General features: G+C 31.8%; 129 protein-coding genes and 2 pseudogenes (2 of these 131 cut by a window edge). 29 read left to right on the top strand and 102 right to left on the bottom strand.

Going from position 1 to position 115,343, the window contains the following annotated elements; all coding sequences use genetic code 11:
- The 4 genes from JMO20_RS20590 to JMO20_RS05945 form a co-directional block, all read right to left on the bottom strand.
- Positions 1-585, bottom strand: the 5' end (the start) of a protein-coding gene (locus tag JMO20_RS20590) for a peptidoglycan DD-metalloendopeptidase family protein (RefSeq protein WP_202708611.1). Its footprint begins 753 nt before the window's first position; 585 of the gene's 1,338 nt are visible here — the first part of the coding sequence; its start codon is at positions 583-585; its stop codon lies beyond the left edge, outside the window.
- 459 nt (positions 586-1,044) lie between these two features.
- Positions 1,045-1,665, bottom strand: coding sequence for a class I SAM-dependent methyltransferase (locus tag JMO20_RS05955; RefSeq protein WP_202708610.1), 621 nt, complete (start codon positions 1,663-1,665; stop codon positions 1,045-1,047).
- Positions 1,666-1,741: 76 nt separating this feature from the next.
- Complete coding sequence (gene mltG, locus JMO20_RS05950) at positions 1,742-2,740, bottom strand: endolytic transglycosylase MltG (RefSeq protein WP_202708609.1); 999 nt, start codon at positions 2,738-2,740, stop codon at positions 1,742-1,744.
- Complete coding sequence (locus JMO20_RS05945; RefSeq protein ID WP_202708608.1) at positions 2,741-2,899, bottom strand: hypothetical protein; 159 nt, start codon at positions 2,897-2,899, stop codon at positions 2,741-2,743.
- A 313-nt stretch (positions 2,900-3,212) separates the two neighbouring features.
- Here JMO20_RS05945 and JMO20_RS05940 point away from each other — a divergent pair, with 313 nt between their 5' ends.
- From JMO20_RS05940 to JMO20_RS05930, 3 genes are all read left to right on the top strand, one after another.
- Positions 3,213-3,485 (top strand): metal-sensitive transcriptional regulator, encoded by a 273-nt coding sequence (locus tag JMO20_RS05940; RefSeq protein ID WP_202708607.1) that lies wholly within the window; start codon positions 3,213-3,215, stop codon positions 3,483-3,485.
- 168 nt (positions 3,486-3,653) lie between these two features.
- A complete protein-coding gene (locus JMO20_RS05935) occupies positions 3,654-4,367 on the top strand; it encodes an OmpA family protein (RefSeq protein WP_202708606.1) in 714 nt (237 codons plus the stop codon).
- Positions 4,368-4,470: 103 nt separating this feature from the next.
- Positions 4,471-6,234, top strand: a complete 1,764-nt coding sequence (locus tag JMO20_RS05930; protein WP_202708605.1) for a penicillin-binding transpeptidase domain-containing protein — start codon at positions 4,471-4,473, stop codon at positions 6,232-6,234.
- 138 nt (positions 6,235-6,372) lie between these two features.
- Here JMO20_RS05930 and JMO20_RS05925 read toward each other — a convergent pair whose 3' ends face one another.
- The 11 genes from JMO20_RS05925 to JMO20_RS05870 form a co-directional block, all read right to left on the bottom strand.
- On the bottom strand, positions 6,373-6,627 hold the full coding sequence (locus tag JMO20_RS05925) for an SHOCT domain-containing protein (RefSeq protein ID WP_202708604.1): 255 nt from the start codon (positions 6,625-6,627) through the stop codon (positions 6,373-6,375).
- A gap of 22 nt (positions 6,628-6,649) precedes the next feature.
- Positions 6,650-6,856 carry an SHOCT domain-containing protein gene (locus tag JMO20_RS05920; protein WP_202708603.1) on the bottom strand — a complete coding sequence of 69 codons (207 nt, stop codon included), beginning with the start codon at positions 6,854-6,856 and terminating at the stop codon, positions 6,650-6,652.
- Between the two features lie 182 nt (positions 6,857-7,038).
- Complete coding sequence (locus tag JMO20_RS05915; protein WP_341533994.1) at positions 7,039-8,235, bottom strand: permease; 1,197 nt, start codon at positions 8,233-8,235, stop codon at positions 7,039-7,041.
- A 332-nt stretch (positions 8,236-8,567) separates the two neighbouring features.
- The gene (locus JMO20_RS05910; RefSeq protein WP_202708602.1) at positions 8,568-9,344 is read right to left on the bottom strand and encodes a TPM domain-containing protein; all 777 of its coding nucleotides are present in this window, start codon (positions 9,342-9,344) and stop codon (positions 8,568-8,570) included.
- A gap of 70 nt (positions 9,345-9,414) precedes the next feature.
- The gene (locus tag JMO20_RS05905) at positions 9,415-9,984 is read right to left on the bottom strand and encodes a LemA family protein (protein ID WP_202708601.1); all 570 of its coding nucleotides are present in this window, start codon (positions 9,982-9,984) and stop codon (positions 9,415-9,417) included.
- Between the two features lie 215 nt (positions 9,985-10,199).
- The gene (locus JMO20_RS05900; RefSeq protein WP_202708600.1) at positions 10,200-11,327 is read right to left on the bottom strand and encodes an ABC transporter permease; all 1,128 of its coding nucleotides are present in this window, start codon (positions 11,325-11,327) and stop codon (positions 10,200-10,202) included.
- A 28-nt stretch (positions 11,328-11,355) separates the two neighbouring features.
- Positions 11,356-12,492 carry an ABC transporter permease gene (locus JMO20_RS05895; RefSeq protein ID WP_202708599.1) on the bottom strand — a complete coding sequence of 379 codons (1,137 nt, stop codon included), beginning with the start codon at positions 12,490-12,492 and terminating at the stop codon, positions 11,356-11,358.
- A 4-nt stretch (positions 12,493-12,496) separates the two neighbouring features.
- Complete coding sequence (locus JMO20_RS05890) at positions 12,497-14,443, bottom strand: ATP-binding cassette domain-containing protein (RefSeq protein ID WP_202708598.1); 1,947 nt, start codon at positions 14,441-14,443, stop codon at positions 12,497-12,499.
- A 44-nt stretch (positions 14,444-14,487) separates the two neighbouring features.
- Positions 14,488-15,636: an HlyD family secretion protein gene (locus JMO20_RS05885; protein ID WP_202708597.1), complete on the bottom strand. Its 1,149-nt coding sequence runs from the start codon at positions 15,634-15,636 to the stop codon at positions 14,488-14,490.
- A gap of 938 nt (positions 15,637-16,574) precedes the next feature.
- The gene (locus JMO20_RS05875; protein WP_202708595.1) at positions 16,575-17,270 is read right to left on the bottom strand and encodes a TIGR01906 family membrane protein; all 696 of its coding nucleotides are present in this window, start codon (positions 17,268-17,270) and stop codon (positions 16,575-16,577) included.
- An 81-nt stretch (positions 17,271-17,351) separates the two neighbouring features.
- Positions 17,352-17,564, bottom strand: a complete 213-nt coding sequence (locus JMO20_RS05870) for a hypothetical protein (protein ID WP_202708594.1) — start codon at positions 17,562-17,564, stop codon at positions 17,352-17,354.
- 268 nt (positions 17,565-17,832) lie between these two features.
- On the opposite strand from JMO20_RS05870, the gene JMO20_RS05865 reads away from it, so the two are divergent.
- Entirely contained in the window at positions 17,833-19,116 is a 1,284-nt protein-coding gene (locus JMO20_RS05865) for a peptidoglycan-binding domain-containing protein (protein ID WP_202708593.1), read from the top strand.
- A gap of 243 nt (positions 19,117-19,359) precedes the next feature.
- On the opposite strand, the gene JMO20_RS05860 is transcribed toward JMO20_RS05865, so the two are convergent.
- A complete protein-coding gene (locus JMO20_RS05860) occupies positions 19,360-19,704 on the bottom strand; it encodes a four-helix bundle copper-binding protein (protein WP_202708592.1) in 345 nt (114 codons plus the stop codon).
- Positions 19,705-19,872: 168 nt separating this feature from the next.
- Here JMO20_RS05860 and JMO20_RS05855 point away from each other — a divergent pair, with 168 nt between their 5' ends.
- Together JMO20_RS05855 and JMO20_RS05850 are read left to right on the top strand one after the other, a co-directional pair.
- Positions 19,873-20,772, top strand: a complete 900-nt coding sequence (locus JMO20_RS05855; RefSeq protein WP_202708591.1) for a YIEGIA domain-containing protein — start codon at positions 19,873-19,875, stop codon at positions 20,770-20,772.
- A 12-nt stretch (positions 20,773-20,784) separates the two neighbouring features.
- Complete coding sequence (locus JMO20_RS05850) at positions 20,785-20,979, top strand: capping complex subunit for YIEGIA (RefSeq protein WP_202708590.1); 195 nt, start codon at positions 20,785-20,787, stop codon at positions 20,977-20,979.
- Positions 20,980-21,049: 70 nt separating this feature from the next.
- Here JMO20_RS05850 and JMO20_RS05845 read toward each other — a convergent pair whose 3' ends face one another.
- The 3 genes from JMO20_RS05845 to JMO20_RS05835 all read right to left on the bottom strand — a co-directional run bounded on the left by JMO20_RS05845 (position 21,050) and on the right by JMO20_RS05835 (position 22,629).
- Entirely contained in the window at positions 21,050-21,439 is a 390-nt protein-coding gene (locus JMO20_RS05845; RefSeq protein WP_202708589.1) for a DUF302 domain-containing protein, read from the bottom strand.
- A gap of 180 nt (positions 21,440-21,619) precedes the next feature.
- A complete protein-coding gene (locus JMO20_RS05840; RefSeq protein ID WP_341533993.1) occupies positions 21,620-22,201 on the bottom strand; it encodes a ThiF family adenylyltransferase in 582 nt (193 codons plus the stop codon).
- Between the two features lie 35 nt (positions 22,202-22,236).
- The gene (locus tag JMO20_RS05835; protein WP_202708587.1) at positions 22,237-22,629 is read right to left on the bottom strand and encodes a ThiF family adenylyltransferase; all 393 of its coding nucleotides are present in this window, start codon (positions 22,627-22,629) and stop codon (positions 22,237-22,239) included.
- Between the two features lie 960 nt (positions 22,630-23,589).
- Between JMO20_RS05835 and rsxC the strand changes: the two genes are divergently transcribed.
- The 7 genes from rsxC to JMO20_RS19980 are packed head-to-tail and all read left to right on the top strand — an operon-like array spanning position 23,590 to position 28,606.
- Entirely contained in the window at positions 23,590-24,918 is a 1,329-nt protein-coding gene (rsxC, locus tag JMO20_RS05830) for an electron transport complex subunit RsxC (RefSeq protein WP_202708586.1), read from the top strand.
- A 14-nt stretch (positions 24,919-24,932) separates the two neighbouring features.
- On the top strand, positions 24,933-25,853 hold the full coding sequence (locus JMO20_RS05825) for an RnfABCDGE type electron transport complex subunit D (protein ID WP_202708585.1): 921 nt from the start codon (positions 24,933-24,935) through the stop codon (positions 25,851-25,853).
- A complete protein-coding gene (locus JMO20_RS05820) occupies positions 25,853-26,392 on the top strand; it encodes an RnfABCDGE type electron transport complex subunit G (protein WP_202708584.1) in 540 nt (179 codons plus the stop codon). The genes JMO20_RS05825 and JMO20_RS05820 overlap by 1 nt, the downstream gene beginning before the upstream one ends.
- Positions 26,392-27,003 (top strand): electron transport complex subunit RsxE, encoded by a 612-nt coding sequence (rsxE, locus tag JMO20_RS05815; RefSeq protein WP_202708583.1) that lies wholly within the window; start codon positions 26,392-26,394, stop codon positions 27,001-27,003. The genes JMO20_RS05820 and rsxE overlap by 1 nt, the downstream gene beginning before the upstream one ends.
- A 14-nt stretch (positions 27,004-27,017) precedes the next feature.
- Positions 27,018-27,602 carry an electron transport complex subunit RsxA gene (rsxA, locus tag JMO20_RS05810; protein ID WP_207753445.1) on the top strand — a complete coding sequence of 195 codons (585 nt, stop codon included), beginning with the start codon at positions 27,018-27,020 and terminating at the stop codon, positions 27,600-27,602.
- Between the two features lie 26 nt (positions 27,603-27,628).
- Positions 27,629-28,441: an RnfABCDGE type electron transport complex subunit B gene (locus JMO20_RS05805; RefSeq protein WP_243414640.1), complete on the top strand. Its 813-nt coding sequence runs from the start codon at positions 27,629-27,631 to the stop codon at positions 28,439-28,441.
- Positions 28,442-28,606, top strand: a complete 165-nt coding sequence (locus JMO20_RS19980) for a 4Fe-4S binding protein (RefSeq protein ID WP_341533992.1) — start codon at positions 28,442-28,444, stop codon at positions 28,604-28,606. It abuts the gene before it with no gap.
- Positions 28,607-28,787: 181 nt separating this feature from the next.
- Here JMO20_RS19980 and JMO20_RS05800 read toward each other — a convergent pair whose 3' ends face one another.
- The 29 genes from JMO20_RS05800 to JMO20_RS05665 all read right to left on the bottom strand — a co-directional run bounded on the left by JMO20_RS05800 (position 28,788) and on the right by JMO20_RS05665 (position 51,652).
- Positions 28,788-29,063 carry a FeoA family protein gene (locus JMO20_RS05800; RefSeq protein WP_202708582.1) on the bottom strand — a complete coding sequence of 92 codons (276 nt, stop codon included), beginning with the start codon at positions 29,061-29,063 and terminating at the stop codon, positions 28,788-28,790.
- A complete protein-coding gene (locus JMO20_RS05795; RefSeq protein ID WP_202708581.1) occupies positions 29,056-29,235 on the bottom strand; it encodes a hypothetical protein in 180 nt (59 codons plus the stop codon). The genes JMO20_RS05800 and JMO20_RS05795 overlap by 8 nt, the downstream gene beginning before the upstream one ends.
- Positions 29,232-30,683, bottom strand: coding sequence for a ferrous iron transporter B (locus JMO20_RS05790; protein ID WP_202708580.1), 1,452 nt, complete (start codon positions 30,681-30,683; stop codon positions 29,232-29,234). The genes JMO20_RS05795 and JMO20_RS05790 overlap by 4 nt, the downstream gene beginning before the upstream one ends.
- Complete coding sequence (locus JMO20_RS05785) at positions 30,667-31,263, bottom strand: FeoB small GTPase domain-containing protein (protein WP_202708579.1); 597 nt, start codon at positions 31,261-31,263, stop codon at positions 30,667-30,669. Before JMO20_RS05785 ends, JMO20_RS05790 begins: the two co-directional genes overlap by 17 nt.
- Positions 31,264-31,554: 291 nt before the next feature.
- Positions 31,555-31,764: a heavy-metal-associated domain-containing protein gene (locus tag JMO20_RS05780; RefSeq protein ID WP_202708578.1), complete on the bottom strand. Its 210-nt coding sequence runs from the start codon at positions 31,762-31,764 to the stop codon at positions 31,555-31,557.
- 93 nt (positions 31,765-31,857) lie between these two features.
- Positions 31,858-34,305, bottom strand: a complete 2,448-nt coding sequence (locus JMO20_RS05775) for a heavy metal translocating P-type ATPase (RefSeq protein WP_202708577.1) — start codon at positions 34,303-34,305, stop codon at positions 31,858-31,860.
- A gap of 3 nt (positions 34,306-34,308) precedes the next feature.
- Positions 34,309-34,572 carry a (2Fe-2S) ferredoxin domain-containing protein gene (locus JMO20_RS05770; RefSeq protein WP_202708576.1) on the bottom strand — a complete coding sequence of 88 codons (264 nt, stop codon included), beginning with the start codon at positions 34,570-34,572 and terminating at the stop codon, positions 34,309-34,311.
- Between the two features lie 147 nt (positions 34,573-34,719).
- A complete protein-coding gene (locus tag JMO20_RS05765) occupies positions 34,720-35,142 on the bottom strand; it encodes a hypothetical protein (protein ID WP_202708575.1) in 423 nt (140 codons plus the stop codon).
- Positions 35,143-35,515: 373 nt separating this feature from the next.
- Positions 35,516-35,773, bottom strand: a complete 258-nt coding sequence (locus tag JMO20_RS05760; protein WP_202708574.1) for a MarR family transcriptional regulator — start codon at positions 35,771-35,773, stop codon at positions 35,516-35,518.
- 190 nt (positions 35,774-35,963) lie between these two features.
- Positions 35,964-38,249: a spermine/spermidine synthase domain-containing protein gene (locus JMO20_RS05755; protein WP_202708573.1), complete on the bottom strand. Its 2,286-nt coding sequence runs from the start codon at positions 38,247-38,249 to the stop codon at positions 35,964-35,966.
- Position 38,250: 1 nt separating this feature from the next.
- Complete coding sequence (locus JMO20_RS05750) at positions 38,251-38,538, bottom strand: hypothetical protein (protein WP_243414639.1); 288 nt, start codon at positions 38,536-38,538, stop codon at positions 38,251-38,253.
- A 41-nt stretch (positions 38,539-38,579) separates the two neighbouring features.
- Positions 38,580-39,410, bottom strand: a complete 831-nt coding sequence (gene lgt / locus JMO20_RS05745) for a prolipoprotein diacylglyceryl transferase (protein WP_341533983.1) — start codon at positions 39,408-39,410, stop codon at positions 38,580-38,582.
- Positions 39,411-39,500: 90 nt separating this feature from the next.
- Positions 39,501-39,629, bottom strand: coding sequence for an LDCC motif putative metal-binding protein (locus tag JMO20_RS20290; RefSeq protein ID WP_279380057.1), 129 nt, complete (start codon positions 39,627-39,629; stop codon positions 39,501-39,503).
- Between the two features lie 72 nt (positions 39,630-39,701).
- Positions 39,702-39,935, bottom strand: coding sequence for a zinc ribbon domain-containing protein (locus JMO20_RS05740; RefSeq protein WP_202708571.1), 234 nt, complete (start codon positions 39,933-39,935; stop codon positions 39,702-39,704).
- Positions 39,936-39,937: 2 nt separating this feature from the next.
- Positions 39,938-40,237: a hypothetical protein gene (locus JMO20_RS05735; protein WP_202708570.1), complete on the bottom strand. Its 300-nt coding sequence runs from the start codon at positions 40,235-40,237 to the stop codon at positions 39,938-39,940.
- A gap of 67 nt (positions 40,238-40,304) precedes the next feature.
- Positions 40,305-40,493: a hypothetical protein gene (locus tag JMO20_RS05730; RefSeq protein ID WP_202708569.1), complete on the bottom strand. Its 189-nt coding sequence runs from the start codon at positions 40,491-40,493 to the stop codon at positions 40,305-40,307.
- Between the two features lie 417 nt (positions 40,494-40,910).
- Positions 40,911-41,072 (bottom strand): Na+/H+ antiporter NhaC family protein, encoded by a 162-nt coding sequence (locus JMO20_RS05725; RefSeq protein WP_202708665.1) that lies wholly within the window; start codon positions 41,070-41,072, stop codon positions 40,911-40,913.
- A gap of 40 nt (positions 41,073-41,112) precedes the next feature.
- On the bottom strand, positions 41,113-41,409 hold the full coding sequence (locus JMO20_RS05720; RefSeq protein ID WP_202708568.1) for a CC/Se motif family (seleno)protein: 297 nt from the start codon (positions 41,407-41,409) through the stop codon (positions 41,113-41,115).
- A 302-nt stretch (positions 41,410-41,711) separates the two neighbouring features.
- Complete coding sequence (feoB, locus tag JMO20_RS05715) at positions 41,712-43,574, bottom strand: ferrous iron transport protein B (RefSeq protein WP_202708567.1); 1,863 nt, start codon at positions 43,572-43,574, stop codon at positions 41,712-41,714.
- Between the two features lie 26 nt (positions 43,575-43,600).
- Complete coding sequence (locus tag JMO20_RS05710) at positions 43,601-43,822, bottom strand: FeoA family protein (RefSeq protein WP_202708566.1); 222 nt, start codon at positions 43,820-43,822, stop codon at positions 43,601-43,603.
- Between the two features lie 62 nt (positions 43,823-43,884).
- Entirely contained in the window at positions 43,885-44,025 is a 141-nt protein-coding gene (locus tag JMO20_RS05705; RefSeq protein WP_202708565.1) for a hypothetical protein, read from the bottom strand.
- Between the two features lie 486 nt (positions 44,026-44,511).
- Positions 44,512-44,937 carry a SoxR reducing system RseC family protein gene (locus JMO20_RS05700; protein WP_202708564.1) on the bottom strand — a complete coding sequence of 142 codons (426 nt, stop codon included), beginning with the start codon at positions 44,935-44,937 and terminating at the stop codon, positions 44,512-44,514.
- A 360-nt stretch (positions 44,938-45,297) separates the two neighbouring features.
- Positions 45,298-46,527 carry an FMN-binding glutamate synthase family protein gene (locus JMO20_RS05695; RefSeq protein WP_202708563.1) on the bottom strand — a complete coding sequence of 410 codons (1,230 nt, stop codon included), beginning with the start codon at positions 46,525-46,527 and terminating at the stop codon, positions 45,298-45,300.
- A 166-nt stretch (positions 46,528-46,693) separates the two neighbouring features.
- Positions 46,694-47,236: a sporulation protein YunB gene (yunB, locus tag JMO20_RS05690; protein ID WP_202708562.1), complete on the bottom strand. Its 543-nt coding sequence runs from the start codon at positions 47,234-47,236 to the stop codon at positions 46,694-46,696.
- A gap of 174 nt (positions 47,237-47,410) precedes the next feature.
- Positions 47,411-49,105: a methyl-accepting chemotaxis protein gene (locus JMO20_RS05685; protein WP_202708561.1), complete on the bottom strand. Its 1,695-nt coding sequence runs from the start codon at positions 49,103-49,105 to the stop codon at positions 47,411-47,413.
- Positions 49,106-49,299: 194 nt separating this feature from the next.
- Positions 49,300-49,494 carry a hypothetical protein gene (locus JMO20_RS05680; protein ID WP_202708560.1) on the bottom strand — a complete coding sequence of 65 codons (195 nt, stop codon included), beginning with the start codon at positions 49,492-49,494 and terminating at the stop codon, positions 49,300-49,302.
- On the bottom strand, positions 49,494-50,000 hold the full coding sequence (locus tag JMO20_RS05675; protein WP_202708559.1) for a hypothetical protein: 507 nt from the start codon (positions 49,998-50,000) through the stop codon (positions 49,494-49,496). The genes JMO20_RS05680 and JMO20_RS05675 overlap by 1 nt, the downstream gene beginning before the upstream one ends.
- A gap of 173 nt (positions 50,001-50,173) precedes the next feature.
- Positions 50,174-50,956 (bottom strand): hypothetical protein, encoded by a 783-nt coding sequence (locus tag JMO20_RS05670; RefSeq protein ID WP_202708558.1) that lies wholly within the window; start codon positions 50,954-50,956, stop codon positions 50,174-50,176.
- Between the two features lie 249 nt (positions 50,957-51,205).
- Complete coding sequence (locus JMO20_RS05665) at positions 51,206-51,652, bottom strand: DUF305 domain-containing protein (RefSeq protein WP_202708557.1); 447 nt, start codon at positions 51,650-51,652, stop codon at positions 51,206-51,208.
- Positions 51,653-52,033: 381 nt separating this feature from the next.
- Here JMO20_RS05665 and JMO20_RS05660 point away from each other — a divergent pair, with 381 nt between their 5' ends.
- From JMO20_RS05660 to JMO20_RS05630, 7 genes are all read left to right on the top strand, one after another.
- The gene (locus tag JMO20_RS05660; protein ID WP_202708556.1) at positions 52,034-52,372 is read left to right on the top strand and encodes a hypothetical protein; all 339 of its coding nucleotides are present in this window, start codon (positions 52,034-52,036) and stop codon (positions 52,370-52,372) included.
- The gene (gene tnpB / locus JMO20_RS05655; RefSeq protein ID WP_202708555.1) at positions 52,366-52,716 is read left to right on the top strand and encodes an IS66 family insertion sequence element accessory protein TnpB; all 351 of its coding nucleotides are present in this window, start codon (positions 52,366-52,368) and stop codon (positions 52,714-52,716) included. The genes JMO20_RS05660 and tnpB overlap by 7 nt, the downstream gene beginning before the upstream one ends.
- A gap of 89 nt (positions 52,717-52,805) precedes the next feature.
- Positions 52,806-54,221: an IS66 family transposase gene (gene tnpC / locus JMO20_RS05650; RefSeq protein WP_202708554.1), complete on the top strand. Its 1,416-nt coding sequence runs from the start codon at positions 52,806-52,808 to the stop codon at positions 54,219-54,221.
- Positions 54,222-54,842: 621 nt separating this feature from the next.
- Complete coding sequence (locus tag JMO20_RS19975) at positions 54,843-55,544, top strand: tyrosine-type recombinase/integrase (RefSeq protein ID WP_341533982.1); 702 nt, start codon at positions 54,843-54,845, stop codon at positions 55,542-55,544.
- Entirely contained in the window at positions 55,523-56,503 is a 981-nt protein-coding gene (locus tag JMO20_RS05640) for a tyrosine-type recombinase/integrase (RefSeq protein WP_202708552.1), read from the top strand. Before JMO20_RS19975 ends, JMO20_RS05640 begins: the two co-directional genes overlap by 22 nt.
- Positions 56,493-57,500, top strand: a complete 1,008-nt coding sequence (locus JMO20_RS05635; RefSeq protein WP_202708551.1) for a tyrosine-type recombinase/integrase — start codon at positions 56,493-56,495, stop codon at positions 57,498-57,500. Before JMO20_RS05640 ends, JMO20_RS05635 begins: the two co-directional genes overlap by 11 nt.
- 139 nt (positions 57,501-57,639) lie before the next feature.
- Entirely contained in the window at positions 57,640-57,855 is a 216-nt protein-coding gene (locus JMO20_RS05630; RefSeq protein ID WP_202708550.1) for a hypothetical protein, read from the top strand.
- A 117-nt stretch (positions 57,856-57,972) separates the two neighbouring features.
- On the opposite strand, the gene JMO20_RS05625 is transcribed toward JMO20_RS05630, so the two are convergent.
- The 37 genes and pseudogenes from JMO20_RS05625 to JMO20_RS05450 all read right to left on the bottom strand — a co-directional run bounded on the left by JMO20_RS05625 (position 57,973) and on the right by JMO20_RS05450 (position 95,072).
- Positions 57,973-58,206 carry an SHOCT domain-containing protein gene (locus tag JMO20_RS05625; RefSeq protein ID WP_202708549.1) on the bottom strand — a complete coding sequence of 78 codons (234 nt, stop codon included), beginning with the start codon at positions 58,204-58,206 and terminating at the stop codon, positions 57,973-57,975.
- A 28-nt stretch (positions 58,207-58,234) separates the two neighbouring features.
- Positions 58,235-59,692 (bottom strand): multicopper oxidase family protein, encoded by a 1,458-nt coding sequence (locus tag JMO20_RS05620; RefSeq protein ID WP_202708548.1) that lies wholly within the window; start codon positions 59,690-59,692, stop codon positions 58,235-58,237.
- Between the two features lie 24 nt (positions 59,693-59,716).
- The gene (locus tag JMO20_RS05615; protein ID WP_202708547.1) at positions 59,717-61,795 is read right to left on the bottom strand and encodes a copper-translocating P-type ATPase; all 2,079 of its coding nucleotides are present in this window, start codon (positions 61,793-61,795) and stop codon (positions 59,717-59,719) included.
- A gap of 444 nt (positions 61,796-62,239) precedes the next feature.
- Complete coding sequence (locus JMO20_RS05610; protein ID WP_202708546.1) at positions 62,240-63,514, bottom strand: [Fe-Fe] hydrogenase large subunit C-terminal domain-containing protein; 1,275 nt, start codon at positions 63,512-63,514, stop codon at positions 62,240-62,242.
- Between the two features lie 109 nt (positions 63,515-63,623).
- Positions 63,624-64,640 carry a tyrosine-type recombinase/integrase gene (locus JMO20_RS05605; protein WP_202708545.1) on the bottom strand — a complete coding sequence of 339 codons (1,017 nt, stop codon included), beginning with the start codon at positions 64,638-64,640 and terminating at the stop codon, positions 63,624-63,626.
- Positions 64,627-65,625 carry a tyrosine-type recombinase/integrase gene (locus JMO20_RS05600; RefSeq protein WP_202708544.1) on the bottom strand — a complete coding sequence of 333 codons (999 nt, stop codon included), beginning with the start codon at positions 65,623-65,625 and terminating at the stop codon, positions 64,627-64,629. Before JMO20_RS05600 ends, JMO20_RS05605 begins: the two co-directional genes overlap by 14 nt.
- Complete coding sequence (locus tag JMO20_RS05595) at positions 65,612-66,844, bottom strand: site-specific integrase (RefSeq protein ID WP_202708543.1); 1,233 nt, start codon at positions 66,842-66,844, stop codon at positions 65,612-65,614. The genes JMO20_RS05600 and JMO20_RS05595 overlap by 14 nt, the downstream gene beginning before the upstream one ends.
- A gap of 110 nt (positions 66,845-66,954) precedes the next feature.
- Positions 66,955-68,520: an antirestriction protein ArdA gene (locus tag JMO20_RS20585; RefSeq protein ID WP_202708542.1), complete on the bottom strand. Its 1,566-nt coding sequence runs from the start codon at positions 68,518-68,520 to the stop codon at positions 66,955-66,957.
- A gap of 16 nt (positions 68,521-68,536) precedes the next feature.
- Positions 68,537-69,226 carry a hypothetical protein gene (locus tag JMO20_RS05585; protein ID WP_202708541.1) on the bottom strand — a complete coding sequence of 230 codons (690 nt, stop codon included), beginning with the start codon at positions 69,224-69,226 and terminating at the stop codon, positions 68,537-68,539.
- A 267-nt stretch (positions 69,227-69,493) separates the two neighbouring features.
- Positions 69,494-69,715 (bottom strand): hypothetical protein, encoded by a 222-nt coding sequence (locus JMO20_RS19965; RefSeq protein WP_481133359.1) that lies wholly within the window; start codon positions 69,713-69,715, stop codon positions 69,494-69,496.
- Between the two features lie 149 nt (positions 69,716-69,864).
- Positions 69,865-70,134: a thioredoxin family protein gene (locus JMO20_RS05575; RefSeq protein WP_202708540.1), complete on the bottom strand. Its 270-nt coding sequence runs from the start codon at positions 70,132-70,134 to the stop codon at positions 69,865-69,867.
- The gene (locus tag JMO20_RS05570) at positions 70,127-70,549 is read right to left on the bottom strand and encodes a MerR family transcriptional regulator (RefSeq protein ID WP_202708539.1); all 423 of its coding nucleotides are present in this window, start codon (positions 70,547-70,549) and stop codon (positions 70,127-70,129) included. The genes JMO20_RS05575 and JMO20_RS05570 overlap by 8 nt, the downstream gene beginning before the upstream one ends.
- Before the next feature lie 84 nt (positions 70,550-70,633).
- The gene (locus JMO20_RS05565) at positions 70,634-71,443 is read right to left on the bottom strand and encodes an ABC transporter permease (protein WP_207753443.1); all 810 of its coding nucleotides are present in this window, start codon (positions 71,441-71,443) and stop codon (positions 70,634-70,636) included.
- Positions 71,430-72,401 (bottom strand): ABC transporter ATP-binding protein, encoded by a 972-nt coding sequence (locus JMO20_RS05560; RefSeq protein ID WP_202708538.1) that lies wholly within the window; start codon positions 72,399-72,401, stop codon positions 71,430-71,432. Before JMO20_RS05560 ends, JMO20_RS05565 begins: the two co-directional genes overlap by 14 nt.
- Before the next feature lie 332 nt (positions 72,402-72,733).
- Entirely contained in the window at positions 72,734-72,883 is a 150-nt protein-coding gene (locus JMO20_RS20285; RefSeq protein WP_202708537.1) for a hypothetical protein, read from the bottom strand.
- Between the two features lie 321 nt (positions 72,884-73,204).
- Positions 73,205-73,726, bottom strand: coding sequence for a Csac_0668 family 2Fe-2S cluster-binding (seleno)protein (locus JMO20_RS05550; RefSeq protein WP_202708536.1), 522 nt, complete (start codon positions 73,724-73,726; stop codon positions 73,205-73,207).
- Between the two features lie 20 nt (positions 73,727-73,746).
- Entirely contained in the window at positions 73,747-75,159 is a 1,413-nt protein-coding gene (gene merA / locus JMO20_RS05545) for a mercury(II) reductase (protein WP_202708535.1), read from the bottom strand.
- A gap of 1 nt (position 75,160) precedes the next feature.
- Positions 75,161-75,514, bottom strand: coding sequence for an ArsR/SmtB family transcription factor (locus JMO20_RS05540; RefSeq protein WP_202708534.1), 354 nt, complete (start codon positions 75,512-75,514; stop codon positions 75,161-75,163).
- 1,007 nt (positions 75,515-76,521) lie between these two features.
- Complete coding sequence (locus JMO20_RS05535; RefSeq protein ID WP_202708533.1) at positions 76,522-77,586, bottom strand: anti-sigma factor domain-containing protein; 1,065 nt, start codon at positions 77,584-77,586, stop codon at positions 76,522-76,524.
- The gene (sigI, locus tag JMO20_RS05530) at positions 77,583-78,311 is read right to left on the bottom strand and encodes an RNA polymerase sigma-I factor (RefSeq protein ID WP_202708532.1); all 729 of its coding nucleotides are present in this window, start codon (positions 78,309-78,311) and stop codon (positions 77,583-77,585) included. Before sigI ends, JMO20_RS05535 begins: the two co-directional genes overlap by 4 nt.
- Before the next feature lie 846 nt (positions 78,312-79,157).
- Positions 79,158-79,619, bottom strand: coding sequence for an IS3 family transposase (locus tag JMO20_RS05525; protein WP_341533990.1), 462 nt, complete (start codon positions 79,617-79,619; stop codon positions 79,158-79,160).
- A gap of 155 nt (positions 79,620-79,774) precedes the next feature.
- Positions 79,775-80,398, bottom strand: a complete 624-nt coding sequence (locus JMO20_RS05520) for a DDE-type integrase/transposase/recombinase (protein ID WP_341533989.1) — start codon at positions 80,396-80,398, stop codon at positions 79,775-79,777.
- A 113-nt stretch (positions 80,399-80,511) separates the two neighbouring features.
- On the bottom strand, positions 80,512-81,231 hold the full coding sequence (locus JMO20_RS05515) for a cytochrome c biogenesis CcdA family protein (RefSeq protein ID WP_202708530.1): 720 nt from the start codon (positions 81,229-81,231) through the stop codon (positions 80,512-80,514).
- Positions 81,232-81,434: 203 nt separating this feature from the next.
- A complete protein-coding gene (locus JMO20_RS05510; protein ID WP_202708529.1) occupies positions 81,435-82,079 on the bottom strand; it encodes a class I SAM-dependent methyltransferase in 645 nt (214 codons plus the stop codon).
- Positions 82,080-82,480: 401 nt separating this feature from the next.
- A complete protein-coding gene (locus tag JMO20_RS05505; RefSeq protein ID WP_202708528.1) occupies positions 82,481-83,308 on the bottom strand; it encodes a DegV family protein in 828 nt (275 codons plus the stop codon).
- A 160-nt stretch (positions 83,309-83,468) separates the two neighbouring features.
- Positions 83,469-85,841, bottom strand: a complete 2,373-nt coding sequence (locus JMO20_RS05500) for a heavy metal translocating P-type ATPase (RefSeq protein ID WP_202708527.1) — start codon at positions 85,839-85,841, stop codon at positions 83,469-83,471.
- Between the two features lie 19 nt (positions 85,842-85,860).
- Positions 85,861-86,124, bottom strand: a complete 264-nt coding sequence (locus JMO20_RS05495) for a helix-turn-helix domain-containing protein (protein ID WP_202708526.1) — start codon at positions 86,122-86,124, stop codon at positions 85,861-85,863.
- 221 nt (positions 86,125-86,345) lie between these two features.
- The gene (mltG, locus tag JMO20_RS05490; RefSeq protein ID WP_341533988.1) at positions 86,346-87,296 is read right to left on the bottom strand and encodes an endolytic transglycosylase MltG; all 951 of its coding nucleotides are present in this window, start codon (positions 87,294-87,296) and stop codon (positions 86,346-86,348) included.
- A gap of 153 nt (positions 87,297-87,449) precedes the next feature.
- Complete coding sequence (gene lspA, locus JMO20_RS05485; RefSeq protein WP_202708525.1) at positions 87,450-87,902, bottom strand: signal peptidase II; 453 nt, start codon at positions 87,900-87,902, stop codon at positions 87,450-87,452.
- Between the two features lie 127 nt (positions 87,903-88,029).
- Positions 88,030-88,266, bottom strand: coding sequence for an SHOCT domain-containing protein (locus tag JMO20_RS05480; RefSeq protein ID WP_202708524.1), 237 nt, complete (start codon positions 88,264-88,266; stop codon positions 88,030-88,032).
- Positions 88,267-88,347: 81 nt separating this feature from the next.
- Positions 88,348-90,453 carry a heavy metal translocating P-type ATPase gene (locus JMO20_RS05475; RefSeq protein ID WP_243414637.1) on the bottom strand — a complete coding sequence of 702 codons (2,106 nt, stop codon included), beginning with the start codon at positions 90,451-90,453 and terminating at the stop codon, positions 88,348-88,350.
- Positions 90,454-90,591: 138 nt separating this feature from the next.
- Positions 90,592-90,645 (bottom strand): annotated as a pseudogene (locus JMO20_RS20805) (hypothetical protein); the annotation flags it as partial.
- Positions 90,646-90,750: 105 nt separating this feature from the next.
- On the bottom strand, positions 90,751-91,128 hold the full coding sequence (locus JMO20_RS05470; RefSeq protein WP_202708523.1) for an ArsR/SmtB family transcription factor: 378 nt from the start codon (positions 91,126-91,128) through the stop codon (positions 90,751-90,753).
- A gap of 32 nt (positions 91,129-91,160) precedes the next feature.
- Complete coding sequence (locus JMO20_RS05465) at positions 91,161-91,529, bottom strand: ArsR/SmtB family transcription factor (RefSeq protein ID WP_202708522.1); 369 nt, start codon at positions 91,527-91,529, stop codon at positions 91,161-91,163.
- Between the two features lie 154 nt (positions 91,530-91,683).
- Positions 91,684-92,757, bottom strand: coding sequence for a peptidoglycan-binding domain-containing protein (locus JMO20_RS05460; protein WP_202708521.1), 1,074 nt, complete (start codon positions 92,755-92,757; stop codon positions 91,684-91,686).
- A gap of 62 nt (positions 92,758-92,819) precedes the next feature.
- A complete protein-coding gene (locus JMO20_RS05455) occupies positions 92,820-94,172 on the bottom strand; it encodes a M23 family metallopeptidase (protein WP_202708520.1) in 1,353 nt (450 codons plus the stop codon).
- Positions 94,173-94,316: 144 nt separating this feature from the next.
- Positions 94,317-95,072, bottom strand: a complete 756-nt coding sequence (locus JMO20_RS05450) for a ZIP family metal transporter (RefSeq protein WP_202708519.1) — start codon at positions 95,070-95,072, stop codon at positions 94,317-94,319.
- 534 nt (positions 95,073-95,606) lie between these two features.
- On the opposite strand from JMO20_RS05450, the gene JMO20_RS20280 reads away from it, so the two are divergent.
- Positions 95,607-96,044, top strand: coding sequence for an HAD-IC family P-type ATPase (locus JMO20_RS20280; RefSeq protein WP_202708660.1), 438 nt, complete (start codon positions 95,607-95,609; stop codon positions 96,042-96,044).
- Here the strand turns inward: JMO20_RS20280 and JMO20_RS19945 are convergent.
- Both JMO20_RS19945 and JMO20_RS19940 read right to left on the bottom strand, forming a co-directional pair.
- Entirely contained in the window at positions 96,028-96,591 is a 564-nt protein-coding gene (locus JMO20_RS19945; RefSeq protein WP_243414636.1) for a recombinase family protein, read from the bottom strand. The two genes, JMO20_RS20280 and JMO20_RS19945, sit on opposite strands and share 17 nt — an antisense overlap.
- Entirely contained in the window at positions 96,566-96,814 is a 249-nt protein-coding gene (locus JMO20_RS19940) for a recombinase family protein (protein ID WP_243414635.1), read from the bottom strand. The genes JMO20_RS19945 and JMO20_RS19940 overlap by 26 nt, the downstream gene beginning before the upstream one ends.
- A 465-nt stretch (positions 96,815-97,279) precedes the next feature.
- Here JMO20_RS19940 and JMO20_RS05430 point away from each other — a divergent pair, with 465 nt between their 5' ends.
- The 8 genes and pseudogenes from JMO20_RS05430 (at position 97,280) to merB (ending at position 101,355) form a co-directional block, all read left to right on the top strand.
- Complete coding sequence (locus JMO20_RS05430; RefSeq protein ID WP_202708518.1) at positions 97,280-97,471, top strand: hypothetical protein; 192 nt, start codon at positions 97,280-97,282, stop codon at positions 97,469-97,471.
- A gap of 12 nt (positions 97,472-97,483) precedes the next feature.
- Positions 97,484-97,639: pseudogene (locus tag JMO20_RS20745) on the top strand (heavy-metal-associated domain-containing protein); the annotation flags it as partial.
- A 27-nt stretch (positions 97,640-97,666) separates the two neighbouring features.
- Positions 97,667-98,428, top strand: a complete 762-nt coding sequence (gene lgt, locus JMO20_RS05420) for a prolipoprotein diacylglyceryl transferase (RefSeq protein ID WP_202708517.1) — start codon at positions 97,667-97,669, stop codon at positions 98,426-98,428.
- Positions 98,429-98,496: 68 nt separating this feature from the next.
- Positions 98,497-98,859, top strand: a complete 363-nt coding sequence (locus JMO20_RS05415; protein ID WP_202708516.1) for an ArsR/SmtB family transcription factor — start codon at positions 98,497-98,499, stop codon at positions 98,857-98,859.
- Entirely contained in the window at positions 98,852-100,279 is a 1,428-nt protein-coding gene (gene merA, locus JMO20_RS05410; RefSeq protein WP_202708515.1) for a mercury(II) reductase, read from the top strand. Before JMO20_RS05415 ends, merA (JMO20_RS05410) begins: the two co-directional genes overlap by 8 nt.
- 29 nt (positions 100,280-100,308) lie before the next feature.
- On the top strand, positions 100,309-100,815 hold the full coding sequence (locus JMO20_RS05405) for a Csac_0668 family 2Fe-2S cluster-binding (seleno)protein (RefSeq protein WP_341255971.1): 507 nt from the start codon (positions 100,309-100,311) through the stop codon (positions 100,813-100,815).
- 48 nt (positions 100,816-100,863) lie between these two features.
- Positions 100,864-101,016 (top strand): hypothetical protein, encoded by a 153-nt coding sequence (locus tag JMO20_RS05400; RefSeq protein WP_202708513.1) that lies wholly within the window; start codon positions 100,864-100,866, stop codon positions 101,014-101,016.
- A complete protein-coding gene (gene merB, locus JMO20_RS20740; protein ID WP_202708658.1) occupies positions 101,017-101,355 on the top strand; it encodes an organomercurial lyase in 339 nt (112 codons plus the stop codon).
- A 799-nt stretch (positions 101,356-102,154) separates the two neighbouring features.
- On the opposite strand, the gene JMO20_RS05385 is transcribed toward merB, so the two are convergent.
- The 15 genes from JMO20_RS05385 to JMO20_RS05315 form a co-directional block, all read right to left on the bottom strand.
- Entirely contained in the window at positions 102,155-102,682 is a 528-nt protein-coding gene (locus tag JMO20_RS05385) for a helix-turn-helix domain-containing protein (protein WP_202708512.1), read from the bottom strand.
- 19 nt (positions 102,683-102,701) lie between these two features.
- Positions 102,702-103,712, bottom strand: a complete 1,011-nt coding sequence (locus JMO20_RS05380; RefSeq protein ID WP_202708511.1) for a hypothetical protein — start codon at positions 103,710-103,712, stop codon at positions 102,702-102,704.
- A complete protein-coding gene (locus tag JMO20_RS05375; RefSeq protein WP_202708510.1) occupies positions 103,687-103,854 on the bottom strand; it encodes a hypothetical protein in 168 nt (55 codons plus the stop codon). The genes JMO20_RS05380 and JMO20_RS05375 overlap by 26 nt, the downstream gene beginning before the upstream one ends.
- A gap of 12 nt (positions 103,855-103,866) precedes the next feature.
- The gene (locus tag JMO20_RS05370) at positions 103,867-105,687 is read right to left on the bottom strand and encodes a VirB4 family type IV secretion system protein (RefSeq protein WP_202708509.1); all 1,821 of its coding nucleotides are present in this window, start codon (positions 105,685-105,687) and stop codon (positions 103,867-103,869) included.
- A gap of 93 nt (positions 105,688-105,780) precedes the next feature.
- Positions 105,781-106,458 carry a DUF167 domain-containing protein gene (locus tag JMO20_RS05365; RefSeq protein WP_202708508.1) on the bottom strand — a complete coding sequence of 226 codons (678 nt, stop codon included), beginning with the start codon at positions 106,456-106,458 and terminating at the stop codon, positions 105,781-105,783.
- Positions 106,448-107,836 (bottom strand): AAA family ATPase, encoded by a 1,389-nt coding sequence (locus JMO20_RS05360; RefSeq protein WP_202708507.1) that lies wholly within the window; start codon positions 107,834-107,836, stop codon positions 106,448-106,450. Before JMO20_RS05360 ends, JMO20_RS05365 begins: the two co-directional genes overlap by 11 nt.
- A gap of 146 nt (positions 107,837-107,982) precedes the next feature.
- The gene (locus tag JMO20_RS05355) at positions 107,983-108,624 is read right to left on the bottom strand and encodes a TraC-like domain-containing protein (RefSeq protein WP_202708506.1); all 642 of its coding nucleotides are present in this window, start codon (positions 108,622-108,624) and stop codon (positions 107,983-107,985) included.
- Positions 108,625-108,640: 16 nt separating this feature from the next.
- Positions 108,641-109,516 carry an NlpC/P60 family protein gene (locus JMO20_RS19935; protein ID WP_202708505.1) on the bottom strand — a complete coding sequence of 292 codons (876 nt, stop codon included), beginning with the start codon at positions 109,514-109,516 and terminating at the stop codon, positions 108,641-108,643.
- Positions 109,517-109,884: 368 nt separating this feature from the next.
- On the bottom strand, positions 109,885-111,918 hold the full coding sequence (locus JMO20_RS05345) for a DUF8195 domain-containing protein (RefSeq protein WP_202708504.1): 2,034 nt from the start codon (positions 111,916-111,918) through the stop codon (positions 109,885-109,887).
- Positions 111,919-111,987: 69 nt separating this feature from the next.
- On the bottom strand, positions 111,988-112,584 hold the full coding sequence (locus tag JMO20_RS05340) for a DUF6550 family protein (protein WP_202708503.1): 597 nt from the start codon (positions 112,582-112,584) through the stop codon (positions 111,988-111,990).
- A gap of 14 nt (positions 112,585-112,598) precedes the next feature.
- A complete protein-coding gene (locus tag JMO20_RS05335; protein ID WP_202708502.1) occupies positions 112,599-112,925 on the bottom strand; it encodes a PadR family transcriptional regulator in 327 nt (108 codons plus the stop codon).
- A gap of 97 nt (positions 112,926-113,022) precedes the next feature.
- Positions 113,023-113,544, bottom strand: coding sequence for a hypothetical protein (locus JMO20_RS05330; RefSeq protein WP_279380056.1), 522 nt, complete (start codon positions 113,542-113,544; stop codon positions 113,023-113,025).
- A complete protein-coding gene (locus tag JMO20_RS05325; RefSeq protein ID WP_202708501.1) occupies positions 113,541-113,933 on the bottom strand; it encodes a DUF4320 family protein in 393 nt (130 codons plus the stop codon). Before JMO20_RS05325 ends, JMO20_RS05330 begins: the two co-directional genes overlap by 4 nt.
- Before the next feature lie 11 nt (positions 113,934-113,944).
- Positions 113,945-114,817: a secretion protein F gene (locus tag JMO20_RS05320; RefSeq protein ID WP_202708500.1), complete on the bottom strand. Its 873-nt coding sequence runs from the start codon at positions 114,815-114,817 to the stop codon at positions 113,945-113,947.
- Between the two features lie 13 nt (positions 114,818-114,830).
- Positions 114,831-115,343 carry the 3' portion of a type II secretion system F family protein gene (locus JMO20_RS05315; protein ID WP_202708499.1) on the bottom strand. The gene runs 417 nt beyond the window's last position, so 513 of the gene's 930 nt are visible here — the last part of the coding sequence; its start codon lies beyond the right edge, outside the window — the gene reads right to left on this strand; its stop codon occupies positions 114,831-114,833.

Below are 115,343 nucleotides of genomic sequence, written 5' to 3'. Positions count from 1 at the left end.
GATAGTATCACCTTTTTTAATTTCATATGTTTTGACTTGCTTTAATGGTATTTCTATTCGGCTTTTGACTTCTTCTATATTTTGTATCATATTAGAATTAACATATGCTTTTTTAATCTCAATATCTTCAACAAATCCTATTTCATTTATATCGATAACTTCTTTATTAATATATTTAAGTTTAATATTATTTAGTAAGTCTTCTATTTGTTCTTTATTACCTAATACAGCAAAGTCTTTTCCATCTATAGTTAATATGTAAGCCTCTATACTAAAGTCAATACTTTCCTCTATCTTTGTTATCATTTTATCTTTTGATAATATTTCTTCTCCTATTTTAAATACTCTTTCATAAGTTATATTTTGTGGTATGTCAACATTCCTATCTAGTTTAGCTTCTAACTTTTCATTAATATCTTTTTTTAAATTAGCAACATCATTTTTATTGTTTACTATCCCAACAACTTGATTATCTATCTTAATAGCATATCCTATGTTAAATGAATAGGTAGCAAAAAGTATTGCTACTATAGCAATACAAGCAATTATAAACGCTTTATAATTTGGCTTGATAAGTTTTCTCACTTTGTTTCCCCCTTACATAATATATGTAATTACAATTTAGTCCATTAAATTGATATTATTAATATCCCCCTTCCCATTAATTCTTTAAAGTGACTGATTAAAATATACGCAATATTCATGCCATTGAATTTCTACTATATTCAAATAAACTTTCTTGATATTGTTATGAAAATGTATCATATTTTACATTTCTGTTCTATTTAATACATCTATAAGTTTTATCTGACATTTTATTTAAAATATAATCTTCTAAAATTCTTTACTAATATGCATAAAAAAACTGCCTTGTAAAAAGACAGCCTCTTAACACATCTAACTATATTCATTTCTATTCAGAATAGTATTCATTTAATATCATATTATGGAGTTAACATTATTCTCTATTGTTATAAGAGCAGTATATATTAGATACAACTTAATATATAGTTTTCTTCTAGTTTATATGTCATATGGACAAATTCATTTCACATTATATATCACTATTTTCTTTACAATATCACTAGTTAAATTAGTTACTTCAACATTTGTAAAACCTGCCCTCTTAACATTCTCTACTGTTCGCCTATTAATATTTGCACCATATAGGTTTACAGTTAGTGGATTAAACAAATCCATAACTAGACCTAGTACTTTGTTATCACTTCTTACATGTTCAATCATTATTATTTTTCCGTTAGGTCTACATACACGCCTTATCTCCTCTAGTCCTTTTATAGGGTCGGGTACAGAGCAAAATACACATGTTGTAAACACTATGTCAAATGTATTATCATCGAAGCTCATATTTTGTGCATCCATCTGAATTAACTCTACATTCTTATTGAGTTTCTTTGTCTTTACTATTGCTTTAGCAAGCATTCTATAACTAAAATCAATTCCTGTTATGATAGCATCATCAGGATAATAGGGTATATTTTTACCTGTTCCTACACCTACTTCTAAAACTTTCCCTTTTAACTCTTTAGCAACCTCTAGCCTCCACTTCTTTAATGCCATAGCTTCCATAGGTTGTTCAAGAATATCATAAATTTTTGAAACTCTATCATATCTTTTTTTGATTTTTTCAGTTTCTTTATTCATTAAATAACCTCCGATATCTCAAATAATATCTTGATACTTATTCTATCTAGTTACACGTCGTTTTAAGTCTTTATTGTTAATTATTAGAGTTTTTATTATTAAGGTGTTCCTTATATGTTTTGCTAAATATATGCTTTGTACCATTTTTATTTAATACATAATATAAATAATCATGGGCCTCAGGATTTAAAGCTGCTTCTATAGATGCTAACCCAGGAGAACCTATTGGTCCTGGTGGTAGCCCTTTATATTTATAGGTATTATATAACGAATCAAATTCAAGATCCTTATATAATAGTCTATTGATATGACTCTCACCCTTTGTTATTCCATAAATGACTGCTGCATCTATTTGAAGAGGCATATTACTTTTTAATCTATTATAAATCACACCAGAAATAGTCTTTCTTTCATGGTCGTTTGCCGCTTCTTTCTCTATTAGTGAAGCAATAGTTATAACCTCTTGAATACTCATTTCAAGTGATTCAGCTTGTTCCTTATATTCCTCAGTAAATAATTCATCTAATCTTTCTAATGTCATCTTTACAATTTCTTTCTCTTGAAACCCTTTGGGTATATAGTAAGTGTCAGGATAAATATAACCCTCTAAGCTATAGATAATTCCTTCTGAATTATTTTCTATTTGCAATTCATCTGAACCCTTTTTTGCTATTTTCACAAACTTATCCTTTCGTACTAGATTATTATCCTCTAATAAACTTGCAATTTGATAAACAGTATATCCTTCTGGTATTGTAAGTTTTATATATTCCTGCTCTGGATTTTGAAGCTTATCTAAAAGTAAATTCATCTCTATATTGGCTGGAACTCTAAATTTGCCAGCTTGGATTTTATTCTCTAGCCCCTTTAGTTTTGTATACAAAATGAAATACTTTCTTGAGTTTATAATTCCATTTTCTTTTAATTGTTCTGATATACTTGATAAACTTGAACCTGACTCAATATTAACAAAAACTTCTTCCGTATTATTTGTATAAGCAAATTTATTATAAATGTTAAGTGCCGAAATTAATATTAGTATTAATATAACGCTTTTAATAAGTATTTTTTTCATCTATTCCATCCATTCTAATTCATGATTCTTTTGGATAGTTATACCTTTAATTACTTCGTCAATATCTCTTGATAATAGTAATAATGTTGTAAAGTCATCTTTATTTTCAATTGCTATTTCTAACTTAGAATTTAAGTAAGTAATTAGTTCACTATTCATTATTTATCCTCCTAGTATATAATTTGAAAAACTTGCCTAACACTAAATAGTATTAAATATTAAATAAAGCAAATTTTATGCCATAATAAATTTCTATGTTAAACAATACCTTTCATCTAATATCACCATTCGTCCTAATCATTTATTTATTAAAATCTAATATAATATGCTTGATATACTACATAGCCATGTAGTATATCAAGCATATTATAAAAAACATAAATAAGATTCTAGAATTAAATAATAATATATTGACATTAAAATATTTATTAAATATAATTTGATACCATACAAGGGTATAGGAGTTGATATGATGTTTGAATCTGAAAATATGAAACAATCAACGCTAGACAGACTTAAAAAAATAGAAGGTCAAGTAAAAGGAATTCAAAGAATGATTGAGGAAGAAAGATATTGTAATGATGTTTTGGTTCAAATTGCAGCAGTAAGGTCTGCAATTAATAAAGTAGGTGGATTAGTTTTAGAAAATCATCTTAGAACATGTGTAAAAGACTCTCTAAATAATGATAGCGAAGATGAGGTCATGAACAATTTAATAAATACAATGTTAAAATTCATAAAATAATATTATTTTAATTTCTATAATAGTAAAAAGCTAAGAATCTATATATGTAGTTATTTATATAGATTCTTAGCTTTTTGTATTGATTATAGAATTCTATTTGATTTGGTACTATTCTTGCATATATGTTTACTAGTAAGTTATGAATCATATTAAATGGAGGTAAATTTAATGCCAAGAAAATATAGGAAGACATTAGATATAGAAGACCCTTCTACAAATAACTGGATGACTACCTATGGTGACATGGTTACCTTATTACTTACTTTCTTTATTCTCCTTTTTTCTATATCAGAAGTTAATTCCCAAAAGTTTAGAGCTATTGTTAACTCATTTCAAGGTTCTCCAGGAATATTAAAGTCTGGTTCATCAGTTTTTGATTCACGAAATGATGATGCTATTACTAATCAAGAAATTGAAAATAGCTTTGTAGAACTAAAAAATGTACTTGAAAATTATCTAAAAGTTAAAAATGTCGATTCTAAAATATTAGTCGAATTAGACCAAAGTGGATTAATATTAAGGTTCCAAGACAATGTATTATTTTCTTCTGGAAAAGCTAACATCAAGACCGAATCAAAGCTAGTATTATTAGATATATCAGATATTCTAGTTAAGGAAGCTTTTAAAAAATATAATATTAGAGTAGAAGGTCATACAGACTCTGTACCTACTTTAACCACTAGTAAATATCCTACTAATTGGGACTTATCAGTAGCACGAGCCTCTAATGTAGTAAAATTTTTAATTGAAGAAGCAGGCTTAACCCCAAGTAGACTATCGGCTGCAGGTTTTAGTGAATACAAACCCATAGCACCCAATGATACTATCGATGGAAAGCAAAAGAATAGAAGAGTAGATATCGTTATATTAAGAAGTGAATAATAATTAGTTTATTTACCATATAAACAAATCTTGCAATTTATAAAAAACACTCTATTAAATAATATTTAAAGTAATTATTTATATGCTTTTGGAGGTCTACATAGTGAAATTATCTAGTAAACACATAAAAAAAAGGTTAGTAGTTCTACTTTTATTCATAAATATCACCTTCACATTTTTAATATTTCGACTTGGCTGGATTCAAATTGTACAAGGAGATAAGTATGTTCAATTAGCTAAAATACAGCAAACACGCGATACTGTAGTACCTGCAAAACGAGGTGCCATTATGGATAGGAATGGTAAAGAACTTGCCATAAACGTTTCTACTTATACACTATGGGGTAACCCTAAGGAAATTACTAATTCGAAAAAAGGTAATGATATCGTATCACGACTGTCATCAATTCTAGATGTTGATGAAAAAGATATAAAGAAGAAGTTGCTTAATCAAGATATAAATATAGTAAAAATAGCACAAGAGCTTAGCAAAGAAAATTCTGATAAAATAAGAAAAGAAAACTTTAATGGTATATGGTTAACTGAATCATCTCGAAGATATTATCCCTTTGGAAACTTTGCTTCCCATATAATTGGCCATACAACTGATGATAATACAGGTTTAGCTGGTGTTGAGCTAGAATATGATTGGTATTTAAGTGGTTTGCCAGGAAGACTAATTGAAGTTACAGATGGTTCTGGTAAAGAACTTCCCTATGGATTTAAAAAATTTCATGAGCCGACCAATGGTATAAATATAGTACTTACAATTGATGAAATCATACAACATTTTGTACAACAATCTTTAGACCGTACTCTTTCTGCTACTAAGGCAAAAAGAGTAATGGGCATTGTTATGAACCCTAGAACAGGAGATATACTAGCAATGGCTACTACATCTGCCTATGATCTCAATAATCCACGAGTTCCTATAGATTATGAGATTAAAATGAATTATGAAACTTTAAATAGTACAGAAAAACAAATTGTTTGGAATAAAATGTGGAGAAATCCTATTATAAGCGATACCTATGAACCAGGGTCTACATTCAAATTAATAACTGCAGCTGCTGGTCTAGAAGAAGGTGTAGTTGAACCATATACACCCTTTTATGATAAAGGTTATATTATGGTTGAAGGTCAAAAGCTAAAATGTTGGAGATACTATAATCCCCATGGGGATCAAACATTTGCTGAAGCAGTACAGAATTCCTGTAATCCTATATTTGTTGAGGTTGCACAAGAACTAGGTATAGATACATATTACAAATACATAAAAAGTTTTGGATTCACCGAGGCAACTGATATAGACCTTCCTGGTGAAGCAAGTGCTATTATTCAAAACAAATCAATAATCGGTCCTATAGAGTTAGCAACCATCTCCTATGGACAAGGTATTTCAATAACTCCATTACAACTTATCACAGCTATTTCAGCGATAGGAAATGATGGAAAGCTTATGAAGCCGAGAATTGTTAAGGAATTAGTGGACTCTTCTGGTGAAGTAATTAAAAGATATAAACCACAGATAGTACGTCAAGTATTATCTGAAAAGACTTCAAAAGAGTTACGTGTCATAATGGAATCAGTAGTTACAGATGGCTCGGGAATAAATGCAGCATTACCTGGATATGGTGTAGGTGGCAAGACTGGAACTGCTGACAAAGTTATAGATGGAAGATATGCAGATGGTAAAGTTTACTCTTCATTTGTAGCCTTAGCCCCAATTAATAACCCTGAACTTGCTGTCTTAGTAATTGTTGATGAACCACAGGGTGATACCTTTGGTAGTGTAACTGCAGCACCAGCAGTACATGATATACTTCGTGATACTCTTAGATACTTAGATATTAGACCAGTATTTTAAACTATAATTTAATCTTTAATTTACCTGATAATAAATTTATATCCTTAAATCTATTAAGTCCTATATTTTGGACTATAATAAGATTAAGGATGTTTTTCTTTAGTAGATAATTATTTTATTTTAAATTCAATCGATGTACTAAGATCGTAATATATTAATCTTTCTTTGATGTTCTTCTTCACTTATTTCTCCTAAATCATATTTCTCTTTCAAAATTTCTATTGCTCTATTTGAAGTATTATTAATTTCTCTGTCTCGTCTACCTTTATTTATAGTTCGTATAATTAGAGCTACTATTCCAATTAATATTAATAATCGTAATACAGAAAATCCTATTAACCACCACCAGTTTATTGATGTTGGGTATCCATATCCAAACATATGACCCATCATATCTATTCCTCCTCTTTACATGTTAATCTCTTAAAATCCTTTTCTTTTGTAAATATTCTTCTTCTGATATTTCTCCTTTTGCATATCTTTCATCTAATATTTCTTTAGCTGTATTTTTTTTGTAGTTGTTCTTATTGTGCTGGGAACTATTATTTATTATTAGATATACAACCACTCCTATAATTATTAGGCCTAGAAAACCTCCACCCATCATACCAAATCCCATCATTTTAAATAATCCTCCTCTTAGTAAATTTATCTTGAATCATTGTTTTTAAATATTTAATACTATATTATCTCTTTATATAAAATATTATCAGATAGTAATGAAGAAAATATGAAGATATAATATAAAACAACACACATTTATATGGCAAATTAAATAAAATAATTAATAATTAATTACTATCTCTAAGTCATAATGTAGGATACTAACCCACCAATAAGGATTAGAATAAATAAGTAAGCTATTTTTCTTTTTATACTAGTAGTATTTCCGTTCATATCATGATTCATTTCTTTATCATTCTTTTTATGCTGGTGAAATTTTCTATTTAGATTCATTAACCATCCTGCAATCCCTATAAATAGAAGGTTCATCCAAAAAGTATAATCTATCTTAAATTGGGTTAGTTCAGCTATTTGTTTACTACTTTGGGGAAGTATATCTAATACTCCAAATATCATATTAAGTAAAAGAGCTGTTATTATAATGCTGATATACATTATTCCAGCTATATATAATGCTACTTTTTTACCATAGTATTTTACATTTACTGCAACCAAGGGAGGTACCATAAGGTCAGAATAAATAAAAGCCATTATACCTGTGAAAAAGATACCATTTGAGTAAAGTACAGTTGCTAATGGAATATTTCCCATTGACCCTATAAAAGTCATTGCAGCAACTAATGGTCCAACAAGTGCATTTTCAAGAGCTATTAGCCAGCTAGGTAATGAATCAGAAAGATTGATTAAGAATATACTTGACCAAACCTGCTTTGGAACTAGTACAGCAACAAAACCTGCTATTGTAAAACCGATTAATATCTCTTCCCATACCATTTTCCACTCACTTACAAAATTTTTACCTACCAATCTCCATCCAGCTTTACTCTTTATCCTCTTCTTCCAGTCAAAGTCTTCATTCTCATCAATTGAATCTTGCTCAACCTTCTTTCTAGCAGCTTTGAGCCATTCTTCTGGATAAAATATCTTCATCAGTATACTACTTATAGTTATAAGAACTAACCCCCCAACAATTTCAGCTGCTAAAAATTGCCATCCCAAGAATATAAATATTAGGATGCCTAATTCAATTACAAGATTAGTAGAAGCAAACATAAATGCTACTGCTGTTATAAAATGTGCCCCTTTAAGAACTAATGCTCTTGCTGCAGCTAAAGCAGCAAAGGAACAGGATGATGATGCGGACCCAAATATTGTAGAAAGAGATATACTCTTAATATTAGGCTCTCCCATGTACTTAGTTAATCTAGACTTTGGAACAAACGCCTGTATCATAGAACTAATGAAATATCCTAGTACAAATGCCCACCCAGCCTTCCAGAAAAAGCCTATTGCAGTTTTAGTAGCTTCTCCATATATTTTTAAAAAATCGATGTTATCTCCTCCTTATTATTTTTTAGTCTATTATTTTATTACCCAATTATCATATTATTGAACATATTTTAATTAAGAATGTTTCTCAATAGCATACTCTTATTCATCTTTATCACAAAATATTTATCGTTTAATAGATATTGAATAATAATAAAGACTATGAAATACAGTTGTGTATTTCATAGTCTTAAAAATAACTAATCTAAATTTTCAAATAAGCCTTAGTCATTACATTAGCTCTTATTACTATATTTATTTACATTATATATTTTAATAGGCAAAAACTATTACAATTTGTCTTGGGACTCTAATATTTATTAAAATCCTCTATCTGCTCCTCCACCTCCAGAGCGACCCCCACCTCCAAAGTTTCCATCACCGAAGCCTCCACCGCCTCGGCCAGAGAGAAGCATCCATATTATTGTTCTAAGTATAAAGCCTCCAAGAAATTTATTATCAAACCATATTAATACCATAACAATTATTAATATTATTAATTTACCTGTTTTTGAAATTGGATTGGTAGTATTCGGTTTTGCTTTAGGAGTATATTTATATCCTTGAAATTTATCCATTATGGATTCATTATCATAACCGTATTCCTCATTTACTTCTTCCACTAGCTGATAGAATATCTTTAGTAATCCTTCAGAATACTCTTCATTAGATAACTCTGATATAGCTGAATCTATTATTTCTCCTACTTTCCCATCGGGTATAGCTCCCTCTAGCCCATATCCTACTTCTATTCTTATTTTCCTTTCTTCAAGACTTAAAATCACTAGAAGGCCATTATCATACAATTCGTTTCCTATCTTCCATTTTTCAAAAAGCCCTACAGAATACTCTGCAACATCCATACCTTGCATATGTGGAACAGTAACCATCACTATTTGGGGTGTCTCCTGGGTTCTTTCATAATTAAGATTGGTTCCTTGGATTATAGCTTTTACATCCTCCGATAACACCTCTGCATAATCAGCAACATAAAACTCCATTGTAGCATCAGGTAACACTGGCTCAGCAAATGCAAATAATGATGAAATCAATATAAATACTAATGTTAATAATATAAAAGTTTTATTTTTAAACATAGAATCACCTCAAAATAGCTACTAGCCTCTAGTTCTTTAAAAGCCTTCCTAGTATCTAGTAGCCAGTAGCTTAGTTTGTTAGATCAACCTGTGGTGCAATATCAGTTCCTTCAGTAGCTTCAAAGTATAACTTAGGTTCAAATCCAAACATTCCAGCTAATGTATTTCTAGGAAATGTCTTTATAGAGCTATTATATTCCCTAACAGTAGCATTGTATCTATCTCTTTCTACAGATATTCTATTCTCTGTTCCTGATAATTCATCCATAAGTTTATTTACACTCTCTACAGATCTTAGCTGCGGATAGTTTTCCATAACTACTAATAATCTGCTTAATGCACCCTCAATCTCATTAGAAGCAGCAACTTTCTCTGAAGAAGTGCTTGCACCAGCTAATTTAGCTCTTGCATCAGCTATATTTGAAAATACTTCCTTTTCTTGATTCATAACTCCCTTAACTGAATTCACTAAGTTTGGTATAAGGTCATATCTCCTTTGAAGTTTACTTTCGATCATAGCCCACTGAGCATCTACATTTTCTGACATAGTTACCATTCCATTATAAATACCCATAACAGACATGGCCATAAGACCAATAATCGCAACTATTGCTATAATTACTATTAAAGCTTTATTCACATTACTCTCCTCCTTGTGTAGACTATTTACAGCTAGCAAATAGTTTATTGCTAGCTGCATCATAGTGAAGCATATAAAACTGGGTCTATATATTTATTAAAGCAATTTTTATGCCAAGTAGAATTCATTGAATTCTAACCCTTATAGTCTAACGTCACATTCAAAATAGTATGAAATGATACACTCAGTTTGTCATTTCATACTATTTTAGTCATTTATCTCATAATATTTTTAAATCTTAAACTACTTATAAGAAAAATTACTGAACCAATTACTCCAAGACTCAACGCTTGTGACCAAAGCACATCTAACCCCACTCCCTTTAGAAAGATCCCAACTACTATGTTCATATAATATCTTAAAGGACTTAGATATGATAACCACTGAAGCAACACAGGCATACTACTGATAGGAACTACAGTACCTGACAAGAACATTATAGGAAACAATACAAAAAAGCTTAACAATAATGACTGTTGCATGTTTTTAGAGACAGTAGCTATTAAAACTCCTACACCCATAGCTGTAAAAAACAGTAATGTAGATAATAAAAAGAATAATATTAAACTCCCTCTAACAGGAACATCAAATAGAAATACTGATATCAACACTCCTACCGCTAATCCGAACATTTTTACAATTCCCATTGGGAGTATTTTTGCAATAATTAATTCATATGATTTTATAGGAGTTACCATTAACTGTTCTAGTGTTCCTACTTCCTTTTCTCTAACAACAGCTCCTGAGGCTAGCAGAACTCCAGTGAATATAGCAGCTATAGCAACCATTGATACTAGGTTAAAGTGAGTAAAGTTTAAACCAGGATTATACCATGAATTTACCAAGCTATTTACTGATGGTAATAATGAAATCTGGTTTTTTGATATTCCTAACCTTTCAATTTCAATATTCCTTGAATATTTTCTTATAATTTTTGCCCCATAGGAGATGGCTAGTGTAGCTGTATTGGAATTGCTACCATCAGCTAGTAATTGAACCTTAGACTGTCTCCCTTCTATAATATTTAATGAGAAGTCTTTAGGTATAACAATAGCTATTGAAGCTCTACCACGGTCTAACAGTCTTTCAATTTCATTATAATCATTGACATAATACTTAATATTGAAATTTTCAGTCTCAGAAAAGTTCTCTACCAGATTTCTACTATATTGGGACTTATCCATGTCGTATACTGCAGTGGGTAAGTTCTTAACTTCCATAAATAAAGCCCATCCACATATCGCTACCTCAAGAAATATATATATAACCAACATTACAAGAGCTTTATCTCTAAAAAATTGTATAAATTCTTTTTTAATTAAAGACTTTATCCTACTATTCATTCTTAAGTCTCCTTTTATTTTTTATTGCTTAATCAACCTTCTTCTTAAATCGCAAAGAAGCTATGGAAATAATAATAGTTGTATATAATAAAAGAATAATGATATTCCAAAACATTTCTTTTATATTATTTCCTTTAAGTAATATATCTCTTGAAATATCTATAAAAAATCTAGCAGGAAATAGATATGTATATACTTTGAAAAATATAGGCATATTGAATATAGGATATATAAAGCCTGAAAATAATAAAGATGGCATAACTGTAATAACTAGTACTAAGAGCATTGCAGCCATCTGTGACTTCATCATGGTTGATACTAGCACTCCAATACTTACAGTGCAAAATACATATATGGTTCCTAGAATTATAAAAAGTATTAAGCTTCCTTTAAACGGTACTTTAAACCAATATACTCCTACTATAAGAATGATTACCATTTCTACTATTGCAATTAGTGCATAGGGAATTGTTTTTCCTATAATAAATTCAAAGGGTTTCGTAGGAGAAACAAATATCTGCTGAATCGAACCCTTTTCCTTCTCTCTAACAATAGCAAGTGTAGATAAAAGGGGAGGAAATGCCATAAGTATTACCGCAAATAGACCAGGTATAATGAAGTTCTTACTCTTAAGTGATGGATTATACCAAACCCTCTCTTCAAGTTTAACTGCTTGAATGCTATCAAAATCTCTTCCTTGTCTTCTCAGTATTTCTTTCAGTATATCCCCTGAGTATTTTTCATTGATTGCTTCTATATATCCTATTGTTACTTTTGCTGTAGGTGGAAATGTACCATCAATAAATATTCCTACCTCAGTAGGTAATCCTCTAATAATTTGTTTTGAAAAGTTACTAGGAACCACTATTCCATTTCTGATATAACCTTTATCTAACAATTTTTCTATATCCTTATAGCTGCTTACATGATATTTAATATCAAAATATCCTGAACTCTTTATCCTTTCTATATATTTTCTACTTTGAAGGCTTTTGTCATGATCTAATACTGCGGTAGAAATATTCTTCACATCTAAATTAAGTGCATATCCAAATAAAAACAGAAGTATCAGTGGCATTATTATAGCAATGCCTAAGGTGTAAGGATCCCTTTTAATCTCATATATTTCCTTTATGAATATAGAATATGTTCTCGACCCCTTCATCTTTTTACACCATCCTATTTTTTCTATCGTCCTCTTCAATAAGAAGTACAAATAAATCTTCTAGAGATATAGGCACTTCTTCTAATCTATCCACTTGAAATCTATTGTCCTTTAGAATATCTTCAATTTTAATAATCTCTCTATCAATGTCTTCGACTATTACATGTAGCTTGTTTCCAAAGGTGGATACTTGATATTTTTTGCTCCCATTTTGTAATATTTCCATAGCTCTAAATGGGTTATTACATTCTATTTCTAATAATTCCCCTTTAAATTTTTCTTTCTTTAAGTCTGATGGACTGCCTAGTGCAATTAGATTTCCATTATAGATGAAACCAAGATTATGACAATGTTCTGCTTCATCCATATAATGAGTTGTAACAAATACTGTAATTCCTTCACTAGACAAATTATAAATTAGGTCCCAAAAATGTCTTCTGGCAACCGGGTCAACACCTGATGTTGGTTCATCCAAGAATATAATAGAAGGCTCATGGAGGATTGCACAACCAAGTGCTAATCTTTGTTTCCATCCTCCAGATAAGCTCTTAGTTAAAGTATCTTCTTTTCCTACAAGGCCTGCCATATTTAAAACCCAGTTTTTTCTCTTTTTTAGATAATCACCTTCAACGCCATATACTCCTCCGTAAAAGTTAATATTTTCTTCAACAGTCAAATCATTATATAGTGAAAATTTCTGTGACATGTACCCAATCTTTGCTTTCAATTTTCCTACTTCTTTTTTTGCATCATACCCTCCTACCTTTGCATTACCATCGGTAGGCATCAAGAGTCCTGTAAGCATCTTTATTGTAGTAGATTTTCCAGAACCATTAGGACCAAGAAACCCAAATATTTCTCCTGCATTTACAGTCATTGTTAGATTATTTACGGCTGTAAAGTCTCCAAACTTTTTTACTAAGTTATCTGTATGTATAGCTATTTCATTTATTTTCTTAGATTTAATTTGTTTTGGACTGTTTATTTTATTAGTTAGTTCTATTTCGCTTTCTACATATATTCCCTTAGTATTCTTTTGTATTGCTGACACAAAAACGTCCTCTAGGCTTGGTACCCCTTTCCTTAAATCTATTGTCTCAATACCTTCATTGAAGAACTTTTTATTAATTTGATTTGTAGCACTATTCAATTCATCAACATACACATGAATTCTTTCTCCAAATATTTGTGCCTCTAGTACTTCATCAATATTGTTTAATATATTCCAAGCCTTTTTTTGAGGCAAAGCTTTTATATCAAGCATCTCTCCCCTTAAACCTCTTCTTAAATTTGAAGGTGAATCACATCTAATAATATCTCCTCGATGTAATAAAGCAACTCTATCGCAACGTTCTGCTTCATCCATATATGGTGTAGTAACAAAAATTGTTATTCCTTCTTTTCTGAAGTCATTAAGTATTTTCCAAAATTCCCTTCTAGATACAGGGTCCACTCCCAAGGTTGGTTCATCTAAGAATAAGATTTCTGGTGAATACATGAGTGTACAACATAATGCTAATTTCTTCTTCATGCCACCTGATAGTTTTTCAGAAGGTCTATCAACAAATGGAGTTAATCTACTAAAATGCAGAAGTTTTTTCTTTCTGCTTTGCCGCTGTTCAAAGGGAACTTTGTAAAGGTCAGCAAAAAATTCAATATTTTCATCTACTGTTAAGCTTCCATAGAGACTAAATCCTTCAGACATATATCCTATTTTACCTTTGATTTTTTCAGCATCCTTTATAGTATCGAGTTTTAAAATTTTTGCTGTTCCCGATGTAGGATTGAGAATACTGCAAAGCATTTGTATTGTAGTAGTCTTACCTGCACCATCAGGACCTACTAATCCAAATAGTTCACCTTTATTAACATATAAATTCATTTTATTAACTGCTAACACATCTTTATATTGTTTACACAAATTTTCAGTTTCTATAATATAGTCAATCAATTATTTCACCTACTTAATTTCATATTTCTAAAGTGAATATTGAATTACTCAATAATCGCATCTGCTGGCATACCAGGTTTTATAATTCCATCTGTATCCTCTAACTTAATTTTTACTCCATATACAAGTTTAACTCTATCTTCCTTCATATGAACATTCTTAGGTGTAAACTCTGGCTTATCAGATATATAGCTTACTTTGCCTTTGAAAACCTTGTCATTAAACGAATCAATATATACTTTTGCTTCTTGCTCTAACTTTACTCTACCAATTTGCTGTTCTGATATATATACCATCAAGTCAAGATTAGATAAATCTATAACTTCAACAATTGGAGTACCTACATTTACAAGTTCTCCTTCATTAACCATTTTTAATGTTATTCTTCCCTTTGCAGGGGCTAAGATCCTTGTATCTTTAAGTACAGCATTTATTTCTTGAAGACTAGCCTCTGCAAGCTTTCTCTTTGCTATTGCTGTACTATAAAGTGCTTTTGCCTGCTCCATTTGTTTTATAGTAGATTGGTTAGTCTTTTCATATATTTCTGTATTTAATATAGAAGATTTAGCTAAACTTAATGTTGCCACAGCTCCTTCCACTTGTTTCTGTGCTACTTCTAATTTGGATTTTACTGTATCTAATTTTAATTTAACTTTTTCCAACTGACTCTTAGAAACTGCACCATCATTATATAAATTTAAATATTTTTCATAATCATTCTTCGTATCATTGTATGTAAATTGTAATTGCACCAGGTTAGACTTCGCTACCTCTAAGTTTGACTTAGCCTGCTTTATATTATTTTCTACTTCTTTTTGAGATAGATCTACAGCTAATTCTGACTGATCAACAGTAAGGGCCAATGCTTCCATTGATGCCTTTGCAGACTCAACCTGTGTTTTTGCAATCTCTAACTGAGCCTCAGCCTGTATAACCTTAGATTTTATTATCTCAGAGTCTAAGGTTGCAATTAACTGTTCTTTTTCTACAAGTTCACCTTCTTCTATCTCTATTGTTTTTAGTTGCCCATGTAATTGTGAGCTAACAACTATAGAATTTCCTTCAACAATACCACTACCTTCAATACTATCTTCATTCTTATCAGTAGCTATTACATTTGCATAAGTAACCCAGCCAATAATTATAATACTGGCTATTATGAAACCAAATTTCATTATTCTTTTATCTTTCATCATAAAACCTCCTTTGACTATTTATATCTGTTTATTTTCCTCGATAGCATTACAATCTTGTAACCTATACTATTGATTAATATCTATTATTACAAAGATATATATGAGATTTATCAACATTCTGATTAAGTAATGCAAGTTATATGCCAAATTATTACATATTTTATTTATAGACCGTATTTATAATGAAAGTATATTATTTATTACTTAGGAAATAAATAAAGGTACTTTAATATATATATTTCCGTGGCATTTCAAACACCTAATATTTCATTTGCTACATTATTCCATAGAATTACTTTCACTATCATTTCTGGCATAAATGCAAATTGATCTTTATGTAGCTATTAATAACAGTTATAGACCTTTTTGCATTTATTTATATTCTAATACATTTTCATGCTTAGATATCTTTCCCATGAATCATGAACTATAGCTAAAACTCTGTTATCTTGTCCTAAACTATACAATAATACAATAGAGTATGTTCCATCCATTAAACAATCTTTAAGAGTATTAAATACCATCATCGGTGATGGAAACATGAAGTCAGGCCAAATACCTATATTTTATACGATCTCCAATAGTATTATTGTTAGTATAGATAATATCATCCTTTTCAAACTGGTATTCATTACCCAACTCCTCCCTCGCTACTTTCTCAATTTCTACTTTAAAGTTTTGAGCTTTTTTATATACATAAAAAAACAAGCACCTTGTTGAGTGCTCATTAATACATATTAAGTCTCATTTGAATTCTAAAGCATACTAATGATAATAGATAATATTGATAATTGGCTGGTGTTTCATATTTTATTAAATGCATCTTAAAAGTAATAAGTTTTTTCAAAATAAGAGTTAGTTCATAGTAAAAACAATGAACTAACTCCTTGATATACATATATATATATATGAAATTAATAATTTCTATTATATATTCAATTATGTCTTAGAGACTTGCTAAAGTATATGGATATTATAATTAGAAATATCAGTATCAAGCTAAATAAAATTAAAATTTTTATTGATATATCTGTGAAAAATCCTAAGGGTACTAATTGAATTAATATATCTGTCTTAGGGTTTAAGAGCCATAAATCATTAGTAAAGAATATCTTATGAAAGTACGTGAAATATTTGTAGAAATCAGTCTTTATTAAAATAAATAGTGTTAGCATTAGTATAAGTGGAATACCACTTGCCCAATATATAACTTGAAATATGTCTTTTCTTTTATTATTAGAGAATATAATAATTCCTAGTATTGAAACTATACTCATAATAATGCTCGTATTTTTAAGTATATACCCCTTAATAAATAACTCTTTAACATCTACCATATGGAGTTTTTCTCTTTCTCCAAATACTTCTTCCATACTACCATTAATTAAAACCCTAATGTTCAGATCTTCTTCATTTTGCTTTAAATAATCTAGTAATCTATTCGTAATTTCTCCCAAATCCTCGTTACTAATTCCTGTAGACTCAGAAACCTCATACTTGGAGTATTCTTTTAAATAGAAGTCCTTATTAAATGCATAATATTGTACCACAGTAAGTAATATAGCAATAGGAAGAAAAATAACCAAAATGGCTTTCAATATATTCATTAGTATCTTTTTAGATCTTTTCATGTATTAATACCTCTATTCTTATCTGGTAGTCTATTTGATGTTTAAATGAAAAATCTTTTCTATAGTTATTACAATTATTAACTAAATATTTTCATCTATGTTATTTCCTGTTTTTTTATTTATTGATAGTTCCATAGTTTTTCTATTACAGGAGTAATCATGTTTGCTCTCTTTCATCTTATTCATCATACCTTCATGCCGTCCGTTATGTGCATGCTTTCCATATTGTCCTTTTGTAGATATATTATTTTTCGAAGATTTGAAACTTTGAATATAAATCCCAACATTATTCATTATTATAATACCTCCTTCTTTTATAATATTTTGTATATATAATAACATTAGCAATATCTATACCAACCATTTTCATATCATTTTCAGTATATTATTTTAATTTAAATAGGATATTAAGATAATACTTGTGCCATATAATACAAGTTCTGTATCAAATAATTCAACCATAATATGAAACACTTCAATATATCATCATTTATACTTGGCATATAATTTGCTTAAATATATCTTGGTATATTGCATGTATATTTTATTTTGGGAGGTATTTATGAAGAAGAAGAAAATCATCACAAGTATAATAAGTGTAGCACTGCTATTCCCATCAACTACATTAATAAATGCTCATGCTGTAAGTCAAACATCTAATTATGAAACATTAAAGTTAGGTATGAGAGGACAAGCAGTAAAAGAATTACAGCTAAAATTATCTGACCTTGGTTATTTCAACTATACTGCAACAGGTTATTTTGGTAATATTACTAGAAATGCAGTATTATCTGCACAAACTGCACTCGGTTTAAAACCTGATGGTATTGTTGGACCAAAAACATCTCAAACTCTTTTAAGCAAAACTATCAACACTCCTGTATCAAGAGGATTTACTAGTACTCCCTTAATTAATGAGTTGTCATGGTTTAATGAAATAAAAGATATTATCCCTAGAGGTACTGAATTTAAGATAATAGATATAGCTACGGGTAAGTCATTCAACGTCAAAAGGACATATGGTACAAATCATTCTGATACTGAGACATTAGCTAAAGAAGATACTATAATTATGAAGAAGATATTTGGTAATAAATGGTCTTGGAATAGAAGAGCTATAATTGTTGAAGTAGGCAATTTAAAACTTCCTGCCTCGATGGCTGGTATGCCCCATGGTTCTGACTTTATAAAGGATAACAACATGAATGGACACTTTGATGTGCATTTTCTTAAAAGCAAAACTCATGGAACTAATCGGGTAGACCCTGAACATCAAATTGCAATTAGGAAAGCTCAGCAATTTATTAATGATAAACCAAAGTCTATAAATAATAAAGAGTTAGTTAACGAAAGTAAATTGCTAAAGGATAATGTTACTACTAGAGATATTGCAAATCCTTCAGATAATGTAATCAATACATATTTGTTAACAGAAGATCTATATAAATCCGAAGATATTTATATAGAGCAAAATATTAAATATATGAAAAGTGATGATAAGAATGATGTAATTATAGACGTTGTTTTTGCTAATCCCTTTGAAAAAACAGATTTAACTAAAGATAACTACGTATTTAATATATATATGACAACCCATAGTTATGATATAGATGAAACTGATTTAGATGAAAAAATCTATATAAAGATTAATAATACTCTTATAGACAATTCTAGTATTAAGTGGGTTCCAGATGCACCTCCAGTAGGACATCATATATCTGGAAAAATAATAGTTCCAATCCTTACAGATACAGTTAATCTATCAAATATAAATATCAATATGACTAATGTAGCTGGTGCTGTTAAAAGAAGTTTTGAGTGGAAAGAAAATGATTTTAAATTATAACCGATAACTACAATATTATATATTTAAATTAACCTTTTATTAATTGAATAGATTCTTACCGGTTAAAATGTATCTTTTTATTGAAACACTATATGTGTTTTAAAAATAATAGCAACTCCTATTCAATAGGGGTTGCTATTATTTTACTAAAAAGCCTGTTTACTAGTTTATTTGTAAACTTTGATTAAATATTTAAAACTACTCAATCTTTAAGTACATAACTCATCGTTTAGAGATATTTAGTTATATCATCTTTCTACACTCAGCTGCACATTGACGGCAAATTTCTGCACATTTTGTACAGTGACTAGTTTGCATTTCATCACAAATCTTAGCACATATCTCGCATATCTCAGCACATTCTTTACATACATGTTTTGCATGGTCACTATTTCTAGACATAAACTTCATTGCTAAATCACAAATATCAATACAGTCTCTCAGAATCTTAATACAAGTAACCATTTTGTTAACATCTTCTTCATTCAAGCAAAGTGTTAAACACTCTTCGCAAGCCTGAAGACATTTTTTACATTCATCGATACAAGCTTGCATATTCTCATTTCCTACATTTCCTACCAAACCCATTAAAATGCACCTCCATAATTATTGATCTATTTTCTCATTTATTATTATCATTATTACAATATTTTATATATCTAGATTGCTTAATTTTTTATTTAATTTGATTCACAAATTGTATATTACTTTGAGTCTAGTAAAAAATAACTATAAATACTAACTAGGAGAATGTTTATGGATAAAGGTCATCTTTTAGAATCACATGTTTTGCTTTTTATTTTTACAGGCATACTTGTTGGGTTTATTAGTAGGTGGTGGATGCTCAGAGGTGATGTAAGACAATACCCTACATTCCCTAATGGATATCTGATTCATCTAACTACAGGGTTTATTGCAGCTGCTATGGGTTCCGTAGCCTATCCAGCTTTACTTGGAAAAAACTATGTTGCTGTGACCTTTCTTGCATTAGCAATACAACAGTTTCGAGATATTAGAAAAATGGAGAAAGATACTCTCCATTCTCTTGAAAGGGATAGTTATTCACCTAGAGGAGAATCTTATATTGATGGTATCGCTAAAACCTTTGAAGCAAGAAATTATATTGTTATGATTTCGTCTTTGAGTGTTACTTCTTCTGCCTTCATTATTAGGTCCTTTACAAAGAAGAATCTAATTATAATTCCTTTTGCCGTTATTTTAGGCTTTATTGTTACTGTACTCCTCAAAAACTACACTAAGGGCTATACATTAAGGGATATAATAACTATAATCGAGGCCCCACTAGAGTTTAGAGATGGTAACAATCTATATGTTGGTGATATTTACGTAATGAATATTGGTTTATCTGCAACTAAGGAAAGGATTTTAAAGAACGGTATTGGTGTAATAATGAAGCCAGTTGGAGAAAATGAAATGGTAATTTTAAACCATAGTGGTCAAAGAAAAGCTATCGCTCATGAATGCTCAAGATTACTGGGTCTTGAAAGATATGTGGAAACTCGCCGAAACTTTGATAATGGAGATTTAGCTTTGGTTATCGTTCCTATTGTTAAGGATATTAGTAGGATTAAAGAGATCATATACAATGTTCCATTACTTGAAATTAATAAGAAATCTAATAACAAGAATAGTTAAAGGAGATTTTAAATGAAAGAGAGTCCAACCAGAAGCATATTAGCCATTGTAACATTAGATGAAAAACTAGTGGTTCATTCAAGTGCCCCTACCTTTCTTGCTCTTGATAAAAAAGCACAAGAAAAAATTGCATCTGAGCTCGGTAGAACATTATCAGGTAATGTTTATGGTTTAGTAAATGGTGTTATAATAATTACTCAAGAATAAGCATTATTAAAGACTCTAGGTAGTATATACTACTAGAGTCTTTATACATATAAATAAATTTATTGTAAATCTAATTTGCTGCCATATTTATAGCAGTTTTAAGTTCATTCTCTACTTCAGTAGCTACACTTGTTAATTCCTGATCACCTAACATGTTTATTAGTTGTGTAGGTTTTACCATACCAATTTTCACTGTATTTCCTTTGTCATATATAACTATCTTACAGGGTAGAAAATAACCCACTTCTATATGTCTATCAAGTACTTCTTTAGCTTGCCTTGGATTGCACACCTCAAATATTTTAAAGTTGTGGTCAAAATCAAATCCTTTTTCTTTTAGTTTATCTTTGAAATTCAATTCCCATAGCACTCCAAAGCTATTGTTGCTTAGACTAGTCTTTAAGCTTTCTACAGCTTCTTCAAATGATTTATTTGTATCAACCTCATATTTTATTTCCATAGTATATCTCCTCTCATTATTTTACTTATTTATAAATTACCCAAATTTAATCAATTTATTTATATTAAGAAATTTGATTATCCTATAACTATCAAACAAGAAAGATCTAGCTTTTAGGCTAGACCTTTTTATTAAAATTAAGTAATTTAATAAACTTCAGTTTTTGTACTTATATCTAGATTAATATCCAATATATTGTGCATATAATGATTTAGCTTTATTCAGCTCTGTAACATTCTTTATTATAGCTCTCCCATCATAGAATAATGTAAATATAATATCATCAATTTCAAATCTTATAAAGAAACTATTAACCTGTGGATTAACTCCTATACTCTTAAGCTTGTTCATTATATGCTCTACTGAAACTTCTTTATTTAGAGGATTAATCTGTATACTATTCTTACCACAAAGATGAACTGCATCTTCATCTTTTCTATTTAAAAATTCATAGTTTTTATCTGAGCAAGCCTTACATTTACTTTTTTTACTTGGATTTACTACCTCAAAATTGTTATCCCATATATCTATATATAGTAATCCCTCGATTAAATTTTTAGTCTTCTGGGTTAGTATTTTCAATGCTTCAGTTGACTGATATGATGCAATTATATTTGTTATACCATTTAATACTCCTATGGTATCACAGGTATCTATGGTTCCTGAAGAAGGGGGTTCAGGCATAAAGCATCTAAAACATGGAGTTTTACCTGGTATTATAGGACTTAACACTCCTGTACTTCCTATTACTCCACCATATATCTAAGGTATGTCTAGCTTTATAGATATATCATTAATCAAATATCTAATATAAAATTATCTGTTGCATCTAGTATTAAATCCATATCTTTACAGAGTTTTTCTATATTTTTAGAGTTTACATCTATTACTTCGCTTTCAATTATAATTTCTGAGTTTATAAGCTCAAGTTTCTTCTTAGCAGCAATTGATTTCGGTAGGTGATCAGCTATATCTTTTTCATCAAATAATGTTTGCCTCTGAAGATTTGAAATCTCTATATAGTCTCTATCTACTATTTTTATGTAACCAACTCCCGCTCGTACCAGTGAATTACATATTACTGTTCCAAGAGCTCCACATCCTATTACTATAACCTTAGATGCTTTTAATCTTTCCTGCCCTTCTTCACCTATCTCAGCAAAAAGAATTTGTTTTTCATATCTATTCATAATATACCTCCACATAATTCTACATATAAATAGAGCTAGTGAATTAATTCACTAGCTTATTATCATAATATCGAAGGGGGATCTCCAACATTATGTTACTTAAATATATAAGCAATATCTATGCCACAATCTACTTTAATAGTAATTTTTATACACTACTGCTTATCCAACACCTCTATCCTTTGGGATATTACATTTTTAAAAAACTATATTTTAAAAAGTGTAGCATATACTACTCCTGTTGTGTTGTTAGCTACATATTTATTTTTCCTTGCTATAGGTTATCTTTTAATTAAATTAAATACTTATATATTTAGTCCTTATTAATAAGATATAATCAATATCTATGTTAGTAATTAATTTTTATTTATTTAATTAGTTCATCAACTTCTTTACAGATTTCAAAGAACTTCACATATCCTCCATTATTTTTTATCATCTCATCTAATTTATCAATTAATTGTTGTTTCTGTTCTTGACTCATCTTATAAGCCTCCTTATAAAAAATTCTAAAAATCTATACTAATTATACATAGCAATACTCATGCCAAATTGTAATCTATATTGAAATATAATATCTTTCAAACATAATAAGTATAAGAATACGAAAATTTAAATATTTAAAATTCTGATTACATATTTACTTAGAGTTTTATTATCTCTTTCTAGATGAATATATTCCAAATATTAATCTTATTAACCTATCAAAAGTATATAATTAATTCTCTTCTTTTAAGCGGAAAGTTTCAGATGCAAGTCTGCAGATGTTTACAATGCCACATTACATGAGCCTTTTGCTACACTTATCTAATTCATTTTTTAGAGAAATAGCATATTATAACAGTTTTTATTTTGGTATGAAATATGCGTATATATATTATTAGCTACTTATTATATTTTTCTCATATGTTGTATGCAGTATACAATATGCTAATTCATTAAAAATAAAGGAGTGAAAAAATGAAAGATAAAACCTTCAGTTTTAAAGGTGGGATTCACCCACCCTATTCAAAAGAGTTGACTGAATCTATAAGCTTGACGCAAGCACTTCCACCAAAAATAGTGTATATTCCACTACAACAGCATATAGGAGCTCCATGCGACCCCATTGTTAAGTCTGGGGACAAGGTGAAAATCGGCCAAAAAATTGGAGATTCACAAGCTTTTGTATCAGTCCCTATACATTCAAGTGTATCTGGCACAGTAAAAAATATAATAGATTTTCCTACACCAACTGGTTCAAAAGTCAAAACAATAGTTATTGAATCTGATGATAGTTATGAAATATGTGACACAGTAAAACCAATGGGTGATATTAATAATCTAACTAGTAAAGAAATCATTGAAATAATAAGAGAAGCAGGTATTACTGGTATGGGAGGTGCCACCTTCCCGACTCATGTAAAGCTTTCTCCTCCACCAGAGAAAAAAATTGATACTGTAATATTAAATGGTGCAGAATGTGAGCCTTATCTAACTTCTGACCACAGATTGATGGTGGAGCATCCACAAAAAGTAGTTTTTGGACTTAAGGCAATTATGAAAGCAGTAAATGTAAATAAAGGAATTATTGGTATCGAAGATAATAAACCAGATGCTATCAAAAATATAAAAAAAATAATAGCAAATGAACCATCAATTCAGGATGCAGTTTTAAAGACAAAGTATCCACAGGGTGGTGAAAAGAGATTAATTGATGCAATTACAGGTAGGAAGGTCCCACCTGGAGCATTACCTATGGATGTAGGAATTGTCGTTAATAATGTAGGTACTGCTTCTGCAATTGCTGATTCCATACAAAAAGGTATGCCATTGATTGAACGCATAGTTACTGTAACAGGAAATGGAATAGTTCAACCTAGTAACATGATTGTAAAAATCGGAACACCATTTAAAGAAGTTATTGAGCAATGTGGAGGCTATTCAGGTGTACCAGGAAAGGTTATTAGTGGTGGTCCAATGATGGGATTTGCACAATATACTACCGAAGTGCCAGTTATAAAGGGGACTTCAGGTATCTTGGTAATAAATCAATTTGATGCTTATTCTGAAATTGAACAGCCATGTATCAAATGTGCTAGATGTGTAGATGTATGTCCTGTAGGATTATTACCAATAAAAATAGCAAATTATTCACAAAAATCAAAATGGGATGAGGCGGAAGAATATAATGCCCTCTATTGTATAGAATGTGGGTCATGTTCTTTTATATGTCCTGCAAAGAGACCTTTAGTACAAAGAATAAGATTGGTCAAGGGTGAAATTTTAGCAAAGAAACGAAGTAAATAAAGGAGGTTTAATAAATGCTAGATAAAGAATTAGTTGTTAGTAGCTCTCCACATATTAGAGATAATGACAATATAACAAAGATTATGATAACAGTAGTTATAGCACTTCTGCCAGCAACGATAGCTGGAATATACTATTTTGGATTTAAGTCTCTAATAATATTATTAACCACTATTACTTCATCTTTAATAACGGAAGTAATATTTCAAAAGGTAAGAAATAGAACTATTTCACTTAAAGATGGGAGTGGTTTAGTGACTGGCCTTTTACTTGGACTCACCTTACCCCCAACTCTTCCAATTTGGATTGCAATAGTTGGCGGCGTAGTTTCTATTGGATTAGGAAAAATGGTTTTTGGAGGTCTAGGTCAAAATATTTTTAACCCTGCCTTAGTAGGCAGAGCCTTTCTTCTAATAACCTTTCCAGTAAAAATGACAGAATGGATTAATCCAGTTGATGGATTAAGTGGTGCTACTCCACTTAATTTACTAAAAATGGAAGGTATTAAAACTAACTATTTTGATTTGCTAATAGGTAATGTAGGAGGTTCTATTGGTGAGACATCAGTAATTCTCCTTTTACTAGGTGGACTATATTTATTATATAAAAAATGTATTGACTGGAGAATCCCTGCAAGCTACCTAGGAACAATATTTCTTATGACATTGTTAATAGGACAAGATCCTATATTTCATCTTCTGTCTGGAGGTTTGATGCTAGGGGCTTTCTTTATGGCAACAGATATGGTTACTACTCCAATTACAAAAAAGGGAAGATGGGTATTTGGTATTGGTGCAGGTATAATTCTAGTAGTTATTAGAGTATACGGTGGATATCCTGAAGGCGTTCTTTATTCCATATTATTTATGAACGGATTAACACCTCTCATTAACAGATATACAAGGAGCAAAATATTTGGGGAGGTGTCAAAGTAATGAATAACACATCAAGAATGGTAGTAGTTCTTTTACTAGTCGGTGCAATATCAGGTCTTGTATTAGCTTTAACCTTTAAATGGACTGAACCTATGATAAATGAAATTGCTCAGTCTAATCAGAAAAAAGCTATATTAGAAGTACTTCCTAAAGCAAAATCATATAAAACTATGGAAAATAATAACCAACTCTTCATTGGATATGATGATAATGGTAATGAAGTAGGCCTAGCATTTATTGCTGAAGGTGGAGGCTTTCAAGGTGATATAAGAATGATGGTTGGAATGGACACTACAGAAGAAAAATTAACTGGAATGACAGTACTTAGTCATCTTGAAACTCCAGGACTTGGTGCGAGAATTGAAGAAGATTGGTTCAAAGATCAATTTAACGAAAAATCAATTGAGGATGATTTTATAGCAAAACAGGATGTAGAGGCAATAACTGGTGCTACAATTTCATCAAATGCTGTTTCAAATATTTTAAAGAACTCTATTCCTAAAGCACTAGATGCTTATAGAACAAGAGGTGGTAAGTAATGAGGATGTGGAAAGAATTTATAAAAGGATTATGGAAGGAAAATGCAGTATTTCGTCAATTAATGGGAATGTGTCCTACCTTAGCTGTTACTAATGCTGCTATTAATGGTCTAGCAATGGGTTTGGCTACATTATTCGTTTTGGTATGCTCAAGTGTAATAATAGCTATTGTAAAGAACTATATACCTGATAAAGTCAGAATTCCTTCATTTATCGTAGTTATAGCTACGTTCGTTACTATAGCAGATTTATTCATGGCAGCCTTTTTCCCTGATATACAAAAAGTTCTAGGGCTGTTTATCCCTCTTATAGTTGTTAACTGCTTGATACTTGGACGTGCAGAAGCCTTTGCCTCAAATAATCCTGTAAAATACGCCTTAATGGACGCTCTAGGTATGGGAGTTGGCTTTACTTGGGCTTTGACTTTATTAGGAATTATTAGAGAAGTGTTAGGAATGGGTTCAATATTTGGTATAGAAGTTATGGGAGTAAACTTCACTCCTTGGATAATATTCATTTTACCACCAGGAGCCTTTATAACATTAGGAATATTATTAGGGATTTTCAACGCATTTAGTAAGAAAAAAACTAGCGAAGCAAGCTGTCATTAAAGGAAGGTGAGAGAATGATAGAATTAATATTACTTTTTGTTGGAACCGCTCTAGTTAATAACTTTGTACTTGTTAGGTTTTTGGGAATATGTCCATTTTTAGGTGTATCTAAAAAGGTAGAAGTTTCCGCTGGTATGGGGGCTGCTACCACCTTTGTCATGACACTTTCTGCAATTGCTGCATGGTTTATTCAAAACTATCTATTAGACCCCTTTGGATTGTCACGATTTCTACAGTATGTATCTTTCATATTAGTAATTTCATCCTTAGTTCAATTGGTTGAAATAGTTCTAAAAAAAGTCAGTCCATCACTTTATGATGCATTAGGGATATTCTTGCCACTTATTACAACTAATTGTGCTATTTTGGGATTAGCTTTATATATACCAATTAAAGATTATAATTTAATTGAAAGTTCTATATTTGGACTTGGAGCAGGTGTAGGTTTTACTCTTTCTCTTGTCATAATGGCAGGTATTAGAGAAGAATTAGAATTTGCAGATGTCCCTGAGCCCCTTGAAGGAGCAGGTATTACTTTATTAATCGCAGGTGTTCTTTCAATGGTGTTTCTAGGGTTTTCTGGATTAATAGCAATGTAGTTAAGTAATTAGGAGGTGATTAATTAATGAATGTCGTAATAATTTCTGTAGTAAGTATGGGAACCATGGGGGCTTTATTTGCCATAGGTTTGGCATATGCTTCAAAGAAATTTGCAGTTGAAGTAGACCCAAGAATAGAAGAAATTAGCAGTGTACTACCAGGTGCGAATTGTGGAGCGTGTGGATATCCAGGTTGTGATAATTTTGCTTCAGCTGTTGCCAAAGGTGATGCTCCTAGTAATGGATGTCCTGTAGGTGGAGCTGAAGTAGCTGAAAAGGTAGCTGATATTATGGGCATAGATACAGATACAGATGATGAAATAAAGATTGCTAGGGTTATATGTCAAGGCAAAACCTGTCATACTAGTGTCAAGTATCAATATGATGGTATAAAGGATTGTAGAGCAGCAGCTAAGTTAGGCTCTGGAAACAAGAGCTGTGATTATGGTTGTCTTGGATTTGGTACATGTGTAGATATTTGTAGTTTTGATGCAATAGAAATTATTGATGGAATTGCTAAAATCAATCCAGATAAATGTACTGCTTGTGGAAAATGTATAGATGTTTGTCCAAAGTCTGTTATTGATTTGGTTCCCTACAGTCAAAGAGTTATTGTAGACTGTAATAGTAAAGACTTTGGCAAGAAAGTGAAATCAAGCTGTGTAGTTGGTTGTATTGGATGTAAATTGTGTGAGAGGTCATGCCCCTTTGATGCAATCCATGTTGAAGATAATATTGCTACTATAGACTATGAAAAATGTACTAATTGTGGTATATGTGCTGACAAATGTCCTACTAATTCTATATGGGAAGATAAATCTAAAAAGAAAAAAGCATAAATAATTAGTGACAAATGTATAGGTTGTACTATATGTGCTAAAAACTGTCCTACAAATGCAATTGAAGGAGAATTAAAACAAGCTCATGAAGTCATTGAAGAAAAATGTATTGGTTGTGGTGTTTGTGAGAAAAAATGTCCGAAGGATGCTGTTGAAATGATATAAATATAGTCTATGGTAAAATTACTAAGTTTGTTTTAATTTATGCAGGGTAGTTCTCTATTTAGAACTACCCTGTTTTATCTTTAACTTACCTACTTCTTAAATTTGATTAAACTTTAATAATTATCATATTAAATCATTAATATAATAAAGTAGTAAACTATAACTTTTATTATTTTGTGAGTTAATAGTCTACTTCATTTTTTATTTGTAAACTAGTATTTACTAAAATAACAGAAGCAATTTCCTTATCCACAGCAATCTGAGTATAGCCAACCTGGAATACATAGGAAGGATATGTTTGTATTACCCTTAAATTCATCCCAGGTAATATGCCCATTGACATTAACTTCCTCAAAATATTTTTGTTATTAGTATTTAGTTGAGCAATAATTCCTTCTTCATTCTTTTTCATATTAATAGCAGATATAGTCATGTCTTTTTTAATTGATTTATTCATTCTTATGCCTCCACTTTTTAATCAGCTTAATTATCTTTGGCTCTTTAGGAATCTCAAAACCACAATTAGGGCACTTATATTTATTGCATGTACCACTAAGTGGACATCCTGAACAACCTATTTTACTTTCATCTGCTTGAAATTCATAGCCACAAAAGCTACATTTTATCATGATAACACCCCAAAGGTGACTAATATTAAGTTAAGTACATAGCCTGCTGCAAAGGCAAATGGGAAAATAAAGGCAGCCATAGCAATTCCAGTTTTCTTCCCTCTCTCCTTCATCATCATAGTGAACTGTGCAACACAGGGAACAAATAAAGTCAGTGTAGCCGCTGCTACAACTAGCTGTCTTGGAGATAGTGCTCCTGATGCTTGTAAATCATAAAGTCCCGCAGCTCCAAAGTCTCTTCTAAAGAATCCAAATATAAATGATTCTGCTGCTTCATTAGGAAGCCCAATCCAGTTCATAACAGGTCCCATAGCATCTATAATTATGTCAAAAAGTCCAGTAAGATTACCGAACCATATTAGTACACTTGCTAAAACAAATAAGGGCATTACTTCTGCTAAATACCACTGCATCCTAGTGTATGTTTTAGATAATATATTCGACAGCTTAGGTAATCTTAGAGGTGGTACCTCCATATAAAAGCTGGGCTGGTCTCCTGGCAGAATCTTTGATGTCAAATATCCAATAAACAAAAATACAAAAGCTACAAAAGCAACCCAAATCATCATAGCTTTTGGCGAACCAGATAAAAGAGCTAAAATTACACCAAGCTGTGCAGAGCATGGAATTGCTAAAGCAAGCAATAGTGTTGAAATTACCCTCTCTCTCTTAGTCTCTAAGGTTCTACTGACCATAGTAGCCATGGTATCACATCCAAATCCTAGCGTCATTGGTATTACAGCTCGTCCACTTAAGCCAATCTTCTTAAATATTCTATCCACAAGCATAGCAAGTCTTGGTAGATAACCACTATCTTCAATTATAGAAAATATGAGGAAGAAGCTTCCTACTATTGGTAAAATAATAGCTATTGCATACCTTATACCTAAAGTGATTATCCCATATTCATTTGCTAGTAGGTCCTTTAGCCATTGCCAAGGAATATAGCTGTTTACAAGCCCATTTATCCAGGGATTAATAAAGTTCTCAAAAACATTCGCTTCTAAAAAATCCACAATAGTTCCAGCTCCAAATACCCCTACGAATTGATATAATCCGAAATACAAAACTAATATTAGAATAGGTATTCCAGTGATAGGATTCATAGTAAGTCTACTTAGAACATCAGAAATATTTCTATTTTTCTCTTCTTCTTTATTTACTACTTTTTCAGTTAATTCTTGTACCAGTTCTTGACGTGACAAAGAAATTATGTAATTTAAAGGCTTATCATAGTTCTCTTTTGTTTTTTGGATAATTAACCTAATTTTTATAAAATTACTTTTTTCAGTGTCCTGTACTTTTTCAAGTACATCTTCATCCTCTTGTAGCAATAAAAGAGCAACTGCTCTTTTGGATAAGACATAATTTCCCTTTAGGTAACTAATAATCTTACCTATCGAATCTTCTATTATATCATCATAGCTAATGTTAAGCGACTTTGACATACTTATCTACCCTTTCCTTTAATGTGTTTATTCCTTTATTTAATGCAGCTATAGTAGAGATAACAGGTATTTGTAATTCTAACTCTAATCTTTTTATATCAATTCTCAAACCCATTCTCTCGGCTTCATCCATAATATTTAAGACTAGAATAACAGGCATCTCGGCCTCAACCAATTGAATAGTAAGAGGAAGCATTCTTTGTATGTTTTTAGCATCAATAACATGGATTATAGCCTCAGGCTTCTCTTTAAATAATAATTCCCTAGTTACCTTCTCTTCTTCAGTTATACACATAAGAGAATACATTCCTGGAGTATCTATAATCTCATATTCCTGCTGCCCTATTTTTCCTTTTCCTCTTGAAACATCTACAGTAGTTCCAGGATAATTAGATACAGTAACATAGGCACCTGTCAATGAATTAAATAAAACACTTTTACCTACATTTGGACTTCCAACTAGTGCAATTTTTTTAAGTCCATAGGTATTTTGCTTTACGCCTCCATGACAATCTCCAGTTCCCAGTAAGACTGCAACAAGTTTTTTATACCACTGCGTTTTGTTTTCACAACATTCCATAATACAGCCTCCTTATTTACAATAATAATCATTATCATATACATGTTAAGAATATTATCATTAATTCTTCTATCTACATAAATTATAATGCAAGTTATATGCCAGCTATTTCACTCTTTTATTCCTAAAAATAACAATTTTTTTCTTGATTATGTAGCAATTTGTACTATAATCGTATGATATAATACATTGAAATTTTATATTTTAAGATTAATACATAAGTTTATATTGTTTTAAATATAAATAAAGACTCCTAAAGCTATTCTTTAGGAGTCTTTACTGAAATGTGAACTATTCTACAGCTACAGGAGTATATCCTGCTTCTTCAACTGCTGCCTTTAATTTTGCATCATCAACTTCATGAGCCAATTCAACTACAGCTTTTTTATCAGAAGCACTAACTTCTGCAGATGTTACTCCACATACATTTTCTAATTCCTTCTTAACTCTACCTGCACAGTGTCCACAAGTCATTCCTTCAATTTTAATTGTTTTTTTCATTTAAATTTCCTCCTTTAAATTTCTATTAATTCAGCTAATTGCATAATTGATGTTTTGACTAACTTTTAGCAATTTGCTTATTTATATTAAACCCTAATGGGGTTTAAATCCCTTAAGTCTTAATGCATTTGTTAAAACTGATACTGAACTAAGGGACATAGCCGCAGCAGCAAACATTGGATTAAGTTTTGGTCCTCCAAAGATATATAAAAGGCCTGCTGCTATTGGTATGCCTGCTGTATTATAGGCAAATGCCCAAAATAGGTTTTGCTTGATATTTCTTATAGTAGCTTTACTTAGCTGTATTGCTGTAACTACATCTATTAAGTCACTTTTCATTAGTACTATATCAGCTGACTCCATCGCTACATCTGTACCTGATCCAATAGCTAAACCTACATCAGCTTGGGCTAAGGCAGGAGCATCATTTATTCCATCTCCTACCATTGCCACTTTCTTTCCTGTATCCTGCAGCTTTTTAACTTCACTTGCTTTGTCCTCTGGTAGTACTTCTGCTAAGACTATATCTATACCAACCTGTTTTGCTATTGCATCTGCTGTCCTTTTGTTATCCCCAGTTATCATTGCAACTTCTATTCCCATGTTATGCAATCTTTTTATTGCCTCTGCACTGCTTTCTTTTACTGTATCTGCTACGGCTACTATCCCTGCAAGCTTTCCATCTATGGCTATAAACATTGGTGTTTTGCCTTCATTTGCCAATCGGTCTGATTCCTTTTGTAGGGTAATTTCTATTTCCTTTTCATCCATCAGTTTTTTATTTCCAAGGAGTATATCTTTACCTTCAATTATTACTTCTATACCATGACCTGGTATGGCCATGAACTTATCAATTTTCTTGAATTCTAGTCCTTTTTCTTCTGCTCCCTTTACTATAGCCTCTCCTAGTGGATGTTCAGACCCTTTTTCTGCAGAACCTGCTATTTCAAGTAGCTCATCTGCTGTATATCCCTTTTCAGTTACTATATCTGTTACCTTTGGTTTCCCTTCTGTTATTGTTCCTGTTTTATCAAATACTATTGTTTTTATTTGATGGGCTGTTTCAAGAGGCACTCCCCCCTTTATAAGGACCCCATATTCTGCTCCCTTTCCAGTTCCAACCATTATTGCTGTAGGTGTAGCTAATCCTAAAGCACAAGGACAAGCTATTACAAGTACTGCTATAAAAATGGTAAGTGCAAATATTCCTGTAGCCCCTGCTATATACCATGCTATTCCTGATAGTATTGCTATTGCTATAACTACTGGTACAAAGTATCCTGATATTACGTCTGCTAGCTTTGCTATAGGTGCTTTTGAGCCCTGGGCATCCTCTACTAGCTTAATTATCTGTGCTAATGCAGTATCCTTACCTACCTTTGTTGCTTTGAACTTTATTGTTCCATTTTTATTAATACTTGCTCCTATTACTTTATCTCCTATATGTTTTTCAATTGGTATACTTTCTCCTGTTAGCATTGATTCATCAATAGATGTATGTCCTTCTATTACGGTTCCATCTACTGGTATTTTCTCCCCTGGCTTTACTAGTACTATGTCTCCTACTTCAACTTCTTCTATTGGTATTGTCATTTCTTTTCCTTCATGTATTACTACTGCAGTTTTTGGCTGTAGACCCATTAGTTTTTTAATAGCTTCTGATGTTTTTCCTTTTGTTACTGACTCTAGATATTTTCCTAATAGTATCAGCGTGATTATTACTCCAGCTGTTTCAAAATATAAGTCTTGTGAGTATTCCAAATGTCCATTATATATCTGTACTGTCCCATATATACCATATAGTATTGCTGCTCCTGTTCCTATTGCTATTAGTGAATCCATATTGGGGTTTCTATGAATTAAGGCCTTAAATCCTACTGTATAAAACTTATATCCTGCTATTACTACTGGTATTGTAAGCAGAAGCTGCACTAGGGCAAAGTTAAAGGGATATACTGATGGTTCTATTATTTCTGGTAGTGATAGACCTATCAAGTGTCCCATGGCTATATATAATAGTGGCACAGAGAAAATTGCTGATACCACGAATTTCTTCCAAAGTGTTTTCATTTCTTTTTGTCTTTTTTCCTTTTCCGCGTCTATTTCATCTCCCGCTTCTATCTCGAGTGCTTCATAGCCTGCCTTCTTTATTGCTCCCTTTATCTCGGAAATTCTTGTTGCATAGGGATTATATTGTACCTTTGCTTTTTCTGTAGCTACATTTACATTTATCTCTTCTATTCCCTTTAGCTTTCTTACCTCCTTCTCTATAGCTGCTGCACAGGATGCACATGTCATACCTCCTATAGGTATTATCACTTCTCTTAGTTCTACATCCTCTTCTGCAGCATAACCAGCATCTTTAACTGCATTCTTTATATCATCTATTGATACTGATTCATCAAACTCAACACTTAGCTTTTCAGTAGCAAAGTTTACAGTGGCACTTTGTACACCTTTCACTTTACTAACACTTTTTTCTACTGCCTTTGCACAGGATGCACAGGTCATTCCATTAATATTTAGTGTTTCTTGTGTCATTTGTTATGCCTCCTTCTTCAAAACTATATTTTTAATTATATCTAAAGCTTTATTTTTATCTACATTAGTATATACTTGTCCATTTATTTTTATTATAGGACCATTACATATCTCTACACATTTACATGTAGTTAAGTTAATTTCAACTTCTTCCCAATCTATGAATTCTAAAATGTATGATTTAATAAATTCATATAACTCAATACCACTTTCCAATTTGCAGCAGCCTTCGGATTTACACCCCATACAAACATCTATATGAATCATATATAGTTTCCCACCTATAAGTGCCATTTATTTTGTATACCCTATGCAGGTATATTTTAATCAAAAAAAATTAATTTTCATATTATATTTTGTTCACAACCAATTCCTAAGTACTTAGGAATTGGTTATGATATCCTATTAGATCACTTAAAAACTTCCCATCATTCCATTTCCACTGTCTGTGTTTGAATGACATCCTTCTGCTCCACCCATTGAATTATGCATTTGAAGCATTTCTTCTCTACTTATTGAACTCATCATCTTCGCCATAGTTCCATAACCATTTTCTTCCATTAAGTCTATCATTTTGTTATAATCTTCATCTGTCATATTATTCATGAAATCATCCATGGCTTTATAGTCATTCTTTTCTATAGCCTTTGCTGCATCCTTATATCCATTTTCTTTCATTATTTTAATCATATCTTTATATATATTTTTATCCATAACCTGCTTTTCTGATTTAACGTTTTTATTGAACAAGTCTGTTGATTGAGCATAAGCAAATCCAGTAAGTGAACCTATAGCTAATACTCCTGTTATTACTAATGCTATACTCTTTTTCTTCACTAATATCACTCCTTATAATAATTTTATTTTAGATTTATATTATTAAATACGCAACAATCATGCCAACATAGGAGATTACTAAAAATTTTAGATAAATTTATTGCTTAATTATTTTATAATACTTGCTATTACTTAATTATATCTAACAAAATATCAGTAAATTTTCATCATTATATATCCTTGCTATCTTTTTTTATCACAAGACTTTAACTAATCCATTTATTCACTTTATTCACTGTAGCATTTACCACAACCATCTGTAGTTTATGACAACCTTTTTATATGCCTTTAAGTATTATTTATCTTTCAAGAATTACATTTAATATCTCAAGACCTGTAACTACAGTAGTGATTTGTTCTTTAGATATTGAGTTTAATTTAGCTTTAAAAGATTCATCGATATTTTTTTTAAATTATTAACAACTGTATACCCTTCTTTAGTTAGTTCAATAAAAACTACTCTCTTATCATCTTTACTTCTTAATCTTGTTACAAGTTTTCCATCTTCAAGTCTATCAATGATTCTTGAAGTAGTACTATCTTTAATACTCATCATCTCACTTATTTCACAAACCTTTAATCTATTATATCTAGATAATAACTGTAGAAGAGTAATTTGTGGAACAGTCACATAATTATCTTTAATTTTATCTCCTAGCCATTGATTTAGTTTAGAATTTAATTCTCTAATTAATAATGTACTTTGAAAAATACTTTTATGAACTTTCAGAACTATTCACCACACATCTCATTTTAAAAACAATCTTTATCATTATTTGGCATATATACAACTATTCAGGTTTCTACTAATATTTATCCTTTTACTTTGCTAGTATCTTTAGTGGATTTTTTATATAAAGATATAAATATAGCATAGCTCCTATAAAAATAGTTGTATCAAATCCAAATTTAATTGAAATACTTATAGCTAATATTGAACCTATTACTGAGAAAATGCCATTGGCACCCCACATAAGAGGAATTAGTACTTTGTCATTTATGCTTTTATTAATAGCATTTATACCTGTAGGGAATGGCATTCCCATAAATATTCCCATAGGTAATAGATTCAAGAATAAAATGAAAAACTTAGCATTCAATCCTAGGTCACTCGTTAACATAAATACTCTGTCTAAACTAAAAAGAACTGTTACGATACTTAAGCCTGCTACTAATAAATACACAGATGAATTTACCAAGTATTTCTTTATTATCTCTTTTCCACTTATAAGACTTCCTATACCACTACTTAGAAGTATACTAAAAAGAACACTACTAAAGGCCAATGTTGGATTCCCTAGATACAGGCTTGTCTTCTGTACTATTGGTATCTCAACAAGCATAAACGCCATACCTATAAGTATAAAATGGGTTGATGCATTCTTTATGTGACTCTCTTTAAAGAACTTTCTTCTTACGGTCAACCAAATTAATCCCATAGCGATTCCCAAAAAAACAATCTCTCCTGGAATCAGATTTGAATAATTATAGAAGAATGGTTTATTATCAGAAATCGGACTTACATTAGCACCATATTTACTTAGAAGTTCCTTGTAGTTAATCTCATTATCACTTAATTGTTTAAACCACTCATATTCTCCACCTGGATAATGTATTGTTTGTTTTCCTTGTTTTTTGACTATATCTAAGGTCTGTGATAATTCGTGATCAGAAAATGGATTTTTCTTAAATATTACCATAGGCATCATAATACTATGACCATGGTCATTTTGATATTGTTTACTTGTTCCGTTGACTATAACAAAATAGTTTGTTATTTCACTTTGATCAACTCCACTTTCCATTAAAACCTTTATACCTGTATTTACTACTCTAGCCATATCCAAACCATCATGGGGCATAAAGCTTAATTTCCCATCTGCTGTTAACTTACTAAAATACTCCTTAAATGCTTCTTCAGTAAATAGATAGGTTTCTGATAGTGAATACATTGTATTCTCAATTGCATTAGTCATAACCATTGCAAGATATATGTTGTCATAATTTTCTTTTGTATTTTCTATGAAATTTCTTCCATCTTTATTGTATACCTTCACTTCAGGTCTACCATATATATCGCCACTAAATTCTTTATATAAATTTACTGCCTCAATCGTTGATGAGTTTATTTCTACAGCTGTTATATCTTTACTTCCCCCTAAAAGAGCTAGTAATATATCCTTGCCACCTCCGGACCCAATTACTAATGATTTATCATTTTCACCTATTGAAAAGGGCAAGAAAGCTGTTTTATTCTTTAGGTATTCAACACTCTTTAAATTTCCGTTAAATTTTATTATTGGAGCAGATCCACCGCCATCTGTTACTACTGTTTTTTCATTTTGATTTGTTGTTTCAATTACATCTGTTCTAGATACTGCATTCCATTTTGAGTAAGATATACCCAGAGGCTTCTCATCAGTTGTTTTTAGGTAACTAATCAAAGTATTTGGACTTGTAATGTAAGATGTAAATCCTTTTTCAATATTTAATACAGTTGTTGGTTGGTATATTAGTCCTAGTATACCTAAAATCAGTATAAGCTTTGTTATAATCATCTTAGTAGATTTAAAATATATAGATATAAGTACAGCTGCAAATAAAGAGATTCCAGTTATAATCACTAAACTATACATAAATCCATATATATTCATGATCTTTATTATTAAAATACTTCCTAAGGCGGAACCTACTAAATCCATAAAGTATATCTTATAACTACCTTCAGCAAATTCCCTGAATATTATAGATATTAAACCTCCACCAAATATAAAAGGAATAACACCTATAAATGGATATAGGAAAAATATTCTAATATAGGGGAGCTTATATATTAGCATTATAGTTCCGATTATAGCTATGGGTAAAAAAAGGGCATACTTTAATGTAAGCTGTCTAATATCTACATGTTCATTATTTAGCTTTCTGTAGACCAATATGCCTCCTAATCCACTCCCTAGTATTGAGAAGGAAACTACTAAAAAAACTAGGTTAAAGCTTAAAATCACTGAAAATAGTCGGGTTAATAAAACTTCATAACTAAATAGGGAAAGTGTTATTAGAAATACTGAAAAATATATCATTTGGTCTTTTTTTAACCTCGCCATATTACTTTTCCACTTTAACCTTTACTTCTTTGGTTTTATCATCATGGAAAGAATCCTTATGTTTGCCTTTTTTCATACTAAACATCATTCCTACATGCATTAAAGGCATAAGCAAAAATATTAACCAAGTAGGTGTGCTCCCCTTGAAGCCAAATAACGGTAGACCTGCAATTATCAAAATTGGTATTAAGCAACAAAGCATCATCATTAATCCATGTTTTAGTCCATGTCCATTCTTTTCAGTGCCCTTATTCATTTCCTTTGATTTATCATTTTTATGATTTTGCATATAATTTCCTCCTCGTCTTTTCTTATATTTTAATCTTTATATTAATGTACAAAATAATAAATCCAAATTCCAATAGCACCTATTAAAATAATTCCCACGTAGTGAGTGATGGGTGTTATAGCAGCCTCACTTGATTTATTAACATGGTCACTTTGATTACGTTTCTTCAAAATATTATTCATTATTAAGGCACCAACTATAATCCCTAAACTTGTAACATGGGCAATAGTAAATGGACCAAACACAATTGGATTAATCCTAAAGAATTCTACTATTCCTCGTATTATAGAAAAACCAATTATATATTTAATGAATAATTGACCATTATATTTTGTCTTATCTCTTGATTTCCATAAATACGTAAATAATACTAAGTTAAGAAGAGCCTCATATATTTGTGCTGGGTGCAGTAGTTGATTATTAACACTTACTCCCCAGAAATAGGCTTTTGTCATCGGAATTCCAAATACATCACAACCTATTCTACCTATAGCCTGCCCCATAATAATTCCAGGTGCAAAAGCATCAGCTGCTTTACCAAAGCTAATATTCTTCTTTTTTGTGTACCATAGAGCAAATAGTACTCCAAAAATCAAAGCCCCTTGAATAGAGAGTCCACCATCTCTTAAGGCTAAAATATCTTTTGGATTTTGAAGATAATACTTAGCGTTAAAAGCAAATACATAATATAGTCTAGCTCCTACTATGGCAGAAATTATAGTGTATATTGCTAAATCAGTTAATTTGTCAACACTTAACCCTTTTCTTTTAGCTTCTTTGGTCATAATATATATTCCAACTATCATTCCTAATACAATTGTTAATCCAAATAAATATATTGCATAGTGTCCTATTTTAAATACCTCTACCACTATCTTCATCCTCCCTGACTCTATTTAAAACATCTGTTTATTAGATAACACTCAAGTAAAATGTTATTTAAAATCCTTTAATATAAAAACTTACTTTTTAGTTTTATGACTATCATTACTCTTCTGATTAGCTTCGCAGCAATCAAGTCTTCCTGAACCAAAATTCTTCTTATTTGCCTCTTCTAATTTTTTTAAGAAATTTTCAAACCACTTTTTCATATTTCATCTTCCTTTCATTTATTTTATTAATATATTTTGAAAATTAACTTATCCTAAAATTTTAGCAAACTATTACTCACAATATGGGCACTGTCTCCAGAAAATATTAATCATCCTCCCACAGCCTTCACATGCTCTTTTAAGTCTTTCCTTGCAATGAGGACAGTAAATATAATCTTCTTCTATATCTTCACCACATTTAAAACACTTTAGCTCAACTTTTTCAGAAATACAGTTGCACTGTTCATACGTATGGACCTTTGATATAGAGTAAACCGATATTAACAATATACCTACTAATATCAACATCATAATCCTTCAGCATTCCCTTCACTATGATTCCCACAGTATGGACATATATCTAAGTCTCTATTAATATGGGTTCTACAATATTCACACCTCTTAGTAGAAGTTCTATTTTGCTTAAATAATATATATGTTAAAAGTAATAACAAACTTAGGGGTATATAGTACATAACTAGTAATTTTAATCCATTTAATCCACTTCCACAAATGCTACCATAGAAAAAATGATGTGTTGCACCATAAAAAATTATATATATTATTATTAAAATTATAATTCCTATGAGAATTATCTTCTTTTTCATTTTTATCCCTTCCTAAGTTGTGAGTTTTAACACAGTAGTTGTTGAATTTCAAACAATAGTCTATTTTTTAAATGTTGATAGAATTAGTCTTCTCATTATCACTTATCATTTTTTCTGAATTCTTTTTATCATTATCATCGCAACAGCTATTTCCCTTTTGACTATGTCCGTGGCCACAACAACCACCCCTCTTTATCATTGTGTAAACTAGATAGCCTATTAATAGTAAATACAAGACTCTTAAAATTATAAGCATTTTAACCTCTCCTTTTATATACAATTTATAGTTATATTAATTGCTAGATTAGCACTGCTAAGTGATGAATTCCTACTGTGAAATAAACTAATAGAGTAAACAGAATGCTTGATATAACAAACTCTTTTACTTTTTTCATTATCTATTACCCTCCTAAATTACTTACATTAAATATTAAAGCAATTTCCATGCCAACAATTCAATATATATATCATCTATTTACGAGTTATACTATTTAACAAAAAAAATCATAATTAAAGCAGGAGCATTCTGCATTAATCATGATTCTTTATCAAAACTCTATTTAAAAATCTTATTATTAATAACTTTAAACATCACTTTCAATTTAAAATTATTACTCTTCTTCAAGATCTACTATTAACTTCTTCATTTTATCAATTTCTCTACGTTGTACTTTTATAATTTCATCAACAAGAAATGTTCTCCAAATGAAGTATCTACCATTTGTGCAGATAAAGGAAAAATAAGATCTGCTACATCTCCCCCTGCCCACACTGTTCCTACCATTAACGAAATATTAATTTCAGAATTTAATGCGAAACTAATTGCTAAAGGCATTATTAGTGCCCAAGTTGCCCATGAAGAGCCTATGATTGCACTAGTTATCCCTTAGGTAATCAAAAGAAAGAGACTTCCAAAATAAAATTTTATCAAGTTCAATTTTTGCAGTTCCTTTATATTTTTGTAACTCATTAGCAAGATAAATTGTTATCCCTGCCTCCTTGATAAGCTGGTAATTTTCATGGGAACGGTCAGGGTTTCCTAATTTCATCATTGGAGTCGGGATAGTGGCTCCGGAACAACCACCCAAACTACGTTTCCCTTTATAAATTACTACTTCTCCACCTTTCTCATTAATGTAATTAGAAGCTTTAGTTGAGATACTAAATTCCATAAAATACCTCCAATCATTATTTCATATCTTTTAATTATGTTTTACAAGAGAACATCATTACAAAATATCTTTCTTTACATATCTCCTTTGGTAATAGTTTCATCAGTGTTGAATATTTTATTCTGAGTTAATTTCCTTTGTTGGTTTTAAGCAAAATTAACATTATATAATTAAAAAAATCACTAATTTGAGTATTTAAATTACCCTTCGAAATACGTTGAACAGAATCAATTGACTTATGCAATGTTTTGACTATCGAACTAGAAAGGATTAAAGTTTCAGGTTAAATTAGTGTTTAAAATCTAAATAATAATTTGAGCCAAAATAGCTGCCGTTGCAAATGAAATTACAAAACTTCCTATCCATATCAAAGCAGATTCTTGCCAACTTCTTTCTTTAAATATAACCATAATAGCAGCTATACATGGTACAAAGAGGGTTATTGTTACTAAAGATACTACAACCTGTGCATTTGTTAACAATCCTTGAGTTGCTAAGTTATTTAATCCTGCTGCTCCAAAGTCTCTTCTAACAATACCCATTATAAATGCTTCAGCTACCTTTGGATGTAACTTTAATACTCCCTCTGTAAATGGTGAAAGTGAATTAGCAATAGTGTCTAGTAGACCTGTATATTGCATTACTGCAATTACTAGTCCACCGATAATAAATAAAGGTGTAGCTTCCTTTAAGAACATAACTGATTTAGTATAGGTTTTTCTTAAGACATTTCCTATTCTTGGGAATCTAAGTGGTGATAAATCTATTAAAAGATCTGTAGATTCTCCAGGCATTATCTTGTTAAGAATAGTTCCTGTTAAAACAAATATAATAAATATCGTTAAAGTATATATCATAAATGCTTTAAACCCAAGTGGTGCAATAAGTCCCATTATAACTCCCAATTGAGCAGAACATGGAATAGCAAGTCCTAGCAGCATTGTAGCAATGAACTTTTCTCTTTTTGAACCTAAAAGTCTTGTAGTAATTGTTGCCATAGTAACACATCCAAAACCTAGAATCATGGGTATAACAGCTCTTCCATTAAGCCCTAGAGATGTAAGCATTCTATCTACTAAAGTAGCTATCCTTGGTAAGTATCCCGAATCTTCTAATATAGATAAGAATAAGTAAAATCCTACTACTAGTGGCAATAAAAGTCCAAGCATATAAATAGGAACCATTGTTAATAGTCCAAATTCTCCTATAAGTAATTCTCCTAATAATGTTGACTCATTTATAAAGTTACCTACCGAATTCATAATAAAGTTATAATAATATTCTCCCATTATAACTTCTTCTGTTATTCCTACTACTGTTTGTGCAACAAAAACTCCTATAGCTTGATACATCAAATATAAAGTAAATAAAAGTATAGGAATTCCTGTTATCGGTTTAATCATCATTCTTCCTAATTTAATTCTAAAAGAAGCATTTTGATTTGTTTCAGAAACGACATTATTTACTATTTCATCTACCCTAGTTCTTCGTAATTTGTAAAGGGATTCTCGCTGGGAAAATGATTCTACTAAGCTATGTCTTTCAATTAAATTCTCATCTTCTTCTAATACAAGCAATGCTTCAGATTCAGTATCTACTTTATCAATAACTTTATCAATTAGAGATTCAATTTTCTTTATCCTATTACCTGTCTTAGCCCTATATATAGCATTCTTCAACCTATCAAGACCTTCACCCTTGATAGCCGTTGTAGGAATAACCTCAACTCCTAACTCTTTGGATAACCTATCTATATCTATTGTAATTCCATTTCTTTTTACATCATCCATCATATTTAGTGCAACTATAACTTTTTTACCCATATCAATTATTTGCTGTGTTAAGAACAAATCTCTTTCCATATGTACTGCATCTACTACGTTAACGACTATATCAGCATAAAGAATAATATCACGAGCAACACTTTCTTCATCGTTAAAGGAAGATACTCCGTATACCCCTGGAGTGTCCATAATAACATCTTCACCAAATTTTCCTGTGCTTATATCTATGGTTGTTCCGGGAAAGTTGGAAACATCTACATAAAGACCTGTTAAATAATTGAAAAAGACTGACTTTCCTACATTTGGATTTCCTGCTAATACTATTTTTTTAGCTTCATTAGGTATATCTATTTTAACTGCTGGATTGTGGCAGCATTCCATACTAAAACCTCCTAATTATGTTTTCTTTACGAAATCAATTTCACTTTAATTCTCCTAGCTAAATTTCTTCCTATAGCAATTTCTTGAAGTCTATTTTTTAAAATAATTGGTCCAGTTGGTATTTTTTCAGAACAACTAAGTTTTGCTCCTTCAAACATCCCTAGTCTAATAGCCTGTACTCTAATTTTAGAGTCTGGTATTTCAATAATTTCAATAATCTGTCCTCTTTTTGCACAATCTAAAGTCAATACATTCATCCTCCTAAGCATAAATTTTAAAATTATTTATATAGTAATTCTCCTATTTTAGTCTATTTAACTCTTTTAGTGCTACTACTACAACATCCTTCGCCTTTAACTAACTTCAAAACCTTCTTACCACTGAACCAGAGAGCTGGACCAATTATTAGTACTCCTATTAAAATACTTGCAAAGTTATTGATTTTTTTCACCTCCAATTTAAAATTACATTTTATTAGTTAGTATGTATTGAAATTGCATATCATTATCAATATGAGTTTTTTAAAAAAGTACTTATAAAAATAAAATTTTATTTTTAATAAATACTTACTTTTTATATATTTATTTTTAGCATAATTAAAGTTAATCTTAAGATATATATTTACAAGAGATTTTTCTGTAAATTTCTTTGAATATCATTTTATGCTACTATAGAACAAACTTTAATATTGTTTCCACTATTTAACTTCTACGGATAATATATCCTAAAAGTTCATTTATATTTTAGATACTTACCACTTGATCACTATTAGTGATTTATCTTTTAATTCTTTCCTTAATACCAGCTGCCCTACTAGGAATTTGCTTGAATTTTAAAATATTATTATACTATTGATAATTATTATTGCTGTCATAATTACAATTTAACTTATTGAATTTGTCAAGAAAACATATAAGAATTAACTTATGCTTTAAATCTATAAAACTTTTGTAATCCTATACTTAATATTCCCTTTCGATTTATAACTAATATCAAAAATTTTAACTACTCCATAAGAAATAATCATAAGACCTACACCAAATAAAAAGCTAAAAAGCTCAGAAGATATGGTAAAGGCTAATCTATCATGAATAAAAGAACCTGCTAGTATTCCAGATATAAGCATTACAAGAGGAAAAACATATGCCAAAAGGGCAGCCTTCATAACTGTGCTAGTTTCAATTTCTACTTTAACAAACTGACCTCTCTTTCCACTAAGAGGATTTTCAGCTTCAATATACATTCCTGAACTACTACAACCACCACTACAGCTACCACATTTTTCACCACAGGCACTAACTCGTCTGATTTCTACCTTTGTAATATTACCATTCTCAGATATAATCTGACCTATCTTTTGCATAGTAAATCTCCTTTCTATATAATTCTACATGCAAATTTCATACCATATAGATTAATAGTAAATATTATCCACCATATTCAAAACATCACTTCGGAGTTATATATATTACTAAATCCATCTAATTATCATTCATTTCATTACTTAGGTTTATGTCTAGAATCATAAAGAAAACATGTTAATTAATTTCCCAAATATAATACTAAGAAATTATAGTTAAGATTAGCATCTATTTAGATTCGTTTGATATACAACATGTAGTGTGTGAAAACTTACATCCGAAAGGAAATATTACTAATTAAGAATCACAAACTATAAAAGCATAGGAAAATATGTAGTATATTAATCCTATGCTTTATGTCATTATATTTCAGTTACATATTTTACCCCTGTAGCCTTGCTAACTTGTTCACTTAGAGAGTACATATGATTCTTATTTAGTTTATGAACATCATCTATACTCAATAATCCACATCCCATTTTTTTCTCTTCCATACAGGCTTTCATATAATTTGCTAAAGAGTTAGATCCCTTATCTGTATCAAATAGTGAATTCTCTGGTACATTATAATGAATTAATTGTAATGGTTTATTAATAAATACTTCGTCACGACTCATGGGAAGTGTTATTGCTAGAAGGAACAGTTTACATGAGTATATCGCATCTACTCCTAAAGCAAGGGCTTTCATTATATCCCCAGGTGTTCTAATACCCCCTGCTATAATTAATGATACCTTATCCTCCATTTCTTTCTTCTTAAGGTATTCTGCAGCAATTGAAGTTGAATACATAGTTGGAAGTCCAAAATCATTTTCAATAAGAAGAAGTGAGCCGCCGGTTCCCCCTTGAGCCCCATCCATTACAATCACATCTGCACTAGCATAAATGGCGACATCTATATCTTCTTTAATTCTGGAACCACATATTTTGATTGAAATAGAAACACCCTCAGTAATTTCCTTCAACCATTCTACTGTTTTTTTAAGATTCTTATGGCTAGAGATATTCCTGTGATGAGGAGGCATATAGGAATCCTCGCCAGGATCTAATCCACGAAGTATGCTAAGTTCCTCAGTAATCTCACTAGCTTTTTTAAAGTCCAGTGTCCCTGGGTTTGCTCCTTGTACCCATTTTAGTTCAATCATATCTGCGAGTTTAAGATGATTCTCTTCATTGCAATAATTACCTCTATTATATTGAACTACATATTTAGGGGCTATTTCCCTTTCCTCTAACTGGAACCCACCTTCATCAGAATTAGATGAAGTTCCAACTAAAGCAGCAGCTTTAGCTAGAGCTATTTTTGATGCACCACTTATAACACCATATGTCATACCTGTTATCATCAATGGTATATCAATTTCCATAGGTCTTTTAGCCTGAGAACCAATTGTTGTTTTCGTTTTTATATTCGTATGCTCCATGGACATAAATTCATGAAGCTGGTTTGATAAAAACTTAAATTGGTCAAAATCTGGCCATGGTTTGGTACTTCCAAGATGTTCATATAGGGGTTTGCTATTAGATGCTCTGTTATATATTTCGTCTAATAAAAGTTTATCTATATTGTATACATCAGTAAGTTTTTTCAATTATTACACCTCATTCTATTCTTTTATGAATAGTATGCTAAAACCAAATATTAATATGTGCTAGTATATAAATTTCATACAAAATAATATCCAATTAATGAAAGCTCTATTAATAAATATATATTTTGCAATAAATTTTGAAAAACCATTATTTAACAATACATGATTATATTAAAGACCCTAAAATACTAAAAGTCTTAGTTATATTTGAAAGAGATGCATATTTTAAATTTTCTCCACCATTAGGTACAACGTTCATAAATTCATCTTCAGGAACATTTATATAATTTGGTGGTACCTTACCAACTATTATAGTTTCTGCTATTGGGATTGTTAATTCTACCATCATAGTACTTGATGAAAAGGGTACTATGGTTTTCACCTCTGCCTTTACAACTAGATATATTTTATGTCTTGCTTGGTTAATACCCGATTGTTCAAATTCTGTAAAAAAGTCTACATTTACCCTCCCTATTGGAGTTACATTTATATCTATATTAGGACCATACTGGGCCAGTAATTGACTTCCAAATATATTTCCAAGGGATACCTTTATACTTGAAGTGCTTAAAGCCCTTATAGTTTCTTGTACTGTAAGGGCTATCTCTGAGATTAACCGATTCATCATTAGATTGTTAGCTAGTATTACTAAACTGCTAAATTTATTGAATTGAACAAACTCTATAGAATCAAGTATAAAAGTTAACACATCTAAAATGTTCCCACATACTAGATGTGTTTTGGTAGAATAATGATAGTTTTTGGCAGAAACATTTTACATTTATTATGGGCTTTTTTTTAAGACCCCGGTGTCTTAAACTGTATATTCTAATAAAATGTGCTTAATTTCTTCAAGCGCCATTTTCACAAATATATATTTTTGTTAAACCTTGAAGTAATTAATCATCTTATCAAGATTATCTGTCATAGTAGCTAACTGTTCGGATGTTGCTCCTATTTCTTCACTCGTAGCAATCTGTTCTTGAATGCTGCTATTGATTTGGTGTGCAGCATCAGTTACTTTCTGAGCATTTACAACTGCTCCTTTAGTCACATCTGATATAAGTTCAATGTATTCATGTTGGTTTGCACACTGGCTTTTTATTTTATCTACATTTTGTATTACATGATCTACTTCCGTCATAACTCTCTTTATATTTTCGTTCGTATCACTAACAACTCTTGAACCTTCAGTAACTTTCCCTTCAGTTAACATGGTATTATTAGCTACTTTTTCAATTTGATTTTGAACCATTAGTATCATATCTTCTATTTTCTTTGTAGCACTAGCACTCTCATCAGATAATTTTTTTACTTCCTCTGCCACTATGCTAAATCCTTGTCCATTAACACCTGCTCGAGCAGCTTCTATATTTGCATTCAGGGCTAACATATTTGTCTGATTAGAAATATTTGCTATTATATCAACTATCTCGCTTATACCTTTTGATAGGTTACTTAGTTCTTCTACTGAATATTTAACCTCTTTTGTAGCCATCTCAATATCGGAGTTGTTATGTATTAATATATCTACAGCTTGTTCAGCATTTTGTGTCTCATTCTTAAGAATACGGGTGTTATCTTCAATATCTTTAGTAAGTACTATAATGTCACTAGAACTGCTACTAATATCATTCATTCTAATCTCAATATTTTCAACTAAGTTAGTTACCTCTTGTATATTACTACCAATTTGACTTATGCTATGACCTATTGAATCCATAGATATATTCGAATCATCTAAGGCAGTAGATAACTGCTCACTACTATAATCAACATTGTTAGAAACCTCTTTAATATTTAACATAATTTCCTTTAATTTATTTCCTGTAGCATTTAATGCTTCAACTAGAATTTTACTTTCATCTTTAAATTTATTATTAATCTGCTTAGTCAAATCACCCTTAGACAAACTTTGTGCAAATTCAATAGACTTATGTAGAGGCTTCACTATAGAGTTTGCCAATATTATTGACATAACAATAGTTGCTAGAATGGTAATACTTAAAGCAATTATTACTAATTTTACCGCATTATTATATGACCTTTGACTACTCTCATAATATTTATTCGCTTCTTCTAATTTATGTTCTATAATTTCTTTAATAATTGTTTCTATTTCACTAGCCTTTTCCATACTTTTACTAGCTAGCTTTATTGCCTCATCTTGACTACCACTCATGCTATTATTTATTACTGCCATTTGAAGATCTTTAAAATTATTTATTTTGGTTATCAATCCATCTATTCCATCTTGAACACCATGATTGGACATGTCTTTAAATTCGTTAAGATTCTTAATTATACCATTTGAATAGAAATTCTCTAGATGTTTTGAATGCTCTCTTTTATCCTTAATATTATCAGATAACAAAACATTTTTTTCAGCTCTTTGTGCTAATCCTAAATTATATTGTGCTTCTTTGATAAGATTTACTCCCATTACCTGTTCATGATACATTGACTTTACACTATTATTAACTCCACTTAGTATCTGTAAGCCAAAAGCACCCATTCCTGCCATTAGTAAAACTACTATTGCAAATCCTAAAAATATCTTTTTTCTTATGCTATTCAACTCTATAATCCCCCTTTAAACTGTTAATACTATCCAAACATAAGTATGTACCTAAGCCTATTGTCAAATTAACCTCTAAATATTATAACATAAATTCCAATCTGAAAATCATGTATAGCTATTAATGATTAAAGTATTAAAACACAATGTTCTAGAAGATATCTAGATCATTGTGTTTTAAATAGTAAGATATATTAAATTTTAATATCTAGCTTAGTTCCAACATTAGGATTGTATATTTTAGGTTTGTTCTCAATAATTTGTTCTTTAGTTCTTGGTTGGATTCCTTCTTTAGATTTCATCATTGTATTATTATGCATGCTTTTTATACTACAATTTTTCGGCATAGCAGCCGCACCTGATGCACCTTGCATTCCTGACATATTCATTAAAATCCACCCATCATACCACTACTACCATGCATAGCTCCCATTGAATTATGCATCTCTATCATTCCTTCTCTACCTATTGACTCCATCATTTGACCCATATATCCATAGCCATTATTATTCATAATCTCAATCATTTTATCATAATCTTCCTGAGATATGTTGTTCATATAATCTGTCATAGCATCATAGTTACCTGTTTGCATATATCTTGCAGCATCTTTATACCCATTTTCTCTCATGATTTTAATCATATCTTGATAGATATCTTTTGATGGATTGTTAGCACTATTTTGATTATAGTTTTGATTAGCCTTATTATTTACTATATTATTTATTTTTGAATCTTCTTCCTTTATATTAGATTCATTTACTTTTGATTCTATTACCGCTGATTTACTATCTTCTATATTATTTTCATTCATACTACTTGCAAAAGCTACACCACCAATAGCACCTACCGTAACTACTGCTGCACTCAATATTGCTACAAATCTCTTATTCATAATTTTGTCCTCCTTGTTTTTTGTTTGATTCAGTCATTTATATTCTAAGCAACTATATTTTTTTATTTAAATGACCTCTCTTTGATTTAATTACATTATAATAAACAAATTTGAAGAAATTATGAAGATAAAGAAAAATCTCAGCAATTTATTTTTGCTGAGACCATTTACCTTTAATGCTTAGATATAACTTGTTCTAATTCTCCATGCCATGTATGATACCATACATCTCCAGTTGTGTAGTTTACACTTAACATTCCTACGGCACTATCATCTTGATTAACGTGGAACGTATAATACCCATAAAACTCATGACCCTCATTTGGAACTGAATAATTGTTACCTAAAGTATTGTTGACATATTCATTAGCTATCTTTACCGCTTCATCTCTTGATATATTTTTCTCATTATTATCCCTAAATCCAGTTCCCATCATATTATATTTTTCATTCCACATCATATTAGGGCCTGTTTCAGGATATACCACACCTGAATATGGATTTACTAACAGCTCCATCGCACCTCTTCCTGTATCAACTTCCTCTATGGATACGTAATAATCTGTATTAGTAAACACAAAGATATCTCCTATTTCTAAGTCTTCATTATAATTATTTAAATATTCTTCGACTATTTCTTCTACTTTCTGTACAGAGATTTTTTCTGTGTTTTCATTTTCTCTAGATTGGTAACCATTTCCCCACATCATCATTCCTGGACCATATCCATTTTGATATCCACCGTTTCCCATCATACCTGGTCCATATCCATTGGGATATTCGCCATTTTCCATCATATCTGGCCCGTAGTTATATTCTCTATCCTCATCTGTATCCATTGGATTATATCTATAATTAGGTTTCATAAATCTATTGTATCCAAAGGGCATTGCTACCACTAAAGCAACTACCAATAATAATCCTCCCACTACCCAAAACCTTTTATTATTTTTCACCAAAATCATCCTTTCTATCGTTATCATAGCTTCTTATTGTCTCATATGTTGGTAATAAGTATATCTTTTGTGTTTATAGTTTCTTTTATGTATATCTTGTCAAAGAAAAAGCTCATCACATAGTAAACAGTCACTAAATCTGGGATGAGCTCACCTTATTATTTACATATTTACTATCATTCATAATTCTCTACTCTCTGCGATTCATAATCATCATTTCTTTGAGATAATTTTATGTAATTTATAACTTTAATCTTCAAGATCTTCGATTAATTTCTTCATTTCTTTAATTTCTCTACGTTGTGCTTCTATTATTTCATCGGCAAGTTCACGAACTCTTGGATCTGATATCTCAGCCCGTTCACTGGTTAATATTGCAATAGAGTGATGTGGTATCATAGCTTGCATATAGTCAGTATCATCTACTAGAGTTTGACTACGTAGTAAGAATAGTGAAATACCAAATATAGCTATACTTCCTAGAAAAATTCCTATATTTATCTTACTATTTTTTAGCATATGTCTCATAAATACCAACATAATAATAGTCATTGTAGCCCCCATTAACAATGCCATATAGGCTCTAGTCTCACTAAAAAATGCATGATCAACTTCAAATGTACTCCAATATTTAAAGATAAACATAATAATAGTGGATGTTATAATCATGCCAGCAAACTTCAGATAGTTTTTCATCATAATCTCCTCCTATAGTTATTTATTATCTTTAATATTTATATACCCAGTTAATTTTAATATATTCAAGCCACATAGCAGATTAAACTACTAGATACTAATAAGACTTATCCAATCCAACTTGTAGAGTAAAATGGTGGATTTGATTTAATCTCTTCCACCACCTCCTCATCAAACCGTACGTGAAGTTTTCCCTCATACGGCTTTCCGATGTTCTTCTTCCATCTGCATTACGAATTCTGAGCAGTATATTGTAGATAGTCATTTTAAATGATACAAACCACACTCAAATTAAGTAAGCGTAAAAGATTTGACGCCTAGTTTGCGGCAGTAAGCTTTGCTAAAATAACAGATAATAAAACTTATAGGGAGTGATCTGTTATGACTAGTGAAGCACCAGATATCAACTGGCAAGATATTTTAGATAAATTTTATTCGTATGATGGAACCATAGTAGATTTTTGCAAGCAAAACAATATAAAACCTTATCAATTATATTATCAAAGGAAAAGAGCAAACCGAAACGATGCTCCTGAATTTCATGCTATTAATCTTAAAGAGAATTTTTCTAATAAAGCTAATAATGAAGAAATAAATTCACCTAAATCTAACTTAGCTTCTGATATAAAAATAGAAATAGGTAAAGCTACAATTCATGTGCCAGGTAATAATAAGGAAGCTTTATCGAATATTTTTAAGGTTATTATGCAGTCATGTTAAATATCGATAAAGTCGACACTGTGTATTTAGCTTGCGGAGCAACGGATCTTAGAAAAAGTATTGATGGATTAAGTATGATAGTTAGGGCTCAATTTAATCTTGATCCTTTTGAAAAAGCTTTATTTGTATTTTGCAATCGAGCTATGAACAAGCTTAAAATACTTCATTTTGATGATGGATTTTGGTTATACTATCACCGTTTAGAAAGAAGTAAGTTTAAATGGCCCATGAATAAAGATGAAGCTATAAAAGTTAGTATAGAAGAATTAAGATGGTTACTTAAAGGATATGAAGTCAGAACGGTATCTAAATTTAAACCTATTAAAGAAAGAAATTATTTTTAAAATCATACCATAAAGCTGTTGAATGTGTTCAAATATCAATGGTTTTATGGTATAATTATATTAACGATAAAATAGAATGAGGGTTAAAAATGAGTACTAATATGAATAATATAAATTTAGAAAATCAATTAGATGAAAAAACTGAAGAACTAATTTCTAATATGGAAAAACAGATTGAAGCAAAAGATAAGGAAATAGCAAACTTAAAAAATGAGTTAGCATATCTTAAGCATCAAGTCCTTAATAAAAATAGAAAAATATTTGGATCTTCCAGTGAACAAACTAATTCTATGCAAATATCATTCTTTGATGAAGCTGAAAGTAATAGTAATCTGAAAGTAGAAGAACCAACTGTAGAAGAAATTACATATAAAAGAAATAAACCCTCTAAAAATGTTGGAAAAAAAGACAATTTAGCTAATTTAGAAAAAATAGTAATCGAACATAAATTAGATGCAAATGAGCAGTCTTGCAAGGAATGTAAGAATGATTTAGTAGTTATAGGAACTAAGTCAAAAGAAATTTTAAAATACGTACCTGCTGAATTATATGTAGAAGAGCATATAACCTACAGCTACGCTTGCAAGAAATGCGAAGAAAATAGCAATAAAGCAAATATAATCCAAGCTAAGGCTCCAGAAACTCTACTGCATAAAAGTATGGCTTCTAACGAGCTTCTTAGTCATGTAATAAATTTAAAATATATGCATGCAATGCCTTTGTATAGGCAGGAGAAATATTTTAATATGATGGGAGTAAATCTTTCAAGACAAACTTTATCAAATTGGATTATTAGCGCAGCTAGAGAACTTGAGCCGCTGTATAATCTTATGAAAGAACAGCTTCTTGAAAGAAATTATGTCCAGGCTGATGAAACGGTACTTAAAGTTTTAGATGATAAAGGTAAAGAGTCTAAAAAGCAAAAGTATATGTGGCTTTATAAGTCTCCCGATGAAAATCATCCGATTATCATTTATGATTATCAAAAAACAAGATCAGGTTCTTGTCCTAAAAAGTTCTTAAGTGTATTTTCTGGATACCTGCAAACGGATGGATATGCAGGATACAATAAAGTTGAAAATATTAAAAGACTATATTGTTTAGCTCATATTAGAAGAAAATTCCACGAAATAATAGTAAATCTAGATGAAGAATCCCTAAAATCCTCAAGAGCTGTAATAGGGTTTAATTATTGTGCAAAGCTTTATGAAATTGAAAAAGAGCTAAAAAAACAGCATGGTAAAAAACAAAATTATTATGAAGAGCGTTACAAAGCACGACTTGAAAAATCTAAACCATTAATAGAAGAGTTCATATCTTATGTAGATAAAGAAATAGAAAATGCTGTTCCTAGAAGTGCACTTGGTAAAGCTTTAGCATATACAAAGCCATTACTTGAAAACTTTAAATTCTTTTTAGAAGATGGTTCTTTAGAAATAGACAATAATTCCGCAGAGCGGTCAATAAAGCCATTTGTAATTGGTAGAAATTATGTGTTGAACTAAGTTATGTTTCCAGTAACAGTATTACTTTGTAATTTTCTCAAAATTATATTTGATTTCAGAACATAACACCATAAGTATTTTGGCTAATACTAAAGCAAAAAGGAGCCAATACTTATGAAAAATGAAATGAAAACCAAGAATGTAACTGAATTCAGGGAATACCTTATGAAAAACGGGTATTCCAAGCATATTATTCCAATGTATATTCGGAAGGTTACAGCATTTTTAGAATGCAAGGTTAAATATTCAATTTTGCAGATGAATTGTTCGGAATTAAAGAGAATTATATGCGAATATATAGCAGAAATTCCATTAACATCACAAAAGAGTATGATTCAAGCTGCGCTTCATACTTACTATTACTTTACCAGTGGAAATCAATTTACTAAAAGGCTTAATGCCAAAGACTATGACTTGGATATGTCTATTGAATTAGAAATACAAAGATTTCGAGAGTATTTAAAGAAAGTAGCAAAACTTAGTGATAATACAATTGTTTCACAATGCAATACAGTTAAAACTTTTTTATATAGCAGCTTCCCAAAAAAAGATTTTTCACCAGAAAAAATAACTGTTGAACATGTTCATATTTATTTTGTTCGCACTATTTCACATGTTTCAGTGGCATCGAAGAAGACTATTATCGTTAGGATTAGGAGTTATATCAGATTCCTTGAATTCTCCGACGGTTTTAAATCAGAAGCAATACTAAAATTGCCAATGACATCACCTGTATGGAAACGAGCAAGTCTTCCAAAATATCTATCAGATACAGAGTTAGACCGTCTCTTTTCCTCTTATGACAGAAACAAGCCATCTGGTATTCGTAACTATGCTATTGCACGATGCTTAAAAGATCTAGGTCTACGTTGTTCAGAGGTTGCAGGACTGTCACTAGATGACTTCGATTGGATGCAGGGGATTGTAGCCATAAAGAAAACTAAGTCCCATTTCAAAAGAATTCTTCCTTTGCATGCAATTACAGGACAGGCTATCGAAGCATACTTATTACACTTTCGTCCTGCCACATCAGAGAGGATTTTGTTTGTAAGATTTAAAAACCGACAAGGGGAGGCAATGGGAACATCTCAGGTTCGCAATACAGTTAGAAGTGCTGCTATCAGAGCAGGTTTAGATAACTTCACAGGTACCCATATGCTAAGGCATACTGCTGCTAAAGAAATGATTAATAGTGGCGTCGATTTAAAGACTATCGCAGATGTACTTGGTCACGAATCTATTGAAACAACGTGCATTTATACTAAGCTAGACTTCAATCAGTTACAGGATGTGGCTGGTACATGGCCGGAGGTGATAGTATGATTAGCAATCTTATCTCTAGGCAGGTGGAAGAATATATTTCATACAAAAAAGGACTTGGTTATCAAATTAAAATTGAGTCTGAGGAACTTAGGCGATTTGCTAAGTATACTGCTGCCATTGATCATAATGGCTCACTAACAGAAGATATTGCGTTTCAATGGGCTACTCTTAAACCGAATTATTCACGATGGTATATGGCAAGAAGGATGGAGACAGTTAGAACATTTGCAAAATATATCTGTGTTTTTGATCCTATGACAGAGGTACCACCAAAAGGAATGTTTGGTAAATGTCATGGTAGAACAACTCCATATATTTTTACTAAGGAAGAAGTTTCTATTCTTATGAAGGCCGCTTCAGAATTACATTCACCAGACGGTCTCAGATGTAGAACAATCCCAACTGCAATTGGTCTTTTGTGGTCAACGGGGATGCGCCCTAGCGAAGTATGTCAATTGATGAATAAAGACGTTGATTTAAACAATGGACACATTACAGTAAGAGAAACTAAGTTCTCAAAAAGTCGGACCCTTCCTTTACATGAAACTACTGTATCAAAACTAAGACTTTATGTGGAGGATAGGGATAAACTGAGGAAAGATTTTTCAGACCAACATTTTTTGATTATGACAGGAAGCCACAAACTTGCACTTCGTAATTTAGAATATGCATTGCAAGTGATAAGAGATAATCTGCTGACTGAGACAAAAGAATGGAACAGACGCCCCCCAAGGCTATATGACATACGCCATTCGTTTGCATGTAATAGGCTCCTTGGCTGGCTTAAGAGTGGCATAAACGTGGATAGCAAGATACTATATCTTTCTACGTATCTTGGACATGTTAAAGTAGCAGATACTTACTGGTATTTGACTGGAACACCAGAACTTATGGAGTTTGCTACTAAAAGCTTCGAAAAATTTTTTTATGGGGATAGGGGTGTTATCTATGAAGAATAGTGACTTCCAGGGACTGCTCCAAAATTTTTTTCTAGAACGACTGATTAATCAACAGAAGGTATCCTATTATACTATTCAGTCCTACAAGGATACTTTTCGTATATTTTTGAAATACATGAATGATGAGCATGGCGTTAGTGCATATACAATAACCATGGAAGCGATAAATGCAGATACTGTTGTGGAATTTCTGAACTATCTTGAGAGCCATAGAAAAAACAAATGTAAAACAGTTAATAACAGACTTGCCGCAATAAAATCATTTATGGAATATATATCATACGAAGCTCCAGAATACTTGAGTATTGTGCGTAGAGTAAAAGCGATACCGTTCCGGAATGTAGAAAAGAAAGAAATTAGTTATTTGACAAAAGAAGAAATTGATGCACTACTCAACACTTGTAAAAGCTCAACTCCTGATGGAAGGCGTGATTACCTTATGATTCTCCTTCTGTATAACTCAGGAATGCGGGTATCAGAGATGATATCAATGCAAAGAAAAGATGTCATTATTCCCAGTAATGGATCGTGCCATCTGAGAATCATGGGAAAAGGAAGGAAAGAGCGGACCATTCCTTTATGGCAGACCACAACTAAGTATCTTATTCAGTACATGAATGAGCATGAAATTCACAACAATGATTATTTGCTATCTGGCAGAAATGTTGAACACCTAACACGTTCAGGTGTACGTTACAGAATAGCCTGTATAGCAAAAGAAGCGTCCTGTAAATGTCCTTCATTAGAATACAAGTCAGTAACACCACATGTATTCCGCCATTCCACCGCAATGAGTCTGCTTCAATCAGGTGTTGATATTTCAACAATTGCTATATGGCTTGGACATGAAAGCATTGAGACAACACACAAATATATGATAGCTGACATGAAGTTAAAAGAAAATGCCTTAAAGAAATTGCATGAACCAGAGCCTAGATATTTAAATAGCAGATATAATGCTGCTAATGATATCCTTCAATTTTTAAAATCATTATGATAGATAAATTATGTGCTGAATCTTTATAGGTAAACCTTATAGTCATTGAGATAGCTATCACGGTTAACAGATTCAGCACATAACATAACTCAGCGCATAATTTCTTTTATGCTCTTAAGCACATAATCGCAAAAACTGGTTGTTTTCAACTTCAACTAAAGGGGCAGAATCAAGTGCATTACTTTATAGTATCATTGAAACTGCTAAAAATAACAACTTAATAATTGAAAAATACTTACTTTACCTTATTGATAAATTTACAGAAATAGATCCTACGGATAAAGAAAACCTATTAAAAATATTACCTTTTTCAAAGAACTTACCTGATGACTTAAAAATTAAAACTAAATCATAAAAAAATTATCCAGTAGAAAAATTACTCCGAATATCTACTGGATTTATTGTATCAACTATTAAATTCAATTTCCATGCATCTATTTTTTGACGCTTACATTTATATAAAAGTATTTTATTATTTAGAAGTATTTAAATTGTTTTTCTTTCTGTTATATTCTTCTTCGTCTATTTCACCCTTAGCAAATCTTTCATCCAGTATTTTAAGAGCTGAATTATTAATATGTTGATCATCTTCCTTTTTATTTTTTCTTATCATATATATTGATATACCTATCAAAAATAATAATATTAATGGTATAATCCAAACAATTACCATATTCGATAACATATCTCTAAATCCATAATACATATAATCATCCTTCCAATCAATTTATTCATTATTCAACTAAAAATTGACCCATCATTCCCGAATCCTCATGCTCTAATATGTGGCAATGATACATAAATAATCCTTTTTTTCTAAACTTGGCTAGTATCTTTACTTCTTCACCATTATCTACCATTACAGTATCCTTCCAACCTCTTTCATTTAGTGGAGGAGCTCCTCCATCTCTTTCTATTACTTGGAATTGTACTCCATGAACATGAAATGGATGTGGAGTGGAGTTCATCATACCCATTCCTGATGACTCATTTCTTATGACCCATTCTTCTAATTCGTTTAAATTTAATTTTTCATCTATCCTATCCATATTCATTTGTTTACCATTTATAGTCACCATTGGTCCCATACCACTCATTACAAACTCTCTTGAACGTACTATTTCATCTTTGTTGTAATCATCTATTTCTACTAACTTTTTAGGTATGTCTATATCTTTATTATTATCTTCTACTATATTTATAGTCATTAAATTGTAATTGGCATCTCTAAGAGTTATTTTATCTCCCACATTATAATCTGATAAATCTAATAGTATTTCTGCCCTTTCAGCTGGTGCAAGTGATACTACATTCATTTTTACACTTTCTTCTAAGAAACCTCCATCTGATGCTATTTGATGGAATTCATTATTCTCATTAAAATTAAACTCATATGTCCTTGCATTTGAACCATTTAAAAGTCTAAGTCTAATTACTTCACTTTTAACATCTAATTGGGGGTTCAATGCTCCATTTATTATTACTGTATCTCCTAAAAATCCATTCATTATATCTCTCATATCTAAATCATAAGGAATATTTCCATTATTAGTAAATCTCTTGTCTTGAATGACCAGTGGAATATCATTTACTCCATATTCCTTTGGTATATCCAATCTTTCGGAACTTTCATCGTTTATATAAAAAAGCCCTGCAAGACCTTTATATACCTGCTCTCCTGTTTTATGAAGTAAATGTGGATGATACCAAAGTGTTGCTGCAGGCTGGTCTATTGTAAAATATGGTTCCCATGTAGTATTTGGATCTACTACTTGATGTGGACCACCATCCATTTCTCCTGCTACTTCTAATCCATGCCAATGAACTGTAGTGGGTTCATCCAATGTGTTATTGATATTTATTTTTACATCATCACCTTTATTTACTCTTATTACAGGGCCTAAATAATTTCCATTGTATCCTAAAGTATTTGCTTCATAGCCTTTTATAAACTCTGTTTTTCCATATTGGACTTTTAAATCAAACTCTGCCTTTCCTTCTTCAGGGTTCTTATCTTCTAAAAGTGGTGGAATAGGCAATTTATTATTATCTAATGGTTCCTCTATTCTATTATCATCATCTCCTAGTGCTCCTAGACCTCTTCCTATATCTGTAAAAAAGTAAGCTGCATATGCTATAAGAAATATTACAGAAAAAGATATAATCACATACCATTTAATATTTTTATTCATAAAATCACCTTATTCCCATTATATTTATCTATCTAATTTAAGAAGTTTAGCATTTATTGCTACTATTATTGTACTAAGTGACATAAGAACTGCTCCTACTGCTGGAGAAATCACTATTCCAATACCAGATAGTACTCCCGCTGCAAGTGGTATTGCAAATACATTGTATCCCGTTGCCCATATAAGATTTTGTATCATCTTTTTATAGGTAGATTTACCAAAATCAATGAGAGATACTACATCTCCTGGATTAGAGTTTACAAGTATGATATCTGCCGTTTCAGCTGCAACATCTGTACCAGATCCTATTGCTATACCTACATCAGCTTGGGCTAATGCTGGTGCGTCATTTACTCCATCTCCAGTCATTGCTACCAATCTACCTTCTGATTGTAATTCTTTAATCTTTTCTTGTTTTTGCTCAGGCAATACTTCTGCAAAATATCCATCTAATCCTAATTCTTCAGATACTTGTTTTGCTGTTTTTTGATTATCACCTGTAAGCATCCATGTTTTAATCCCTTCTTCTTTAAGTCTCTTTATTGCATTATATGATTCTTCTCTTATCTTATCGGAAAGTCCTATTGCTGCAATTAATTTATCATCTATAATTAAAAACACATCAGTTGATACACCATGTTCTGGTAGGTCTCTAGGCACTTTAATATTGTTTTCTCTTAAATATCCAGGACTCACTACCATTACATCTTTGCCATCTATGGTTCCTTCCACACCTTTCCCTTGAATAGCCTTAAAATCCTCCATATCTAAAGTAGACAATCCCATTTCCTCTTGCTTTTTTATTATTCCAGTTGCAATTGGATGTTCAGAATTGTTTTCAAGAGTTGCAGCAAATTCTATTATTTTATCTTCAGTATAACTATCATCAAATATTTCTATGAAATTTACTCCAAACTCTCCATGAGTAAGTGTTCCTGTTTTATCAAATATTACAGTATCAACTTTTCTTGAATTTTCAAATTGGGTTCTATTTCTTATGAGCAGACCATTTTTGGCTGATTGTGCTGTAGATGTTGCTACTACTAATGGAGTTGCAAGTCCAAGCGCATGAGGACATGTTATTACCATTACTGTAGCCATCCTTGCTATGGCAAATGCAAAATCTCCAGTTATGTTATACCACACAAAAAGTGTTGCAAATCCTACAGTAAGTGCTATTATAGTTAGCCAAAAAGCCGCTTTGTCTGCTAAATGTTGAGTTTTAGATTTAGACTGTTGTGCTTTTTCAACCATATCTATAACTTTTGATAAATATGAATCTTTTCCAATGTTTTTAACTTCTACTTCTATGGATCCATCCCCATTTATAGATCCTCCTATAAGTTTATCACCTTCACCTTTTTCAATAGGTTTTGATTCTCCTGTTAACATTGATTCATTTATATGACTTGTTCCCTTTACAATAATTCCATCAGCTGGAACCTTTTCTCCTGGCTTTATGAGTATCTTATCTTCAGAACGTAGCTCACTTATGTCCACCTCTATTACCTCTCCATCTTTGAATAAATGAGCTGTGTTTGGCATAAGTTCAGCCAATTTATTTAATGCATCTGATGCACTTAATACGGATCTCATTTCAATCCAATGACCTAAAAGCATAATATCGATAAGTGTTGCAAGTTCCCAAAAGAAATCATTTCCTTCAAGTCCAAATATTGTAGCTGTACTATATAAATATGCTACTGAAATTGCCATAGCTATTAGAGTCATCATACCAGGCTTTTTCTCTTTTAATTCATCTTTGAGTCCTGTTAAAAATGGCCAACCACCATAAAAATATATAAATGTAGCAAGTGCAAATAGCACATAATTACTTCCAGTAAAGGTAATCTCTATGTTTGTCCATTCTTGAATCATAGGTGAAAGAATGAGTATAGGAATTGTAACAATTAGAGATATAAAAAGTCTCCTTTTAAAATCTTCTATCATCATTTCATGATGGTTGTGATGGTCATGACCCCCATGATCGTCCTGATCTTGATGTTCTTCTTCATGATTATGTTTTTCATGATTATGTTTTTCATGATTCTGTTCTTCATTGTTTTCATGTTTATGCTTATTATGATGATCTTTTTTATCCATTGCAAAAACTCCCTTCAATTTCTATTTGTTAATAATATACCCTTTAGTCTAAGATTTATATAAAAAGTTAATTATAATCTTCATTATTTGACATTTATCTTATATATGTGTATAAAAAGCCAAGCTAAGATAATAAAATCTTAGCTTGGCTTTTTACTCCTATTTATTTTACCAACCCATGTAGCTTCTACCTTCAAACACTTTCACATTTCCCTATAAATTTATACTCTAAAAATCTAACTTTCATTTTGTTTCCTAAATCTAACGCCTCATCTATATCATGAGTTACTAGAATACAAGTTCTTTGGGATAATAATATTTATATTGTTCTAAATTTACTAGCTTCAAATACTTATCTATGGTTCTGGTAAAACAGATAAACTTATTTTTCCACTTAAAAATGTAGGTCCCATTTCTGAAGCACTATTTAGATTTGTTTAATTTCTATTCCCTAGTTAATATTCTATTCATCTTTTCATTCTCTATGATTTCTTCAATGGAATTAATTCCGAAGAGTTCTAGTATCTTCATTGCATTGAGATTGTCAAAGGGGGTTAAAATATAGGAGTCTTCTCCAAAATCATTAACATATTTGGTTGCCTTATCCTTATCAATGTTTGTCCTTGGTCCACCCACACAACCACCTACGCAACCCATCCCTTCGATAAAGTTAGCATTCATTTTTTTACCATTCTTAAGATCTTCCAACACTTCCTTGCATTCTTTTACACCGTTAACTTTATTGGGTTTCAACTTAATAACTCTGCTTGGTTCCAACCTATTTACAACTGTTTTAACAGAAAAACTAACACCACCAGTTCGCGCATAAAGTCTTCCACCTAAGGATCCCTGATCCTTTTCATCCCCTTGAAGTCCCTCCAAATCAATCTCTAGAACATCAAATATCTCCTTAAGTTCTCTAAAATTCAACACAAAATCAATCGCACCCACTAAATCAGGGTCCTTTATTTCAGCCTTTTTTGCAATACATGGTGCTATGAACACTACTTTTGCCCCCTTGTATAGTTCTTTAAGAATTCTTCCTGATGCAATCATCGGTGAAACTGAAGGTGACATATATTTATATATTTCCGGATAACTCTTTTTGACCATGTTGAACCATATAGGGCAACAACAACTCGTTAAGAAAAAATCCTCTTCATTTTTCACTAATTGATTGAACTCAAAAGCTTCCTTCATCGTTAAAATATCTGCAAACAAAGCAACCTCAATCACATCTTCGAAGCCAAGTTGTTTTAATGCAGTTCTCAGCTTACCCATGCTGACATTATCTCCAAACTGGCCAATTATTGCTGGAGCCACTGTTGCATAGACAGGTGTTTTCTCATCCTTTAACAGATTAACGACAGGCATAAACTCAATTTTATCAACTAGCGCCCCAAAGTCACATTCCGGAATATGATAACCGCAGTTTATAGCCTCTTTATTTGAAATTATTGAATCATCGTTTCTTATATACATTTCAGTTTCATACTTGCCCACTTCCATGCACTCACAGTGTTCTTTTATACAACGCTCACATGGGCCATCTACTTTGGCAACTACTGGGAGACTGATTCCTTTGGAATCTTTGACAGCATCCAATTCATTATTAAAAGTTTTCTTTCCATTAGGATTTAATCCCATAGCTATTCTAATATGATCTTTTATAAAGGGCATATCCGAATCACTAAAACCATATTTTTCAATATGTGACATGTCACATATTGACGGCTATGTCCCTAGAAATAATATGGGACAAAGTGATATAGAAATGCTGTAAATGCACATACCTTCCATAAACTTCGTCCCATATTTAAAAATAGAATTAAACTAATTTTGATAACTTTTCCATCAAATCACTATCATCATTCCAATCTGAAAGTGTGGATGCAGTAATTTCGGGATATGCTTTTTCAAGGGCGTCTCGCTTTCGCTCTGTATCAATTTTGGCATAAATCTCTGTCGTAGAAATATCAACATGACCTAATATATCTCTAATATAAATCAGATCAATTCCTGCCTGATATAAATGCATTGCCTTTGAATGCCTGAAAATATGTGGGGTAATTTTAAAATCTGAAAGATGTATTGAAGATTCAATAGCACGATTTTCATATTTTTTAATAATATAGGAAATCCCCTTTCTTGTATATGGGGCATGATGGCAATTTATGAATAAGGGTATATTTACATTCTTTGTATCCACATATCCTAAGTCTGATAGATATTGTTTTAATAATAAAACTGTATTTTTCATTATTGGAACATGTCTTGTTTTTTCTCCCTTTCCAGTTAGAGTGATAATTGAAGGTGATTCAAGGCGAATATCTCTAATCTTAAGATTACATAGTTCACTAACCCTCGCTCCTGTATCATATAATACGGTCAATATTACAAGTTCTTTTCTTTCAGATAGAATTGAAGGGTTGGGAAGTGCTAATAAGGATTTCATTTCTTCTGGTGTTAAATATCCAACTACTGTTTTAGGGGTCCTTTTTTGTGGAATAGCAAGTATCTTCTGGCATAAAAATAGATGCTCGGGTGCTTCAATTTGTAAATACCCGAAAAATGAATTTATGGCTGTCCTTCTATGGTTTCTTGAAGTAATACTGCAGCCTCTAGATTTTTCAAGCCAGTCATAATATTCTTTTAGGACTTCTGGTGATATTTTTGAAAGTGTTAATCTTTCAGGTACAATGTTTTTTTCTTCTTTGCAAAAGATTAGGAATAACTTAAATGCATCCCGATAACTTTTGATAGTATTGATACTTGCATTTCTTTGGCCAGACATATATGTTGTTAGAAAGTTGGTTAGATGGTAAGAAAAATCAGAAGCCTTCATATTCTGCACCTCCATAAGATGGTATAATATCCGGATAAGTCTTCTCTAAAGTCTCCCCTATCATTGGATATATTTCAGCTGTAATCTTTAGATAATAGGCTGTGTACCTAAATAATGTATGACCCATATATGCCTTTAAATAAGGATAACAAGTATTTAGATCCCTTCCTTCCAGTACCCAATTTCTAAGGCAATGAACAGCAAAAGTATGCCTAAAATCATGGATTCGTATTTGATGGTTTTTACCACCATGGGAAATTTCTGCATTTCTTAAAAATCTACGAAAGTTACCATAAATATTCATATATTTAATAGGATCATCTGTTTTAGAGGGGAAAAAGTATTTATGATGCTTGTTGCAATGGACTAATTCATAATATTTTTTAATTCTTTCATGAATATCCTTTGACAGGGGAACAAGTCTTTCACCATCATTTTTTGAATCCATAATCTTTAGTATACCACTTTCTAAATCAACATTATCAGTTAATAAATTAGTTGCTTCCGAAACTCTAAGACCACAGGAATATAATAATCTGAAAAATACTGGCATTATTAAATGTCTGTTTGGATTTTGGGGAGTAATATGACAATTATCTGTAACATTAAAGAACCTAATAAGTTCCTCTCTACTGTATATATGGGGTGTATATCCTTTCTCTGGAGGCAAAGTTTTAGTTGGAAATATATAGGCCTTTTCACCCTTGTCACACTGGTATTTTGCCAGATGGCTTATAGGGGTCATATTTAATCGTAAGGTTTTGGGAGTTAGATGTTTATCAACACCTAGCTTATACCATGCCATTACTATATCCTTAGATAAAATATCTTTGTTTTTAAAGTTCTCATAGCAGAAATTATCAAATGATTTTAAAACTATTGAGGGACTATAGTATATATTACCTAGCCCATGTTTCAATTTGATAAAAGCCTCAATATCACTTGCAAATCCACTTATAAATGTGAAGTCATTAAAATTTGCCATCTTGACCTACCTCCAAATTACTAACTTCAAGAGAGCAATCTCTAAGTCGGTTGATATCTACATTTAGATATACTGATGTAGAATCCAATGAAGCATGACCTAATATCCCAGATATATCACTTAAAGATATACTTTCTTCCATAAGAGTAGTTGCCAGGGAATGTCTAAGAGAATGCATACCATTTCTTTTTTTTGCACTTATAGGGAGTTTTGCTCTTATCATATACTTTTCTATGGTCTTAAAAAGATGGTTCCTTTCAGAAAGTTCAGTATAGGGTGGTAGATGTCTTAAAAACAAATAAGGGTTATCTACCTGTGGTCTGGCATTTTGAACATAATCGATAATTGCCCAGCCCACATCTCTTAAAAGGGGTAGTGTAAGAGGTTCGCCGGTTTTTGATTGAATAATAACTATTTGATTTTCCCTCCAGTGTAAATTTTCAAATTTCAATTTTTTGACATCACTACTTCTGAGCCCAAGCCTAGCTACAAGTAAAATCATAGCATAATCTCTTTTTTCATTTGGATTATTTTGATCTATTGCATTTAATAATTGTTCTACTTCATTTTTTGTCCAAAAAGATGGTAACTTTTGATGATAGGTTCCTCTTACACTACCAATATATTTTGATAAATCCTCATTTGTAAAACCCTCTAAATATAGGTATCGTAAAAATAGTCTTACTGAACCTGTCTTGTGTTTAATGGTGGCTTTTTTAAATTCTGCTAGAGTTTCAATGTATTTAAACATTATCTCTGCTGACCACATGTCCATGTCTAAGTATTCATTATCTTCTAAAAACCTCATAAAACCTACAATGTTGCTTAGATATCCTTCAATAGTACGACTAGAATACTCTCCTTCTAGCAGATATTTACCATAAGAATTTAAAATTTCAATATATTGAGGATTAGTCAATTTTGTTAAGGGGGTATAGCATCTTAATGGGATTTCACCGTATTTGTTATAATGATCTAAAATTAAAATCGCTCTTTTAATAAAATTTGTACTGCGTTTCTTAAGGCCCTCTTTACTGATTCTAATTTCAAGATACTCCATTGCAAGCTCGGGACTAAATTCATAAATATTTTGACTTTCAAAATATTTAATCATGCCATTCCAGAAGTATCTGAAATTGTCCCTTGTTAATTTACTGTAACCTGAATCCTCAAGTTCACCTAGAACTTCACCAGTTAATTCATCTAATTTCTTTTTCATAAAAACCTCCAAAATATTTAGTAGCTTTAAAAAGCCCTAGCTATATTTTAAAGGAAATAGATCTATTTATGAAAATAATATGGGAGGTAGTTTATGATAAATTTGTGCATTTACAGCATTTCCATAACTCTTGGTCCCATATTATTTCTAGGGACATAGCCATCTGAAGCTTGACCAGTTATATCACCTTTAATCTTTTCAAGTTCATTCACTGTTAAATCATCATTTAATGTAAGGATAGCTACACCCATAAGTTCTCCCTCAACTATTTCTGTAGAGAATTCATACTTTGAAACCTTTCCATTGACACTATCATGTTCATCATAATATCTCATAAGACCTCTTTCTTTTTCTTCCATCAGATTGTCTCTCTCAATTGCCTCTAGTACTTCATCTAAATAATCAATTACGTCATAGCTTGGTAGTTCCAGTGGTTCATTCAATGTTTCACGATAGCCATATTCATTATCTATATCATAGGTTGTAATTGTAAGGGGCATATATAGTTTTAATGTTTTCTGCTCTTTTACTTTTGGAATCTCCATCCCTAGATTTTCTGATAATAGATTAGAGAGATCTTGATTGTATCCATGATAAACAATGCAACCCTTGTCTGAAAATGCACCAACTTCATTTGCTATTTTCACTTCACCATATCTTTTAAAGTCAATGTATTCCTCTAAATTATTATCATATTCAAAATGCCCTGATTCACAAATCATATATCTCCCATAATCTTCAGCATCTCTTATCCCGTCAAAGAGTTCAAATTCATACATGGAATCCATAAGGGCAAATATATCTTCCATGGTTTGAGGCTTTAGATACTCCATAAGTTTTTTAAGGTAGTTTATATCTTGGCTTACCATCTTTATAAAATGGCTTGCTAAATTGTTTAAGTTAACTATCTTGTTTAATGGTGTTGTTTCTACTGGAAGAATAGTCAATATTCTATCAGGAAAGTTATGACTATCAATTATAACTTCACAATCAAATAGATAAGGAGTTTTTAATCTCATCAGTGCCTTATTAATTTCAATATCAGAACAAGGAAGGTATATAAATTCACTTTCTCCCTCTACTTTTAATTCAACTGTTGCCATAGTTTCTTTCCATTGATATGGCGGAAAGTGATTTCCATCATATACTTGATCTGGTTCGTTTTTATTTTTATATAGGACACCATAAGGAGTTATTGTGGAATTAGGATTGTTCCTTATTACTTCCATTGCATAAGATTCTCCATCAAGTTCATTTAATTCTCTAGTTGATGCAGCCATCTTTTCAGTTAGATATAAATCTTTTCCCACAGATTCTAGATTATTAAAGTCAGTTATAAGACTGTAGCAGTGCATATTAAAACTTAGATTGATTAACTCTGCCATTGTTTTAGGGTTCTCTTCAAAGACAGCAGCATAAAACTTTTCTATTTCCTTTGGACCAAGTCCATCTAGCCTTTTCATTAAATAATTTAGCTCATCTATATTACAGTATTGATTATTAAGTATCCTTAGAAAATCTTTGTCACTGCTATCAGCAATGAAGCAGTTAGGTTCTGTAGTCATTTCTATTCCAAGCTCATCACATATTTCATATAAATTTTCTTCATCACTCGGAAACCATAGAGTCTTAGTCTTTTCATTTACACTACTTGTTCCTTTAATCTTAATATTCACTTTTAATCCCTCCATTCTATTTAGTAATTAAAAATATATCTGCACCATACCTTGTAATTAATGCTGAATTAATAATTGCTTTAAAGGCTATTTCATCAATTAAATCCTCATCAGCTATCTCACTGATTTTAATGTATTCTTTTCCTGTCCATATAGTTTTTGCTGTTTGATACATGGCATAGCCCTCAGTACTAATTTGTTTAAGACATATTTGGCTAAAGTCAAACCCATTTGGCTTTACTGCATGTTCTGAGATTTTCCATAGCATTTCATCAGCAGTTAGGAGAAAAAGGATAGCAATGTATCTTGGAGATATATCATCTATATAAATGTCTTGTTTATTAAGGACATGATAGAATATTTCCTTATGATTATGATTTAAAAATATTTCTCCTTTGAAGTTGCTTGTAAGAAGTTTTAGTCTGTCTTTTAAAAAATGATTTTTTATTTTCCCAAAGCAATCTCTAATTATATGTTTATATTCCACCTTATCCACATTAAGCATGATACTGGGATGAATATATACACAAGTGTCGCATCTATTACTAACATTAGCCACATTGCAATTACAGTCTTTGACACCTCCTTTGCAATTAAAATAATTGTTAATGACTATTCCACTTCTCTTTGGCTGAAAGTTTGGCACCAGCATCATCAGTTGTTCTATTCCTTCCAATGATGTTCCATACATAAATAATTTTGACATTGTTCTCAGTCCTTTCAACTTTATTTTGAAATAAAAAGAGGCGAAGCCTATCGATCATAAGTTGATCGAAGACTTCGCCTCTTTGTGTTTCTATATTTAGGTATGGTTTTTCAGAAAAAAATATTAATCCTTTTACATTACTACCTTTATAATGTGATTTAATACAGAGAAATTATTTCATGGATAATCCCTTATCTATTGCATCCTGAATTATTTTATGACAGCATTAATAACTTGTTCCTCAGTTACCTTACTACAGTAATAGGCTTATTTTTTGATTAGCATCTTTCTTAAACCATATGGGCACTTTAACTTGCTGTTTATTAAATTTGAAATTCGATTTGTATTGTAATAAGTAACATCACATTTCTCAGGCATAAATAAAAAATAATTAGTGTCATCAACCTGCTCAATCAGTTCATCAAGTAAAATATGTTTTACTGCAATATTTTTTACAAGCGTCCCCTGTTTTTTGCATGCTGGGTAAATTATTTACTTCTATTCAAAAGGTGCTTCCATTGAGTCACTACAACGTTTATTTAATAAGATTAGTGCAACAATGAAAATTGTTGCACTAATCTTAGCATTTTATTTCCTAATAACTTGATAAATAAATATTACCCTAGTCCATAAAGTAATTATTGCCCCAATCCAGCTGCCTTTAATATTTCAATATCAATTCCCTTGTTTTTACAACAATCAACTAGTTTGCCATCGATTGCTACAGCAGGGACAGATTGTATTCCATATTTTTTAGCTTTATCTTCGCACTCATTTGTTTCGCACTTTTTATTTAAATCATAAACTACCACTTCGCAGTTAGGGCATGCTAATTCTTTAATTTGCTTTACAGTATTATCACACACATAACAACCTGAAGTAAACACTTCAATTAATCTCTTAGCCATTTTTTCCACCTCCTTTCGATAAAGTTTCAACAATTGGACATTTACAAATAAGATTTCCTAATCCAGGACATTGGGCAGACAAATCTTCTAAAGCAAATTTCATTTTTTCAAGATCATGAATTTTTAATTCAATATCCCTAATTTTTTGAGTAGTAAAATCAAGGATTTCTTTAGAATCAAAGTGCTCTTCATCTTCTGTAATTGTTAGAAGCTTTTCAATTTCATTGAGAGAAAATCCTAATTCTTGAGAACGCTTGATAAATTTAATCCTCTCGACAGTTTCTAAAGGGAATATTCGATAACCTGATTCACTTCTAGGTGGTTCTGAGATTAAACCACGTCTTTCATAATACCTGATGGTTTCAATATTCACATTAGATTTTTTAGCAACTTCACCTATTGATAAACCTTTCATTTATATCACCTTCTAATATCATTATAAGGTCTGTATCTAGGTACAGAGTCAAGGGTTTTATTTTATTATATTTAAAATGATTATTTACCATTTCCCACCTGACATGTTAGCAAATCTTTTAGCTCCAAAATAACCCATTATAAGTGTACTTATGATTATTCCTGAGATACTATATGTTAAATGCATATGAGTGATTTGTGGTGTTAAAACTGCCCTTAATGCTTCATTAACATATAACAAAGGATTTATTAAAACTAGCTTTTGAATAATTGGCGTTGCACTTAATGAATTCCAAGAGAAGAATATAGCTCCTGTGAAAACCAAAGGCATTAAGAAGCCTGGGAACATGGCTGCAATTTGGCTTGGTTTTATTATTGTACCGACCAAAAGACCAAGAGTTGCTGAGCAAATAGCAGCAAGTATCAATATTGGAATAAGCATTAGAATACTTTGAGTGTTTATTGTTATATCTAAAGAACTTGCCATAAATAGTAGGGATACTGGTAATACTATCAACCCACCAATCCATGATTCCAAAATTCCTACAAACATCTTGGCAAATGCCACCACTCTTACATTAACAGGTGCTTGTAAACGATCCTCTATTTCTCTAGACATATTAAAATCCATTGTTAAAGGAACTGCTGTCCCATGGATTCCCGTTACCAAAATACTCATGCCCACCATCCCAGGAAACATCTGATTTGGGAAAGTTGGTGCAACAATTCCAACTCTTGGTAAGATATATCCGTAAAGAAGAATTAATACAAAAGGTAACATGGCTACACGAAAAACAAACTCCCATTTATCCCTTGCTTGAATTACTAAGTCACGTTTGACCATAGCTTTAAATGCTATCCAATTCGAATTATTATTTATCTCATTTGTTTTCATTATGATCTACACTCCCCTTTCCAGTTAAATGTATGAATACATCATCAAGTGTACTTGCACTTAAGCTTATATTTTGTAAAGGTGAATCTAATTTATTCACCCATTCTAAAATCTGATTGAAATCAGGCTTATTATGCTTCATATATAGAAGTAGTACGCCATTTTTAATCGCAGCATTTTTTACTTCGGGTAAGGTCTTAGCCTGTTCAGCAAATTTTGGATCAAGATTGGCTAATTTTATCGAAATAATATTATTGCTAGGAATTAGTGCTTTTAATTCTTCAACCCTTCCTATAGCTTTTAATTCCCCTTTGTCAACAATAGCAATTCGATTGCAAAGTTGCTCTGGCTCTTCCATATAATGAGTTGTAAGGAATATCGTGGTTCCAGCCTTATTTAAAGCTAGCATTTGGTCCCATAATATAGATCTATAACTAGGATCTAGACCAGTTGTTGGTTCATCTAAAAATAATATATCAGGGTTATGCATAATAGCACGAGCTATTTTTAAGCGTTGTGCCATTCCTCCTGAATAACTTCTTACATAATCATTTTGTCGTTCGGTAAGTCCAAATCTATCAAGGTACTCATCAGCTCTTTTATTTGCCGTTTTATCATCTATCCCAAAATATTTAGCATGATATATTAGATTTTCCCTTGCAGTTAATCCTCTATCCAGATTATTATGTTGAGCAACTACGCCTATTTTTCTACGTGCTAGAGCAGGGTCTTCTAAAATTGATTGTTCATCAATAAAGATTTTACCTGATGTGGGTTCTAACTGAGTTGTCACCATACTAATTGTTGTACTTTTACCAGCTCCGTTTGGTCCTAAAAAACCAAAAATTTCTCCTCGTTGGACTTCAAAGCTAATATCACGCACAGCTTTCACTTGTCGTTCCTTTGATATTGGAAATACTTTGTGCAAATTTTCCACTCTAAGAATTACATCTGACATTTCATTGTTCTCCTTTCATTTTGAGTTATTAAAATTACCACTTTTAATGGAATAGTACTATTCCATTGGCTACATCAATAGACTATATCTTGCCCTTGAAATATTTAATCAATCAAGTTATATCATCATCATTATAATGCCTGTACCTAAGTACAGAGTCAAGGGGTAAAAAATACTTTTTTAATGTAATAATGCCTTAGATAGAACTTGAACAGTTTCTAAGTTAGAAGCAAATCCGCCAAAGATAGAAAGCTGACAGTTATCAGTTTTAATTTCACTGCCTTCTTTTCAATAGTTCTTATCAAGCTGTCCAAAAGATTGAATGATGGGTACTAATGATACTTTTTTGAACGACCTGCACTAAGCATCATCATCATCTCAAAGGATCCTATCTTTGGGATTGTACCAATCTCATCTGCATAAATCATGACAATACTGTAGTGAAACTGGCTCTTCCTTTTAACCTTTAAGTCCTGCACCATTTTGAATAACATAAGTTAACCTAAGATTTCGCCTCTTTGTGTTTCTATATTTACTTTTTTACTTATATAAAACAACAGCACCAAGATTTTTGCATCTCAGTGCTGTTGACGTTTTTAATTTAATTCTAAAGATAAAAACTATGCTCATTTTCTACTAATTAAATACAACCTATTAAATAATTTTTTCACTGTCGCAGATAATCAGAGCAAAATCATGTCTTAATGTATCATTAAATATAAACACCTAATCATTTGGTTAGGACAATGCTTGTATCAATTTTTCTTTTGTGTTTTCACAACACAACATAAGAAGAATGAGCCTTATGCTTGCATAGGGTTTTCTTTTATCTCTAAACCTTTTTTTATTGCTTCTTGTATAATTGGACTACAGCATTTACCTAATGGATTATTAGTTTCACATTTACCATTTTTCATTGCACCTGTTAATACTATTATATCCTTCATATTTTTTGCATCTTTATTAACAACTGCATCTATAATTTGATCTTCTGTAACCTTACTGCAGTAGCATGAATATTTAGGATTAGCATCAATTTTAAACCAAATAGGTTCTTTCACATCTTTTTTACCAAATTTATTATCAGATTCTTGACCATAATATACAACAGAGCAAGCTTCGTTCATACATAAATAATAGTCATTATCTCCAACATGTTCTTTAACCCTATCAATTACCATATGCTTAACAGTTATGTTTTTTACAAGTTTACCTTCTTCTCTGCACACAGGGCATAAAGTGTTTTTTTCTACCATACTGGCAGATTCTGTTTTACCCCCACAACAAGATCTGCTTTCAAAATTCAATTCTTCTTTTATTTTCATTGATTATCTTCCTCCTTTACTTATTCAGCACAACAGCTAAGTTTTTTCATATCCTTATCAAAGGATTGTGCAACAAGTTTTATTGCTTCTGACATAGTAGGGTATACGTGTATAGTATTCGATATATCAGTGTTTGTGAGATCAAATTGTATTGCTAAAGTTGCCTCTTGGATAATCTCTGCTGCTAACTCACCCATTGCATGAACCCCCAAAATCTTCTTAGTGTCTTTATCAATAATCATCTTTACAAATCCTTGAGTATTTCTAATTGTAGCTGCTTTTGGAACTAATGCCATATCTAAAGATCTACTATCAACTTTAAATCCTAACTCTATAGCTTCAGTTTCCTTAAGTCCTACAGATGACACCTGGGGACTAGTAAATATTGCATGGGGAACTGCTTTATAGTTAGGCTTTCTTATATTGTTCTGAGTAGCATTTTCACCCGCTACTGAACCTTCATGGGCATTTACTGTAACAAGCATATAGTTTCCTATAACATCACCAGCTGCATAAACATTAGGATTTGAAGTTTGTAGATATTCATTAACTTTTATAAAGCCTTTTTCATCTACTATTACTCCTGCTCTCTCCAGCCCCATGTTATCAGAGTTTGGGGTTCTCCCTGTAGCTATTAATAATTGGTCACCTTCAAAAGTCTGTTTATTCCCTTCTTTTATAACAGTTACATATTTTCTATTATTTTCTTCATACACTTTTTGAAACGAAAGATCTGTTACAATATTTATTCCCTGATTTTTTAGTGCTTTTTCTAAGGACTCAGAAACTTCAGGTTCTTCATTTTTAACTATTCTTCCGCTTCTTTGTAGAATTGTAACCTTTGAACCAAACATAGAAAACATTTGAGCAAACTCAACAGCGATCCAGCCACCACCTATAATAACTAATTTTTCAGGTAACCTATCTAACTCCATAATTTCAATATTGGTTAAGTATTTTACACATTCTAAGCCATCAATTTTAGCAACAGAAGACCTAGAACCAGTTGTAATTATATATTTAGAAGCCTTATATTGTTTTTCATTTACCTGGATGGTATCTTGGTTAATAAATTCAGCCTTGCCTTTAAGTAAGGTGATATTTTTGTCATTTTCATAAATATCGATATATTTTTCTTTTCTTAGCTCTGCAAGCAGATTATCTTTTTGCATAATAATCTCTTTGAAATCTAAACTTACTTGTTTCATATTGATGCCCGCAAAAGGGTTCTCTTTTCCAAAATGATATACTTCTGCTACTCTTAACAAGTTCTTGGTAGGCACACATCCTACATTTAAACATGTTCCTCCAACTACTCCGCTTTCAACAACTGCAACCTTTTTATTAAACTGAGAAGCCTTAATTGCTGCAGCAAACCCTGCCGAGCCACCTCCAATAATAATTAAATCAAAGTCTTTTGCATTTCCACTCATTTTATCCCTCCTTGTTTTCGATATACTTTTCATTTTTTAAAATTTCACAAGTACATATTTTATCTGTATTTCCATCAGCTATAGATTGCCCTAGCTGAACTAGTGCTATTACTCTTTCATCTGAAATAGAGTAATAAACATTCTTTCCATCCCTTAATGCTTTCACATAGTTACACCATCTTAAGCATTGCAATTGCATTGATATAAGACTTTGGGAGCACCCAATGTCCTCTGTCAATTCTCCAACGTTTTTAGGACCATCTAATAAGGATAATATAATTCTATATCTCGTAGGATTTGATAATCCATGAAAGAATTTTGTATATACTTCAATTTGTTCATCAATAGTTTGCATAATTTTACCCCCCTAAATAAACCCAGACATACAATTAGCCCAACTGAAACTATTATCATAGTCCAAGTAATTGTCTAGTATTTTTTGGATCATTATCGTTTCTTGCAATAAAGTAAAATTCATCCTTAATAAGAATAAACATATCAATATATGTTGATATGTTTATTCTACCATAATATGAACATGAGTACAATACAATCTAACAGTATAGATTCTATTAACTACTCATAATTTTCTACTGATGCACATTATATAAAGTTTCCTCCAGCCCATCAGATTATTATTCCATCTTTCCAAACTTGTTTTCCTATTTCTATCCTATCATCACTCAAATTATCCTATGTCATCTATATTTCAGCCTATTTTTAAGGGTCAAAAAACGGTGTTTTTCCACTGTTTTTTGACCCAAATTTTGTTCTCAAACCACTATATGTTGTGGTCAACCTCTATTTTTCTCCCTCCGAACCACAATACGTCATCATTATTATACTCTCAACGTGCCTGGTAAGTGGCAACTCCTCATTTTTCTTGGACAACAGACTATCTTAAATATGCAAAGAAATAACTCAACTTAATTCTATCTGTTTTTAGATTCTTGAGCCCGAGGTTAATAATCTAGCCATCCGAAGGACATGCCCTTGATGGCATAGCTAGAACAATGCTAAAATGCTGTGAATACGACGGTGATATCTATCTGTTTTTGAGTTCTTTCGCCGTCGGTATCTAATTCAGAGCATTGTTTGCTATGCTGTCAAGGGTGGCGTAACTCCTATTCAGAACTCATTTTTTCTAATCGTTAAATTTTTTGTTAAGATTTTTTTGATCTTTGTTTTTCATAGGTTACTTTACACTACCTTGCTTTCTATTAACTTATTCGAATGAAATATTGAATTTAGGTGGGTGTTAAATAATATTCTTTAAAAAATTTATATCTAGTACATATGCAGTTCAAAAAAATATAGGATAACCGTAGTTACCCTATATTTGAGCAGAAAATATTTTTTTATTTAATTATTTCTCCACATGTTATTCATATGCTGATTTTGATTATTATTCATCCAATTATTTTGGTGGTCCTGCCATTGGTTATTATCCATCCAATTATTTTGGTGATTTTGCCATTGATCATTATTATTGTCCATCCAGTCATTTCGATGACTATTAGGCATATTATTTGGATTATTTCGCGGTTCTTGATTTTCTTCTAAATCTGGTTCATTTTTAGGAGCATTAGGCTGCATATCCCATCTATTCATTTGATTATTTCTATTAGGGTATCTAGAATTATTCTCATAGATTTCACACCAGTTATCTGGAGACATCTTTTGCATATCTAAGTTGTAATCTTTCATTATATCAGTAGTTGATTTGTTTCTGATTGTTTGATCTGGTAGATTTATATTATGCTCCTTTGATTTTTCCTGTAGCATATATTTATTTACTGAAAGGTCTTTGTCATGTGCCCTTTTCATAATCTCGGTATTCCCTTTATTCACAATAACATAGCCATCATATTTATTTTTAAACATCTCATCATGAATAGTTGTCATTAACCTTTCTGAATCTATATTTGTTTGATTTTTTTTATCTTGAAGTGGAATTACAGTTGCTATAGCTAAATTTTTTTCTTCGGGATTAAAATAACCTAGATTTACAGCTTTATTTGTTACTAAGTTAACGCCACTGTAAATATCCATGCCTTCTATATTTAAGTCCTTTAATATCCTTGCACCTTGTTCACTCTTAGCTTCAGCTTTGACGATCTTACTTTGCTCATCTAAAGTTAGTTCTATACTACTATTTGTCATATCTAATGCTACAGAAGCATAGGCTGTAGGCGTCATAGAGAAGTTAAATAATCCTAAACTTATAGCGATAATAAGCATGGCAGCTATAGCTGCATATGGTGTAAAGCTTCTATAATTAATGAACTTTTTATTAGGAATTTCTATTACATCTCCAACCATTACCTTATGTTTTGGAAGAGGTGTTCGAATAAACTCCCCATCCTTAGTTATTGCCACTACATGTTTATTATCTATTTTTAAAATTTTTCCTTTTGATGTTTTCATAGTTTTTCACCACCTTCTGCATTTGGAAAGTTAATGAAATTCTTTATCTCTGAATAGTTGTCGTCACTTAATATCAAGGCTAATGCAATAATGTATTTTCTTCCTCTTTCTAATGTCCTGCGACTAAGTCCTGTATATATTTTTAATTCTTTAATAGGTAGCCTCTTACTTTGTTTTAATTTTGATAATAAGATTCGTTCATTTACTATGGATTGAGCTACTTTCATAAGCATGTGCCTAGTATCTCTATGCTTTGGTGATATTTTTACTAAGTCATCTAATGAGATACCATAATCCAAAAGACTTGAGTCAAATATCTCCATAGTTTCGCTTAAACTTTCATTCTCTTGTTTTTTTCTATGCTCATCAAATGCCTGCCTCTTTTCATATTCATTAACCTGATGTTCTTCACCCACTACATTTAAGGATGAATGTTGGAATCTCAATTCACTACGAAAGTAATCAACTAATCTATTATGAATTAACATTCTGGCATAACTAATAAACTTCATTCCTTTTGATTTATCATAAGTATCAATTGCCTCATTAAAAGCAATAAGACTAATGCTTAATTCATCATCATTATCCCAACTAAGATTACGCTTACAAATACTTGAAGCTATAGACTTAATTTCGGGTCGATACTCATGAAATATCTTCTCTCGAGCCAGGAAGTCAGTTTTTGCTTTATCAATTAATATATCTACTGAATTTTTTTCTTCCATGTTACCACTCCTGATCATGCTCCTATTAATATATTCGTATATTTCTCTAATTTTAGGTGGGTCTTTATAAAATTATTTTTATTAGCATTGAATATTCATTAATAACGCTATAATTAATATTCTCAAATACACCTATAACTACTTTGGAAATATTTACTTTAATTATTTTTTCTAAGCAAAGCCATCAACGAAATAGACCTCTGTTTAGAGCTCTATTAATAGTATATAAAATATTCTATATAGATTATTTCACCCTATTTGCTTTGTATTCTATTTATATTATTTATATTCCATTGTAAGTATTATTAAATATCTGCTGATTATTTTTCCGTTTTTTCTTATTTCAAAATGAAGATTTGATCCTGTTGCTAAACCTGAGCTTCCACCTTATTATCAAGTGCAAATACACTTGAAATCATAGCTTTTGGAATTAACAAATCCAGTATTAACTGGATTTACTAATGTATGTGGTTATAATTGATGAACACTAATATTACTCGCTTTACAAGGGGTTTTAATAGTTCCTTTATAAGAAGAAATTTTATTTAAAATATCATCCCAGTCTACAGCTGGTGCTTCACTATTCATAACCGATACCTCCTTAAGTTTTACTATTTGTTATTTTAGCTGAGACTCTTGATGTATTCTAGATAAGAATTTCTTGACGGTTACTGTTACAAAGAGGATACTAAAATGTACAGTAGATAAATAATTGAATGTGGACAAGCAACTTTTTTTACAAAAATCATAATATGGAATTGAGCATTAATTAATGTTAGCCTCGGCTAAGGTATGGTCTTATGTCAATAAAACGGACAACATAAATTTAATATATTCTTGAATCAATCAACTTGCATACCTTTTTTCATAATCATATGGCGAAGCCATCTTGCAATGACTATGAATCCTTGTTGTATTGTAGAAAGCTTCAATATATTCGAAAATAAGCCTCCGTGCATGATTGATATTCTTTATGACGAATCTGTTCAGATACTCTCTTTTTATCAGAGCATGAAATGACTCGATTACAGCATTGTCCCAAGGCGTAGCCTTTTTGGAATAGCTTCTGATGAATTTGCCTGCCGGAGTAGCATCTATATATGCTTTGGAGACATACTGCACTCCTCGGTCGCTGTGAATGAGTATAGGGGTATCTGAATCTCTTGAAGACTTTGCTTTGTTTACAGCTACAAGCACGCTCTCGCTGGAAAGTGAATCCGAAACATTCCATCCTACTATCTTGCGAGAAAACAGATCCATTACTGTTGTAAGATAAACGAATCCATCCAGTGTCCACACATAAGTGATATCCCACTTATCCCGATATCGGTGTTTGTCAAGCGAGTTGTCGCATAAAATTTAATATTGTTGTTATGTTCGATTTCTGAGAAATATAAAACTTGAATATTTTACCATATATTTTTCAAAAAGAGCACCCTTAAAAACATCTATTTCTCAAAAAATTATATTACATCATTTTCAAGAGTCTCTTTGACTTCATCTGTTGGATTTAAAGCTACCGCTTTAGGTACTTCCCACTTTCTTATTCCTTTATTAAATCTTTGGGGATGAAGTCTACGTGCTGATTCATAGAGCTTTTTTCTTTTTCTCATTATTTCTTTATCTTCTCCATTGTGTCTGCTATTCGGTGTCAAAAAATTTATTCCACTATGATAGTGTTTATTGTTGTACCACTCAACAAATGCATAAACCCACTTTCTTGCACCTTCAATAGTTTTAAATCCATCTCCAGGATATCCTGGTCTATATTTTAGAGTTCTAAATCCAGCTTCTAAATAGGGATTATCATTACTTACTCTTGGTCTTGAATAAGAAGATAATACTCCAAGGACCTCAAGCCTTTCTTTTAGTGTATAAGATTTCATAGGGGCTCCATTGTCAGAATGCAGTACTAATGGTTTCCCTTTGATTTTTTCAGATAAGATAGCTCTTTCAACAAGCTGTGAAGCTAACTCTCCAGTTTCTTCTGACCATACTTCCCAGCCAACAATTTTTCTACTATAAATATCTATAATCATATACAGCTTAAGGTAAATTCCTCGAGTGTAAGTATTTAACCATGTAATATCTGTTTTATCCCGATATCGGGATAAGTGGGATAAAACAGGTTTTCTATAAATACCATTGCTACTTTAGTTAAATATTAAGGACACACAAAGCTATTTTCAATATAAAAATTTTACTCGAAAACAAAATATATACCAATAAAAATCAATATAAGACCGATTATTCTATTTAATATTTGATGCCATCGAGCCATCCATCTCGTATTTTCTAATATTCCAGCCAGCCATCCTATAACAAGAAAAGGAAGGCTATGGCCTACTCCAAATATAAAAAGCAAAACAACACTTTGAAAGATAGATTGCTTAACTATAAAATAGGTTATCATTGCTAAAAACATAGGTGTTGTACATGGTATAGCCGTAAAAGCAAATAATGTCCCTAATGAAAAAGCCTTTGTTATAGGATGGTTTAATTGTCTTTGTTTTCTTTTCTTTTGTTTAAAACTAAAATAAACAATCGTAAAAGGTAATAATTTAAGAATATGATATAGCCTTAAACCAAGCATATATAAGCCCATTGATGCAAATATAATTGCTAAAAAATTGTTAAACATGTTTTCATATTCTTTGAACCATTCTATAATCTGCTCCCCGAGGAAAATACTTATTATTCCTAGAATAGTAAATGTAATAATAAAAGAAATCATTATTACTAATGAAGTTGAGAATATAACTTTTTTTTTAGATTTATTTTGAAATACCAGTACGCTGGATGCCATACCAACTCTACAAAGATCAAACCCAGTCAATAATCCAGCAAAGAAACTGATAAACACAGCTATTGAAAAATCTATATTTGATAATTGTTTAAGAAAATCTACTATCCATTCCATTTATTAGCACCCCCAATATTATTCATATTTGAGAATGCTAAATAAAATTCCGAAATTTTCTATATGAATATGCTGCTCTAGTCTTAATATAATTAGATTCTTTTGTGATTTATATGAATATGATAATTTCTATTCAAAAAGCCGTCATTCCATGACATTTCCTATTCAGTAGGCATTTCCACATACAAATATTTCTCTATCAATTATTTTTGAGCACTCCATATTGAGATTGTACCAAATACTGTATTTATCTTTTTATCAACTATTACATTTTTAAAACCTTCTTGTTTAATAAGCTTGATTAGTTCACCCTTTAAATGAAGTTCAGTATTATTAAAGCCATCCAATAACCTTAACATAAAAAATCCAAACTTCAATAGAGGATTTTGAGGCTTATCCCAATCAGCTAGAATTAGTTTTCCATCTTTTTTTAATATCCTATGAATTTCTTTAAATGCCTTTGTTTTATCCTCATTGTTAAGATGGTGAAATAAAAGGCTCGATACAACGACACCAAATGTATTTTCATCAAATGGTAATTCTTGTGCATATGCATCAAATAGACGTATATTTATATTTTTTTTATCTGCTTTCAATTTTGCAATTTCTAAAATCCTCTTATCTGCATCTACTCCAACAATATCACAATTTTCATATCTGCCCTTAATTTTTAACAATAAGGTCCCTGTACCACAACCTACGTCTAAAACTTTACAGGCACCTTTAATTTGTGCAATACTTATTAAGGAGTTTTTAATAGTGTTATCTCTACAGGTAATTCTTACTACATGGTCATATATGCCATCAAGAATTTTAAATTTTAAAGCATGTACTATTTTTTCACTCATTACAATAAATCTCCTATTTAATATTTTTCTATAATATTGCTTATCACTAAATCTAGCTTTTTACTTATTATTAATACTTCATCTATATTTCCTTTGTCTATTGCACTACTTAGCTCGTCTTTTAAAACTTCAAGCTTATCTATAACAATACACTCCTTCCGACTTGTAAAGGCTAGAGAAGGATAGATCTCTATTCTTCACTAAACTTAAAGACTTAACTCATAAGGGTGAAATAAGTTCGTTAAGAAACTATACTTGACTGCAGGTATATATTGCTACTTATTTCCCGTGGGTATTATATGGAAAGTGTTTCATTTTCCGATCATTCTGCACCCATCGGTTTTGGGGAATATAATTGATAAAAGGTTTATAGTAGTTATATAACAGTGTTATAAAATATTCTAATAAAAGGATACAATAATGCCTCCCTTTCCTGCATAGGTTCCCATTGTTGCACCCATATAATTTATTATAATATCCTTTGGTTTGTATCTCTTTATAATCTCATCCCTTAGGATCTCAGCATCCTTAAGGTTATTTATATGAGTGATTCCAAACACGGTATCTGAAAAATCCCTTTTCCTTTCTCCAATTATATCAATAGTCCTCATCAAAAACCTTCTCTTGCCTCGTATTTTCTCGATTATCTCAACCTTTCCTTCAATCCCTTCAAGCAAAACCTTTATATCAAGGATTTTAGCAATTGAACCCTGAAACTTGCTCAGGCGTCCACCCTTAACAATGTTTTCAAGGGTATCAAGTAGAATTAATATATTTGAACGTTTTCTGAGCTCATCAAGGAATTCAACGATTTTATCAATTGGAAGCCCCTGAATAGCAAGCTTTCTGGCCTCTATCAGCTGTAGTCCATGTCCTAATGAACCTGCCAAGGTATCAAAAACTGTCACATCTTGACCTGACATATCTCTTCCAACGCAGGCGGATTGATAGGTACCACTTAGACCTGAAGATATAGTTAGGCAGAGTATAGGCCCTTTGCCTGATAAAGTCTTAAAGAAATCTGCAAAGGCTGCTGGTGAAGGCTGTGAGGTCTTAGGTAGCTCTTTGCCATTACACATCTTCTCATAAAATTCTTGAGGCATTAGGTCTACACCCTCCAAGTATTCCTTTCCATCAATGTTTATAGTTAAAGGGACTACAGAAATATTATATTTATCAAGCAACTCCTTAGGCAAATCAGCTGAGCTGTCTGTTACTAACTGAATCATGCTATCTCCTCCTCGTTTGTAAAATATAGTATAACCCTTTTTTCTCGAATTTTAATTTAAAGTTGTTGCAATATAAGGTTATACTTGCTTGATGAAAAATCACAGCTAGTATAACCCTAATATCTTATCTATAGTTCACTCTTTAGCTTACATGCAGGTGTTATATATTCTTGATTTTCATTACTCTCATTGCATTTATAACCGCAAGAACAGTTACACCAACATCAGCAAATACCGCTTCCCAAAGTGTTGCAATTCCAACAGCTCCTAATGCTAAAAATATTGCTTTCACTCCCAGTGCAAAGATTATATTCTGCCATACTATCTTTCTGGTTCTTTTAGCTATCTTTATACCGCTTACAAGCTTTGAGGGTTCATCTGTCATGATAACGACATCAGCAGCCTCAATTGCTGCATCTGAGCCTAATCCACCCATGGCTACACCAACATCTGCCCTTGCTAGTACTGGAGCATCGTTTATACCGTCTCCGACAAAGATCAATTTTCCTTTTGGAGCTTTTTCTTTATCTAATTCCTCTACCTTCTCAACCTTTTGATGTGGAAGTAATTCTGCATGTACTTGATCCAATCCTAGTTGTTTTCCTACCTTATCTCCAACAACCTTATTGTCACCAGTAAGCATAACAGTTTTTCTTACTCCAATATTCTTTAGTTCCTTTATTGCATGTGCTGAATCTTCCTTTATTTCATCGGATATTACAATATATCCCCGATATTTTTTATCTATGGCAACATGAACAACCGTTCCAAAGGTTTCTACATTTGAATACTCTATATTTTCCTTATTCATTAGCTTTTTGTTACCTGCTAATACCTCATTTCCTTTTACCTTAACCTTTATTCCATGTCCTGATATTTCTTCATAGTCAGCTACCTCATTCTGGTTTACTTCCTTCCCGTATTCCTTTAGTATTGATAATGCAATGGGATGGTTTGAAAAGCTTTCTGCATATGCTGTGTATTCTAAAAGCTGTGCTTTATCCATATCACCTTTGTTTACAATCTCTGTAACCTTAAATACACCCTTAGTCAAAGTACCAGTCTTATCGAAGACTACTGTATCTACATTATTTAAAGCTTCTAGATAATTACTCCCCTTCACTAATACACCACTCTTTGATGCTCCTCCGATTCCTCCAAAGAAGCCAAGGGGTATTGATACTACCAATGCACATGGACAGGATATTACAAGAAATACCAATGCTCTATATATCCATTCTGAGAAAGTTGCTCCTTCAATTACTAGTGGAGGAATTATCGCCAATGCTAAAGCAGCAAATACAACTACTGGTGTATAGTACCTTGCAAACTTTGTTATAAAGTTTTCCGTTGGAGCCTTTTTGCTGCTTGCATTCTGAACAAGGTCTAGTATTTTAGATACTGTGGATTCGCCAAATTCCTTTGTAACTTCTACTGTTAATAATCCATTGGTATTAATAAATCCACCTAAAACCTCATCTCCTACATCAACTTTTCTTGGTACAGACTCTCCAGTTAATGCGGAAGTATCAACCATTGATTTTCCTTCTATAATCTTACCATCTAGTGGAACCTTTTCTCCGGGTTTTACTATAATGATATCTCCAATTTCCACTTCATCTGGTGATACTCTCTGTATGTCTTCTCCAATTTTAAGATTTGCAAAGTCAGGTCGTATATCCATCAATGAAGCAATTGATTTTCTAGAACGATCTACTGCTTTACCTTGGAGATATTCTCCAACCTGGAAGAATAACATAACTGCTACACCCTCTGGTGCTTCATTAATTCCAAATGCACCAATCGTTGCTATACCTACCAAAAAGTTTTCATCAAAAACCTGCCCTCTTATTATATTTCTACCAGCCTTTAAAAGAACTTCACCCCCAGCAAGCAAGTAACTGATTGCATATAAACCTATCTCTATGTTATTAGATAAATCAGATAGAGTAGCTATTCCGAATAATACGGCTGAAATAATCAGCCTCGTGGATTGTCTATTGTACCATTTTTCCCTTATATCCTGTTCTTCTTCAGTTTTTTCCATATTTGAACCCTTTTTCTTTTCTTCTATCACATCTACATCAGGCTCTAGCTTTTTCACTATTGTTGTAACTTCATCTACGATACTATTTAAAATTGTTCTGTCATATACCTCTATGATTAATTTGCTTGAGGCAAAATCTATAAAGGCCTTATCCACACCCTTAATGGCATTAACTTTATCCTCTATCTTAGTAGCACAACTTGAGCATGAAAGCCCTTTAAGAGTTAAAATCTTCTTTTTTCTTTTATTGGATACTTTTTCTTTAACAATTACATGTGGTTCAAGTTTCTTAACTATACTTTTAGCTTCTGAAACAATTTGGTCCATATATGATTCATCTGCTTCAATTGTAAGAATTTGAGTTGAAAAATTTACTGTTGCTTTATTTACACCATTAAGCTCATTTACCTTTGACTCAATCTTCATTGCACAATTAGCACAATCTAAACCTTCTAGAATTAATTCTTTACGATTTAATTTGCTCATTTTTATACCCCCTCGTAGACTAATCCTCTACTCTTTTATTGTTTTGACTTACATGTAGAAACCCTTCTACTAAAATATGTTGTATATGATTATTGGCTAAAGAATAACAAACCATATCACCCTCTTTCCTATACTCTACAACTCTTAGTTTTGCTAATACTTCTAACTCCTCAATTACCTCATCTTGGTTCATTTCAAGTAAGTGGAGCAATTCATGATCAGAGATATTTTTAAGATGAATTATACCCGTAGTTAAAGCACTTTGTATATAATTATAATTCATACGTTGCACAACCATCAAATATATGAATACATATTCATATATTTGATTATAACTCTCCCTCTTTGAAAGTCAACCTTTTTTTCTATTTTCAAAACTAGAAACGACTTTACCACTTCTGGTAAAAAATACTTATCCTCCCTAATGAATAAAATCAGTACCCTTTAGTTGACAGAAAATAGACTAAGGGATACAAAGAAACGAAACATTTCTTTGAAACAGTCTCAATTCTTATTCTGTTTATTTCTTATACTTGCTACATTCTTCAAATGTTCTTTATAGGTTTTACTAAATACATGCTTGTTATTATCGAATACATAGTAAAAATACCCATGTTCCTCTGGATATAAGGCTGCTTCTATGGAAGATATACCCGATGAAGCAATAGGTCCTGGGGGAAGACCTTTATACTTATAAGTATTATATACAGAATTAGATTCCAGATCTTTATATAAAAGCCTACTTATATGACCTTCTCCTTTTGTTATTCCATAAATAACAGATGCATCTATTTGTAGTAGCATATTATTTTCTAATCTATTATATATTACACCAGCAATAGTTTTTCTCTCGCTATCATTTGCTGCCTCTTTTTCTATTAAAGATGCTATAGTTAAAATTTTATTAATGCTCAGTCCAAGTTCTTTGGCTCGCTCTCTATTTTTATCTGTAAATACTTCATCAAATCTCTTTAATATCACATCTATAATTTCCTTTTCTTTAAATCCATTTGGTATATAATAGGTATCAGGAAACAGATATCCTTCTAGTTTGTAAAGGATATTATCTGAATCGATATCTATATCAAAATCAGATATGCCTTTTGTAGCTATTTCTAAAAATTTTTCTTTATTTATTAGATTATTCTTTTCTAATATCTCTGCTATTTGATATACAGTATATCCTTCTGGTATTGTAATCTTTATATATTCTTGCTCTGGATCTTGTAGCTTCTTTAAGAGCGTATCTAAGTTTATATTAGGAGGTATTTTAAATTTACCCGCTTGTATTTTATTTTCTTGGCCTTTAAGTTTAGTATATAAAATAAAGTATTCTGCTGAACTTATAATTTTCTTATCTTCTAACTGGCTTGAAATTTCTTTTAATCCTGAGCCAGCCACTATATATAGTGAACTTTCTTGAGTGTTAACTGTAACAGTTAAATTATTATAAATTGTAATTGCAATAAATATGAAAAACTAAATATTATAATGCCTATGGTTACTCATTTCTTCATCTACTTCACCCATTCCGATTGATTATTTTTAAATGTATTTTACTTTTCTAAATCTTTTAAACAAAGGAGTAATACTTAAAATCTATATAGTTTAAATTATATCTTTTCTAAATAAAATCCCATATGCTAATAATATTGTGCCACACACAACAAAAACATCAGCTACGTTAAATATAGGATAATTAATTAAAGTGAAATCAAAATAATCAATTACATAGTTTAATCTTATCCTATCTATAAGATTCCCTAGTGCACCCCCTATAATTAAAGACAACGACAACTTTAAAATTCTCGATTTATTTTCCTTTATTGCTTTAAATAAGTAATACATTAGGAATCCAGTTACTGCTGTGGTAACTAAAATCAGAAATACTTGTTTCCCCGATAAAATACTAAAGGCAGCCCCTGTATTAATTGCATAGGTTACGTTAAATACGCCCTCTATTAACTCAATACTTCCAATGGATTTTAGATAATTGACAGCCAAGTACTTTGATGTTTGGTCAATTGCCACTAATAATATTGGTATTATTATATATATCATTTATTCACCTCAAGTTTATGTTATTTTTTTGTGTTTACTCATATTTCGTACAGGATTGATTTTAAGTATTTTTCATTTTATCTTAAAAATGTATAAACATATGTTAATAAAATCTCCTATAATATCTTTAGCTTTTTAATATTTTCTTTTTATGAAGGTACTCTTCTTCGTCAATCTCTCCATTAACATATCTTTCATGTAATATATGTGTAGCATTGTTTGAAAAATTATTAAATTTATAATTATTTTTAGTTGCTAATTTCACTAACCATATGATAACTGCAACAACAACTAGTATTTTTATAAGTCCCATAACTCCCCACAACCAGCTACTAGAACCAAATCCTAAACCATAATAGCACATGCTTTCTTATCTCCTTTACTTTATATTGATTTCAATAATAAAGCTGTTGGTTACTGTATCAACAGCTTTATTATGATATTTTTATAGTTTTTTCACATTCATAACCCTCATTGCATTAAGAACAGCTATTATTGTTACTCCAACATCAGCAAATACTGCCTCCCACATTGTTGCATAACCAAGAGCTCCTAATATAAGAAATATCCCCTTAACTCCCAGTGAGAATATAATATTCTGCCACACTATTTTTCTAGTTCTCTTAGCTATCTTGATTGCACTTACAATTTTTGATGGCTCATCAGTCATTATAACTACATCCGCTGCTTCAATTGCTGCATCTGAGCCGAGTCCTCCCATTGCAACTCCAATATCTGCCCTAGCTAGTACAGGTGCATCATTTATTCCATCCCCCACAAATATAAGCTTACATTTTTTTGTTTTCTCCCTTTCAAGCATTTCAACCTTTTCCACTTTATGCTGGGGTAAAAGCTCTGCATATACTTTATCTAATCCTAGCTCTTGTGCTACCTTGTTAGCTACTCTACTATTATCTCCAGTAAGCATAACAATCTGTTTTACTCCTACTTCTTTAAGTCCTATTATTGCATTCTTTGAATCTTCTTTAATCTCATCGGAAATTAATATATAACCAACATACTGTCTATCTATAGCTATATGAACAACAGTTCCCGCTTCATCTACTTCATTATATTTAATATTTTCTTTTTTCATTAGCTTAACATTACCAGCTAGTACTTCTTTCCCTTTAACGGTAGCTTTAATTCCATGACCTGAGATTTCGTTGTAATTTGAAATTTCCTTTTTATCTATCTCATCTCCATATGCTTTTAATATTGAAGTAGCTATTGGGTGGTTAGAATAGCTTTCAGTATATGCTGCATATTTAATTAATTTATCCATTGAAAAATCATTTATAGTACTTATTTTAGTTACTTTGAATACGCCTTTTGTTAAAGTTCCTGTTTTGTCCATAACTACTGTCTCAACACTATTAAGAGCTTCAAGATAGTTTCCACCCTTAACTAAAATACCGTTTTTAGATGCTCCTCCAATTCCTCCAAAGAATCCAAGAGGAATAGATACAACAAGGGCGCAGGGGCAAGATATTACTAAGAATACCAATGCTCTATATATCCACTCAGAGAAGGTTGCTCCCTCTATTACCAAAGGAGGAACTATCGCTAATGCTAAAGCTCCAAACACAACAACTGGTGTATAGTATCTGGCAAACTTTGTAATGAAGTTTTCTGTAGGTGCTTTTTTACTGCTTGCATTTTGTACCAAATCAAGTATTTTAGCTACAGTTGATTCCCCAAATTCCTTAGAAACCTTTACCGTCAATAATCCATTTTTATTTATAAATCCACCTAAGACCTCATTACCTGCTTCTACTTCCCTTGGAACTGATTCTCCCGTTAATGCTGAGGTATCTAGCATAGAACTTCCTTCAACCACTTCTCCATCTAGTGGCACCTTTTCTCCTGGTTTTACTATGATTAAGTCCCCTATTTCTACTTCCTCTGGCGATACTTTCTTTGTATCTTCTCCCACTTTAAGATTAGCGTAGTCTGGCCTTATATCCATAAGCTCAGCTATAGATCTTCTAGAACGATTGACTGCCAGATCCTGCATGAACTCTCCCGCTTGATAAAAGAGCATAACTGCTACACCTTCGGCAAATTCTCCTACAATAAATGCACCTACAGTAGCTATTGTCATAAGGAAGTTTTCATCAAAGACCTGACCTCTTAGTATATTCCTAAAGGCTTTAAGTACTACTTCTCCACCAACTAGAACATAACTTATAAAGAACAATGTAAATTCAGTCCAAAATGAAAAATTTGAAATCATTGCAGCTCCAAAGAATCCTGCTCCAACCAATAGTCTTATTAATTCTTTTTTATTATCACTTATTCCATGACTGTTTTCCTGTGAAGATTTACTAGTATTTTTACTGTCATTATTATCTTCTACTACAACATCTACATCTGGCTCAATCTTTTTAATTATTTCCGTGGCTTCTTTAGTTATCCTATCTAGCTCTCTTTTATTTCCTTCAATAACCAACTTGCCGTTAGCAAAATCAACATAGGCATTATTAACTCCCTTTAAGCCTTTAACTTTATCCTCTATTTTTGTAGAGCAACTGGCACAGGAAAGACCCATTAATACTAAGACTTTCTTACCTTCCTTATCTATTATTTTCTCCTTTACTACTACATGGGGTTCATATTTATTAACAATGTCTCTCGTTGTGGCTACTATAGAATCTATCTTATCTTCATCATCAACTTCTATAGAAAATGTCTCTGTAACAAAGTTAAAAGAAGCTGATTTTACACTCTCTAACTTATTTATGTCTGCTTCTATCCTAGAAGCACAGTTCGCTCAAGTTAGACCTTCTAGAATTAGCTGTTTATGAATTTTTTTACTCATAATTTTTCCCCTTTCTTAACTTTCTCTTTATGAATCAATGTAGCTTTTATGGATACATCCTTCAACTAAAATGTGTTGAATATGATTGTTAGCTAGGTAGTAACAAGTCATATCTTCTTCTTGTTTATGTTTAACTACGCCTAATTCTTCTAATTCTTTAAGATGGCTAATAACTTTGTCCTCATCTTTCTTTAATAGTTGAGCCAACTCACAAGTGCATACTTTAGAGTCAAATAAAATATAAATTATTCTAAGTTTAGTTTTATCAGCAAAAGCCTGAAATAGGTTTATTAGTTCTTTGAATTCATCCTCACTAGGTAAATGGTCTTGAACTTTCTCAACTATATCTTCCTGAACTTTGAAATATTTACATTTAAACTCTTGGTTAGAGTTATTCCTTTGCATTTGTATCACCCTCTCTATAAAATTATTGACTATTACTTGTGATTTATATGATTGAATCCTTGGTCAAAAATATTTTCTATGTGATTATCATCTAGGGAGTAGTATGCTACTTTCCCTTCTTTTCTGTACTTAACAAGGCCTGCTGACTTTAACACTCTTAACTGATGTGATATAGCTGATTGTGTCATACCTAATAAAGCTGCTATATCACATACACACATCTCCTCTTCAAATAGTGCATACAGTATTTTAATCCTTGTTGTATCTCCAAAAACCTTAAATAACTCTGCTAAATCATATAGCCTTTCTTCCTGAGGCATATTTAATTTTACCTTTCTTACAACATCCTCATGAATAATGGTACAGTTGCAAAACTCTTCTGATGATTTATTATTAGGCATTATCTTCAACTCCTTATATGTGAATAATTGCTCATGTGTTTGTTTCTGTTATAGTATATACCTTTTTTTACTAAATTTCAACTCTTTTTAAAATAAAAATATAGAACCTACTAATATTAATATCAGTAGGTTCTATAAAAAATATTATATTATTTTATTTTAATCCAGCAGACCTTTTGATTGCGTTTTGATGCTGACTATCACTTCTACCATCCTTATGTCTTGAACTACCCTTAAAGTGTAAATCTACCACTCCACTCATTCCATTATTTTTAACCATATCAAGATTATAACCTCTTCCATAACCACCACTTCTCTTAGACAAAGTTGCTCCTTCTGGTTGGTTATCTACTCCCGCATGGGGCATATTGGTCATAGATGCAGCTAAAGCCCTGTTTCCGACATATACTAGTACTGGTCTTCTCTCCCAGCTGAAGCCTCCCCAAATGTCTTTCATAATATTAGTATCATTAGCTGTTAAGGCTTCCACATCAGCATGATTTGTTCCATAGGTTACTTTAATATTAAACTGTTTACCAGTATTAAAGTCTTGAACAACTACATTATCTCCTCTATTAATTAGCTTGTCCTTAACTTCACTCCACCAGTCTACATGTTCCCCAAAACCTTTTCTTGTAACTGAACCTCTGCTTATCGCTTGATTAGATGAATATTTTATTAAACCTAATGAGCTCATCTTATTCAAACTAGAAGCCCCTATAACTCCATCAGGAGTAAGCCCATACTTTCTTTGAAAAGCTATCACTGCATTTTCTGTTACGGGTCCAAAATATGTAGTAAGCTCATCATAGTTATAAACTCCATCTAGTTTTAGGGCTTGCTGTAAAACTTTTATTTCTTCATGATTCATGCCTTTTTTGTACATTCCTTGGCTATTTTGTATAACAAGATTAGTATTTCCTACTTTTTGATATATGCCTAGCTCTTTCATTTTATCTATTGTAGAAGCACCTACTATACCATCGGCTGTAAGTCCATATTTTCTTTGAAAACCTATAACGGCCTCTTCTGTAATAGGACCAAAATACGTAGTTAATTTATCATAAGTATATGTACCATCCTGTTTTAATGCACTTTGAACAATCTTTATTTCTTCGCAATCTACACCTTTTTTATGTAAATTGTGGCTTTCATCTGCAAATGTCAATCCACTGGGGATTGCAGCTAATGATAAACTTAGAAATAAAGCAATAGACTTCTTACCCATTTATAATCCCCCTCTTTAGTACTCCTTTGTATCTCAAAATTAATATAATTATCAGTAATTATTTAATACTTTATAAATTTAAGAGGGTCAACAGGTGCGCCATTCTTCTGTACTTCAAAATGAAGATTTGGACCCGTCACTCTCCCTGAAGTTCCTATTGTTGCAATTACTTGTCCTCTATATACCCTATCTCCTTTTTTAACCTTTAATGAATTGGCATGGGCATATAGAGTTTTATAACCATTTTCATGGTCTATTATAACAGCTTTACCATATCCATTAATCCAACCAGCAGTTACAACCTTGCCTCCATCAGCAGCTTTAATTGGTGTTCCTACTGATCCTGAAATATCAATTCCTTCATGGTCTTTTCCCCATCTTCGTCCGAATCTAGATGAAAGTCTCCCCCTTGAAGGAACATTAAAAGCTCCATAGGCCATAGTCTTTGGTCTTTCCTTAGTTCCCTTTAAAACAATAGCATCAGTTGGTTCTTTTAATATTTCTTCACTGATAATATTTTTCTGTTTTAATATGCCATTTATCTTTACTAGTTCTACATCTACCTTTTTCTTTCCTTCCTCTCCATTCCTTTTTATCTTCTTTTCTCCTATGTAAATATTGCCATTCTCTTCGTAAGATAACTTAAAGGGTATCTCTTCTTCGTATTCTTGTGTTTCAATTGTTTTTACATTTATATAGGGTTCAGGTATATTTAGACTAATCTCCTGTCCGATCTTAAGCTTGTCTAAATTCATTTCAGGATTAGCGAGTGCTAAATCCTCTAAACCTACATCATATTTAATTGCAATATCCCAAGCAGTATCTCCTGATTCAACTTTATACTTTTGTAGTTCTTCTCCACCTAACAGAATATAATCTAAGGCATCTTCAAATGAGACCAACTTATTAATGTCTATTTCACTTGATATTATTTCAACTTTTTCTGCAAATCCTATCTCTTTTAGCTGTTCACTTTCATTGTAGTACTTAGCCTTTAATTGTTGTAAAACCTTTTCTGCATCGACTTCACTCTCAACATAGACCAAATCCTTGCCATTAACATTAATAGCGTATGCATCTATCTTAAAATCCAATATATTATATAAATTAGACTTAATATCTTTAGTAGATGTCAAATCATCATTTTTAACTCTAGTTTTCTTAATATTTAACTCCTGACTTAATTTCATTTCTTTATTATATTTATTTTTCATTTCATCTTTTATCTCTTCAATAATGCTATCAACTTCTTCTTGATTTCTAACTACACCAATTACTTTATTATCTATAGAAATGGCATAGGCTGTTTTTGCAAAATAGATGTAACTACTAATCGCAGCTATAGTTAATAACACCCCTATAATAAGATATAAGTATTTATTTTTAAACTTATTAGCATATGCGCCTCCACTCATCATTTCTCCCCCTAGTAAAATAAATCAATTTTAATAATTATAGCAAAGATTCATGCCTATTGTTATGTAAATAAAATCCATTTAAATTGTTCTTCAAATGATTGCTCATATATTCTTTTTCTACAATATTCTATCATAAAGAATTTAGTGTATCAATGAAATTATAAGAATTCCAGCTATTACCCCTAACACATTACCAATTGTTGATAATCTACCTTCCCATACTTCTCTAGCCTCTGGAAGAATCTCTCTACATACCACATATAGTATTAAACCACCTGCAAAAGATAAGCTAATAGAAATTGTATAAGAAGATATATTTCCTATAAAACCCCCTAATATTGCTCCAATTCCCATGGGGAGTGCAGTAAACATTGAAAATAATAGGGGCGCAACAAATTGTGATTTCCTATTTTTAAGATAAAAACCTATACTTAGCCCTTCTGAAATTCCATGTAGTATTATAATTATTGATAGGTGCATCGCTTTTCTTAATGAAGTAGATACTAGTGCACCAAGGGCAACTCCTCCTGGAATATTATGGATAGCTATACCTATTGAAATAAAAATTGCAATCTTAAGAAATTTATCATTATTACTTTTAGCAGTTCCCAAATGGTTATGTTGAAAAGTTCCTTCAAGGATAATAGCTAAAGATAAACCCATCGTAATTCCAAAGGATGCTATATATACATTTCCATATTCAAAGGATTCTGGAAGCATATCGAAACATACTAGTGCAAGTATAAGGCCACCAATGAATCCAAGTATTGTGCCCTTTATTCTTCTATTAGTTTTATAAACCACATTAGAAAGAAAAATTCCGCTTATCATTCCAATCCATGCAACAAAAAAACCAAAAAAACCTAAAAAAGCTATATTCGTTTTAAAATCAACCATGAGATCCCTCCATGTTATGTCTTATACTATTCTATATGTGTTTAAAGTATTTATAGAACTTTTTATGAATCTGATTATTAATAGTTCAATAAATAATTAGTAGTCATACATGTCATTGGCTAAACTATCATTTTAAAAACAAAAAAAACATGAATATAGCCATATCAGCCTTGCACCTTATTATACTACAGAAGAAATATTAAAAATTGCTGCCACCAGTGAAAAGTTTTCCGAACACCCTCTTGGGAAAGCCATAGTTAGAAAAGCAAAAGAAAGTTCTATTGAACTAGTTGACCCCAAAGATTTTAGCATCAAACTAGGTAAAAGAGTTATAGCAAAAGTTAACGATAGAAAAGTATTAGTTGGTAACCTCAAGCTAGTAGCAGACAATAACATTAAGGTTTCTGAAAATATCCTAGATGAAATTAAAAAATATGAACAATCGGGTAAAACTGTTATGCTAGTTTCAGTTAATGATAAAATTGTTGGCTTAATAAATGTAGCTGATCAAATTAAGGAAATGCTTCTCAAACTATAAAAAAATTAAAAAAACTTGGAATAGGAAATATTGCTTTACTAACTGGTGATAATCAAATTACTGCTAATGCTATTGCTTCTAAGGCTGGGATTAATGAAGTATATGCTGAACAACTACCTGAGGATAAGGTTCGAGTAGTTGAATATTACATCAGTAAAAATAAAACAGTGTGTATGATAGGAGATGGTATAAACGATGCCCCTGCTCTGGCTAGAGCTGATATTGGTGTAGCTATGGGGGTTCTGGGATCTGATGTTGCATTAGAAACTTCTGATATAGCATTAATGGCAGATGATATATCTAAAATTCCCGAGCTGTTCATTTTATCTAAAAAAGTATTTGCTACAATTAAAATCAACATAGTCATTTCAATGGTTATAAATATTGTTGCCGTTATATTAGCTGGAATGGGTATTATTAACCCTTCCATATAATTCTTTTAAGGCTTTTACTAGTTGAATTCCAAGTCTTTCTTCCATATATTTTATTGCAGTTTCCGCATATTACTTTCCCTGCAAATGGATTCTTAACTGTTGCATATTCTAGCCTTTTCATTCCATGCTCTTTTGCGTAAGCTCTACGCCTTTCCATTTCAAGCTGTACCGCTTCCCATGTATCTTTATCTATAATTGCTGGATGGCTTTCTTCAACATAGTATTTTGGAACTTGCCCATCATTTTCTAGCCTCTTCTTAGTTAGAAAATCAACCGTATATGTTTTTTGAAGTAGTGCATCACCTTTATATTTTTCATTTTGAAGCATCTTTCTAATGCTGCTTTCATACCATTTATACGTTCCATCCCATTTAGGAACCTTATCTCTTTCTAAATCTTTAGCAATTCTATTTGTGCCTTTACCCTCTAAGTATTCTCTATATATTCTTCTTACTATCTTTGCTTGCTCTTCATTTATAACAAGGTTACCATCTTCATCCTTATCATATCCTAAAAACTTTTTATGGTTTACTATTACTTTCCCCATGTTCAAACCTTCTTCTTATTCCCCAAGTGGAGTTTTCTGAAATAGATCTACTTTCATCCTCTGCCAGGCCGGAAAGGATACTTAGTAAAACTTCTCCTTTGCTGTCTAGGGTATTAATATTTTCCTTCTCGAATCTTGCTTCAATGCCTAGTTCCTTAAATTCTCTTACTACCTTATTAGTAATTAGTCCTTGATAAATTAACTGACTTATAGTTATTAACATCTTATAGTTATAATTATTTCTATTATATATACAATATAAGGCTATTGAAATATATATTATAAAGATATATAATATAAACATATCAAAAAATGTTTATATGTTTATATTAGAGATTGGAGGTAAATAACTTGAGAGAAAAATTACTAGGTGTAGGTTCAACAGTTACATCATTTTTTGCAGCTATATGCTGAGTTGGTATAGCATTATTTACATCCCTCGGTCTGAGTGGATTAGGACTTGCTATGGTATCAACAATTTCTCCATATAGAAATGTATTTATAGCTTTAACTGTGATAATGCTTGCGTCAGCACATTATTTTATGAGTAAAAACAAAATTGTGTCTAAAAATACAAAGTTACTAATATGGATTTCAACCCTTGTATCAGTAGGATTGATTCTATATTCATCTTTCTTTTCAAATTAAATTATAATAATATGCATCTAAGCTATAAGGAGGAGTGTCGGTGTCTAGGCGTTTTAGTTTGTTAGTAATTTTAATGGTAATGATTGTACTATTATTTGTCGGATGTAATTCTAGAAATAATAATACAGCAATATTAAGTGAAACAAATAATAACGAAATAAGAATAACTAAAGATAACACACTTGATTCTAACGATGTAGAAAAAAGATTTTTAATTACTGGATTTAGTTGAGCTAGTTGTGCGACAACTGCTCAAGCAGCACTATCTAGGTTAGATGGTATCAAGAAAGTTTCCGTAAAGCAAGACGGTGATACAATTATTACTTATGACCCAGATAAAGTGAATTTAGATAAAATGGAGCAAGCTCTTTCAGAATATGGGTATGGAATACAAAGATAAAGTAGCAGATAAACAAGGAGGAATACTATGAATCGAGTAGCATTTGAAATATTTGGATTAGAAATACTTTGGTATGGAATTATTATATCCTTTGCTATGGTTATAGGAACAATATTGGCTTTAAGAGAAGCTAGAAAGAAAAATATATCTGAAGATGATATATTAAATATTATTTTACTTGTAATACCAAGTTCAATAGTTGGTGCTAGATTATACTACGTCATTTTTGAATGGCAATCTTATAAAGATAATATTATCTCAATATTAAATATACGAGAAGGTGGTCTGGCAATCCATGGTGGAGTGATTGCAGGACTAATCGCTGGGTTTATCTATGTGAAAAAGAAAAAATTAATGTTCTTCAAACTTGGAGATATATTTGCCCCTAGTCTTATTCTTGGTCAGGCTATAGGTAGATGGGGAAATTTCTTTAATCAAGAAGCACATGGTGGTCCTGTATCGGAACAGTTTATAAGTATTTTCCCTGAATTTATTAAAAATAATATGTATATACAGGGACAATATTATCACCCTGCCTTTTTATATGAATCTATATGGAACTTTTTAGCTTTTATATTTTTGATAATATATAAAGACAAAAAGAAATTTGATGGAGAGATATTACTACTTTATGGAATACTGTATTCTATAGGGAGATTTTTTATAGAAGGTATGCGAACTGATAGCTTAATGCTTGGACCAATTCGAATTGCTCAGTTAATGAGTTTGTTAATAATTACTATTTGTGTTGCAATTTATTTCTATAATAAAAAGAAAATCCCTCGATAATTCATTAACTTAAATATTAAAATATCTATCATTTATTATATTTATAGCTTTTGGGAAGGAGAAAATATATGCAATTTACAGATGAGCAAATTGAAGTATATACCAAATTCTTTCATGGATTGTCTAATCCAACTAGATATAAAATTATTCTTTCACTAATTGATGGTGAGAAAAATGTAGGAGAATTAGTAGAAGATACTGGATATTCTCAAAGCCTTATATCTATGCAGTTGAAATGTTTAAAATGGTGTAACTATGTGAAGTCCACTAAGGATGGTAAAAATATATATTACTCTATTGCTGATGAAAGAATAATAGCTCTAGTTAAACTCGGACAAAATATAGCAGAAGGAAATACTTGCAATATATGCACCTGTGAAATACTTAATAATGAAAAAAGTAAACTAAATGAGGAGGTTCAAAATGAATAACTGTTGTTCAACAGAAAATGTTAAGCAGTTTGATTTGATTGTGATTGGCGGTGGCTCAGCAGGTTTTGCAGCAGCTATTAAAGCATCTCAATTAAACAAAAAAGTAGCCATAATTGAAAAAGGTGTTATTGGAGGAACTTGTTTAAACGTAGGATGTGTACCTACCAAAAATTTGCTTAGAGCAGCAGAATTATATAATTACGGTAAGTACAATCCATTTGGTGGCATAAATTTAAAACAGGAACCACTAGATTTCAAAGAAGTAATCAAACAAAAAAATAGTTTAATAACTGAGTTAAGAAAAACAAAATATATAGATATTTATGAAAAAGACAGAAATATTACTATGATTCAAGGGAAGGCAGAATTTATTAACAAAGATACTATTAAAATAAATAGGCAGCAATATAAAGCTACAAAATACATAATTACTATAGGTTCAAGAGCATCAATTGCTCAGATTCCAGGATTAGCAGATGTAAATTACCTAACTAATATTGAAATTATGGAGCTAGAAAAACTACCTGAAACTTTAGTTATTGTAGGTGGAGGTTGGATAGCTGTTGAATTTGCTCAGATGTTTGCCAGATTTGGCTCCAAAGTCACTATGCTTCAAAGGAGCAGCAGGATAGTTAAAAATGAAGAATCTGAAATCTCAGAAGCACTTGAAAAAATATTGTTAAATGAAAATATTGAGATAATAAAAGAATTATCTTTTAAATCTGTTTATGAAGAAAATAATAAAAAGTATGTAACTGTTATAAAGGATGGAAATGAACATACTTTTGAAGGGGATGAATTGTTAGTAGCAACAGGTAGAATTCCAAATTCCGATACTATGGCACTAGAAAAGGCTAGAATAAATGTAGACGAGAAAGGCTTCATAAAAGTAAATGAATTTTTACAGACATCAAACCCGGATATTTATGCTGCTGGTGATGTTATCGGTAATTATATGCTTGTTACAGTAGATGCCCACGAAGGCTCAGTTGCTGGGGAAAATGCTATTCAAGGTAATATTAAAAAACCAAATTACAAAGCTGTTCCCCATGCCATATTTACGAGTCCACAAGTAGCATCAGTAGGACTAAGAGAAAATGATGCGGTTAAAGAAGGTTACAAGATAGAAAGCAGAAAGCTAGATATGAAAATGGTACCAAAGGCTGCTGCAATAAGAGATACTAAAGGATTTGTAAAAATGATTATTGATAAGAATTCAAAAAAGATTTTAGGAGTTCATTCTATTGGAGAATTAGCAGCTGACATAATACATGAAACCACTTTAGCAATCCAACATGACCTTACAATTGATGACATTTCAAATACAATACACGTATACCCAACAATGTCTGAAGCTATAAAGCTTGTAGCTCAATCCTTTTATAAGGATATGACAAAGCTTAGCTGTTGTGCAGAATAAATATAAGAAATAAAGAGGAGGAATAAGTGATGAATAACCAAGTTAATAGTAATAAATCCTGCTGAGGGAGCCAATTAGAATCTACCAGTATGGTAGAAAAAAATGATTCATGTCCTATATGTAAAAAAGCAGGAGATAAAGTAAAAAATACTACTGTAGAACACATGGTTTGTGATGAATTAGTTGAAAATGTTAAAAGTGAAGATTATTACTTGTGTATGGATGAAGAATGTGACGTAGTTTATTATAATTCAGATTTAGATAGTGTATTTAAGAAAAGAGACGTAAAAGTCCCTATATGGTTTAAAAAAGACGCAGAACCTAAATATGTATGCTATTGTAATGAAGTAACAGAAGAACAGGTTATAAGTGCCGTAGTAAAGGACAATGCTGAAAATATGAAAGACATTGTAAGATTAACAGGTGCCATGAAAAATGGACAGTGTGAAATAAAGAATCCATCAGGTAAATGCTGTCATTCTGTAGTCCAAAGTGCTATAGATAAAGGACTTCAATTTAAAAATAAAAAGAACTAGAATCTACCATATTCTTTTATATATTATTATAAAGGGGACTAGTAAGACATGATTGAAGGTATTGAGGAGCAATTGGGTGATTATTTTGAACAATTTTCACCCGAAGAAAAAAATATAAGGAATGCAGCATTTTTCTCTATTTTAAAAGGAATACCTGCAACTCTAAATTATCTGCATCAGGAAACAAATATGCCAAAGTAAATTATAAAAACCATTCTTGAAAGATTAAAACAAAATGGAATAGTTGTTATTGACCATCGTTTAGATGCTGTAGTTGGAAGCTTTGGGCTTTCATTAGTTGAAACACCTCACAGCTTACACATTGGAGAACAAAAGCTCTTTACCTGGTGTGCTGCTGATGTCATTGGAATTCCTGCTGCTTTACAAGTAGATGCAAAAATAAACTCATATTGTTATTCCTGTGAAACTTCGTTAGCTGTAGAATTAGCAAAAGGTGAATTTACGTATGAGTCAGAATCAGATATAAAGTTATGGATAGTCGATGCCGATTTAGGTAAATCCATAGTAGGTTGCACCTGACCACAGATAAACTTTTTTTGCTCAGGTGAGCATTTTGATCTATGGCGTAAACATAACTTGACTATAGAAGGAAAACTTTTGTATTTAAAAGAAGCTGCTATTTTAGGTAAAAGCTGGTGGAAAGATATAACTCTGTAAAAAATCGAATTTGTAAATTGTTCTAAAATACTCTAATTCACAAAGAAGCTTGTGGTATATATATTTATTATATTAACACAAGTTTTTTTATTTGATTTTAAATATTTGAATCAAGGTTATATTAGATTTGATAAATAGTTTATTATAACACTATACAATTTTACTAAGAATCTATTTTTTCAAGACATCAAAATTTCTAGTATTATCATGTTAATAAATAATACTTCCATATATTGTCTTAGCGTGAGTTTTATCGGATTAACTAGACTACCTGCTTTTGTCAATAGAAAAGTTCAGTTTAGCATTAGCACTACCTAAAACTATTGTAAGCATAGTACACAAAGTAGACTACGTACCTAGTAAAAAGTAGTTTGGCGAAGCGAACCATTTACACGGAGAAGTAGGTATGATAGCCTACTTTAAGTGGTATAGCCCTTTTCCATTTCACTATCCATTTAGGGCTTAAAATCATACCTGCAGAGGCTCCATGTCAATGGCAAACGGTGCGTAAAAGTCTTAGTTTTCTTTGTGTATATATAAACAACGTGAATATGTTGAAAATACTAGTTTTTTCACTATATAGTCAAGATAATCCGACGATGTTGGCGGTACCTCTAATAGTACATATTTTTCAATAACCCTATATATTAGAGTGAATAATTCAAGGTACGCCATCATGACATAGGGTCCCCGACAGTAAATTTTCATTTGTCATTGTTGCATATAAAGAGTCAAAGTTTACTTGTTCAAGAGTATTGCTGGTTATTTGTGTTTTCTCATTATTTTCTAAATTCACTCGTGTACATGTACAACCATCTTCTATATTTATCGATTGCTCACAATCATAAAGCATATTCTTTTCTTCATAAGTTTCACATCCTATTTCTGAATCAAGAGAGTCCAGGTTATTAGTAGTCTCTACTTCAATCAGGTGATAAAGATTAGACCGCTGTCCTCCTTGTTCGTGGAACCGACTTTCTCGAGTGATAAAGCTGGCTTTTTCAAGATCATTTAATGCTCTTTGGACTGTTCTAGTGCTTATATTACACTCTTTAGCAATGGTTTTTATACTAGGAAAACAAGTGTTCTCTTGGCCCGCTCTATTAATTAAATAAAAAATAACCAACGTTGCTCGTTGGCTTAAATCTGCTTTATATACACTTTCAATCAATTTGCCTTTATTCGTCATGAGTTGTCCTCCTTCAACTTCACTTAATAAATCTGGTAATTACATCTTCCCAAATTTTTTCGTTTATATCTCCATCAAAATAATCGGGTGTGTAGTTTGAAAAAGATACACTTCCATATTGCTTTTCAATTTTTCGTTTATCAGATTCAGCAGCAAAAGAAAATACTTTGCCTATGAGTTTCTCATCAATCAGATTATCGATATTCTCCATATCATTAATTTCATAAGGCTTCCCTGTTGCACAAAGTATTGCAGCATCGCAATTTTTTCTAATGACGTCTATGATCCTATTGTTGACTACCCCCATGTCATAAATTATGAAATCAAATTCATCATGACATTCTGAATGGAGCGAAAGATATTTCACTCCATTGTATAGGATGATATCTTCCTTCGTTGTCATCTCCTGATAAAACTCCAGAAGCTTACTCAAATGGTCATGTTCATTTGCTTCTACATAACATACCTTAGCGCCAATGTTAGATAAGTAATTTGCCAAATTAATAGCCATGGTTGTCGTACCAACACGGTGCTGCACCCCAGTGACAGCAATCTTGATATCTTTTTTCAAGAAAGAATATGATGTAAAGGTGCTGTTTGCCGTTACATCTTCTTGAATAAGCTTTAACTGAATTTCACGTTTGCTTATCCCAAGGTCGCTAATAGCTTTAAGAACTTCCTTTTTAAGGGATGTCACATCTGCCGATGACACAATGTTATAAATCCCTGCTTCAATGAGCTGTAAAATGAGTTTCTCTTGTTCCTTAATCGCTTCTATATAAACTATCATTCTTGAAGAGAACATCTTCCTAAAGCCAATTACAGCTTCCATCATTTCGTCTTCTGTATCCTTAAGCGCTTTTAGATCAATAAGCACATTGTTAAAATGCTCTAAGCTTCTCATATCTCTAAGAACAAATTGTTTTAGAGAAAAAGTACCAGATAATTTCTTTATAATCATTCCATGCTCATCATGGAGAAAATCAATCATATTAATGTTCTCGTTACTGGATAGGTATAAAAGCATCACCAGCACCTCCTTCCTGTTCTATCTGAAAATCTTTCGGCAATACTACCTCCACTTCTTTTGGCTGGTACATAATCATCATTATGATTCCAATGATGACAATTACAATATAAATGATCAATTCTATCACTAGTTTCTTTTTCAAAAGTTCACGCTCCTATCTTCCACCGGCTTTGCCCATAAACTCAAATTTGTAATCTGGTATCTGAAAGTTCACATGCAATCTTTTAGAACCAATCATCACAAGGGCATTTCCCCTTTTCTTTTGACCTAATAGCTGCTCTTCAGCATCTGTTAGGTTGTATAGTTTCTTGGTTTCGATTAAATTCATGCCATCACAACCCATCAGTATTTTATAAGCCGGAATGTCAAGCAGTGCTTGTCCATAAAGCTTAATCTTCGGATCTAAGAAATCAACAACTGAATGGGATATAATCGCTACCCCTGCTTCATATTTTCTAGCTCTTTTTTCTACATTTCTTAAAAACACCAAAGACTGTGGCACATTGGGATCGATCATAAGATAGCTTTCATCACATATTAATAAAACCGGTTCATTTCTGTCCAAACTCATTTGTTGCCAGCACCACGTAAGGATATTGAAATACTGAGTTCTTTTAATATTGTCACTGGTGTTTTGAAGATCATGGGTATCCAAGCAGATACATCTTGAATTTGTCTTGATTGTGCTTTTCCCGTTCCATAAAAATGCATCACTGCCAAGAGCAATATCTTGTAACAGTAACGACAACTCTTCATATTCATTATTGCTTGATGAAGTTTTTTCCTTATTAGCCTTTTCTTTGAGCAGTTCATACAGATCTGAAAAAACCGGAAAATCTTCATTCGATAATCGATTAATATCTGTATCCCATGTAATACCAAAATGATTGTACAGTTCGATTAGCACGTTCTTAAGAATTGCTCTTTGCTTATCTGATAGAGAAGGCAAATATAAGCTAAAAAAGATTTCAAGGTTCTTCATGTAGATGGCCATATCTCCCATACCATGACCTTCATCCTTATAATATTTGTCATCATCATCTACAGGTGTGGGTCTGATTTGCAATGGATTGATTTTACCATTAAGGCCTCCACCCGTATTAATCCAATCTCCATTCAATGCTTTTGTTAATTCTTTGTACTCTGCTTCTGGATCGATAAAAATTATCTTTGTACCTTTCATATACTCTGCAAGGGCAATATGCTTAACGACGGTGCTTTTGCCAACCCCTGCCACACCCATAATGGTAAAGTTTGTATTCGTTCTGTCATTCCCTCTTTTCCATGGATCAAGAACAACAAGACCACCTGTACTATCACGTCCAAAGTAATAACCGGTTCCATCATTATAACCGGAAGATGAAAAAGGAAAACCTCCGACAAAACTGCTCATTGGAATGACTCTTTTAAGTACTTCTCCAATCGCTTCATCGAGGGTATAATATGGTGCAACACTTTTAAATGCTTGTTCTTGTAGATTTGCCATAATTCTTAATTTTGCTTTACTTGTGGCAATGATACTTTCTGTTTTTCTGCAAATTTTTTGAAAGTTGTTTTCTTCCCTTGCAATCACCATGATGGATATAATCATGGTTCCAACGGTTTCACCTTCTCTATCAATTTGAAGCATGATCTTTTCACCATCCATAGCTGCTTGCTCTGCCCTTTGCCGAATGAGTGGATCTTTGGCTGAATCCGCTGCACTTCGATTTTGGATGACATTTTTCGATAATCCTGAAATAAATTCACCATTATCGATCGGTATAAATGTAATGCCGACGACTGTTCCTGGTATGTTTGTGATTTTTGCTAGCCATCCATAATCGACTTTTTGCGGGTACTTGACGATTCCATAAATTCTCCCTGTGTTTTCACCTACAATCAGGCTGTTTCTTTTAAGTTCAAGGCCAATTGGAGTAATGATATTTAATAGGCTATTATTAACTGTTGCTTGATTATTCTGTGTCTTTTTCATTCACTTTTCCTCCATTTTTTTGCACGAAAAAAAACACAACATCAATGTGCTGTGTTTTCTCGTGATTATATTCATTTAGTTAATCTATCTTTTTTATTCAAAGAACAAGTGAAAATTGCTATACCGCTTGAGGGAATTTCCGTTTAGTTTTATAAATTCCCAAGTCTCTTTGTAATCGCCTTTAACTGCAAACTGTTCATCTCGAATGAAGTCAATAAATGTCGTTTCCGTCTTATAATAGGAATCAGAAAACCGCTCAGCATACTCCATCTTCAGTTCATCCGCCAGATTTATCTCATTATGCAAAACGTGTTCAAGATTACAAGAAAAATAATACATGCTATACGGAATACCCGATATCTTTGGACAGAGTGATAATCGATTAATGACTTGCTGTTTCCTACTGTTTCTTTCAAGAACACGCTCTACCCCGTTTGCAATAATCGTAGATTCCGAATAAGCAAATTTCTCTACTTCTTCCACTTGAATTTGATCACTTTTTATATAAGCCCCATCCATGTCGATTAGATGAACGATCTGAATGATATCGCTCTTTTTTATTCCTAGTTCTCTTGCTAGAAAAGCTTTAACATGGTCATTGACTTTGGCAATGGCATTAGAGCTATTTGAAAAGCGATCACTGGTTATATCTCCTCCGGTTATGTAGAACCTTACCAGGTTCGACGAAACCAATTTATCAATAATGCCACCTAAAGATGTTTTATCAGTGACACCTTCTACAATAAATAGAATGACCTTTTTAGTTTTCATCAATCACCCTCCCAGCAATCCTGAAGGCACGACTGATATCAAAGCTATTGGTCTCTTTGTAGATTTCCTCTTTTTGTCCACCAAGATTTATGCTTCGATAATACAGGTTTCGAAGGTTATTATTGCTCTTAACATTTGCAAAGCGCATATATCGATTTTTAGGATTCGTTGTTGTAAAGATGATTGAACTTGTATCCAGCATTTCAAGGGGTCTCAAATTATGAGAAGTAAAGATCAACTGTCCTTTTCCGTTTTCACTGATAATCTGAAGAATTTCACCAAGTAAATATTCAAATATGCCGGCATCCAATTCATCAACCACCATACAAACTGTAGGATTATTAAACATTGTTATTAAAGTACTCATTATGGAGATGATTTTTTTGATACCATCAGATTCATACTTTAAAGGAACTTTTATGTCATCTCTTATGGAGATCAGTTCAATCCGAATCCCTTCATTACCATCTTCTCTAAGTTGCTTGCCATGGTTTTTCAAACCTATATTAAGACCTGGAACAATAGTCTCAAGGACAATATTCATCTGGTCAATAATCTTAACCACAACATTATAAACTTCTTCCGGTACAACCGATGGCTTTAACAGACCGATTGCCAAATCTCCCTGTGTCACCTTTTTCTCATCTAACAACCTGAAACTAAAGGGAATTAACACATTCATGTTAATCATTCCTGAATGGTGATTCTTAATGATGAAAAGATTAACATTAGCATAATGCTTTAAAGCTATAATAATGTCTGTGTAGTTTTTAAAAGCATCGCTTTTCTTAATGATATCTTCTAACTCACTGCTGAAAACAAAAGAGGTACTGTTTTTATCTGACATTTTTTTTGCAACACCTAAATCAATTTGAATATCAGCATTATTTGAAGTGAGTAAACGATAGTTTTTTACCGGTTTAAAAACATATTCTTTGTTTTTTACGTGATAATCAATAATTCCCGCTTTACTTTTCCAAGCACCGTCAATAAGCTCTTTGTACGTTAAGTTTTCTCGAATGACTTTAGCTTTGTTTTCATCTGTTCTTTCAATCTCTACTTCGTAGAAAATCTGATACTCATGGTCACCTTGGTTCAAATCAAAACCAAGTTTAATCGTGGCAGTTTCTTCTGCTTCAAAGATATAGTCACCTGCGTTTTTAGGTAGCTCTTTTCCACTTATAAGGTGTTTAATAATCCACATAGCATCAACAAATGCTGTTTTACCTGAGCCATTTTGACCATATATGCCAACGATCTCAGAACCCATTAATTTATTTGATGATGTATTATCATTTGGAAAATCAATTTTTCCATATTCAACATTTTTTATATTATACAGTTCAGCTTCTTTTATACGAATCATAGAATCTTTCATTACATACACCTCCGGTTATAATAAATCTTATCACAAAACACTTGATTTGTAAATATATTTTCTACATAAGATACATTTTGTATCGATTTCTAATTTTATATAGCGTTTATTATAACCATATTTTAAGATCGTATTCATCAAACATCCTACTCATAATAAATATATGCAGGATTATTAATTGAATTACACAGCCTAGTTATTTCTTGTTCTTTTATGATGTCGCAATGAATGTTGACACTTTCAAACTTTTGAATCATTTCCTGACACTCTTTAATCAAATCCGATTCTATGCCTTCTCGATATCGACTCCAAAGCATGATAAAAAAGTTTCTTTCTATAACTTCACCACTGGTAGCAAAATTGCTAATCTCCATGATTTCATGCCTGAGGAGCTCTTTTTGCTTTTGATCTGTGGTCTCTGATAAAAGACTTTGGTACTCATTCACCAGTGGTGTGATATCCACCGGTCGTGAGACTGCCAAAAACTTAAAGGGTTTCTGAACACTAGATAATTCAGCTGTTAAAACCTTTGAAATCTGTTCTTTTTCACTGTCTGAAAATAAATCTATACTAATTGGATGAATCTTAATATAAGCGATAATCTGACCATCTCTTGTATATAAAAATCTATCATGAATATCTTTCACATTAACAAACTCCTGAGCTGTCTTTTGATTCTCATTAATCTGATCATTCTTTAGTTGCTTTGGTCTCTTTAAAAAGAAAAACGCTACTGCTCCTGCAATAGCACATAATAAAATCATAATAATTGGTAATACTGGATTCATGCTTAACCTCCCGACTTTAATTGATTAGAACTGCCGGTCTTCTATAATATAAAAAACCAACACTTTCTGCTGTTGATATTGAAACGTTGTTAGCACCTGATGAACAGTGAATGACCATGATTTGTCCGTTATCGTTTCTACCTGTAACGATACCAATATGATTAACCTTTCTCGTTCCTGGTATTGCAATAAAAGCGAAATCGCCTTTCATTACTGCACTTGTCGGAATACTTGTAGATACATTCCACTGAGCTGTTGTGCCGTGGCCTATTGTTGATTCAATTGAATCAGTAGGTAGTTCTACATTAACGAATACCCAAGTCACAAAGCCTGAACAATCCAAGCCAAAGGGACGTATTGTGCCTGTAGATGAGCTTCCCGGTGAAGTTACTTCCATATCTGTTCCAAAGCGATTATCCCATCCGATAGCTAGACTTTTTCCACCCCAGAAATAATTTACTTTCCCGACTAAGCTTTCAGCTGTTTCAACAACTTTTTCACTTTCGATGATTATGCCTTCGGGGATATGACTCTTTATCTCTTCAATTTCTTCCCTAGCCAGAAAAGTCTTGCTGTTACCCGAAGCCATCAATATGCCATATCCACTTTGACGCATTTCACCAATCATCTGATTCTGCACATCATCAAATCCATAAACTTCACCGATATCTTCTGTTGTCAAACTGTCAATAGTAATAATTTTAGTGGTTGTTGTAACTGTTTTAATCTCAGTAACCGACTCTCCATCATCATTCGTTGTCGTGACTTCAACTTCTTTTGATGTGGTTTCATAAGTAGTGGTTATTACGTTCATATCTAGGTAGACTTGTCTAAGCTTTTCTAGTTGGTTGTCAGATAGAACTGCAACCTGCTCTGCATTATCTTTTGTCACATTATATTTCACTGCGAAAGCAATCAATACATCTTCCGAATTATCAATTAGTAATCCGTCTTCACTTCCAATAACTATGGTTTTAATGATATCTGCGGTCGAATCGGCTTGTTCCTGTTGTACACTATATCTAAAATCTTCTTTCATCTCATTCAATACACTGATAACCGATACCGTTTCTTCTTGACCATCAAGTATTGAAAAAAAGATCGCAAATGGTGATGATAAAACTAGTAGAATGATGATAAATGGAACAAGGCAGGCAACCAATACGATTCGCCTGCCCTTTTCATCTGACAAAACTGTAGTAGCAATTTTTGCTGCTGCTTTTAGTGTCGCTGGGTCTATTGCCATGTCTCATTCCCCCTCTATTTTGGTCCAATGTGCCAATCCATATATAAATCTCCATCAATGGTCACATTATCATTTAAGTTAATTCTTAACATCCCGTCAGGCGTCCACGTGTCTATTATTTCAGCATGAACACTGTACCTTCCATCGGGAAACCAAAGCGGTGTGAAATGGACTCGGCCATTATAAGTTGAATATTTATTTTCCTTGAAAGCAAATTCACCATATTCCCTTGCATCCAGCAACCTCCAATAAATATCATAATGAAACTCTGGGAAATAAGTAATGACATTTTGAGCATTGGTAACATGAGAACTTGGGGCATTGGTTGTTGGGAAGGTTGAAACATTGATATTTACACCATAACCTGATCTCATAACCTCTCCATCAGCAGTTGGAGATTTTTCATCTGGTTCCAATGTCATCGTGCCTGTGAGACTGGCATTATAGTTTGTATAATCATATTCCCAGTGTCCTTCATCTACCCAATGACCGTTATCAACCCACTCACCTCGATCAACCCAGCGATATCTTCTGTGCCCCGGACAATAATCATCATCTCCATCACCATCAGTATCCCTGCATCCACCAGAATGATGATAGGTATAGTAATCCTTCTGCCAATCAGATTCCCATTCCCATTTTGGATGCCATACCCATTTTGGAATCCAGTTACAATCATACACACCCCAGTTCGCATTAATTTTCTCTGCTTTTACCGGAATACTTGGTAAGGTAAAATGATCGTTTCGGTCATTGGCCGTTGGATTTGGTGGTTCGCTCAAGCTTAAATCTATAACTTTACCAATTAAAGTAGCACTTCGACTTGTTCCATCAATTTTGGCTGCACTATTACCACTAACATTTACTTGAATTGTTACATCACCAGGTACACTTGGAGTATGCCATTTAAGCCAGACCAGTTCTGAACCGCCATCAGGAATAACAACTTCTGTACTCTTTGAATAGCCATTGGCACTTATGGTAACAGTAGCTGTATTCTTAACTGGATTGTTATAGGCAGCTTCACTTTCATGGCGGTTATCAGGCGTTATGTCATCACTTGCGTAAATTCGAACTGACGTAATAACATCTGTGTCAACACGATACTCATAGTCATACTCTGTATCATTTTCAACTACATTGACCGCATTCGCCTTTAATAGGCGCATACCCCAACCACCGCCTGCTATGATACGATCTAAATCCCAATACACATTATCAGGAAGTGCCGACGTTACCGGATAACCAAACCAACTTTCTTCTAAAAAAATGGAATTTGGCAAATCAGAATGGGTCATACCTGATATATATTGTCCATCAGCTCCACCCCTAAAATTAAAATATCCTAGCTTTTGAGCTAAGGCATATTCTGTGGCAGTAAAGGCTAATATAGTTGTACGGTCTTTTAGGTATGAAATAATCACAGGTTCATACACAATAAGCCATGGCACTTTATTTTGATATTGGCCATCAACTTTTATGGGCAGGATTTCTTCTGCGGGATAGGATTTTGTTTCACCTTCTATGGTAAATGTCATGCTTTCCACCAATGTTTCTCTTGTTATTCCTTTTTGAGTTGCAAAGGCATCAATAAAATAGTTGAGTGTTGCTGTATCACCAAAATAGGATTTCACCGAATTAATATTACCACCATTTGTAATAGGGATTGGTGGCGGATTATCTACAATAACCATAGAATCGCCATTCGGTTCTAATGCACTCCCCTTTTGATAATTCACTTTATTTTCAATGCCATAGAAAACATTTGATGGCATTGAAAAGTTTGATGGTTTAACATATATAGGCCTTGAACCAATCATTTTCCAGTCCGAGCTTAAACTTGTATTCTTGTCAGCTTGATCTGACAAACCAACATATACAGATACTTTGTACATGTATTCACTGCCACGGTAAAACCCTTTACCATCTAGAGCATTGCTAGTATCACCTGAGCCTGTATCAGCATTGTCGTCGGCATAAACTGCTATAGAACTCAAAAAAATCATACCAATAAGCATGACTATCATTATATTTTTTAAAGACTTCATTTTCCATATCTCCTTCCATAAAAATAGAGACAGCTCATATTTGAACTATCTCCACATGATTTTTCGTATTTAAAATTTATCGCCAGTACCCGGAACATAATCACTTAAATCTGATCCATCAATTTCTTTAGGATTCCCTGCATTAGCTGGGTTAGCAAAAGGATTTTCAGATGGTGGTACTAAATTGCTTTCACTTGATTGCTCTTCCTCGATTACTACTGACTCTGGTTCTGTTGTTTTTTCAGTTTCATTTACCACAACAACTTCCTCAGGTTCAATAACCAAATCTTCTTCATTGTATTCAGGTACATTATCCATATCCTCTAAATCGTCATTGGTTTCCGGTTTGTCCTTTGGTGCTTCTAGTTCTGGTTTTTCTGGTGGTTCAGGCATCGGCTCCTCAATGGAAGTAACTTCTGCTTTGTCTTCTATCAGCTTCGTTTCAGTATCCTGAATTTTAGGAACTTCAACAACTTGTTCAATTTCATCTGATTCTTCAATTTTTTCTACAACAGGTGCATTATTTTCAATATCAGATAATACATTGTCCTTTCCAACTTCTTGAGTATTGAGCTTCGAAAAAATCAAAGCACCGAATATTACTGCAACTATGATTAAAGATGTTCCTGTAAACAAAGTTATTTGTTTTGAATTCATTTTTTTCATATTCCACGACCTCCTTAGGTTTCGTTTATAATTAACTTTACTTCTTCTAATTTTTCTTTCAGCATATCAACTTTATATTGAAGGATTTTCTTCCCTTCTTCTGTCAATTGATATATCTTCTTATTTCTTTCCTGACCGTTCTCATCGATCTGTTCAATGAGCTCAAGCTTCAACAACTTTTTTAGGGTTGGGTACATTGTTCCAGTTTTTACTTCAAGTCTACCTTTTGTGATATTTAGTATGTCTCTTGTTAGTTCGTAACCACTCATCGGCTCCTTTGACAATGCCAATAAGATATAAAAGCTTGGTTCATTCAGATTTATAGATGGTTTATTTTTCATGTTCATCAACTCCAATAACGATATGTATAAATTATACATGTTCTATATATACATATTATCATGAGTGATTTTATTTGTCTATACTTCACTTATTTTTTTAGAACTTTGGACTATATCCAGCATTAACTTTAAGTCGAATCTCCATTGGCGGTAAGTGCTCCCAACCAAAGGATAAAGGTACAAGAAGTGTCACCCAGGCTTCTGCTTCAAATCTGTTGTTATTGTCACTCATTGCAAAAGGCGCATTATTAATCTGAATATCCAAATCGTATAAGCGATATTCCAAATACCCACCTGCATATTTATTTCCACCGATTAGTCCCAGTTTATCACTCAATTTCATGAGCACTGCACCTGAGTCAACTCGCTCTACCCATCTATCCATTTCATTTAGCTGATAACCACCAGAGTAGCCTTCTCTTAAACCGTTGTAGACTTCATCATAGTTTTCAGTCGCTACTGCAATAACAGAGGATTGCAGGGCATCTCTGACACCACTTGCTATTATTTGTAATCTTAAGTATTCACTTGCAACTGTAAAGAGAAGTATCAGACATAAAATAATGACAATGGCAAAGAGTGCTGCATTCCCTTGTTTATCTTTTATGATTTTCATCACTTGTGATATACCTCCGATCTACCTGTTGCCTTAGCGGTCAAGGTAATGGGAAAGGAGCCAAATTCGAAAAATCCAATATCTACAGGTAATGTTAAGACAACGCTAAACTCTTCATTGAGATCAATATTCCCTGACGTAGACCAATTCACTGTTGGATCAATCCCAAGACTTGCCCTAAGTTCATTTTTCTTAGCTGTGGTTTCTGAACCAATGCGTCCTTCAATTTCAGCCACTCTTGCAAGCTCGTTTGCAAATGTGTTTAAATCCCCCTTCACCACAAAAACAGGATATACCTTAACTGCCATGGCAATGACCATCATCGCTACAAGGACAACCACCACGACATCAATATATCCCTCTCCCCGTTTCGACTTTAAAATCTCTATCATTCGACCACCTCCTAAAATAGTTTCCCAAGGGTTTCAATAATTTCAACAAACATAACGGATAGATACATCATCAAGAAGCAAAAGAGCATGGCAAAGGAATATTTCCTTATCTTTGCCGGTCTTTTCATGGCGATTGTCTTTAATCGTTGTAATTCTAATTGTTTCAAATCATGGGACAGCATTTGAAAATACACAACACCATCATCACCTCTTAGTACACCAATAAGCCCACGAATCGTTTCAGACAACGATGGGCTGTTGAGCCTTGCTTCCATTCTTGTAAGGGCTGATTCATAGCTGCCTGACTTCATGTCTGCCACGGTAATCTCTAGCTCATTTTTAAAACTCTTGCCCGTATTTTGTTTGTACGTTTCTAGGATATTAAGCACATTTCGATTGGCTTTTAATTCCTGAGATAAGGTAGAAACAAAACGTGGCAATTCAAACTCGATATCTTCTCTTCTTTTTCTGACAGCTTCATCAGCACTTCGGATTTCTTTGAAATAAACTGCTACTGCTAAAAACAATATGACTGGAAATACCATCGGGAAAATAAATAAAGCAGGGATTATAAAAAGTAGCATCATCCCCGCTTTTAGCCAAGCTCTCGCAACAAATGTTTCTGGTGAGAGCTTTATATTTGCTGATTTTAAAGTCGCTGTAAGTCTTCGTCTACTGTAATCCGTAAGACGAACTATTTTAGATAATCTAATAGCCCACTCATTGATTAACACTTCAAGATTCTTTGATTTTTTTCTTTCCCTTTTATCTATGACGTGAACCGCTTTAATAGCTCGTCCTGAAGGCAGCTTTAATACATCCTTCAAAATCAGATACACACCTAAAGAAAAGGCCATCGAAAATAAAAGTAAAATTTGTATCATCATATCCCCCTTTCTACCTTTTGTATTCCACAGGCTTAGATAATTTAACGACGGCTGCCAATGAAACAAATATGACGATGCCACAGACTGCCAGTACAAATTTACCAATGCCTGTGAACATTAACGTATGGTACCAATCTTTATTGAGCATATACATGAGTGGTATGTTGCCAACTAATAATATTGCCATGGTAACAAATTCTTTAATTGGTTCATACAGAAGATAATCAAGTTCAGCTGAAACCATCCGCATATCTGATAATTTAGATACAATAGGTGTCAGCGTACTTTTAAGGTTTTTATCTTCCTGACAGTCAATGAGCGCATCTACCCACTCATGAAATACTGAACTTTCTATTTTTGGTTTTAAGCTCTCAAGTGCCATTTTTGTATTGGCATTAATCAATTTCGTTTGTGTTAAAAAAGCATGAAACACATTCTGAACCGGTGGATTGATATAGTTTACGTTTTCTTCTATAGCTGTGATAATACTCTCACTTCTTAAATAAGATGTTGTAATGACTGA

The organism is Sporosalibacterium faouarense (genome assembly GCF_016765695.1).
In the GTDB taxonomy this organism is placed as follows: Bacteria; Bacillota; Clostridia; order Tissierellales; family VENL01; genus Sporosalibacterium; species Sporosalibacterium faouarense.
This window is presented reverse-complemented; position numbering and strand designations above follow the sequence as displayed.

Bases quoted from the DNA above. Each gene is read 5' to 3' on its own strand.
- JMO20_RS05955 (WP_202708610.1), bottom strand. From the start codon at position 1,665: ATGAATAAAGAAACTGAAAAAATCAAAAAAAGATATGATAGAGTTTCA.
- mltG (WP_202708609.1), bottom strand. From the start codon at position 2,740: ATGAAAAAAATACTTATTAAAAGCGTTATATTAATACTAATATTAATT.
- JMO20_RS05945 (WP_202708608.1), bottom strand. From the start codon at position 2,899: ATGAATAGTGAACTAATTACTTACTTAAATTCTAAGTTAGAAATAGCA.
- JMO20_RS05940 (WP_202708607.1), top strand. From the start codon at position 3,213: ATGTTTGAATCTGAAAATATGAAACAATCAACGCTAGACAGACTTAAA.
- JMO20_RS05935 (WP_202708606.1), top strand. From the start codon at position 3,654: ATGCCAAGAAAATATAGGAAGACATTAGATATAGAAGACCCTTCTACA.
- JMO20_RS05925 (WP_202708604.1), bottom strand. From the start codon at position 6,627: ATGATGGGTCATATGTTTGGATATGGATACCCAACATCAATAAACTGG.
- JMO20_RS05920 (WP_202708603.1), bottom strand. From the start codon at position 6,856: ATGATGGGATTTGGTATGATGGGTGGAGGTTTTCTAGGCCTAATAATT.
- JMO20_RS05910 (WP_202708602.1), bottom strand. From the start codon at position 9,344: ATGTTTAAAAATAAAACTTTTATATTATTAACATTAGTATTTATATTG.
- JMO20_RS05900 (WP_202708600.1), bottom strand. From the start codon at position 11,327: ATGAATAGTAGGATAAAGTCTTTAATTAAAAAAGAATTTATACAATTT.
- JMO20_RS05895 (WP_202708599.1), bottom strand. From the start codon at position 12,492: ATGAAGGGGTCGAGAACATATTCTATATTCATAAAGGAAATATATGAG.
- JMO20_RS05885 (WP_202708597.1), bottom strand. From the start codon at position 15,636: ATGAAAGATAAAAGAATAATGAAATTTGGTTTCATAATAGCCAGTATT.
- JMO20_RS05875 (WP_202708595.1), bottom strand. From the start codon at position 17,270: ATGAAAAGATCTAAAAAGATACTAATGAATATATTGAAAGCCATTTTG.
- JMO20_RS05870 (WP_202708594.1), bottom strand. From the start codon at position 17,564: ATGAATAATGTTGGGATTTATATTCAAAGTTTCAAATCTTCGAAAAAT.
- JMO20_RS05865 (WP_202708593.1), top strand. From the start codon at position 17,833: ATGAAGAAGAAGAAAATCATCACAAGTATAATAAGTGTAGCACTGCTA.
- JMO20_RS05860 (WP_202708592.1), bottom strand. From the start codon at position 19,704: ATGGGTTTGGTAGGAAATGTAGGAAATGAGAATATGCAAGCTTGTATC.
- JMO20_RS05855 (WP_202708591.1), top strand. From the start codon at position 19,873: ATGGATAAAGGTCATCTTTTAGAATCACATGTTTTGCTTTTTATTTTT.
- JMO20_RS05850 (WP_202708590.1), top strand. From the start codon at position 20,785: ATGAAAGAGAGTCCAACCAGAAGCATATTAGCCATTGTAACATTAGAT.
- JMO20_RS05845 (WP_202708589.1), bottom strand. From the start codon at position 21,439: ATGGAAATAAAATATGAGGTTGATACAAATAAATCATTTGAAGAAGCT.
- JMO20_RS05835 (WP_202708587.1), bottom strand. From the start codon at position 22,629: ATGAATAGATATGAAAAACAAATTCTTTTTGCTGAGATAGGTGAAGAA.
- rsxC (WP_202708586.1), top strand. From the start codon at position 23,590: ATGAAAGATAAAACCTTCAGTTTTAAAGGTGGGATTCACCCACCCTAT.
- JMO20_RS05825 (WP_202708585.1), top strand. From the start codon at position 24,933: ATGCTAGATAAAGAATTAGTTGTTAGTAGCTCTCCACATATTAGAGAT.
- JMO20_RS05820 (WP_202708584.1), top strand. From the start codon at position 25,853: ATGAATAACACATCAAGAATGGTAGTAGTTCTTTTACTAGTCGGTGCA.
- rsxE (WP_202708583.1), top strand. From the start codon at position 26,392: ATGAGGATGTGGAAAGAATTTATAAAAGGATTATGGAAGGAAAATGCA.
- rsxA (WP_207753445.1), top strand. From the start codon at position 27,018: ATGATAGAATTAATATTACTTTTTGTTGGAACCGCTCTAGTTAATAAC.
- JMO20_RS05805 (WP_243414640.1), top strand. From the start codon at position 27,629: ATGAATGTCGTAATAATTTCTGTAGTAAGTATGGGAACCATGGGGGCT.
- JMO20_RS05800 (WP_202708582.1), bottom strand. From the start codon at position 29,063: ATGAATAAATCAATTAAAAAAGACATGACTATATCTGCTATTAATATG.
- JMO20_RS05795 (WP_202708581.1), bottom strand. From the start codon at position 29,235: ATGATAAAATGTAGCTTTTGTGGCTATGAATTTCAAGCAGATGAAAGT.
- JMO20_RS05790 (WP_202708580.1), bottom strand. From the start codon at position 30,683: ATGTCAAAGTCGCTTAACATTAGCTATGATGATATAATAGAAGATTCG.
- JMO20_RS05785 (WP_202708579.1), bottom strand. From the start codon at position 31,263: ATGGAATGTTGTGAAAACAAAACGCAGTGGTATAAAAAACTTGTTGCA.
- JMO20_RS05780 (WP_202708578.1), bottom strand. From the start codon at position 31,764: ATGAAAAAAACAATTAAAATTGAAGGAATGACTTGTGGACACTGTGCA.
- JMO20_RS05775 (WP_202708577.1), bottom strand. From the start codon at position 34,305: ATGACACAAGAAACACTAAATATTAATGGAATGACCTGTGCATCCTGT.
- JMO20_RS05770 (WP_202708576.1), bottom strand. From the start codon at position 34,572: ATGATTCATATAGATGTTTGTATGGGGTGTAAATCCGAAGGCTGCTGC.
- JMO20_RS05755 (WP_202708573.1), bottom strand. From the start codon at position 38,249: ATGGCGAGGTTAAAAAAAGACCAAATGATATATTTTTCAGTATTTCTA.
- JMO20_RS05750 (WP_243414639.1), bottom strand. From the start codon at position 38,538: ATGCAAAATCATAAAAATGATAAATCAAAGGAAATGAATAAGGGCACT.
- JMO20_RS20290 (WP_279380057.1), bottom strand. From the start codon at position 39,629: ATGAAAAAGTGGTTTGAAAATTTCTTAAAAAAATTAGAAGAGGCAAAT.
- JMO20_RS05735 (WP_202708570.1), bottom strand. From the start codon at position 40,237: ATGAAAAAGAAGATAATTCTCATAGGAATTATAATTTTAATAATAATA.
- JMO20_RS05730 (WP_202708569.1), bottom strand. From the start codon at position 40,493: ATGCTTATAATTTTAAGAGTCTTGTATTTACTATTAATAGGCTATCTA.
- JMO20_RS05725 (WP_202708665.1), bottom strand. From the start codon at position 41,072: ATGCCTTTAGCAATTAGTTTCGCATTAAATTCTGAAATTAATATTTCG.
- JMO20_RS05720 (WP_202708568.1), bottom strand. From the start codon at position 41,409: ATGGAATTTAGTATCTCAACTAAAGCTTCTAATTACATTAATGAGAAA.
- feoB (WP_202708567.1), bottom strand. From the start codon at position 43,574: ATGGAATGCTGCCACAATCCAGCAGTTAAAATAGATATACCTAATGAA.
- JMO20_RS05700 (WP_202708564.1), bottom strand. From the start codon at position 44,937: ATGCAAAAGATAGGTCAGATTATATCTGAGAATGGTAATATTACAAAG.
- JMO20_RS05680 (WP_202708560.1), bottom strand. From the start codon at position 49,494: ATGAATATGTCAGGAATGCAAGGTGCATCAGGTGCGGCTGCTATGCCG.
- JMO20_RS05675 (WP_202708559.1), bottom strand. From the start codon at position 50,000: ATGAATAAGAGATTTGTAGCAATATTGAGTGCAGCAGTAGTTACGGTA.
- JMO20_RS05665 (WP_202708557.1), bottom strand. From the start codon at position 51,652: ATGAAAAACTATCTGAAGTTTGCTGGCATGATTATAACATCCACTATT.
- JMO20_RS05660 (WP_202708556.1), top strand. From the start codon at position 52,034: ATGACTAGTGAAGCACCAGATATCAACTGGCAAGATATTTTAGATAAA.
- tnpB (WP_202708555.1), top strand. From the start codon at position 52,366: ATGTTAAATATCGATAAAGTCGACACTGTGTATTTAGCTTGCGGAGCA.
- tnpC (WP_202708554.1), top strand. From the start codon at position 52,806: ATGAGTACTAATATGAATAATATAAATTTAGAAAATCAATTAGATGAA.
- JMO20_RS05640 (WP_202708552.1), top strand. From the start codon at position 55,523: ATGGCCGGAGGTGATAGTATGATTAGCAATCTTATCTCTAGGCAGGTG.
- JMO20_RS05635 (WP_202708551.1), top strand. From the start codon at position 56,493: ATGAAGAATAGTGACTTCCAGGGACTGCTCCAAAATTTTTTTCTAGAA.
- JMO20_RS05625 (WP_202708549.1), bottom strand. From the start codon at position 58,206: ATGTATTATGGATTTAGAGATATGTTATCGAATATGGTAATTGTTTGG.
- JMO20_RS05620 (WP_202708548.1), bottom strand. From the start codon at position 59,692: ATGAATAAAAATATTAAATGGTATGTGATTATATCTTTTTCTGTAATA.
- JMO20_RS05615 (WP_202708547.1), bottom strand. From the start codon at position 61,795: ATGGATAAAAAAGATCATCATAATAAGCATAAACATGAAAACAATGAA.
- JMO20_RS05610 (WP_202708546.1), bottom strand. From the start codon at position 63,514: ATGTCACATATTGAAAAATATGGTTTTAGTGATTCGGATATGCCCTTT.
- JMO20_RS05605 (WP_202708545.1), bottom strand. From the start codon at position 64,640: ATGAAGGCTTCTGATTTTTCTTACCATCTAACCAACTTTCTAACAACA.
- JMO20_RS05600 (WP_202708544.1), bottom strand. From the start codon at position 65,625: ATGGCAAATTTTAATGACTTCACATTTATAAGTGGATTTGCAAGTGAT.
- JMO20_RS05595 (WP_202708543.1), bottom strand. From the start codon at position 66,844: ATGAAAAAGAAATTAGATGAATTAACTGGTGAAGTTCTAGGTGAACTT.
- JMO20_RS05585 (WP_202708541.1), bottom strand. From the start codon at position 69,226: ATGTCAAAATTATTTATGTATGGAACATCATTGGAAGGAATAGAACAA.
- JMO20_RS05575 (WP_202708540.1), bottom strand. From the start codon at position 70,134: ATGGCTAAGAGATTAATTGAAGTGTTTACTTCAGGTTGTTATGTGTGT.
- JMO20_RS05570 (WP_202708539.1), bottom strand. From the start codon at position 70,549: ATGAAAGGTTTATCAATAGGTGAAGTTGCTAAAAAATCTAATGTGAAT.
- JMO20_RS05565 (WP_207753443.1), bottom strand. From the start codon at position 71,443: ATGAAAACAAATGAGATAAATAATAATTCGAATTGGATAGCATTTAAA.
- JMO20_RS05560 (WP_202708538.1), bottom strand. From the start codon at position 72,401: ATGTCAGATGTAATTCTTAGAGTGGAAAATTTGCACAAAGTATTTCCA.
- JMO20_RS20285 (WP_202708537.1), bottom strand. From the start codon at position 72,883: ATGGTGCAGGACTTAAAGGTTAAAAGGAAGAGCCAGTTTCACTACAGT.
- JMO20_RS05550 (WP_202708536.1), bottom strand. From the start codon at position 73,726: ATGAAAATAAAAGAAGAATTGAATTTTGAAAGCAGATCTTGTTGTGGG.
- merA (WP_202708535.1), bottom strand. From the start codon at position 75,159: ATGAGTGGAAATGCAAAAGACTTTGATTTAATTATTATTGGAGGTGGC.
- JMO20_RS05540 (WP_202708534.1), bottom strand. From the start codon at position 75,514: ATGCAAACTATTGATGAACAAATTGAAGTATATACAAAATTCTTTCAT.
- JMO20_RS05535 (WP_202708533.1), bottom strand. From the start codon at position 77,586: ATGAAAACATCAAAAGGAAAAATTTTAAAAATAGATAATAAACATGTA.
- sigI (WP_202708532.1), bottom strand. From the start codon at position 78,311: ATGGAAGAAAAAAATTCAGTAGATATATTAATTGATAAAGCAAAAACT.
- JMO20_RS05515 (WP_202708530.1), bottom strand. From the start codon at position 81,231: ATGGAATGGATAGTAGATTTTCTTAAACAATTATCAAATATAGATTTT.
- JMO20_RS05510 (WP_202708529.1), bottom strand. From the start codon at position 82,079: ATGAGTGAAAAAATAGTACATGCTTTAAAATTTAAAATTCTTGATGGC.
- JMO20_RS05505 (WP_202708528.1), bottom strand. From the start codon at position 83,308: ATGATTCAGTTAGTAACAGACAGCTCAGCTGATTTGCCTAAGGAGTTG.
- JMO20_RS05500 (WP_202708527.1), bottom strand. From the start codon at position 85,841: ATGAGCAAATTAAATCGTAAAGAATTAATTCTAGAAGGTTTAGATTGT.
- JMO20_RS05495 (WP_202708526.1), bottom strand. From the start codon at position 86,124: ATGAATTATAATTATATACAAAGTGCTTTAACTACGGGTATAATTCAT.
- lspA (WP_202708525.1), bottom strand. From the start codon at position 87,902: ATGATATATATAATAATACCAATATTATTAGTGGCAATTGACCAAACA.
- JMO20_RS05480 (WP_202708524.1), bottom strand. From the start codon at position 88,266: ATGTGCTATTATGGTTTAGGATTTGGTTCTAGTAGCTGGTTGTGGGGA.
- JMO20_RS05475 (WP_243414637.1), bottom strand. From the start codon at position 90,453: ATGGGTCTTTCCTGTGCCAGTTGCTCTACAAAAATAGAGGATAAAGTT.
- JMO20_RS05470 (WP_202708523.1), bottom strand. From the start codon at position 91,128: ATGCAAAGGAATAACTCTAACCAAGAGTTTAAATGTAAATATTTCAAA.
- JMO20_RS05465 (WP_202708522.1), bottom strand. From the start codon at position 91,529: ATGCCTAATAATAAATCATCAGAAGAGTTTTGCAACTGTACCATTATT.
- JMO20_RS05460 (WP_202708521.1), bottom strand. From the start codon at position 92,757: ATGGGTAAGAAGTCTATTGCTTTATTTCTAAGTTTATCATTAGCTGCA.
- JMO20_RS05455 (WP_202708520.1), bottom strand. From the start codon at position 94,172: ATGAGTGGAGGCGCATATGCTAATAAGTTTAAAAATAAATACTTATAT.
- JMO20_RS05450 (WP_202708519.1), bottom strand. From the start codon at position 95,072: ATGGTTGATTTTAAAACGAATATAGCTTTTTTAGGTTTTTTTGGTTTT.
- JMO20_RS19945 (WP_243414636.1), bottom strand. From the start codon at position 96,591: ATGGGGAAAGTAATAGTAAACCATAAAAAGTTTTTAGGATATGATAAG.
- JMO20_RS19940 (WP_243414635.1), bottom strand. From the start codon at position 96,814: ATGTTAATAACTATAAGTCAGTTAATTTATCAAGGACTAATTACTAAT.
- lgt (WP_202708517.1), top strand. From the start codon at position 97,667: ATGAATCGAGTAGCATTTGAAATATTTGGATTAGAAATACTTTGGTAT.
- JMO20_RS05415 (WP_202708516.1), top strand. From the start codon at position 98,497: ATGCAATTTACAGATGAGCAAATTGAAGTATATACCAAATTCTTTCAT.
- merA (WP_202708515.1), top strand. From the start codon at position 98,852: ATGAATAACTGTTGTTCAACAGAAAATGTTAAGCAGTTTGATTTGATT.
- JMO20_RS05400 (WP_202708513.1), top strand. From the start codon at position 100,864: ATGATTGAAGGTATTGAGGAGCAATTGGGTGATTATTTTGAACAATTT.
- JMO20_RS05385 (WP_202708512.1), bottom strand. From the start codon at position 102,682: ATGACGAATAAAGGCAAATTGATTGAAAGTGTATATAAAGCAGATTTA.
- JMO20_RS05370 (WP_202708509.1), bottom strand. From the start codon at position 105,687: ATGAAAAAGACACAGAATAATCAAGCAACAGTTAATAATAGCCTATTA.
- JMO20_RS05365 (WP_202708508.1), bottom strand. From the start codon at position 106,458: ATGAAAACTAAAAAGGTCATTCTATTTATTGTAGAAGGTGTCACTGAT.
- JMO20_RS05360 (WP_202708507.1), bottom strand. From the start codon at position 107,836: ATGAAAGATTCTATGATTCGTATAAAAGAAGCTGAACTGTATAATATA.
- JMO20_RS05355 (WP_202708506.1), bottom strand. From the start codon at position 108,624: ATGAATCCAGTATTACCAATTATTATGATTTTATTATGTGCTATTGCA.
- JMO20_RS05345 (WP_202708504.1), bottom strand. From the start codon at position 111,918: ATGAAGTCTTTAAAAAATATAATGATAGTCATGCTTATTGGTATGATT.
- JMO20_RS05340 (WP_202708503.1), bottom strand. From the start codon at position 112,584: ATGAAAAAAATGAATTCAAAACAAATAACTTTGTTTACAGGAACATCT.
- JMO20_RS05335 (WP_202708502.1), bottom strand. From the start codon at position 112,925: ATGAAAAATAAACCATCTATAAATCTGAATGAACCAAGCTTTTATATC.
- JMO20_RS05325 (WP_202708501.1), bottom strand. From the start codon at position 113,933: ATGATAGAGATTTTAAAGTCGAAACGGGGAGAGGGATATATTGATGTC.
- JMO20_RS05320 (WP_202708500.1), bottom strand. From the start codon at position 114,817: ATGATACAAATTTTACTTTTATTTTCGATGGCCTTTTCTTTAGGTGTG.